The 115,343-nt window shown below is 37.8% G+C and carries 97 protein-coding genes, 1 tRNA gene, 1 pseudogene and 1 riboswitch (1 of these 100 only partly in view); of the genes and pseudogenes, 56 read left to right on the forward strand and 43 right to left on the reverse strand.

Annotated elements, in window-relative coordinates:
- The 4 genes from H5088_RS04980 to H5088_RS04995 all read right to left on the reverse strand — a co-directional run.
- On the reverse strand, positions 1-3,209 hold a 3,209-nt coding region (locus tag H5088_RS04980; RefSeq protein WP_182752334.1), incomplete at its 3' end, for an Ig-like domain-containing protein.
- Between the two features lie 39 nt (positions 3,210-3,248).
- On the reverse strand, positions 3,249-4,370 hold the full coding sequence (locus H5088_RS04985; protein ID WP_182752335.1) for a FecR domain-containing protein: 1,122 nt from the start codon (positions 4,368-4,370) through the stop codon (positions 3,249-3,251).
- Positions 4,371-4,382: 12 nt separating this feature from the next.
- Positions 4,383-5,708 carry a hypothetical protein gene (locus H5088_RS04990; protein WP_182752336.1) on the reverse strand — a complete coding sequence of 442 codons (1,326 nt, stop codon included), beginning with the start codon at positions 5,706-5,708 and terminating at the stop codon, positions 4,383-4,385.
- Between the two features lie 568 nt (positions 5,709-6,276).
- Positions 6,277-6,352: transfer RNA gene (locus tag H5088_RS04995), tRNA-His, on the reverse strand.
- A gap of 283 nt (positions 6,353-6,635) precedes the next feature.
- On the opposite strand from H5088_RS04995, the gene H5088_RS05000 reads away from it, so the two are divergent.
- The 17 genes from H5088_RS05000 (at position 6,636) to H5088_RS05080 (ending at position 25,347) form a co-directional block, all read left to right on the forward strand.
- Positions 6,636-7,454, forward strand: coding sequence for a mechanosensitive ion channel family protein (locus H5088_RS05000; protein ID WP_002958438.1), 819 nt, complete (start codon positions 6,636-6,638; stop codon positions 7,452-7,454).
- A gap of 186 nt (positions 7,455-7,640) precedes the next feature.
- On the forward strand, positions 7,641-8,423 hold the full coding sequence (locus H5088_RS05005; protein ID WP_024596589.1) for a YdiY family protein: 783 nt from the start codon (positions 7,641-7,643) through the stop codon (positions 8,421-8,423).
- 122 nt (positions 8,424-8,545) lie between these two features.
- Entirely contained in the window at positions 8,546-11,158 is a 2,613-nt protein-coding gene (locus H5088_RS05010) for an SLBB domain-containing protein (protein WP_182752337.1), read from the forward strand.
- 58 nt (positions 11,159-11,216) lie between these two features.
- The gene (locus H5088_RS05015) at positions 11,217-12,182 is read left to right on the forward strand and encodes a Wzz/FepE/Etk N-terminal domain-containing protein (protein WP_182752338.1); all 966 of its coding nucleotides are present in this window, start codon (positions 11,217-11,219) and stop codon (positions 12,180-12,182) included.
- Between the two features lie 83 nt (positions 12,183-12,265).
- Positions 12,266-13,147: a glucose-1-phosphate thymidylyltransferase RfbA gene (rfbA, locus tag H5088_RS05020; RefSeq protein WP_182752339.1), complete on the forward strand. Its 882-nt coding sequence runs from the start codon at positions 12,266-12,268 to the stop codon at positions 13,145-13,147.
- Positions 13,144-13,689: a dTDP-4-dehydrorhamnose 3,5-epimerase gene (rfbC, locus tag H5088_RS05025; protein ID WP_182752340.1), complete on the forward strand. Its 546-nt coding sequence runs from the start codon at positions 13,144-13,146 to the stop codon at positions 13,687-13,689. The genes rfbA and rfbC overlap by 4 nt, the downstream gene beginning before the upstream one ends.
- 11 nt (positions 13,690-13,700) lie before the next feature.
- On the forward strand, positions 13,701-14,765 hold the full coding sequence (rfbB, locus tag H5088_RS05030; protein ID WP_182752341.1) for a dTDP-glucose 4,6-dehydratase: 1,065 nt from the start codon (positions 13,701-13,703) through the stop codon (positions 14,763-14,765).
- Positions 14,762-15,595: an NAD(P)-dependent oxidoreductase gene (locus H5088_RS05035; RefSeq protein WP_182752342.1), complete on the forward strand. Its 834-nt coding sequence runs from the start codon at positions 14,762-14,764 to the stop codon at positions 15,593-15,595. The genes rfbB and H5088_RS05035 overlap by 4 nt, the downstream gene beginning before the upstream one ends.
- Positions 15,576-16,553: a hypothetical protein gene (locus tag H5088_RS05040; protein ID WP_182752343.1), complete on the forward strand. Its 978-nt coding sequence runs from the start codon at positions 15,576-15,578 to the stop codon at positions 16,551-16,553. Before H5088_RS05035 ends, H5088_RS05040 begins: the two co-directional genes overlap by 20 nt.
- Positions 16,547-17,785, forward strand: coding sequence for a hypothetical protein (locus H5088_RS05045; protein ID WP_182752344.1), 1,239 nt, complete (start codon positions 16,547-16,549; stop codon positions 17,783-17,785). The genes H5088_RS05040 and H5088_RS05045 overlap by 7 nt, the downstream gene beginning before the upstream one ends.
- Positions 17,782-18,369, forward strand: a complete 588-nt coding sequence (locus tag H5088_RS05050) for an acyltransferase (RefSeq protein ID WP_182752345.1) — start codon at positions 17,782-17,784, stop codon at positions 18,367-18,369. Before H5088_RS05045 ends, H5088_RS05050 begins: the two co-directional genes overlap by 4 nt.
- Positions 18,370-18,475: 106 nt before the next feature.
- Positions 18,476-19,702: a hypothetical protein gene (locus H5088_RS05055; protein ID WP_220488827.1), complete on the forward strand. Its 1,227-nt coding sequence runs from the start codon at positions 18,476-18,478 to the stop codon at positions 19,700-19,702.
- On the forward strand, positions 19,689-20,795 hold the full coding sequence (locus H5088_RS05060; RefSeq protein WP_182752347.1) for a glycosyltransferase: 1,107 nt from the start codon (positions 19,689-19,691) through the stop codon (positions 20,793-20,795). Before H5088_RS05055 ends, H5088_RS05060 begins: the two co-directional genes overlap by 14 nt.
- Positions 20,796-20,802: 7 nt before the next feature.
- Positions 20,803-21,807, forward strand: coding sequence for an acyltransferase (locus tag H5088_RS05065; RefSeq protein WP_182752348.1), 1,005 nt, complete (start codon positions 20,803-20,805; stop codon positions 21,805-21,807).
- 8 nt (positions 21,808-21,815) lie between these two features.
- Positions 21,816-22,703: an NAD(P)-dependent oxidoreductase gene (locus H5088_RS05070; protein ID WP_182752349.1), complete on the forward strand. Its 888-nt coding sequence runs from the start codon at positions 21,816-21,818 to the stop codon at positions 22,701-22,703.
- The gene (locus H5088_RS05075; RefSeq protein WP_182752350.1) at positions 22,703-23,251 is read left to right on the forward strand and encodes a sugar transferase; all 549 of its coding nucleotides are present in this window, start codon (positions 22,703-22,705) and stop codon (positions 23,249-23,251) included. The genes H5088_RS05070 and H5088_RS05075 overlap by 1 nt, the downstream gene beginning before the upstream one ends.
- 161 nt (positions 23,252-23,412) lie before the next feature.
- On the forward strand, positions 23,413-25,347 hold the full coding sequence (locus tag H5088_RS05080; protein ID WP_182752351.1) for a nucleoside-diphosphate sugar epimerase/dehydratase: 1,935 nt from the start codon (positions 23,413-23,415) through the stop codon (positions 25,345-25,347).
- A 323-nt stretch (positions 25,348-25,670) separates the two neighbouring features.
- Here the strand turns inward: H5088_RS05080 and H5088_RS05085 are convergent, their stop codons facing one another.
- Positions 25,671-26,123, reverse strand: a complete 453-nt coding sequence (locus H5088_RS05085) for an REP-associated tyrosine transposase (protein ID WP_182752352.1) — start codon at positions 26,121-26,123, stop codon at positions 25,671-25,673.
- Between the two features lie 47 nt (positions 26,124-26,170).
- Positions 26,171-27,564, reverse strand: a pseudogene (locus H5088_RS05090) (MBL fold metallo-hydrolase RNA specificity domain-containing protein).
- A gap of 426 nt (positions 27,565-27,990) precedes the next feature.
- Between H5088_RS05090 and rfaH the strand changes: the two are divergent.
- The 19 genes from rfaH to glmM all read left to right on the forward strand — a co-directional run bounded on the left by rfaH (position 27,991) and on the right by glmM (position 49,775).
- Positions 27,991-28,476 carry a transcription/translation regulatory transformer protein RfaH gene (gene rfaH, locus H5088_RS05095; protein WP_182752353.1) on the forward strand — a complete coding sequence of 162 codons (486 nt, stop codon included), beginning with the start codon at positions 27,991-27,993 and terminating at the stop codon, positions 28,474-28,476.
- A gap of 365 nt (positions 28,477-28,841) precedes the next feature.
- Positions 28,842-29,957 carry a polysaccharide export protein gene (locus tag H5088_RS05100; protein ID WP_182752354.1) on the forward strand — a complete coding sequence of 372 codons (1,116 nt, stop codon included), beginning with the start codon at positions 28,842-28,844 and terminating at the stop codon, positions 29,955-29,957.
- Between the two features lie 11 nt (positions 29,958-29,968).
- Positions 29,969-30,403, forward strand: coding sequence for a low molecular weight protein-tyrosine-phosphatase (locus H5088_RS05105; RefSeq protein ID WP_182752355.1), 435 nt, complete (start codon positions 29,969-29,971; stop codon positions 30,401-30,403).
- A gap of 15 nt (positions 30,404-30,418) precedes the next feature.
- Complete coding sequence (locus H5088_RS05110; protein WP_182752356.1) at positions 30,419-32,677, forward strand: polysaccharide biosynthesis tyrosine autokinase; 2,259 nt, start codon at positions 30,419-30,421, stop codon at positions 32,675-32,677.
- 543 nt (positions 32,678-33,220) lie between these two features.
- Positions 33,221-34,399, forward strand: coding sequence for a hypothetical protein (locus tag H5088_RS05115; protein WP_182752357.1), 1,179 nt, complete (start codon positions 33,221-33,223; stop codon positions 34,397-34,399).
- 96 nt (positions 34,400-34,495) lie between these two features.
- Positions 34,496-35,710 (forward strand): oligosaccharide flippase family protein, encoded by a 1,215-nt coding sequence (locus tag H5088_RS05120; RefSeq protein ID WP_182752358.1) that lies wholly within the window; start codon positions 34,496-34,498, stop codon positions 35,708-35,710.
- Positions 35,710-36,672 (forward strand): hypothetical protein, encoded by a 963-nt coding sequence (locus H5088_RS05125; RefSeq protein ID WP_182752359.1) that lies wholly within the window; start codon positions 35,710-35,712, stop codon positions 36,670-36,672. The genes H5088_RS05120 and H5088_RS05125 overlap by 1 nt, the downstream gene beginning before the upstream one ends.
- On the forward strand, positions 36,659-37,723 hold the full coding sequence (locus H5088_RS05130) for a glycosyltransferase (protein ID WP_182752360.1): 1,065 nt from the start codon (positions 36,659-36,661) through the stop codon (positions 37,721-37,723). Before H5088_RS05125 ends, H5088_RS05130 begins: the two co-directional genes overlap by 14 nt.
- A 3-nt stretch (positions 37,724-37,726) precedes the next feature.
- On the forward strand, positions 37,727-38,812 hold the full coding sequence (locus H5088_RS05135; protein WP_182752361.1) for a glycosyltransferase family 4 protein: 1,086 nt from the start codon (positions 37,727-37,729) through the stop codon (positions 38,810-38,812).
- On the forward strand, positions 38,809-39,942 hold the full coding sequence (locus tag H5088_RS05140; protein WP_182752362.1) for a glycosyltransferase: 1,134 nt from the start codon (positions 38,809-38,811) through the stop codon (positions 39,940-39,942). Before H5088_RS05135 ends, H5088_RS05140 begins: the two co-directional genes overlap by 4 nt.
- Positions 39,918-40,955: a polysaccharide biosynthesis protein gene (locus tag H5088_RS05145; RefSeq protein ID WP_182752363.1), complete on the forward strand. Its 1,038-nt coding sequence runs from the start codon at positions 39,918-39,920 to the stop codon at positions 40,953-40,955. The genes H5088_RS05140 and H5088_RS05145 overlap by 25 nt, the downstream gene beginning before the upstream one ends.
- Positions 40,955-42,064 (forward strand): UDP-2-acetamido-2,6-beta-L-arabino-hexul-4-ose reductase, encoded by a 1,110-nt coding sequence (locus tag H5088_RS05150; RefSeq protein ID WP_182752364.1) that lies wholly within the window; start codon positions 40,955-40,957, stop codon positions 42,062-42,064. Before H5088_RS05145 ends, H5088_RS05150 begins: the two co-directional genes overlap by 1 nt.
- Positions 42,065-42,100: 36 nt before the next feature.
- The gene (gene wecB / locus H5088_RS05155) at positions 42,101-43,231 is read left to right on the forward strand and encodes a non-hydrolyzing UDP-N-acetylglucosamine 2-epimerase (RefSeq protein WP_182752365.1); all 1,131 of its coding nucleotides are present in this window, start codon (positions 42,101-42,103) and stop codon (positions 43,229-43,231) included.
- Entirely contained in the window at positions 43,216-44,433 is a 1,218-nt protein-coding gene (locus tag H5088_RS05160; RefSeq protein WP_259398087.1) for a glycosyltransferase family 4 protein, read from the forward strand. Before wecB ends, H5088_RS05160 begins: the two co-directional genes overlap by 16 nt.
- Positions 44,433-44,846, forward strand: coding sequence for a WbuC family cupin fold metalloprotein (locus tag H5088_RS05165; RefSeq protein WP_182752366.1), 414 nt, complete (start codon positions 44,433-44,435; stop codon positions 44,844-44,846). Before H5088_RS05160 ends, H5088_RS05165 begins: the two co-directional genes overlap by 1 nt.
- Positions 44,847-44,946: 100 nt before the next feature.
- Entirely contained in the window at positions 44,947-46,020 is a 1,074-nt protein-coding gene (gene wecA / locus H5088_RS05170; RefSeq protein WP_182752367.1) for a UDP-N-acetylglucosamine--undecaprenyl-phosphate N-acetylglucosaminephosphotransferase, read from the forward strand.
- Positions 46,021-46,129: 109 nt separating this feature from the next.
- Positions 46,130-47,296, forward strand: coding sequence for a nucleotide sugar dehydrogenase (locus tag H5088_RS05175; protein WP_182752368.1), 1,167 nt, complete (start codon positions 46,130-46,132; stop codon positions 47,294-47,296).
- A gap of 48 nt (positions 47,297-47,344) precedes the next feature.
- A complete protein-coding gene (galU, locus tag H5088_RS05180; RefSeq protein ID WP_182752369.1) occupies positions 47,345-48,229 on the forward strand; it encodes a UTP--glucose-1-phosphate uridylyltransferase GalU in 885 nt (294 codons plus the stop codon).
- Between the two features lie 190 nt (positions 48,230-48,419).
- Positions 48,420-49,775: a phosphoglucosamine mutase gene (gene glmM, locus H5088_RS05185; protein WP_182752370.1), complete on the forward strand. Its 1,356-nt coding sequence runs from the start codon at positions 48,420-48,422 to the stop codon at positions 49,773-49,775.
- Between the two features lie 162 nt (positions 49,776-49,937).
- On the opposite strand, the gene H5088_RS05190 is transcribed toward glmM, so the two are convergent.
- From H5088_RS05190 to H5088_RS05250, 13 genes are all read right to left on the reverse strand, one after another.
- Entirely contained in the window at positions 49,938-51,092 is a 1,155-nt protein-coding gene (locus H5088_RS05190; protein ID WP_182752371.1) for an Arm DNA-binding domain-containing protein, read from the reverse strand.
- 287 nt (positions 51,093-51,379) lie between these two features.
- Positions 51,380-52,678: a hypothetical protein gene (locus tag H5088_RS05195; RefSeq protein ID WP_182752372.1), complete on the reverse strand. Its 1,299-nt coding sequence runs from the start codon at positions 52,676-52,678 to the stop codon at positions 51,380-51,382.
- Positions 52,675-55,470 (reverse strand): site-specific integrase, encoded by a 2,796-nt coding sequence (locus H5088_RS05200; protein WP_182752373.1) that lies wholly within the window; start codon positions 55,468-55,470, stop codon positions 52,675-52,677. The genes H5088_RS05195 and H5088_RS05200 overlap by 4 nt, the downstream gene beginning before the upstream one ends.
- A complete protein-coding gene (locus tag H5088_RS05205; RefSeq protein WP_182752374.1) occupies positions 55,463-57,040 on the reverse strand; it encodes a hypothetical protein in 1,578 nt (525 codons plus the stop codon). Before H5088_RS05205 ends, H5088_RS05200 begins: the two co-directional genes overlap by 8 nt.
- A 13-nt stretch (positions 57,041-57,053) precedes the next feature.
- Complete coding sequence (locus H5088_RS05210; protein WP_182752375.1) at positions 57,054-57,527, reverse strand: hypothetical protein; 474 nt, start codon at positions 57,525-57,527, stop codon at positions 57,054-57,056.
- Between the two features lie 1,882 nt (positions 57,528-59,409).
- On the reverse strand, positions 59,410-59,835 hold the full coding sequence (locus H5088_RS05215; RefSeq protein WP_182752376.1) for a hypothetical protein: 426 nt from the start codon (positions 59,833-59,835) through the stop codon (positions 59,410-59,412).
- Positions 59,836-60,209: 374 nt separating this feature from the next.
- On the reverse strand, positions 60,210-61,046 hold the full coding sequence (locus tag H5088_RS05220; RefSeq protein WP_220488828.1) for a hypothetical protein: 837 nt from the start codon (positions 61,044-61,046) through the stop codon (positions 60,210-60,212).
- Positions 60,988-61,281 (reverse strand): hypothetical protein, encoded by a 294-nt coding sequence (locus H5088_RS05225; protein ID WP_220488829.1) that lies wholly within the window; start codon positions 61,279-61,281, stop codon positions 60,988-60,990. The genes H5088_RS05220 and H5088_RS05225 overlap by 59 nt, the downstream gene beginning before the upstream one ends.
- 581 nt (positions 61,282-61,862) lie before the next feature.
- On the reverse strand, positions 61,863-62,174 hold the full coding sequence (locus tag H5088_RS05230) for a helix-turn-helix domain-containing protein (RefSeq protein ID WP_166421682.1): 312 nt from the start codon (positions 62,172-62,174) through the stop codon (positions 61,863-61,865).
- 72 nt (positions 62,175-62,246) lie between these two features.
- Positions 62,247-62,582 (reverse strand): type II toxin-antitoxin system RelE/ParE family toxin, encoded by a 336-nt coding sequence (locus tag H5088_RS05235; protein WP_166421681.1) that lies wholly within the window; start codon positions 62,580-62,582, stop codon positions 62,247-62,249.
- Positions 62,583-63,023: 441 nt separating this feature from the next.
- A complete protein-coding gene (locus H5088_RS05240; protein ID WP_182752377.1) occupies positions 63,024-63,467 on the reverse strand; it encodes an antitoxin Xre/MbcA/ParS toxin-binding domain-containing protein in 444 nt (147 codons plus the stop codon).
- A 540-nt stretch (positions 63,468-64,007) separates the two neighbouring features.
- Complete coding sequence (locus H5088_RS05245; protein WP_182752378.1) at positions 64,008-66,158, reverse strand: hypothetical protein; 2,151 nt, start codon at positions 66,156-66,158, stop codon at positions 64,008-64,010.
- Positions 66,159-66,958: 800 nt separating this feature from the next.
- On the reverse strand, positions 66,959-68,401 hold the full coding sequence (locus H5088_RS05250; RefSeq protein ID WP_182752379.1) for a capsule assembly Wzi family protein: 1,443 nt from the start codon (positions 68,399-68,401) through the stop codon (positions 66,959-66,961).
- 360 nt (positions 68,402-68,761) lie between these two features.
- On the opposite strand from H5088_RS05250, the gene H5088_RS05255 reads away from it, so the two are divergent.
- Complete coding sequence (locus H5088_RS05255; protein WP_182752380.1) at positions 68,762-69,928, forward strand: nucleotide sugar dehydrogenase; 1,167 nt, start codon at positions 68,762-68,764, stop codon at positions 69,926-69,928.
- A 270-nt stretch (positions 69,929-70,198) separates the two neighbouring features.
- The gene (locus tag H5088_RS05260) at positions 70,199-70,651 is read left to right on the forward strand and encodes a hypothetical protein (RefSeq protein WP_182752381.1); all 453 of its coding nucleotides are present in this window, start codon (positions 70,199-70,201) and stop codon (positions 70,649-70,651) included.
- A 296-nt stretch (positions 70,652-70,947) separates the two neighbouring features.
- Here H5088_RS05260 and H5088_RS05265 read toward each other — a convergent pair whose 3' ends face one another.
- The 11 genes from H5088_RS05265 to lptD form a co-directional block, all read right to left on the reverse strand.
- On the reverse strand, positions 70,948-72,222 hold the full coding sequence (locus tag H5088_RS05265; RefSeq protein ID WP_182752382.1) for a PrsW family intramembrane metalloprotease: 1,275 nt from the start codon (positions 72,220-72,222) through the stop codon (positions 70,948-70,950).
- 1 nt (position 72,223) lies between these two features.
- The gene (locus H5088_RS05270; protein WP_182752383.1) at positions 72,224-73,423 is read right to left on the reverse strand and encodes an RDD family protein; all 1,200 of its coding nucleotides are present in this window, start codon (positions 73,421-73,423) and stop codon (positions 72,224-72,226) included.
- Positions 73,424-74,231: 808 nt separating this feature from the next.
- On the reverse strand, positions 74,232-74,684 hold the full coding sequence (locus tag H5088_RS05275) for an REP-associated tyrosine transposase (RefSeq protein WP_182752384.1): 453 nt from the start codon (positions 74,682-74,684) through the stop codon (positions 74,232-74,234).
- Between the two features lie 290 nt (positions 74,685-74,974).
- A protein-coding gene (locus H5088_RS05280; RefSeq protein ID WP_182752385.1) for an IS3 family transposase occupies positions 74,975-76,137 on the reverse strand; the annotation gives its coding sequence in 2 pieces (ribosomal slippage) (positions 74,975-75,882 and positions 75,882-76,137; 1,164 coding nt in all).
- Positions 76,138-76,390: 253 nt separating this feature from the next.
- The gene (locus H5088_RS05285; protein WP_182736712.1) at positions 76,391-78,406 is read right to left on the reverse strand and encodes a methyl-accepting chemotaxis protein; all 2,016 of its coding nucleotides are present in this window, start codon (positions 78,404-78,406) and stop codon (positions 76,391-76,393) included.
- A 137-nt stretch (positions 78,407-78,543) separates the two neighbouring features.
- Positions 78,544-79,362 carry a symmetrical bis(5'-nucleosyl)-tetraphosphatase gene (locus H5088_RS05290; RefSeq protein WP_182752386.1) on the reverse strand — a complete coding sequence of 273 codons (819 nt, stop codon included), beginning with the start codon at positions 79,360-79,362 and terminating at the stop codon, positions 78,544-78,546.
- An 8-nt stretch (positions 79,363-79,370) separates the two neighbouring features.
- Complete coding sequence (gene apaG / locus H5088_RS05295; protein WP_182752387.1) at positions 79,371-79,760, reverse strand: Co2+/Mg2+ efflux protein ApaG; 390 nt, start codon at positions 79,758-79,760, stop codon at positions 79,371-79,373.
- A complete protein-coding gene (rsmA, locus tag H5088_RS05300) occupies positions 79,744-80,550 on the reverse strand; it encodes a 16S rRNA (adenine(1518)-N(6)/adenine(1519)-N(6))-dimethyltransferase RsmA (RefSeq protein WP_002960838.1) in 807 nt (268 codons plus the stop codon). Before rsmA ends, apaG begins: the two co-directional genes overlap by 17 nt.
- A complete protein-coding gene (gene pdxA / locus H5088_RS05305; protein WP_024589800.1) occupies positions 80,547-81,539 on the reverse strand; it encodes a 4-hydroxythreonine-4-phosphate dehydrogenase PdxA in 993 nt (330 codons plus the stop codon). The genes rsmA and pdxA overlap by 4 nt, the downstream gene beginning before the upstream one ends.
- A gap of 2 nt (positions 81,540-81,541) precedes the next feature.
- Positions 81,542-82,837 (reverse strand): peptidylprolyl isomerase SurA, encoded by a 1,296-nt coding sequence (surA, locus tag H5088_RS05310; protein WP_149602106.1) that lies wholly within the window; start codon positions 82,835-82,837, stop codon positions 81,542-81,544.
- A gap of 30 nt (positions 82,838-82,867) precedes the next feature.
- Complete coding sequence (gene lptD / locus H5088_RS05315) at positions 82,868-85,120, reverse strand: LPS assembly protein LptD (protein WP_039485527.1); 2,253 nt, start codon at positions 85,118-85,120, stop codon at positions 82,868-82,870.
- 100 nt (positions 85,121-85,220) lie between these two features.
- Here lptD and H5088_RS05320 point away from each other — a divergent pair, with 100 nt between their 5' ends.
- The 3 genes from H5088_RS05320 to djlA are packed head-to-tail and all read left to right on the forward strand — an operon-like array spanning position 85,221 to position 87,773.
- The gene (locus tag H5088_RS05320; RefSeq protein WP_182752388.1) at positions 85,221-86,222 is read left to right on the forward strand and encodes an aminoglycoside phosphotransferase family protein; all 1,002 of its coding nucleotides are present in this window, start codon (positions 85,221-85,223) and stop codon (positions 86,220-86,222) included.
- A complete protein-coding gene (gene murU, locus H5088_RS05325; RefSeq protein ID WP_039485522.1) occupies positions 86,219-86,875 on the forward strand; it encodes an N-acetylmuramate alpha-1-phosphate uridylyltransferase MurU in 657 nt (218 codons plus the stop codon). Before H5088_RS05320 ends, murU begins: the two co-directional genes overlap by 4 nt.
- Positions 86,876-86,906: 31 nt before the next feature.
- Positions 86,907-87,773 carry a co-chaperone DjlA gene (gene djlA / locus H5088_RS05330; protein ID WP_182752389.1) on the forward strand — a complete coding sequence of 289 codons (867 nt, stop codon included), beginning with the start codon at positions 86,907-86,909 and terminating at the stop codon, positions 87,771-87,773.
- On the opposite strand, the gene H5088_RS05335 is transcribed toward djlA, so the two are convergent.
- The 3 genes from H5088_RS05335 to rsuA form a co-directional block, all read right to left on the reverse strand.
- Positions 87,756-88,706 (reverse strand): DUF3530 family protein, encoded by a 951-nt coding sequence (locus H5088_RS05335; RefSeq protein WP_182752390.1) that lies wholly within the window; start codon positions 88,704-88,706, stop codon positions 87,756-87,758. The two genes, djlA and H5088_RS05335, sit on opposite strands and share 18 nt — an antisense overlap.
- Before the next feature lie 81 nt (positions 88,707-88,787).
- Complete coding sequence (rluA, locus tag H5088_RS05340) at positions 88,788-89,441, reverse strand: bifunctional tRNA pseudouridine(32) synthase/23S rRNA pseudouridine(746) synthase RluA (protein WP_182752391.1); 654 nt, start codon at positions 89,439-89,441, stop codon at positions 88,788-88,790.
- A 119-nt stretch (positions 89,442-89,560) separates the two neighbouring features.
- Positions 89,561-90,259 (reverse strand): 16S rRNA pseudouridine(516) synthase RsuA, encoded by a 699-nt coding sequence (rsuA, locus tag H5088_RS05345; protein ID WP_182752392.1) that lies wholly within the window; start codon positions 90,257-90,259, stop codon positions 89,561-89,563.
- A gap of 59 nt (positions 90,260-90,318) precedes the next feature.
- Between rsuA and zapE the strand changes: the two genes are divergently transcribed.
- Positions 90,319-91,428 carry a cell division protein ZapE gene (gene zapE / locus H5088_RS05350; protein ID WP_182752393.1) on the forward strand — a complete coding sequence of 370 codons (1,110 nt, stop codon included), beginning with the start codon at positions 90,319-90,321 and terminating at the stop codon, positions 91,426-91,428.
- Positions 91,429-92,058: 630 nt separating this feature from the next.
- On the opposite strand, the gene H5088_RS05355 is transcribed toward zapE, so the two are convergent.
- Genes H5088_RS05355 through H5088_RS05380 form a run of 6 tightly spaced genes read right to left on the reverse strand, consistent with a single transcriptional unit; the run spans position 92,059 to position 97,044 of the window.
- Positions 92,059-93,486, reverse strand: a complete 1,428-nt coding sequence (locus H5088_RS05355; RefSeq protein ID WP_182752394.1) for a lipopolysaccharide assembly protein LapB — start codon at positions 93,484-93,486, stop codon at positions 92,059-92,061.
- Positions 93,487-93,505: 19 nt separating this feature from the next.
- Entirely contained in the window at positions 93,506-94,162 is a 657-nt protein-coding gene (locus tag H5088_RS05360) for an energy transducer TonB (RefSeq protein WP_154904278.1), read from the reverse strand.
- Position 94,163: 1 nt separating this feature from the next.
- Positions 94,164-94,568 (reverse strand): biopolymer transporter ExbD, encoded by a 405-nt coding sequence (locus H5088_RS05365; RefSeq protein WP_182752395.1) that lies wholly within the window; start codon positions 94,566-94,568, stop codon positions 94,164-94,166.
- A 4-nt stretch (positions 94,569-94,572) separates the two neighbouring features.
- Complete coding sequence (locus tag H5088_RS05370; RefSeq protein WP_002960812.1) at positions 94,573-94,953, reverse strand: MotA/TolQ/ExbB proton channel family protein; 381 nt, start codon at positions 94,951-94,953, stop codon at positions 94,573-94,575.
- Positions 94,946-96,271, reverse strand: a complete 1,326-nt coding sequence (locus tag H5088_RS05375; RefSeq protein WP_182736723.1) for a MotA/TolQ/ExbB proton channel family protein — start codon at positions 96,269-96,271, stop codon at positions 94,946-94,948. The genes H5088_RS05370 and H5088_RS05375 overlap by 8 nt, the downstream gene beginning before the upstream one ends.
- Positions 96,271-97,044, reverse strand: coding sequence for a DUF3450 family protein (locus H5088_RS05380; protein ID WP_154904276.1), 774 nt, complete (start codon positions 97,042-97,044; stop codon positions 96,271-96,273). Before H5088_RS05380 ends, H5088_RS05375 begins: the two co-directional genes overlap by 1 nt.
- 217 nt (positions 97,045-97,261) lie before the next feature.
- On the opposite strand from H5088_RS05380, the gene H5088_RS05385 reads away from it, so the two are divergent.
- Together H5088_RS05385 and H5088_RS05390 are read left to right on the forward strand one after the other, a co-directional pair.
- The gene (locus H5088_RS05385; RefSeq protein WP_182752396.1) at positions 97,262-99,442 is read left to right on the forward strand and encodes a TonB-dependent siderophore receptor; all 2,181 of its coding nucleotides are present in this window, start codon (positions 97,262-97,264) and stop codon (positions 99,440-99,442) included.
- Positions 99,443-99,531: 89 nt separating this feature from the next.
- Positions 99,532-100,212: a Fe2+-dependent dioxygenase gene (locus tag H5088_RS05390; protein WP_182752397.1), complete on the forward strand. Its 681-nt coding sequence runs from the start codon at positions 99,532-99,534 to the stop codon at positions 100,210-100,212.
- A gap of 183 nt (positions 100,213-100,395) precedes the next feature.
- On the opposite strand, the gene galE is transcribed toward H5088_RS05390, so the two are convergent.
- Complete coding sequence (gene galE, locus H5088_RS05395) at positions 100,396-101,412, reverse strand: UDP-glucose 4-epimerase GalE (RefSeq protein WP_002960801.1); 1,017 nt, start codon at positions 101,410-101,412, stop codon at positions 100,396-100,398.
- 281 nt (positions 101,413-101,693) lie between these two features.
- On the opposite strand from galE, the gene H5088_RS05400 reads away from it, so the two are divergent.
- A complete protein-coding gene (locus H5088_RS05400; RefSeq protein ID WP_182752398.1) occupies positions 101,694-102,185 on the forward strand; it encodes a DUF3016 domain-containing protein in 492 nt (163 codons plus the stop codon).
- A gap of 52 nt (positions 102,186-102,237) precedes the next feature.
- Here the strand turns inward: H5088_RS05400 and H5088_RS05405 are convergent, their stop codons facing one another.
- Positions 102,238-102,528 (reverse strand): prephenate dehydrogenase, encoded by a 291-nt coding sequence (locus H5088_RS05405; RefSeq protein ID WP_182752399.1) that lies wholly within the window; start codon positions 102,526-102,528, stop codon positions 102,238-102,240.
- An 82-nt stretch (positions 102,529-102,610) separates the two neighbouring features.
- Here H5088_RS05405 and H5088_RS05410 point away from each other — a divergent pair, with 82 nt between their 5' ends.
- A complete protein-coding gene (locus tag H5088_RS05410; protein ID WP_024600329.1) occupies positions 102,611-102,820 on the forward strand; it encodes a hypothetical protein in 210 nt (69 codons plus the stop codon).
- Here the strand turns inward: H5088_RS05410 and epmB are convergent.
- Complete coding sequence (gene epmB / locus H5088_RS05415) at positions 102,817-103,830, reverse strand: EF-P beta-lysylation protein EpmB (RefSeq protein ID WP_182752476.1); 1,014 nt, start codon at positions 103,828-103,830, stop codon at positions 102,817-102,819. The two genes, H5088_RS05410 and epmB, sit on opposite strands and share 4 nt — an antisense overlap.
- 41 nt (positions 103,831-103,871) lie before the next feature.
- Between epmB and efp the strand changes: the two genes are divergently transcribed.
- Both efp and epmA read left to right on the forward strand, forming a co-directional pair.
- The gene (efp, locus tag H5088_RS05420) at positions 103,872-104,438 is read left to right on the forward strand and encodes an elongation factor P (RefSeq protein WP_024596699.1); all 567 of its coding nucleotides are present in this window, start codon (positions 103,872-103,874) and stop codon (positions 104,436-104,438) included.
- A 56-nt stretch (positions 104,439-104,494) separates the two neighbouring features.
- Positions 104,495-105,469 carry an elongation factor P--(R)-beta-lysine ligase gene (gene epmA / locus H5088_RS05425; protein ID WP_182752400.1) on the forward strand — a complete coding sequence of 325 codons (975 nt, stop codon included), beginning with the start codon at positions 104,495-104,497 and terminating at the stop codon, positions 105,467-105,469.
- A 291-nt stretch (positions 105,470-105,760) separates the two neighbouring features.
- Here epmA and H5088_RS05430 read toward each other — a convergent pair whose 3' ends face one another.
- Positions 105,761-107,878, reverse strand: a complete 2,118-nt coding sequence (locus H5088_RS05430) for a TonB-dependent receptor (RefSeq protein ID WP_182752401.1) — start codon at positions 107,876-107,878, stop codon at positions 105,761-105,763.
- 84 nt (positions 107,879-107,962) lie between these two features.
- Here H5088_RS05430 and H5088_RS05435 point away from each other — a divergent pair, with 84 nt between their 5' ends.
- The 8 genes from H5088_RS05435 to H5088_RS05470 all read left to right on the forward strand — a co-directional run.
- Complete coding sequence (locus tag H5088_RS05435) at positions 107,963-108,361, forward strand: thioesterase family protein (RefSeq protein ID WP_010555268.1); 399 nt, start codon at positions 107,963-107,965, stop codon at positions 108,359-108,361.
- Between the two features lie 126 nt (positions 108,362-108,487).
- Positions 108,488-108,886, forward strand: a complete 399-nt coding sequence (locus tag H5088_RS05440) for an META domain-containing protein (protein ID WP_032826923.1) — start codon at positions 108,488-108,490, stop codon at positions 108,884-108,886.
- Positions 108,887-108,993: 107 nt separating this feature from the next.
- Positions 108,994-109,108: riboswitch (TPP riboswitch) on the forward strand.
- A 140-nt stretch (positions 109,109-109,248) separates the two neighbouring features.
- Positions 109,249-111,201 carry a phosphomethylpyrimidine synthase ThiC gene (gene thiC / locus H5088_RS05445; protein ID WP_220488830.1) on the forward strand — a complete coding sequence of 651 codons (1,953 nt, stop codon included), beginning with the start codon at positions 109,249-109,251 and terminating at the stop codon, positions 111,199-111,201.
- A gap of 106 nt (positions 111,202-111,307) precedes the next feature.
- The gene (locus tag H5088_RS05450; RefSeq protein ID WP_182752402.1) at positions 111,308-112,309 is read left to right on the forward strand and encodes an FAD-dependent oxidoreductase; all 1,002 of its coding nucleotides are present in this window, start codon (positions 111,308-111,310) and stop codon (positions 112,307-112,309) included.
- A gap of 7 nt (positions 112,310-112,316) precedes the next feature.
- Positions 112,317-112,511, forward strand: coding sequence for a sulfur carrier protein ThiS (thiS, locus tag H5088_RS05455; RefSeq protein ID WP_154904268.1), 195 nt, complete (start codon positions 112,317-112,319; stop codon positions 112,509-112,511).
- A gap of 5 nt (positions 112,512-112,516) precedes the next feature.
- Positions 112,517-113,308, forward strand: coding sequence for a thiazole synthase (locus tag H5088_RS05460; RefSeq protein WP_182752403.1), 792 nt, complete (start codon positions 112,517-112,519; stop codon positions 113,306-113,308).
- Positions 113,309-113,318: 10 nt separating this feature from the next.
- A complete protein-coding gene (gene thiE, locus H5088_RS05465) occupies positions 113,319-114,857 on the forward strand; it encodes a thiamine phosphate synthase (protein WP_182752404.1) in 1,539 nt (512 codons plus the stop codon).
- Positions 114,850-115,343: the 5' portion of a HesA/MoeB/ThiF family protein gene (locus H5088_RS05470; RefSeq protein WP_182752405.1), read on the forward strand. 256 nt of this gene lie beyond the right edge of the window; the window shows 494 of its 750 coding nt (coding positions 1-494); it begins with the start codon at positions 114,850-114,852; the stop codon falls past the right edge of the window. Before thiE ends, H5088_RS05470 begins: the two co-directional genes overlap by 8 nt.

The following is a 115,343-nucleotide window of genomic DNA, read 5'->3' on the forward strand; positions in this document are numbered from 1 at the left end:
TTGGCTAATACGTTTATCAGTATTGGCGCTGCATCTTCCGCCATAGTTGCCGTGTCAGCATTTGCTATTGGAGCATCATTTACAGGTGTAATAGTGATAGTTAACGTTGCTGTACTGGCGCCGCCGTTGCTATCGCTTACAGTATAAGTAACTGTTGCGAAGCCGTTGTCGTCGGCTGCCGGTGTATATTGCATTTGATTGCCAAGCACTGATACAGAGCCAATATCAGCTGATGCTGCGCTTATGGCAAGGCTGTCGCCATCCACGTCTGAGTCATTGGCTAATACGTTTATCAGTATTGGCGCTGCATCTTCCGCCATAGTTGCCGTGTCAGCATTTGCTATTGGAGCATCATTTACAGGTGTAATAGTGATAGTTAACGTTGCTGTACTGGCGCCGCCATTGCTATCACTAACATTATAAGTAACTGTTGCTAAGCCGTTGTCGTCGGCTGCCGGTATATATTGAATTTGATTGCCAACCACTGATACAGAGCCAATATTAGCTGATGCTGCGCTCATGGTAAGGCTGTCGCCATCCACGTCTGAGTCATTGGCTAATACGTTTATTAGTATTGGCGCTGCATCTTCATCTATCGTAGCTGAGTCTGCGTTTGCTATTGGAGCATCGTTTACGGGAATAATAGTAATTGTTAAGTTAGTAGTTGCAGTACCGCCGTTACCATCACTTATTGTGTAGTTAATAATTGCGGTTCCATTTGTATTAGGAGCAGGCGTATATTGGATTTTATTATCAACAACAGATGCAGAACCTCTATCTGCAGTAGCGGCTGTTATCACAAGAGTATCGCCGTCAATGTCGGAGTCGTTAGCTAATACGTTAACTAATAACGCAGGAGCATCTTCGTTCATCGTTGCTGAGTCAGCATTTGCAGTAGGGGCATCATTAACGGGTGTAACAGTAATCGTCACACTTGCTGTTCTGTCGTTTATACCTTCATTACCAGTGCTATAACCATCAGTAATGGTATAAGTTAGTACTATTTCACCTGAAAAGTTAGCTGGTGGAGTAAACTCAATTTGCTCGTTTACAATAGCCACTTCACCAGCAGTATTTTCTATATTAGAAATAGTAATTGTATCGCCATCTGCATCAGTGTCGTTAGCTAGCACATCTAATAAAGAGGCAGAACTGTCTTCGTCTAACGTATATTGATCGTCATTGGCTTCTGGAAAAGTATTAACGCCGCTTTCACTTAAGGTTACTTGAGCTGTTGCAGTTAAGCCTTGCTCATTTGAAATTGAATAGGTAAAGCTATCTACACCAATAAAACCTAAGTCTGGCTGATAGGTAAACGAGCCATCAGCATTTAATGTAAGTTCCCCATTTTGAGTTGCATTAATTGCGGTGGTACTGACCGATAAATCGCCAGCCTCAATATTAAAGTCGTTAATTAACAAGCCATTTTGTACTGTTACTTCAAATAGTTTATTTTTGCTAAATTGATAGGCATCATTTTGTGCAACAGGGATATCGGGTTCGCTGTTTATTACTAAAGTTACTGTGGCTGTAGAGGTTGCACCTAATGAGTCTATAGCTTGATATTGAAATCGATCAACACCATTAAAATTAGCATCCGGCACATAACTAAAGCTGCCATCAGTTGCTAATAATAGTTGGCCATGTGTGGGTGCCACCATAAACGTTTCATCAACTGAAAAACTGTCATTATTTGGGTCAGTATCGTTACTAAGCACACCATTGGCTGCTGTAACAACAAGTGTTTCATCTTCGCTTAAACTATAGCTATCATTTTTTGTTACAGGGGCGACGTTAGTGTTTGAACTTACAATGGTTACATTTGCAATAGCCTGAGCACCTTGTGCATCAACAACTCTGTACTGAAAGCTGTCTTGGCCTTGCATATTTTGCTCGCCTTGGTATTCAAAGCCACCATTATCAAAAAGGGTTAATTGTCCTCTTGTTGGTTCGCTAACCGGCGTTGTATCAACAGTTAAGTCATCTAAGTCTATATCGCTATCGTTTATAAGTAAGCCTGGCGATAGGGCAACTAAGGTTCCATTGTTTGTAATGCTGTAAGTATTATCAAGCGCAATAGGAGCGTCGTTAACAGCTAAAATGGTTATCTCTACAACTGCGGTATCTGTCATACCTAGCTCGTTAGCAACTTGATAGCTAAAGGCATCTTCACCATTAAAGTTTGCAATAGGGATATAAGCAAAATCCCCATTTTCATTTATATTAAGAGTGCCATGCTGCGGTAGAATTAATGCATCTGCATTTATACGTAAATCGCCACTGTATTGATTCGTATCATTTGTTAGCATGTTACCTTGCAGAGTTTGATCTTCACTTATCTGAAACTGATCGGCATTTGCCTTTGGTGCAAATGCAAGCTCTCCACCCACTGGCGCTATATTTATTATATTAGCAAAACCACTTTCACCACTGCCATCAACACCGGTAATAAGTACTTGATAACTTTTATCTGTAAGTGACTCGGTAATGCTTAATGCAGTATCTTGAATACTTAAAAATTGTTGCCCATTCTCTAATTCATTAATGTTAGTAGATGTGACTCCAGCTTGAGTTGCAATATAAACGTTGTAACGATTAAGTTCGGGGTTGGCTTGCCACGAAAGATTAATATTATCTTCGTCTCGGTGTGCTGTAACACCTTCAATTTGATATGGTTGCCAGTTAAAAGTGATTGCATCAGCAAGTACCTGATTATTTAAAGTGTCAGTTATCCATATTTCAAGGCGTATTTCCCCAGGAATTACGCCATAAAGTGCAGGGCTGAGGCCTATAATTGACTTTTCGTAGCCAACACCACAATCAGAAGAACACAGTGATATGCTTTTATTAACACTAGGGAGCACTAAATTAACTTCAGCAATGCCATCAGTATCCGAAGCTTCAAGTAAAAAAGAAACATTACCTTGTACGGTGTCGTTTGTTTGTGGAAAAACAATATTAGCGCGAGTATTAGCTAAACTTGCTCCAACAACTCCTCTACTTGAAGTGACAGCACCTAAAACTTTTGTACTCTTGGTTTGATTACTCGCTATAACACCAGCCAAATTTATATAGCTAGTCACCGTTGGCGGTATTACTTCAGCCGTAGGTGATTGTATTGCCTCTTGAGTGGGGCTTTCTTCTGAGCCTCCACAGGCACTTAACAAAAACACCATAGAACCAAGCAAAAATATATTTTTTGCTGTCATTTTAAATACTCCATAATAAAAGCTTTGTATCCAATGTGTTTATGGTTCTAATTTAAAAGAGCCGCTAGCATTTACATCAGGATTATTTATTTCGTTAAGATTAAAGTTGCCAGTAATGTTGTCTAAGTCATTCAAAAATATTGCATCAACATCGCCCTCGGCTTTATTGTTACCATGGGATGCAAATGTAACGGCCAGTTCAAGTTCGCTTAAATTTATTAAGCCGCTGTAAGCTGCATACCAATTTCCACCGGCGTCATTAAAACTAATTTCGCCATCAGGCACGGTGCCATTATCAAAATCAACTGCCATAGTCATAGCAAAGTCAGTAACAGCACCCACACTCGAATTTACATTAAAGCTTGATACTTCATAGTTAAATACACCTTGGCGCTGAGCTATTTGATCGACTAAAGATGCGCTGCTAACAGTTTGAAATTGTTGTTCAGAATATATATCCATAACACCTGTATCTGCTTCAAAAGCATTTACTTCAACTTCAGTTACCGATGCTTGCTCAGTTTCTTCTTCGTTGTCGTCTTTAGGATCAATTGCTACTATATTTTGATCAAACACACGTGCCGCACGTGTTGTTTTAAAGACTTCACCAGTGGCTGTAATTTGTGCAAACGAAAATGCTTCGTTATCACCCAAAGAAACCACGTTATTATTTTCTAACGTTAAATCTATTGCGCCATCCCATACCGCTAAAAATACATCGCCTTTAACCAGCTGAACTTCAAAATGCGTTCCGCGTATACCAATAGAGCCTACGGGAGTTTTTACACTATAAGAGCCACCATTTTTTTTAATTACGCCGGAAATAGAGCGCAAACCGCCTTTAAGTAACTCAATAGAAGCAGAGCCTTGTTGGGTATTGTCATTAAATTCGTAGTTAGCAATATTTAATTCTGAGTTTTCTTTTAAGGCTATTAAACCACCATCCAACATCGAAAATTGCGCTTTGCTTTTCTCTCCAGTCGTAATGCGATCTACGCCAAAAACAGTATCTCTGCGCTGCAACTGTCGTTGTTGTTCATTGCTTCCATCAACCGCGAGTACAGAGCCTCGTGCTAAAATAGTTTTACCAGCAGGGTCGTTTGCTTGTGTATAAAAACTTACACAAAGTAAAGTGGTAATTACAGGGAGTAAATGTTTCATAAATACCTTAAATTAAAATGAGTAAGAAGCGCTTAAATTTATATCTAAACGGTCATATTCGAATAAAGAAATATTACTGGATTTATCTTGATAGTTGGCAGCCAACAGTATGGCTAAATCGCGATTAACTAAGTAGCGAACAGAAGTTGAGAACATAAAGAGGTTATCGGCACGTTCTTGTAAAAATAAAGGGTGATCATCTTTATAATTAATCCATTGGTATCCAGCAAGAGATAACAACTGCCAATGTTGAGCCAACTGAGTGTTCACTTGGTAGTACAAGCTCGTAATATTACGGCTATTAAATTCACCCTCAGTAATGTCAGCTTCCTCGCTTTTAGCGTTAATGCTTAAGCTTTGAAACCAATTTTTAGCTGCATAGCTAGCACCTGTATTTATCGCATAAAATGAGTTATCGAGCTTTTCATCAAATCTATTGTTTAAAACACCTGCAGTCAAAGAGCTAAATAAATTAACTTGTTTATTTAGCGTAAAATTAGCTCCGGCCGTTAAAGCTGATTCAGTACGATAAAGTTCGCCATCAAGCATCAACGGAGTGGTAGCAACTCGTGCAAACCAACTTATGTCATTTTGTTTATATTGATAGGCGGCATTAATGTGCGCATTTATACGATCGTATTGACTGAGTTCTTCAAACTTGTACCACCCGGTATCAATACTTAAAGTGATTAAGCTTTTTTGATCAATAGGGTGAGAGTACTTTCCTCTGTAATTAAGTCGTGCATAGTTGTCCTGCGTACTTTTACTTTCTGGCGATAACAAAAACTCACCAATATTAGGAATTATAATCGTATTTTCTGCAGTACCTGCGTTTACGTTGCCATCTACGCCAAGGGCAAGCTCAATATTTTGTTTATAAGAGCGTCCAGCCTCTTGTTGCTTAAGTGCAGCAGTTTCTAGCAATGACTGTGCAGAAGACTTTATATTATTAGGTGTGTCAGGTGAGTTGATTAGTATTAAAGCTTGAGTATCGGCAGCAGGTAAATTATTAACTGTTAAATAAGCGCGAACTAAGTACAAGCGAGCTTCATACCATCTAGGATTATTTTCAACCACGCGTTCAAAGGCAAATACAGCTGGCGCCGCATGCCCTGTTTTAAGTGCACTGACCCCTAATAAAAAGTCGTATACGGGTTCGCCCAGGTACTGGTATTCGCTATTACTTTTTTGATAAGCCTGAGTGTATTTTTTTTCAGAAACTAATTTTTGAAGCTCAATCAATAGCTTATTGAATTCATCATTGCTTTGAGCCAATGAATTAAAGCTCATTACAGCTAAACAACTACACAGTAAATTTCTTAAAACCTGTTTAATCATGTTTAATTTTATATCCCAGTAGAAGTTTGATGTTTTGTAAAAAGTGATGCCAACATTAGAAACCTACCACTTTTTGTAGCTAAGTATAGTTAATACAGTCACATTGGTTAATTAATTGTAGATAAGTAATGAGTTATACCAATCCGCGATAATACTTAGTCATTTTGCGGGGCTAAACGTGTCGCTACCTGTGTTAAAAATTCTCATTTACGACTGCATGGATGCAGAAGGTAGAGCAATGCAGTAGCAATTGCCGAGAACAACTAAATAGCGAATTTTTTGCCAAGCTATCAACATGTTTTTCCATCCTCAAAATAGAACACTTAATTAAGCGAATTGGAATTAAACACTTGTTTATTAAGTGTTATTACTAATTAGGGGGTGTTGAGCTTTGTGGGTTGAAATTTTTTATCTAGGGATGATTTAATCGCTGCGTGAGATTTGTAAATTAGTGGGTTTAACTAGAGTATGAATAATTGTGTTGTAAGGTTAATATAGTAGCAGGTTTTAGAATTTATATAATAGGATAATTAATAGGGTATAAATATGAGGCTTACTAGGAAAAAAGTGGGGCGATTGACGGGGCTTGAACCCGCGACAACCGGAATCACAATCCGGGGCTCTACCAACTGAGCTACAACCGCCACTACACACACCTCGTTTGGTGTGGCGCGCATAATACATAAAATAATAATTGTTGTGAAGCCTAAAAGTGAAATAAATTAAAATAATTTAAATCAGGCAAATATAATTAGTCTTTAGTCGTTAATATTTTTTCAAGGTAGGCTATGTTTTATCGCATAAATACCTCTAAAAAATCGAATATACTTGCATTTAATAGTATTAATTCATTATTTCATGAGAATAAATTGTAAATTAATGTATAATAATGCCCGAAACGCTTAATAAAAAACATTTGGAGTAAATATGGATTCAGTACTTAATTGGCTTAACGATAACTCAGGCCTAATTTTACACTACGGTATACAAGCAGTTGTTGCGCTTGTTATCTTTTTACTTGGTAGTCGTGTTGCTAAGTTTTGTTCTAACTTAACTGAAAAAGGTTTTGCTAAAAAGAAAGTAGATAAAGCTGTCGGTTCATTTGTTTCAAGTATTGTGTACACACTTGTATTTGCTGTAACTATTTTAATGGCACTTTCGCAAATTGGCATTGAAACAACTTCGTTCATTGCTATTTTAGGTGCTGCCGGTTTAGCTGTTGGTTTAGCATTACAAGGTTCATTATCTAACTTCGCATCAGGCGTACTAATTATTTTACTTCGTCCATTTAAGTCTGGTGACTTTGTTGAAGCAGGTAATAAAATGGGTACGGTTAAAAAAATCGAAATATTCTCAACTGAACTACGTACTCCAGATAACAAAGTAATTATCGTACCAAACTCTCAAATAATGTCTGGTGCTATTACTAACTTCTCACGAGAGTCTACTCGTCGTATCGATTTAGTTATTGGTGTTGGCTACGATGCTGATTTACGTCACGCAAAAGAAGTATTAAAATCTGTATTAGATGCAGAAACACGCATACTTAAAGATCCAGCTTACAATGTATCTGTAAATGAGTTAGGCGATTCAAGTGTTAACTTTATTGTTCGCCCTTGGGTTAACGCTGCTGATTATTGGCCTACTTACTGGTCATTAATGGAAAATATTAAAATCGCATTAGATGATGCAGATATTACTATCCCATTTCCACAAATGGATGTTCACTTTCACAAGCAAGACTAATTTTAAATAGTTATTTAATTAAAGTTATCTTTAATTGTTATAGTGCTAAAGAGCTATTAAACATAAAATTTTCATGCGGTATTTGCTGCATGAAAATTTTTTACATTATTACTTAGTTGTTTAGCTTGCTCTAACAAGTAATGCTTTAATAAAATAGATGTACATTTATACAAAGGTTATTTTTTAATGAAATTAAAGCTTTTATCAGTTTTAGTTGCGGCTTCTGCTGCAACAAACGCATTTGCTGCAGACGCAGAACAAAGAACATGGGAAGTTACCAGTGAACTAGGTGCTATTGTCACAAGTGGTAATACAGAAACGACCACACTTAAAGGTGGCATCAAAGTTCAGCACAATCTTGAACACTGGAACAACGAATACAAGCTAGACGGCATCTACAAAGAAGATGAAGTTGAAGATGCTAATGGTGACAAAAACAAGCAGCGCACTAACGAGAAGTATTCAATTTCTGCACAAGGTAATTACAAATTAAATGAAGATCATTCTCATTTATTCATTTATGGTTCACACGTTTCAGATTATTTTGGAGCGTATAGAAGTGAGTCAGTAATTTCTGCAGGTTACGGTTTACGTTTATTAAACGAAAAAACTATGTGGCTAAGTGCTGAAATTGGTCCTGGTTATAAATACTTTGAATACCCAGATGACAGCACTGAAGTTGATGACAACGGTAACTCTCTTGCTGGTGAATTTGAAGGCGAAGTAATTGCCTTGGGTAAGTTAGATTACAACTGGCAAATTTCTGAGAATGCACGTTTTACTCAATTAGTTGCTGTTGAGTACGGTGATACAAACACTAAAACTCGTTCAGAAACTGCATTGCTTGCAAAAATAAATGGCTCATTACAAATGAAAGTCGCTTTTAATGTCACTAACAACTCAGATGTTGCTGACGACAAAGAAAGTACAGATACTGAAACATCATTTACGTTAGTTTACAGTTTTTAACCAATGTAACTAACTTAATGACACTAAAGTGACAAAAGGGACGAATGTCCCTTTTTTATTTGCTCAAAATTAATGTATGATACACATCAATTTTGGTTGTAGACCTAGGGATATACCTACTCGTGAAAGTTTTTATACAATTTATTAGTGCTTTTATTCTACTTTGTAGTTTTAGTACCTTGGCTTTTACGCCAACAGCGTCTCAAATTGAGCAATTTAAAAAGCTGCCAAAAGCTCAGCAAGAAGCCCTAGCAAAACAATATGGTGTAGATATTTCTACGATCACCGGCGCTAACCAATCAAACAGTGAAAATGTTGATAAGCAGCAATCTACTATTGGTGAACGTAAAGAAAAAGAACAAGAACAAGAAGATTTAACGGACGAAGAGCGCTTTGAGCCAAAAACTGATGAATTAAAACCATACGGCTATGAGTTATTTGCTGGCGAACCTACAACCTTTATGCCAAGTGAGAATACCGCCGTCCCCGATACTTATATGGTAGGCCCAGGTGATCAGCTAAGGATTAACTTTTACGGAAAAGAAAGCGATAGCTTTGATGTAACAGTTGACCGTGAAGGGCGCATCAGCATACCTGATTTAAGCCCCGTAGAAGTTGCAGGCTTAACATTTTCCGAAGTAAAAGAACTAATAAAAGTAAAAGTTGAGCAAGAAGTGATAGGTATAAAAGCCTTTATATCACTTGGTCAGCTGCGCAGTATGCGCATACTTGTATTAGGTGAAGCCTATAAACCAGGTAGTTACAGCGTATCGTCTTTAACAACAGTTACTCATGCTTTGTTTGTAAGTGGCGGTGTGTCGGAAATTGCATCATTACGTAACATACAAGTAAAACGCGCTGGTAAGACAGTGGCTAATTTCGACCTTTACGATTTACTAATTAAAGGTGACAGCAGCAACGACATCGTTTTAAAACCTGGAGATGTTGTTTTCGTCCCACCAGTGGGTGCACAAGTTACAGTAGATGGCTTAGTAAAACGCCCTGCGATATTTGAACTTCAAAAAGGTGAAACGGCTAAGGAGTTACTCACTATGGCAGGAGGCCTTAAAGCAGGTGCTTATGCTAGGAATGCTGTGGTAGAGCGTTTTAACTTTGATCGTAAAGAAGTGCTATCAGTAGACTTTACGAAGCCACAAATTAACTACACTCCGCAAGATGGCGACCGTGTACGTTTTAACTCTGTAAGCTCACAATACCAAAACTCTATTAGCTTAATTGGGGCTGTAGCGCGTCCGGGTAATTATCAATGGTATCAAAGTAAGCGTATTTCCGATGTTTTAAAATCAGTACGTGGCGACTTGCTTCCACAAGCAGATTTAAGCTACGGCCTAGTTATTCGCGAAATTAATATAAATGGTGACATAGAAGCGCACCAATTTGATGTAGCACAAGCCATTATTAAAAACCCTGAAAACAACCTAGAATTAAAAGCTAATGATAAAATCATAGTGTTTAGCCGTTTTGAAGAAAAAGAAGCTGAAAATTCAGCACTTACTAATATGGCCTTAAGCCAAGAGCAGCAAGAGCAACAGCTTAAGGCTGAGCAATGGCATAAATATCAGCAAAAAGAGTTTGAAAAATATATTGATTTAAAGCAAAAAAATGCTGAACTTGAAACTAAATTTGATGAATATGCTTTATTTAGTCGACACAATCTTTTAGCGCCCATTCTGGCTAAACTCAAACAACAAGCATCTATTGACCAAGCTGTACAACTTGTTGAAATTAGCGGTAATGTTACATTCCCAGGCATATATCCATTAATGATAGATGGTGATGTGCGTGACTTGGTTACTGCTGCTGGCGGGTTGTTAGAGTCTGCTTACGTAAAACAGGCAGAGATAACGCGGATTGTTAAAAACGACGGCTCACAAATTGAGCACTTACGCTTAGATCTTGAAAGTGCGATGCGTGGCGATTTACGAAGTAATATCACGCTACAAAGCAGAGACAGCATCAATGTGTTCGCCATACCTAATTGGCAAGAAAACGTAAAGGTAAAGCTTAAAGGTGAACTTAGATTCCCTGGTACGTACACTATCAGTCGCGGCGAAACATTAACAGAGTTGTTAGAGCGTGCAGGCGGTTTCTCTGAGTTTGCAGAGGAAAAGGCAGCAGTATTTACGCGAGCTTCTATAAAAGAACAAGAGCAAGAGCAGTTAGCCCGTTTATCTACAGAACTACGTCGTGATATTGCATCAAAAAGCTTTCAAAATTCAGTAAGTAGCAGCACTCTTTCGTATGAAGAAATGAATATGCTTCTAAATGATTTAGCAAGTGTTGAAGCCGTTGGGCGTTTAGTTATTGACTTACCGCTCATTGTTGAAAACAAACAAAACTTAGTACTTCAAGACGGTGATGTTTTATATGTACCTAGTAAGCGTGATTCAATCAGTGTGATCGGTGAGGTTAACTACTCAACATCACACCTATATAAAGCTGGCGTTAGCGTTGATGACTACATTGGTTTAAGCGGGGGCCTTAAAGAGCGCGCTGATGAAGACAGTATTTATATAATTAAAGCTAATGGCTCAGTGGAAATCCCAAATACAGGTGGCTGGTTTGCGGCTAATAATTCAGAGCAGTTAGAACCTGGCGATACTATCGTAATACCAATGGATGCAAGCCATATGGATAAACTTACATTGTGGAGCACTGCAACACAGATCGTTTATCAGTTAGGTGTAGCAGTAGCCGCTATAAGCGGTATTTAATTTAACAGTTACCGAGCATTTAATTTCAGTAACTTTAAATAAATGAGATAACTTACCAATGGAAAGAAGTGTGGACTCACAGAATATTCAACAAAGTATGTACGCTGAAGATGAAGGCGTAGATCTTAAAGGCTTTTTCTTAACTATTTGGAAAGGCAAGTTAATAATTGCAATAGTAACTGTCATTTTTACGTGCTTATCTATTGCCTTAGCGCTTAGCCTTCCTAATATTTATAAAGCAGAAGCATTACTTTTTCCTGCGGATAGTGGTCAAGGAGAAGGTGGTCTAGCTGCGCTTACAGGCCAATTTGGTGGTCTAGCTAGTATGGCTGGAATTGATTTAGGTGCCGGTTCATCTGATAAGTCAGCACTAGCAATTGAAGTATTAAAATCTAGAAAATTTACAAGTGAGTTCATTGAGAGTCATAATATTTTGCTAGATTTAATGGCTGCTAAAGATTGGTCATATGAAGCGAATATTATATCCTATGATGACGATATCTATGATGCCCAAAAAAACACTTGGGTCAGGGATGTTGAACCTCCATTTAAGCCAAAGCCATCACTACAAGAAGCTTATAAAGAGTTTAAGGAGATCGTCTATATAAACTCTTCAAAAGACACTGGTATGGTTACAATTTCTGTTGAACATATCTCGCCTTACATTGCTCAACAATGGGTTGTTTGGCTCATTGAAGATATTAACAAAGATATGAAAGAACGAGATGTAGCTGAAGCAGTCAAAAGCACTGAATTTTTAAAGCAACAAATTGAAAGCACGAAAGTTGCAGATATTAAAACAGTATTATTTAAGCTTATCGAGGAGCAAGCTAAAACAATTATGTTTGCTGAAGTTCGAGATGAGTATGTTTTCAAAACAATTGACCCTGCATTAGTTCCAGAAGAAAGAGTCAGTCCAAAAAGAGCGCTTATATGCGTTGTAGGGGGCTTGTTTGGCATCTTAATTGGTATTCTTATTGTTTTAGGAAAAAACTATTTTAGGGAGCAAGAAAGTGCTTGGTAATTAGGCGCTATTTTGTAACTAACTCTATATCATTATTTTTTAAGTTAAGCCTGAAGTTCAGGTGTTATTATTATGGAAGTTATATGACTAAAGGTATTATTTTAGCGGGTGGTAGCGGTACTCGCCTTTACCCATTAACGAAAGTCGTAAGTAAACAACTTATGCCCGTCTACGATAAACCTATGGTTTATTATCCGATCGCTACCTTAATGAATGCTGGCATCAATGATATCCTAGTCATAACAACACCGGAAGAATTAGACCGCTTTAAAGAGTTACTAGGTGATGGTAGAGACTGGGGAATCAATATTGAATACAAAGCTCAGCCTTCTCCAGATGGTTTAGCTCAGGCATTTTTGCTGGGTGAAGAGTTTATTGGTAGTAGCAATGTTGCATTGATATTAGGTGATAACCTCTTCTATGGTCACGACCTTGTTAAATCCCTGCAATTAGCCGCTTCTAGAAAGTCTGGAGCAACAGTTTTTGGTTACCATGTAGCCAATCCATGTTCATATGGTGTTGTTGAGTTTGATGAAAGTGGAAAAGCGATTTCGATAGAAGAAAAGCCAGACTTACCGAAATCAAACTATGCTGTTCCAGGTTTATATTTCTTTGATAATAAAGTTGTTGAGTACGCAAATAAGGTAGCTCCTTCACCTAGGGGGGAACTAGAAATAACAGATGTTATTGAGCAGTATTTAAAAACTAATTCTTTAAATGTTGAAATTATGGGACGCGGAACGGCTTGGTTAGATACCGGGACTCACGACAGCCTATTACAAGCAGCACAATTTATAGAAACCATAGAAAAAAGACAGGGACTTAAAGTAAATTGTCCAGAAGAAGTCGCTTTTCGTATGGGGTATATCAATGAGCAACAGTTACAGCAATTGGCTGCTCCACTAGTCAAAAGTGGTTACGGTGAGTATTTGTTGAGCTTACTTTCCAAAAGAGTTTTTTCATGAATATAATCGATACTGCTATCCCTGATGTAAAAATCTTAGAACCACAAATATTTGGTGATGAACGAGGGTTTTTCTTAGAAACATTTCGTGAAGACTGGTTTCGAGAACATGTTGCAGATGTGAATTTTGTGCAAGATAACCACAGCAAATCTAGACAGGGAATCTTAAGAGGTTTGCATTATCAAACGCAGCAAACACAAGGTAAATTAGTTCGTGTGATAGCCGGTGAAGTTTATGATGTAGCTGTTGATATGCGTAAAAATAGCCCAACCTTTGGAAAGCATGTTGGTGTGCTATTAAATAGTGTTAATAAAAAGCAGCTTTGGGTTCCACAAGGCTTTGCGCATGGTTTTTATGTAACAACAGAATCTGCTGAATTTGTTTATAAGTGCACAAAGTATTATGCGCCTGAATTCGAGCAAAGCGTTCTATGGAATGATCCTAACCTTGCGATTCAATGGCCTTTAGTAAATGGTATGCAGCCATTATTATCACCTAAAGATGAAGCTGGCTTGATGCTCGCAGACGCTCCTACCTTTTAATCGAGTAATTTATGAGTAAAACAATTTTTGTAACCGGCGGTGCTGGTTTTATTGGTTCTGCATTAGTTCGTTTTTTAATAAAAGAAACTGAACATACGGTAGTTAACTTCGATAAGCTTACATATGCAGGTAATTTAGAGTCATTAGCATCTATAGAGCAAAATGAAAGATACCATTTTGTTAAAGGTGATATTTGTGACCGTGAGATAGTTAGCACTACGTTTGCCAAATTTCAGCCGGATTTTATCATGCATTTAGCGGCAGAAAGCCATGTGGACCGTTCTATTGATGGGCCAGGTGATTTTATTCAAACAAATGTTGTTGGAACCTACGAGCTACTAGAGGCTGCTAGAACATATTATGCTTCTCTCTGTGATGATAAGAAAGCAGTATTTCGCTTTCACCACATTTCAACAGACGAAGTGTACGGTGACTTAGGCGAAACAGGTCTATTCACTGAAGATACACCTTATGAGCCTAGTTCACCTTACTCTGCATCTAAAGCTGCATCGGATCATCTTGTTCGAGCATGGAATAGAACTTTCCAACTGCCAGTAGTGTTAACAAACTGCTCAAATAATTACGGTCCATATCATTTTCCTGAAAAATTGATCCCGCTAATAATTCTTAATGCTTTAGAAGGTAAAAAGCTACCAGTATATGGCGATGGTAAACAAGTCAGAGATTGGTTATTTGTTGAAGACCATGCAAGAGCACTTTATACCGTTGTATCTGAAGGTAAACTTGGTGAAACATACAATATCGGTGGCTTCAATGAAAAGCAAAATATCGAAGTAGTTACTACAATTTGTAATCATCTGAATGAGCTAATTAGAGAAAAGCCTGAAGGTTTAGAAGACTTTAAAGAGTTAATTACATTTGTTCAAGACAGGCCAGGTCATGACTTAAGATATGCAATCGACGCTTCAAAAATAAATAAAGAACTAGGCTGGCAACCTCTTGAAACATTTGAGTCAGGCATTCTTAAAACAGTTAAATGGTATCTAGAAAACTCATCATGGTGTGAAAATGTGCAGTCAGGTAATTATCAACGTGAGAGGCTTGGCAGCGCATGATGTACACAGTTATAGGTGGTAAAGGGTTTATAGGTAGTGAGATTGTCAAACAACTTACAGGTGCTGGTGAACAAGTATATGTACCTGAAAAACTGGATGATGGAGTTTTCACTAAACCTTTAGGCACAGTATTCTATGCTGCAGGCCATGGAGACTGTACTAATAATCCAATTAAAGTACTCAATTCAAACGTCAGTTACTTAGTGAAAATGCTAGAAAGTAGCCAGTTTGATAGGTTTATTTATATTTCATCTACTCGTGTTTACATGAATCAGCAAGCAAGTTACGAAAGTGCTGACCTCACAGTTTGTGCTAAAGATAATCGAGCGCTTTTTAACTTAACGAAGCTAACGGCCGAGAATCTAGTTTTAAACTTAGTAGATAAAGCAATTATTGTTCGACCTAGCAACGTATACGGTTTAGCAGTAAATAGCCCTCTATTTTTACCTTCAATTGTTAGAGACTCGATCGCTAAAAAAGAAGTTAACATGTATATTCGCGAGGATTATCAAAAAGATTATGTTTCAGTAGTTGATGTGGCTGATGCAATTTACAAGTTAGCCAAAGCTGATATTCAAAGTAATGAGATATTCAATATTGCTTCAGGAATAAATACTCGAGCGGATACAATTGCAAAGGTACTAACTGATAAAACAGGCTGTAAAGTAAATTGGTTTGAAAGTAACGTTAATGAAGCCTTTTCGGAAGTTGATATTAGCAAACTGCAAAGTGTGATTGATTTTAATCCAGCCACAATCGAAGACGATCTAGAATCAATGATTAGTTCATTTACGGAATTTTACAACAAACATGAAAGTTTTACTCTTTAGTCCTGATACGTTTGGCTATTACAAAAAAATTATAAGTGTGATGGAGTCAAAAGGCCATTCAGTTGACTGGATTAACCACATTTATGTAAAGAGTAACTTTGATCGAGTAAGATCAAGGTTAATGCCAAGCTTCACAAGTAAGTTAGCAGAAAAGTACTTCATAAATGAAATTAACTGGCAAGGCGACTATGAATTAATTATTGTGATTAAAGGTGAAGGCCTTTCAGAGTGTTTACTTGATAAAATGAAGCAAAGCTTTAGCAAAGCTAAATTCGTGTATTACTTGTGGGACTCATTGTCTAATGTAAAAGGGGCTAGAGGAAAGTTTAAGTATTTCGATGCTATAAAGTCATTCGATAGGATTGATTGTCAGAATATTGAAAACCTTGCGTACTTACCTCTTTTTTATAGCAGAGAGTACAGCAGAAAGGAAAATAGAGCCGAAGATAATAATTACTCGGCAGCTTTTGTTGGAACATTACACTCTAATCGCTTTAGTGATGTATTAGGGATGGCTTCTTTAGTTGAAAAGAATCTTAATAAACCTGCTTTTACATTTTTTTACTACCCTAGCAAACCTGTTTTTAAAGTACTTAAAGTTATTAACAAAACATTTCGAAAGATACCAATCGAAGAGGTTTCGTTTGACAAACTCAGTGCTCAAGCTGTTTCTGGTATAATGTGCGATTCTGAGGTTATTATTGATTATGGGCACCCTGATCAAACAGGCTTAACAATGAGAACCATTGAGACTTTAGGAATAAACAAAAAGCTAATTACTAACAATAAACTAGTTATGGAAGAGCCTTTTTATAAAACTGAAAATATTTTTGTAATTGGCCATCGAAGCGAGCAAGAGCTAGCACAATTTCTAGCTTCACCATATGTTCCAGTTAGTAATGATGTTTATGAAAATTACGCCATAGAAAACTGGGCTGAGCGTTTAATTCAATGCTAAAAAAACTCTTTTCTAGCGCTTTTTTATTAATGCTTAGTACCTTAATCGCGAAAGGCTTTATATTAATTCTTAATGTTTTAATTGCCCGTTATACATCAAAAGATGTTTACGGAACTTTTGTGTTTTTACGAAGCACTATTAACTTATTTGAGACTACATTCAGCTCAGCAGTTAACCCTTTCGCAGTTAAAGAAAGCTCTAAAGAGGATTTTAGTAGAGTTTCAGTGCTTGCATATGGTGTTTTCTATGCATTTACTGCATTGATCATCTCAATCTTGTGCTTGTTATTATGGGCAGGCAGCTCATTTATTGGGAGTTTATCTTCCTTTGATTTTTTAACACTCCAAATCGTTTTGACAGTTGTAATATTGATTTCACTGACACTGTTAAATGGTTATCTAATCTCTGTGTACATAGGGAAAGGTATCTACAAAGTTATTTACTTCTCAACAGTAATTAGTGTTGCTTTATCAGTAATTGTTATTTTCTTTACATATCAATACATTACTGTGGAAATAGCCTTGTTTTATATGCTTATTTATCAGCTTACTGACTTAACGATCAAAGCATGTAATATTTTGGTTAATCACGCGCATATTCTGAAAAATATTGAATATGGTGTACTTTTCCAGAAAACTAAAGGCTTATTAAATGCAATAAAGCCAGTAATTGTTGGTTCTGCAATTAATGCTTTTATCTTTTGGTTCGTCAGGTATGTAACAGCCAATAGTGAAAATGGCTTTGCAGCCCTCGCTGAGTTTGATGTTTCATTTCAGATGTTCATTATTTGTTCAATCCTTTTAAATATCATCTGTAATATTGTTTTACGAAATTTAACGAAGCTCCATGAATCAGGAAGCAATGTGAGGCAACTTCTCAGCTACGCTTTGCGGTATATGTCGCTATCCTGCCTTTTATTTGTTGCGGGGGGGTATTTCCTTTACGACTATTTCTTACTTTTATACGGCGAGCAGTACACTGCGAATCTATTTTTAGAAGTAACTTTAATCTGTTTATTTTATTCTATTGCTTTAGCATTTAATCGAGTAATGGTTGTTATGAATAAAACATATCAACTTTTTTATGTTGCTTTAACTTCTGCGATAGCCATGGGCGCATATATTTTAACTGTAACAGCAAGTGCAGAGAGTTTAGCAATCTCCTTCAGTGTGTATTATCTAACCTCATGTGTTGTTTATTTATATATTTTTACAAATAGGCTTATCAAATGATTAATCGTATTATGAAACTTTACAAAGACAGTGGCCTACTACTTTTCTGTGTACGAATTCCTTTGCGTTTTCTGAAAGTTTTTTTCGATATTTTAAATACTCTGTTCTATAAGGCTGTATGTAAAAAAGTAGGTGAAAATGTTCGTATCGAGTTCGGTGCTAGAATTGAGTCACCAAAGCTTGTAACTATAGGTAATGGAGTTTTCATCGGTAAAGGTACATTGTTTGTGTCAGAAAACAACACCGGTGAATGTATCATCGAAGATAAAGTACATATATGCCGTAATTGCCATTTAGATCACACGGGTGGATTAACTATTGGAAATAACAGCTTATTATCAGAGGGAGTTGTTATTTATAGTCATAGCCATGGGTATGATCCTAAAAGCAAACCTATTGGTATCAAAAAAGTAATTGCTGCAAATTGCTGGTTAGGTACACGTGCAATTTTATTAGAAACAGCTGAAAATATCGCTGACAAGACGATCGTTGCAAGTGCTGCAGTTGTATCTAAATCTATTATAGAAAAGCGATGTATCTTTGGTGGTGTACCTGCAAAAAGAATAAAACAGTATAATGATTGATTCATTTATAACCTTCTATTTTATTGTTCTATTACTGTTACTTCTTTGTTTGAAAAGGGGGAAGAAAGACTTTTTCCATGTTATTCCTTTTACTATTTTGTTTTCTATGGCTGAAGTGCCGTATCTATACTTTATTGCTCATAACCCGCAAGAGCTTCATCCAAAAGTTATCTATCACTTAGATGACTTTAATTTTGCCTTTTTTCAGCATGTTATGTACAAGCTAATATTTGCAATTGTTTGCATTTTTACCATGGCTTTCTTTGAGCCTAAAGGCAAACTTTTTGGAGTGTCGAATATCGGCGTAGGTATGAAGGTTATAAAATTTAAATATACGAGCTACTTTTTTATTGTCCTCACTATACTAATGTTTGCTTTGTTCCTTCATAAAGTAGGCGGTTTTTTCTTTCTAATAAGTAATATGGATAATAAAACCTTGGTAGTTCAAGGTACTGCAGTGTATAGAAATATCTTTTTTATATCTGCAATGCTCTCTATAGGTTACTACATAACCTATTTGTCATTGAAAAGAATAAAACTTAAAAATTATGTCTTTCTGTTTTTTATATCCGTGTTTTTCTTTGCGATGCTGGCATCTTACGGTGAAAGGAAAAACCCACTGTTACTTTTAGTTTTCTTAGTACTAATGTGGAACTATAAAATTAAAAATGTAAATGTTTTCTCTGTTAAGAACTTACTTTTATTATTCTTTTTAGTTTTCTTTGCCTCTCTCGCTCCTATTTTAAGGGTTGATGGAGCATTAGATTATTATATGTCAGATCCAAGCTCACTAATACCTGATGCCTTACCGTACATGGGCGAGTTATTCAAGCGATTTAGTGATATTGATATTTCACTATTTATCTTTCCATATTTTGACTCTATCAATAAGCTTTGGTTTGGTAGTACGTTTATGGATTTCTTTACTGGGTTTATTCCCAGTTCATTTTATGAGGCTAAACCACCACTAGATGAAGGTGTATATATCTATAATTTCGCTCAGGGTAATAATGTTGCAATTAATTCACCCTTTAAATACATGATCCCTGTAGGCTGGCCTCTGAGCCGCGTAACGGCCGGTTATGTGCATTTTGGGCCTGTTGGAGTCATTTTGTATGCAATTTTGACTGGTATGATTTTAAAATATTTCTACCAAGTCATGATCAGCTCTAAATTCGCACCTTTATGGGTTTCTTTTTATGCCTTCATGATGCTGACTGGGTTTGGTATTTCAAATGCTTTTATTTTTAATACATTAACTATATTCGTTTTATTAATGTTATTCACTTTGTTTATTTATTTATTTGAGGGCAAGAAAAATGTATCTCGTTAACTTTTCAAATCAGATTGCAGCAGGCCCGAAAAATATTGCTAATAATTTTATCCGCAATGCACTGCAAAGCGATGATAAGTTCGTATTCATTGTGCCAAATCTGCCTGAATTTCTAACATATTCAGAGACAGAAAATTGTAAGTTTGTTGTTGTTGATGTCGTGCCGGGTAGTATTAAAGCTTTGCTGAATGTGTTTAAAGTAAATTTTTCGTTGATGAATTCATTAGTAAAGCAATATGAGCCAAAGGCAATTCTTGCTTTTGGTAATTTCTTGTTCGGTATTAAGAGTGATCATAAAAAAGTAGTTTTGCTTCATCACCCATACATCGTCGATGATCGTTTATATGGTGATTTGGGTGGGGTTGCCAAAATAGCTGAGAAAATAAAGCGCTACCTTTTTAGTAAAACAGTTAAAGCTGTAGACACAGTTGTGGTTCAAAGTAGTTACATGCAAAAGTTGCTCAATGAAAAAGTAACCATTGATTCTGAAATTATTTTTAACCCAATTAGTGATATTTTCAAAAGAGAGAGCATTGCCAATTTTCAAGCTAAGCAAGAGCTGCCTGAAGTTAAAGAGCTACTTTATGTCAGTCGTTTTTATGCGCATAAAAATCATACATTTTTATTGAAACTTGCTTCTGAAATAAAAGATAAGGCCTTGCCTGTAGTTATTAATATTACGGTTGATGAATCAATACCTGAAGCCGACTCTTTCATAGCTGCTATAAAAGAGCAGCAATTACCGATCAATAATTTGGGGGAGCTACCTCAAGCTGGTTTAAAAAAGTACTATCAAGGCTTTGCATTTGCGGCTATTTTTCCTTCAAAATCTGAAACCTTTGGTAACCCCCTAATTGAGGCTATGTTTTACGATCTTCCAGTTATTGCCCCAGACCTTGATTATGCTCATTCAGTTTTAGATCAAGCGGGTGTGATTTATAAAGAAGACAATGTACATGACTGCCTAAATCAGATAAGTAAGTTATTTGATCTTGAAACGTATAACGACGTTCGGTTAGCTTCAAACACTAGAGCGCAATCATTTCCTGACTCAGAGTCATGGTTTGAAACTTACATGGCACTTTTGAGGTAGTACATCAATGAAGTACATATATAAAAGCAACAATCTAGACTTTTTAAGATTGGTACTTGCCACAGCGGTAGTGTTTTTGCACTTAGCTTTTTTAGCTAAAACACCACTGACGGAGTCCGTTAGCGAGTCACTACATTGGTTATCTGGTAGTGCGGTGTCTACATTCTTCATCGTTAGTGGCTTTCTTATTTACATGAGCTACGACAGAAAAAAAACCACAATTAATTATTTTTGGGGGCGTTTTCTTCGTCTCTACCCTGCATATATTTTGCTTGTTTTGTTTTCTAGCTGTTTATATTTCTTTGCCGGGGACGGAAGTTTTGCTGGAAGTTATGCATCAGAAACTAAATACTTTATAGCTAATGCGATCTTTTTGAACTTCTTAGCACCTACTATTGATGGCGTATTTTCTACTAATCCAGAACCATTTATTAATGGTTCGTTATGGACTTTAAAAATAGAAGTCATGTTCTATTGTATGGTTCCTATTTTTTACATACTGGTTGAACGTAAATATAGTTGCTTATATATGTTGGTAATTTATGTATTATCATTCATTTATAAAGATTTTATCTTATTGCATAAAGATAGTATTCCAATGGCTGAGACACTAGCATCTCAGCTGCCAGGGCAGATGATGTATTTTATTGCAGGTATCTTTTGCTTTAAATACTTTAGTGTATTGAAAAGGCAATTTTCAGCCTTGTTAATTGCAACAGTTATTTTGATGTGGCTGAACTTCTATTACTTACAGCCATTGGTAATTGCTGTTTTCATTACCCTGGTATTTATTTCATTGCCTAATGTACTTTCATTTAAAAAGTTGGGTGATATTTCTTATGGCGTATATATATTTCATTTCCCGATCATTCAGTTATTTATAGCAAACGGTTTTGAGTTTAATACGGTTTCATCTTACTTGGTGCTATTTACGACTATCTTTGTTGTTTCTACAGTTTCGTGGAAGTTGGTTGAAGCGCCTAGCTTAAAACTTAAAAATAGATTCTTTTAGGAGATATTATGGGAGTCTTAATTACGGGTGGAAATGGCTTTGTCGGCAAAAAGCTTATTGATTATTTAGCGAAAGATTTCTCGATCTCTATAACACAAAGAACCGATGAAATAATTCCTCAAGGCGTAGTGAAAACAGTAGTAACTGGTGACTTAGCTGAGTTTTCAGAATGGGATAGTGCGCTTACGGGATGCTCTCAAATTGTTCATTTAGCATCGTTTGCTCACAAGCATGCACAAACTATTCAAGAGCTTGAGCAAACAAATATTAGTGCTTTAAAAGACTTATTAGTAGCCTGTAAAAACAGTAATATTAAAAAGTTTATTTACTTTAGTACTGCTTATGTCCATGGTAAACATGCTAATCTAGCAGTCAATGAAGACTCTTCGTTAATTATTGGTGAGCCACAGCTACAAACGAGAATCATTGCAGAAAATTTAGTAAAAACTTTTTGTTCCGATTCAGGTATTGATTACATTATAATTCGCCCTACACTTGTTTTGAGCCATGATGCACCAGGAAATATAAGAACCTTAGCTAAACTAGTCTCTAAAGTTCATGCTTTTCCTTTCAAAGCTATTAGAAATCAGCGTTCATACTTATCAGTAGATAAATTACTTAGTTTCATCAAGCTTTGCTTAATGACCGACAAAGCTAATTGTGAAATCTACCTACTAGCTGATGAAAAAGCTCTCTCGCTCCAACAAGTACTGAATTATCTTGCAGGTAACGAAAAAGTAAATATTAAGCACTTTTACTTTCCTGAGGTCTTGCTTCGTTTGGTATTAAGAGTTCTAGGCCAAAAAGAACGTGAAAATGTCTTGCTTAATAACTTTGTTGTCGACTCATCGAAAGCAGACAAACTTTTAACAGAAATAAATATGGGTAGACATTAATGTTACGTATTTTAGATTTTTTTATCGCATTGTTTGGATTAATATTTGCTTTTCCATTTTTTATTCTACTTTTTATTATTGGTCTATTTGATACTGGCTCGCCGCTTTTTATGCAAGAGCGTGTTGGCCGTAATAAAAAACCGTTTACCTTAGTTAAATTTAGAACAATGAGTGTTGACACTGCGTCGGTTGCTAGCCATTTGGCAAGTACGGCATCGATCACGCCATTTGGGGGCTTTTTACGTAAAACTAAATTAGACGAACTACCGCAGCTTTGGAATGTACTAAAAGGTGAAATGAGCTTAGTTGGCCCTCGCCCAGGGCTGTTCAATCAAGAAGAGCTAACCCAGGCTCGAGATGTTAAGAATGTATTTGCAGTACGACCAGGAATAACAGGTTTGGCGCAGGTTAATGAAATAGATATGTCTACTCCAGAACTATTGGCAGAGACTGATGCACAAATGATAGCTACATTAAATCTCAAGCTCTACTTTATTTATATATTGCAAACGGTCACTGGGAGTGGAAGTGGCGATAGGGTAAAGTAGTTAAATGGCACTCTAAAATTACAAAAAGTAACTCAACACATAAAGATTATTTAATATTTTTTATATAGTATTTAATTTTAAAGTGAAAAAGTCGTTCATCGTGTAGTAAAATTGTAAGCAATAGAATAGTAGTACCGCTGCTAGCTTCAGGGAAATATATTGTGTTTTTAAAATTTTTAGTTAACTTGCCTCGCCCTCAGAAAAGAGTTGTATCACTTTTTGTAGATAGCATTTTTATTATGGTTGCTTTTTGGCTTGCCTTTTTATTAAGGCTTGACAGCACGGCTGTTTTAAAAAATAACCACACATGGATACTACTCGCAATAGTCCTTCCCCTAAGTTTATTAAGCTTTGTGAAACTAGGGTTGTACAGAGCTGTACTTCGCTATATGAACATGCAGGCTATGTGGGCTATTATCGCTGGCGTTGTGCTTTCCACCGTTTACTTAACTGTTCTATCTTTCTTTTTGAGTGCACCAGTCCCACGAACAGTGCCATTTATATACGCTAGTTTTTGTATTCTATTTGTAGGAGGGGCTCGGCTGGCTGTCAGAGCTGTTGCAGGGCAAATAACAATGCGTCGTAAAGAAGGAGTTATCATATACGGTGCAGGTTCTGCTGGCCGCCAACTTGCTACAGCGTTAGCTAATGGGCCAGAATATTCACCTGTTGCCTTTATTGATGACGATCCTAAAAAGCATTTATCGTTAATTCAGGGTGTGTGCGTCTATCCGCCTTCTCAAATTTCTGAAATCGCAAAGCAAAAATGTGTAAATAAAATTCTACTTGCATTACCTAGTGTTTCAAGAAGTCGTCGAAAAGAAATGCTTAATGCAATAGAGAAATTTAAATTACAAGTAATGACCATTCCAGGAATGGCTGACATAGTTTCGGGTATAACCAACCTTGATGAAGTGAAAAATGTAGAAATAGATGACTTATTAGGCAGAGATTCGGTTCAGCCACGTCAAGATTTAATGTCAGCAAATATAGAAAATAAAATAGTAATGGTAACAGGTGCGGGCGGATCAATCGGCTCGGAACTATGTAGGCAAATAATTAAAAACAACCCAACTAAAATAGTGCTTTTTGAGTTGTCTGAGTTTGCTCTATACGCAATAGAAAAAGAGTTATCGGAATACCGCACTACAAACGGTTTAAATATAGAAGTAATACCTATTTTGGGTTCAATACAAAATAAAAAACTAGTTGAATCTACGTTTTCTACTTTTAAAGTCAAAACCGTTTACCATGCAGCGGCGTATAAACATGTCCCATTAGTAGAGCATAACGTAGTTGAAGGTGTACGAAATAATATCTATGGGACTTACAACGTTGCTACGGCAGCTATAAATGCAAAAGTCGATACTTTTGTTCTCATTTCAACAGACAAAGCGGTGCGCCCAACAAATATTATGGGAACTACAAAACGCATGGCAGAGCTTGTATTGCAAGGGTTGTCTGATATTCAAAGTTCGACACGTTTCACAATGGTACGTTTTGGTAACGTACTGGGTTCTTCTGGTTCTGTTGTACCATTATTTAGAAAGCAAATAAAAGCCGGTGGTCCAATAACATTAACCCATCAAGATATCACACGCTACTTTATGACGATCCCAGAAGCTGCTCAATTGGTTATTCAAGCTGGTGCTATGGGAGTCGGCAGCGATGTGTTTGTACTTGATATGGGTGAACCAGTAAAAATCAAAGATTTAGCAACTAAAATGGTCCACTTATCGGGGCTTGAAGTTAAGCACGAAAAACGGCCAAATGGTGATATAGAAATAAAATGTACAGGTTTGCGCCCTGGCGAAAAGCTTTTTGAAGAGCTACTTATTGGCGACAATGTTATTGGTACCGATCATCCAAGAATTTTAAGTGCGCAAGAAATAAAAATGCCATGGCATGAGCTAGAGCCAATTTTAGTTAAACTCAAAGCAGCATGTGATGACTCAGATCATATTCTAATACGTAAGCTGCTACTGCAAGCGCCTACTGCATTTGCCCCAACAGATGGCATATGCGACCTTAACTGGCAAGAAAAACAAAGTAGCCAAACTAATGTAACTGCTTTACCCAACGTAAGCGGCTCTTAGAATAGGTAGCGTGAGCAAGCTTCACGCATACGTGGTTTTTTATATTTTTGGTGTGTCACGTTGTAGGCGCCTTGCTTGCTGGCGCACTAAAAACGCAGCTTTTACGTATTTATCAAATTGCGTGAGCAAGCTTCACGCCTACGTGAGTTTTTCATCCTCGGTGTAGTGACTATGTAGGCGCCTTGCTTGCTGGGGCATTAAAAACGCAGCTTTTACGTATTTATCAAATTGCGTGAGCAAGCTTCACGCCTACGCAGGTTTTTATATTTTTGGTGTGTCACGTTGTAGGCGCCTTGCTTGCTGGCGCACTAAAAACGCAGCTTTTACAAGTAAACGCAATCCCAGTATGGGTATTTGCGTATGTTGTCTACTAACCCTGCGCGTAAAGGGTTTGCAACTATATATCTAGCTTGATTTATTATATCTTCACCATCTCTTACTTTGTGGTCATAGTAATTAGATTGCCATACCTTTCCCTCTGTACCGTTTTGTTTATTAAGCCTATAAGTTGTAATATTTTTAAACTTCCTAATTAGGTTTGATAGGTCAGGATTACTATTTAACTGTAAAAGCCAATGTATATGATCAGGCATAATTACGTAGCAAATAGTACTAAGTGAATTATTTTTAGAAAACAGGGCAAGTTCTTTTGATATCAATCGTGCATTTAAGTAATTAGCTAATAACGGCTTACGAGAATAGCAACATAAAGTTATGGAGTAAAAAGCATTAATGATAGGGCATCTGCCTTTTAAACGTTTATGTGTGTTAGCCATATATTTTTATTCCTTTTTGAGCCCTCATGCGTGAGCAAGCTTCACGCCTACAATTTACCAATCTCTATTTTAACTTCACTACTTAATATCTCTTTGTACTTTGCTGCCAAAGCGTTTTTTGCATCATCATCGCCATGCACAATTTTTATATAGCTTGGCTTTTTATGCATACCTGTTACAAACTTAATTAACCCATTTTGATCGGCATGGGCGCTATAGCCACTAATCGTATGTACTTTGGCGCTTATAGTAATGCGAGCATCGTTTATAAAAACATAGCCATTACGTGGGCCATATTTTTGAATTTCACGGCCTAGCGTTTTATTACCTTGGTAACCTACAAACAATAAATCGGTGGTTTTGTCACTTAAAAATCGCTCAAGATAATTAACTATTCGCCCACCAGTACACATACCACTTGCCGCTAATATTATGGCTGGCGTTTGGCGCGTACTTAAATAGTTGATAACAGCCAAGTGCTCCTTGTGTGTATCAACCGTAGTTAGGTTTTTAAAATCGAGTGGGTGCCTACCGTTTGCAACTTTGCGCTTAGCTTCGCTATCCCACAAGTGTTTAAAGTTTTTGTATTGCTCAGTAAAATTGGCTGCCATGGGGGAGTCGAGTATTACGTGAATGTCTCGCCACTTAGACTTTTTAGATGAGCTATGTATGAGTTGCTCAAGCTCATATAGTAGCTCTTGTGTGCGGCCAATACTAAAAGCAGGAACTAAAACAACGCCTTTGTCGGCTACTGCGCGTTCAATAATGTTTTTTTAGCGTTTCTTAGCGTTTCTTAGCGTTTTTGTGCGCTCTTTACGGCCTTGATGATTTCTATCACCGTAGGTTGATTCAATAACTAGAGTGTCGGCTTTATAAGGCGCTTTAGGCGAAGGGAGTAGCGGGGTATAGGGCGCACCTAAATCTCCTGAAAACACAACGCGATGTTTGTTGTTATCATTATTTGTAACGTCAATTTCAACGTAGGCAGAACCTAATATATGCCCAGCACGCTGAAATCTCGCCTTAGCTTTATTGAGCCCTTTGCAAGGTAGTTCAAACCACGTTTTATAATCAACAGCAACTATGCGTTTATTTAATAAGCTTAAACAGGCAGCTATAATTTTAAGGTCGCGGGTTACGCCTACTTTTAAAGCATCTTCAGTTGCCAAAGGTAATAAACTGGCCGATGCAATACTTGTAAAAATAGGGCCTTTAAAACCGGCTGCTAAAAGTAAGGAATTCGACCAACATGGTCAATATGGCAATGGGTAACAATAAGCGAAGTAACATGGGTAATATCAAATTCAATTGATAAATCTGCTTTAGAATCTTCGCCTTGAAATAACTCGCAATCAACAAGCACACTTGTTTGCTCGTTAACTACCAGCTCGTGACACGAACCAGTAACTCCATTAACCGCTCCGTGATGAAGTATTTGCATAGGATATCTAAATTTATTTTTTAAAGTAAAGTTAAAACTAGAGCTAAACAGTGATTTTAGCAAATTTTGACTACGTTGTTATTGCAGGCGCCTTGCTTGCTGGTGCAATAAAGCGCAGCTTTTACATTTAGTCTTTCGCGTGAGCAAGCTTCACGCCAACGTGAATTTTCATCCTTGGTGCATGTGACCATGTAGGCGCCTTGCTTGCTGGCGCGCTTAGGCTAAGTCGTTGCCACCTAAATGCATTTAGTTAAGCTTGGTTTAGACTGCATAAGTATCTAAACCAAGCCCACTTTCTGCTGTTAACAAAGTTGGTAAACATTTACGATAAACGCCTATTTACTTAACAGACTTAAATTGTTTATAATTACGCGTTATTAAATTTAACGTTGTGTTTTTTGCAATTATATTGTAGTAAGGATTGCTATGGAAAGTTGGTATTTAGTTATGTGTAAGCCTCGCCAAGAAGAGCGAGCAGCCACCAACTTATTAAACCAAGGGATTGAAGTATTCTACCCCAAGTTAACCATCGAGAAACTGGTTAAAGGTCGACGTACCATTAAACAGTCAGCTCTGTTCCCTAACTACCTATTTGTTTGTCTTGAGTCACAAAACGGTAACTTTTCTGCGGTAAAAAATACGCGCGGGATTAGTGGCTTTGTATCTTATGGGCCAAATTATCAAATTGTACCTACAGAATTAATCGAACAGCTTAAAAGTGAGCGTTTACAAACTACCAGCTCTACAATACCTAAAACGGGTGATGTAGTTAGCGTAAATAACTATTCATTTAATAATATTAAAGCTATTTACAAAGAGCCTGACGGCGATATGCGCAGTATTTTGCTAATTAATCTACTTAATAAACAAGTAGAAATGAGTGTAGATAACAAAGATATAAACCAATACTAGTTATAAAGCGCAACTTAGGCTTTATGCCATAAAAAATTAAGTAAGTATCAGTACGTAGGAACTGCAACCTAGGGGCGGAAGCGTGCCCGAAGGGCTAGACAAGCAAAAAGTTTTGCTTTCAAGCTGGAGCGAGAGGAGCTCTGCGACGAACTGGAACGTGGGGCGTGCCCGAAGGGCTAAACTCATTACTAGTAGGTTAGGGTATATTTTTACTTTTGCTAGCATATGGCTTTTAACCAATACGTATAAAATGATTCGCGCTTGCGCGTAGTTAGCCCTCATGCTTTAATTACAGCGCTAAAAAAATAAGTACTCACCAAGGTTGGTGAGTAAGAACAATTTTAAAATAATTTTGGGATTCTACAATGGCGTTAAGCTGTAAATCACTCGTTACCTCACTCGCATTATTATCACTAACAGGTTGTACAATAATTCCGGGTAGCCATTTTGAAGGTGTTTCCCCAGGTGAGCAAACTCAAAACCTTGAGCAAGACCTAGAAAAAGTAAACATTCAAATTATTGACTCATCATTAATAAATGAACAAAAAAAAGCACGTATAGCTGCTAAACCAATTTCAAGCACCGCTGGTTTAAACGTAAGTAACTACGAATACAAAATAGGCGTTGGCGACGTACTAACAATAGGCGTATGGGATCACCCAGAGCTCACAATACCGGCAGCAGTACAACGTACCGCAGAGTTTGACGGTTTTCGTGTTCAACGAGATGGCACCATTACTTATGCCTATGCACCAAATATACCGGCTGCAGGCAAAACAATAAACCAAGTACGTAACGAACTTGTTAAGCGCTTAAGCCGAGTAATAGAAGACCCACAAGTAGATGTAAAAGTAGTTGGCTTTAGAAGCCAAAAAACCTACGTTACCGGTGAAGTAAACAAGCCGGGTGTATACCCAGTAACCGAAATTCCACTTACATTAATAGATGCTCTAAACCAAGCCGGCGGTTTAACTGATGCAGCCGATTGGCGCACAGTAACATTTACCCGAGGCGACAAAACAGAAATTATTAAACTTGATGACTTTTATGCCCATGGTGATATTTCGCAAAACCGCTTATTGCAACATGGCGACATTGTGCACGTAAATCGTAACGATGCACAAAAAATATTTGTATTAGGTGATGTTAAAAAAGCTGGTTCAGTAATGCTTAACCGTTATGGTTTAAACTTGGCCGAAGCGCTAAGCGACTCGGGCGGCTTAAACGAGGCAACAGCAGACGCTAACGGCGTATTTGTACTGCGTAAAAGTGACGTAGAGCAAACTGGGGTTATGGCAAACGTATACCAATTACACGCTAAAAATATAGCGGCAATGGTATTAGCTGAGCAGTTTGAACTACAACCGCGTGATATTGTATATGTAACATCGGCACCGATTGCCCGTTGGAACCGCGTAATTAGCTTACTGTTACCGTCAATTGCTACTGTAGATAGTATTGATGATATAACTGCAAACTAAGGGTTTTTAAAATGTTTGATTCAGTTTTAGTGGTGTGTGCAGGTAACATTTGCCGCAGCCCAACAGGTGAGTATGTTTTAAAGCAAAAGCTTGAAGGCAAAAATATTAAAGTATCGTCTGCTGGGTTAACAGCACTTGAAGGCAAACCAGCAGATGCAAAAGCAAAACAAATAGCACTCGCACATGGCGTTAATATGGATGTTCACCAAGGCCAGCAGCTTACATCAAGCTTAGTAGCGCAAAACAGCGTAATACTCGTAATGGAAGAACGCCATTTAAACGACGTACATGCTCGCTACCCCGAGGCGCGCGGTAAAACGTTTTTACTCGGTAAGTGGATTAATAACGCCGAAATACCAGATCCGTACCGTCAAAGCCAAGAGGCTTTTGAACACGTTTATACATTAATCGACAGCGCGTGTAGCGCTTGGCAAAAGTATTTATAAGGAATGGCTAATTTAATGAATACCCAGCCGAATAACAGCGCTAATAACGCTAATAACGCTAATAGTAAAAGCACTAATAATACACAACCAACGCAAGAAATTGATTTAATGGCGCTACTAGGCGTATTGCTCGATCGCAAATATTTTATAGTAGCCGTAACCGCGCTGTTTATGTTTGTGGGTGTTATTTATGCAGTATTAAGTACCCCTGTTTATCAAGCAACAGCCATGATACAAGTTGAAGACGGCGGCGCATCAGTTCCTGGATTTGACGATATGGCAGGTATGTTCGAAAGTACATCGGCTGCAGTAACCGAAATAGAGCTACTAAAGTCGCGCAGTATAATAGGTGAGGCAGTAGATACTTTAAATCTTGATGTAACAGCAGAGCCTAAGCTATTCCCGTTTATAGGTAGCCGAGCTTATCGTACTTTTACCCCAACGGAAGATGGCGACTTAGCCGAGCCAAGCTTTGGTGCTAGTAGCTTCGCGTGGGGTGGTGAGAGCATTAATGTATTTAGGTTTGATGTACCACGTACTGCAGTAAATCAAGCATTTACATTAGTCGCACAAGCTAACAATAGCCTTGCACTTTTAAATTCAGACGGCGAGCAAATATTATCGGGTAAAGTGGGCGAGGAACTTACAAATGGTAAATTTAACTTAACCATTCGTACTTTAAATGCACGCCCTGGTACAGAGTTTACAATTACCCGTAAAGATCGCTTAAATACTATTTTAGACCTGCAAACTGCAATTGGTGCAAGCGAAAAAGGTAAAGACTCAGGCATAATTAACTTAAGCTTACAAAGCATTAAACCAAGCTACGCTGAAAAAGTGCTTGATAAAGTAGCGGCTATTTATGTACGCCGAAATGTTGAGCGCAACAGCGCTGAAGCACAAAAGTCGCTTGAATTTTTGGAAGTACAATTACCTGAAATTAAAAAACAGCTTGAGTACGCAGAGCAACGCTTTAACGACTACCAAATAAAACGCCAATCAATAAACATAACGCTTGAAACACAAGGCGTGCTTGAACAAGTTGTAAAGCTTGAAACTAAATTACAAGAGCTAAACCTAAAACGTTTAGATATTGGCCGTAAGTTTAAAAAAGATCATCCTTCATACCAAGGTATACTTGAGCAAATAGAAGCGGTTGAAAGCCAAAAGCAAGAACTGGTAGGTGAGGTAGGTAACCTACCAGAAACTCAACAAGAACTACTACGTTTAAAGCGTGATGTTGAGGTAAGTAACCAAATTTACACGTTACTGCTTAGCAAAACACAAGAGTTAGATATAGTGCGCGCAGGCACCGTAGGTAACGTACGTATTATCGACTACGCTGAGGTAAATACCAGTAAGCCAGTTAAGCCTAAAAAAGCATTAATAGTGGTAATGGCTACTATGCTTGGTGGCATGTTAGCTGTGGCAATTGTGCTTATACAAAAGGCAATGCACAAAGGCGTTGAAGACCCAGCTGAAATTGAAGCACTAGGCCTACCTGTATACGCAAGTGTGCCGCACTCAGATTATCAAGATAAACTAAGTGGCTTTGCCGAGAGAGCCCGCAAAAACAAGACGAATAAGCCTAAAAGTATACTCGCGCTAGATAACCCAGCCGACCTAGCAATAGAGGCACTGCGTAGCTTACGCACCAGTTTGCACTTTGCGATGATGGAAGCTAAAAATAACATTATTGCCATATCGGGCCCAAGCCCAAGCGTAGGTAAATCGTTTATATCGGTTAACTTAGCTTCAGTACTCGCGCAAAGCGGTAAAAAAGTACTGATTATTGATGCCGATATGCGTAAAGGCTACTTACAAACGCAGTTTGGGTTAAAGTGGGACGATGGATTAAGTGATTACTTATCTGGCCGTTTAAATCTAGAGCAAGTTACTAAACCAACCAAAGTTGAAGGTTTAAGTGTTATTACGCGTGGACAAATACCGCCAAACCCTTCAGAGCTATTAATGCATAGCAACTTTAGTAAGTTAGTTGAAGAAGTAAGCGCCGCTTACGACATTATAATTATTGATACACCACCAATACTTGCAGTAACTGACGCTGCAATTGTAAGTGCACATTCTGGCACTACTTTACTTGTTACACGTTTTGGCCAAAATCATGTACGAGAGATAGAATTAACTCGAAATCGTTTTGAACAAAATGGCACAGACGTAAAAGGCGTTGTATTTAACGGTGTTGTTAAAAAAGCGAGTAATGCATATGGGTATTACGGCTACTACAACTACGAATACAAAAGCGATAAATAATTTATAAAAATGGGGCCTATTGGGCACTTTTTAATAAAAGTATAAAAACAAAGTATTACAATGAGATAGTCTAAATTGACTGTCTCAATATGGAAAAAAGTGGCTCAGTGGGTAATCAAATGACTGAAATGTTTAGTTGAAAAATTGAATGTTAGCTTTGAAGATGGTTATTTCTACAGCTTCCTTGATTGACTTTTAATGCTCTTTGGGAGCAGGGACGGCTAATAGTCAGCCAGTTTAACTGCTCTACTATTTCTGACTTTCCATCTACACATATGTGTAGATGGAAAGTATAGTGTCCAGTTGTTCGACTATCCCTTGAGTCAAAAATATGACCTATATCCTTAGAAAGCTATAAGTTTTTGACCTTTAATGAGTAGTGAATTTTATTTATTCGAAAGCTGTTAAATATTCTTCAGAAAAAGATGGCATAGCCTTATGAGATAATTTAAGTGTTAGCTCTATTTGCGTTGAATGTGACTATAAAACCCTAGTGAATGCGCACGATTCAAATTAAATTCACCAAATAATCTGAGTTTTTAAATGATTAAAAACAATTTTTTTTTATTGATGTTATCCATTTATTCAGTAATCATACTTTTTGTTCCTATGGAATATAGGGTTAATGTTTTACCTGTAAGTATAAATTATATAATTTTTTCTGTTTTTATTATTGTTAATATAAGTTTGGCAAGTGATTATATTAAACTTTATCGCCAATTGGTTCCAATGTCGTTAATAGTATTGCTTTTCACACTAAGCTTAGTTTATGCACCTAATAATTATGATGCATTAGTACAGTTGATATCACTTTTATTACTGTACTTTCTAATGCTATATATATTCACTTACTTTAAGAGTAATGATGTCGTAAAGTTAATTAGGATTTTATTTTATTTAGGGGTTATATATTCTTTAGCTTCCCTTATTACAGTAGATAAGTTAGTTGATTATCAGGGGCATTTTGTAGGGTTAGCATCGAATAGGCACAATACCTCTTTGATATTTGGTTTTTTTTGTATAATTAGCTTTATCGTTTTAATGAAATCTCAGTACTTTCTTGAGAGACTAATTTCAATATTCAACTTTTTTTTATTTCAGTATTTGATATTTGTAACAAGTGCAAGGGTTGGTTTTTTTTTAGAGTTGGTTTTTTTTCTCTTCTTGTTATTGTTTCTACTTTTAGTAAAAAAAAATATAATCGTAAAGCTGGCAGTACTTTCAACTGTTATTTTTGGTCTGCTTATAATGTCGTTTTATTTATTGGAAATTGATGAAATTTCAAATTATATTGACTCAGCTATAAAAAGAGGGAGTACAGGGCGTGATGAAATAAACCAAGCCTTAAGCCTTTATCAAAGTAAATATAACTTTATATTTTCAGTTTTAGGCTTTGGAATTGGCGCTCTAGAAAGTCACCGTCATTTATCAGAGCATTTTATTAGAGATTCTAATAATTTAACCGCAGTTGTTTTTTGTATTGGTTATATCGGTTTGATATTATACTTTTTACTATTTGCAAGTGTAATAAAAGTCTTAATAAGAAATATAAATACAAAATCATTGGGAAATTCTTATTTATATACTTCCTTTATCTTATCTATAGCTTTGATACCATCAGAGACTATCTGGTTGAATTTCAATGAATTTGTAACTGTTTTTATGTACCTATTTATAGCTGCAATTTTGAAATTAGATTCTCTTGATATTGACCTCAAGTGAGCTCCTTAATATCTTCAACTTACGCTTTGCAGTCCTCCTAAAAATTCACGATAGGCACTGCTTTATGCCTTGGCTCTACTTTTTTGTTGAAAAATAATGTTAAATAAAAAGATCTTTCATAGTTTTGTTAACTTAAGCTTTATTCAAATAGCTAATTTGTTTTCTCCATTAATCATTTACCCTTTTTTGATACATAATTATGGAGTTAATGATTTTGGTATTATTGTTTTTCACCAAGGAATAATCGCATTTTTTGCTATTGTGATTAATTTTGGCTTTTATATTACAGGTGCAAAAGATGTAGCGCAAAATCTAGATTCATTTTCTGATATAGTTTCAAATATATTTACTATTAAAATCATACTCTGGCTAGGCTCACTTATCATTGTTTGCATTATATCTTTATTAAATTTTAGTACTGTGAACTCACTACTTTTATTTATCTGTTTCTTTTCGACTTTTTATGAGCTTTTATTTGTACAGTGGTTCTTTCAAGGAGTAGAGAACCTAAAGTGGATAACATTGATTAATACCGCTGGGAAAGTATTATTGACGATCCTTTGCTTGACGCTGATCAATGCTAATTCAACAATATATCTTGTGCCACTTATATTCGCGATAGTGAACCTGTTAACCGGTTTATCGTCTATATTTCTGATGTATAAAATATATAGAGTAAATTATATTATTCCTCAAAGGCAAGTTCTTTTACATTACTTTAAGAATGCTAGTCCAATATTTATTTCTAATATTACAGTAAGTATTAAAGATAGGGCTTCAACTATTCTCATTGGGAGTTTCTTAGGTATGTCAGCTGTTGCAATTTATGATCTCTCTATTCGTTTGTTAAACTTAGTTTCTATTCCTATATCGGTATACTCTGATGCTGTATTTCCTAAGGCTGTAAAGATTAGAAGTAATACACTTTTAAAAAGAAGTATTTTCCTTATATTTTTTGCGTCATTACTTATTGTATTGATAGCACTGTATTTTTTGCCGTACTTTGTATCAATGTTTGCAGGTGAGGATATGCTTATCGGGCTAGATGCATATTATATTATGATGTCAGCACTGCCTATTGTTTCGGTCAGTTTGATAATTGCTAGGCTCGGTTTATTAGTTTTTAATCACAATAAAATATATATGAAAATAATGTTTTTAACCGTATATTTCTATATTGGCTCTGTTTTTTTTGGGTATTTATTGAATTTGTTAGGGTCATTAAGTTTCTATGTTTATTTAGCATTTTCGTCTTATTTAGTAGAAATGTTGCTTAGGGCATACTTTTCAAGAAAATTAAGGGTTTTATAATGAAAAATATATGCACATATTTTTATCAGGAATCACCAATTAAGGCTTCGGAGTATGCCAATATATCAGGAGTAAAAGAAGATATAGATTTGATTTACTGGAAGACTGTTTATACGTTCTTTTTTACGTCCGTTAAAATTAATGAGGGTATAAATCATATTTTTTTCACAAATATTGTAGGGTTTCCATATCGAAAAGAAATTGAAAGCCTAGGGGTAACTATATATGACAATCTAATATTGAGCCATCCAAACGAAGGTAAGTGGGCTAGTGTAAAGTTTTTTTTTGATGTTATTGATTTTATATACGATAGCAAGCAGTTTTTTAATTCAGATAAATTTGCATTGTTCGATACTGACTGCATTGCTTTGAATAACTTTTCTCAATATTTCGATTTAATTGAAGGAATAAATAAATCTCCTATAGCTTATTTGAACGGTGTAGAAGATGACCCTTCAACCAGCTTTCATGGTGAGACTATTATTACTTTACAGCAAATTTATAAAGAAATAATTGGTGAATCAATAGTGATAAAAGAAAAAATAGGTGGAGAGTTCTTTGCTTTTGAAAAAGGTGGAATATCTTATATTAAAGATAGATATACTCAGCTACTTAACTCCTCTTACTGTGAAATAATGCGTACAGAAGAGCAAATTTTGTCAATGATAAATGCAGAACTACCTTTTATTAAACCAAAAAAAGCTATAGGAAGGTTGTGGACCACTATTAAGTACTTTGATGTCCCTGATAATATTAGAGATTTTTCTTTCATACACCTCCCATCGGAAAAGCAAACTTCTTTACCACTCTTATTTAAAGTCCTTTTTAAAAAAAATAATATTAACAAAAAAGAAATAAAAGAATTAATATTGCGCATAACCTCAATTGAATCACGGTATCTTTTAAGTATAAAAAGAATTTTTAGAACTGTAAAATTAAAGGTTGCAAATGGAAAAGTATAATGCAGTTATAATTACTAACTTACCGGCTTTTTATAAAACACTTTTGTATAATAAGTTAGCGAAGACGCTAAAAATTAAAGTAATCTATATCTCTAATACATCCAATATTAGATCCAAGGACTTTTCATTAGGAGAGCTTGAGTTTGACTATGAAGTCATTAATGAAGAAGCTTATGAAAGTAGGTCAAAACTCATTACGATATTGAGGCTAAGAGCCGCATTAAGCTCTATAAAGTATGATTATTTATTATACCCTGGGTGGGAGATAAAAGAGTTACTTGCACTTGCATTCTATATCCCAAAGAAAAAAAATTGTGTAGTTATTGAGAGTAGTATTAAAGAGACCAAAACAAGCGGAATTGCTTGGTGGTTAAAGAAGCTATTTCTTAAACGAATGTCAAAAGCATTTCCATCCGGTTATTTGCAACATGAAATTTTAACTCGAGCAAATTTCAATGGAGAGGTAAAGTTAACCCATGGGGTTGGAATTATTAATAGGAATATAATTACCTCGGTAAATCAAGTTCAGAATAAGAATAAGAATAAGAATAAGAATTATAAATATCTCTATGTTGGGCGTTTGTCGTCGGAAAAAAATTTAGAGTTTTTAGTTAATATATTTAACGAAAACAAAAAAAAACTAACTATTGTAGGGGATGGCCCACTTAAGGAAAAACTTCAAAGTTTAGCAAAACCTAATATTACCTTTATCGGGTATATCGAAAACTCATATTTATCTAAAGTATATAACACCCACGATGTGTTTGTTTTACCTTCACTTTCAGAGCCTTGGGGTTTAGTTGTCGATGAAGCGCTTTGGCATAAATTGCCCGTTATTGTTAGTAATGTGGTTGGGTGTAGTGAAGATCTTGTTAGAAAAACAAATGCAGGCTTCATTTTTAAGTTGAACTCAAACCATTCATTAAACAATGCTATAGAAACAGTTGAAGCTAACTATGAAAAATTATTACAAAATGTAGAAAAAATAGATTTTAGTCAAAGAGAACAAGATCAAATTAACGCTTACTTATCAATTTTACAAGGAAGATGAATTATGTGTAATGGGGTTATTTTTATTGGGCCATTACCTGAGCCTATTCATGGAATGAGTTTACTTAATCAATACCTAGTAAGTGAGTTAAAAGGTGAGAATTTTAGCTTAGATGTAATTAGGTCTAATTTCGAGTCCGTTCTAAAAGATAAAGATCAACAAGGAAAGTTAAAATTAAAAGAAATCTTGTTTTCACTTAAAATCCTATTAGATTTCATCAAAAGCATACAATCAAAAAAGGATGTTGTATATATTACCCCTGGCCAATCAGTGCTAGGATTCTTAAAGTTTTCCCCTATTATTTTATTAAGTTATCTTTTCAAAAAAAAAGTGATTTTACATTTACATGGCTCTAAATTGGCAGAAAATGTAGCGGCAACAAATTATTTTACAAAACAGTTGATTATTAACTTATTGACTTTAAGCTGGCGAGTGATTTTTCTTGGACCCAGCATTCAAGACAAGCATTTATTACTTTTAAAAGACAGAAGTAAGGGGGCTTATTGTTTTAATGGGGTACCAATTAAAAACTTTGCTGCAAAAAAGAAAAGTAAGAAGTTAAAGATTTTATTCTTATCTAACCTAATGAAAGATAAAGGGGTATTTGACTTTTTCGAGGCGGTCAGCATTTTGAAAGGTAATGGTCACCAACTAGAGGTGAATATGGCTGGTGCAATTGAAGCTTCTCATTTCAATAAAATAAATAATTTAATTGCTTCATGTGAAATAAAATATCACGGTGTTGTTAGCGGTGACTATAAAGATAAGCTTTTCTCAGAAGCTGATGTTTTCTGTTTGCCTTCTTACGATGAAGGGCAGCCACTATCAATACTTGAGGCTTATATGTCTGGTTGTGCGGTTATAACCACTAATGTTGGAGGCATAAGTGATATATTTAAATGTGGTGTGAATGGCTATTTTTGTGACGTTTCAACCCCAAAGTCTATTGCAAGTTGTATCGAAAAAATGACTCCAACTACCTTATTGACTTTTCAGAACAACAATTATGCGCAGGCAATAGATAAATATACGTTAGATTGCTTTTTGAAGCGTATGAAAACCCTTTTATTTGAGGAAAGCTTTAAATGAAATTGCAAAATTGCAAAAGTGTTTTGATTGTTACCGCCTCTTTCTCTAAAGCTAAATTAGCTGAGTCAGAACGAGTATATTATCTAGTTAAATCATTATTAAAACATGGTGTCGCAGTCACAGTTTTAACTACTAAATGTAAGGATAACTATAAGCTCAAAGGAGATATCATCGTAGTTGATTCATTACCAATACCTTTACTTAAGTTTAATCTCCTGAATAGAATAATTAGCCCAATTGCAGATGGCCTGTTACCGACTTATTTTATGAATAAGAAAAAAATAATAAGTTCAGTTGAGCAAAATTACGATTTTGTGATAAGTTCATCACCACCACATTCTATTCATTATTTAGGGTTATTATTAGCTAATAAAAAAAACGCTCCATTCATGCTTGATCTAAGAGATGCTTGGAAACATAACAAATTAGTGAAGTATGGAACATTTATACATAAATTCTTTTCAAATTTGGCTTATAAATCATTTCTTAGTCAAGCTGATGTGATCATTGCAAATACTCCACAGTTAAAGGATTTAGTGAGTAAGGATAGGTTTAATTGTGAGGTGGTATCCGTACCAAATGGTTATCCTAGAGAAAGCTTTGAGAATATTACCCCAATACTAAACTCTAATAATTTGAAAATGCTATACAGTGGTGGTCATTATGGTGAAAAAGCTGTGAACATTATTTCTAAGCTATTACCTAAAAGCAGTTCATATTCTGTAGACTTCTTAGGAGAACCATTTACACCAGCTTATGGCTGTAACTATATCGGGAAAGTTTCCTCACAAGAAGTGCCACTTAAGTTGCTGTCGTATGATGCCCTTATTATTTACATGCCACCCGAAGAAAATGGTTCTGCGAGAGTATTATTAAAAGCTTATGGCTATGCTAAATCAGGGAAAGATATTATTTATATAGGCGCAAAAAATGCTACTTATGACTTTCTGAATTTTATGTCTAATATTCACTATGTAGAAGAAAACGACCTCGCCACATTTTCTGAAATACTTGCAAAACTTGAGGTTACGAGGTCGCAACAGGGAATTAATAAAATAGATTTTTCATTTGAGTCTAATTTTGAAAAACTAATTAAGAGAGAACTATGTTTAAAAATAAAGTCTTATTGATCACAGGTGGTACAGGCTCATTTGGCAATGCAGTATTACGCCGCTTTTTAGATACTGATATTAAAGAAATTCGTATTTTTTCTCGGGATGAAAAAAAACAAGATGACATGCGTAAAGCCTTTAATCATGAAAAATTAAAATTTTATATAGGTGATGTACGAGATCCGCAAAGTATTTCTACTGCAATGCGTGGTGTTGACTATGTTTTCCATGCTGCAGCTTTAAAGCAAGTGCCTTCATGTGAATTTTATCCGTTAGAGGCCGTTAAAACCAACGTGTTAGGTACTGAAAATGTACTAGAATCGGCGATTTTTCATAGCGTTAGCCGTGTTGTATGTTTAAGTACCGATAAGGCCGTTTACCCAATTAACGCAATGGGTATTTCTAAGGCAATGATGGAAAAAGTGATTGTTGCCAAAAGCCGCAATTTAGAAGGTACAAACACAGTTATTTCGGGTACACGCTACGGTAACGTAATGGCTTCTCGTGGTTCTGTTATTCCTTTATTTATTCGACAAGTAATCGAAAATACACCCATTACATTAACTGACCCTTCAATGACTCGCTTTATGATGACATTAGATGATGCCGTTGATTTAGTACTACATGCTTTTGAAAATGGCACTAATGGTGATATTTTTGTACAAAAAGCGCCAGCAGCGACTATTGAAGTGTTAACACAAGCAATACTTGAAATGATTGGCAAGCCAGAGCATAAAGTTAATGTTATTGGCACACGCCACGGTGAGAAGTTATTTGAAGCATTGTGCAGCCGTGAAGAAATGTTTGTTGCACAAGATCAAGGCGAATATTACCGAGTTCCTGCAGATAACCGCGATTTAAATTATGCGCAATATACAGACGAAGGCGATAAAGATTTGTCTACTATTGAAGACTATAACTCTCATAATACAGAGCGCTTAGATGTTGAAGGAATGAAGCAGCTACTGCGTAAACTTGATTTTATGCGTGATATTGAAGCAGGTAAATTAATAGTACCAGAAGGTGTGTAATGAATATTTTAGTAACTGGTGCTAATGGTTTTATTGGCCGAAACTTATGTGTTCATTTAAAAGAAGCTGGGTTTGAAAATGTTGAAAAAATCACCCGCGATGATAACGATATAAGTATTGATGAAAAAGTAAAAAATGCTGATTTTATATATCATTTAGCCGGTATAAATAGACCTAAAAATGATGATGAGTTTAAACAAGGCAATACAGATTTAACTCAAAAAATAGTAAATACACTTGTTAACAACAAGCGTAGTACGCCAATTTTACTTACGTCATCAATTCAAGCTGAATTAAATAATCCTTATGGGGTAAGTAAAGCGGGCGCAGAATCAGCTATTGCAGCTTACGGAGAAAAAACAGGTAGTGCTGCTTATATTTACAGATTACCGAATGTTTTTGGTAAGTGGTGTAAACCTAATTACAATTCTGCAGTAGCTACCTTTTGTTATAACACAATAAACAACTTACCAATTACTGTACACAATGCTGATGCACCCCTTAGTCTTGTTTATATAGATGATGTTTGCCATGAGTTTGTTAGTTTACTAACCAGTACGCCTTCAGAGCCTAAAAAATATAGTCAAGTGGAGCCAGTTTACAAAACTACAGTAGGTAAAGTTGTTAGCTTATTGAGTGACTTTAAACAAAGCCGCACCTCTTTAATAACTAACAAGGTAGGCGTTGGTTTTGAGCGCGCGCTTTATTCTACTTATTTAAGCTATTTTAAGCCTGAGCAATTTACTTACGATGTACCGAGTTACACTGACGAACGTGGCTCATTTAGCGAAATGCTTAAAACAACTGATTCTGGTCAGTTTTCATTTTTTACAGCACACCCAGGGATCACTCGCGGTGGGCATTATCATCATTCGAAAAATGAAAAGTTTTTAGTTTTAAAGGGTGAAGCTCGATTTAAATTTAAACAGATTGCTACTGGTGAAGAGTACGAGGTTAATACCTCAGAAGCTGTTCGTACAATAGTAGAAACAGTACCAGGTTGGACTCACGATATAACGAATGTTGGCTCAGAGGAGTTGATAGTTATGCTTTGGGCAAATGAAATATTTGACAGAGACAAACCAGACACTGTTGCAATGCCTTTATAAAGCTGTTTTTTAAATTTCAGATTTTAAGTGAGTAAAATGAAAAAGTTAAAAGTAATGTCAGTGGTGGGAACACGACCAGAAATAATTCGTTTATCTCGAGTGCTAGCTAAGCTTGATGAGCACTGTGAACATATATTAGTTCATACAGGTCAAAATTATGATTTTGAGCTTAATGAAGTTTTTTTTAACGATTTAGGTGTTAGAAAACCAGATTATTTCTTGAATGCTGCTGGTAAAAATGCAGCTGAAACAATTGGCCAAGTAATCATTAAAGTTGATGAAGTACTTGAAGAGGTTATGCCCGAGGCCATGCTTGTACTGGGTGATACAAATTCGTGTATATCAGCTATACCAGCAAAGCGCCGTAAGGTTCCTATATTCCACATGGAAGCTGGTAATCGTTGTTTTGATCAACGAGTTCCTGAAGAAACTAATCGTAAAATAGTCGATCATACTGCTGATATTAACCTTACTTACAGCACTATTGCGAGAGACTATTTGTTAGCTGAAGGAATTCCTGCTGATCGTATTATAAAAACAGGCAGCCCGATGTTTGAAGTGCTGACACATTATATGCCTCAAATTGATTCATCAAATGTATTAAAAGAGCTTGAGCTTAAAAAAGGTGAGTTCTTTGTAGTGAGTGCTCACCGAGAAGAAAACGTTGATTCTCCAAAGCAGCTTATAAACTTAGCAAATACGCTTAACGCGGTTGCTGAGCATTATGATATGCCTGTAATAATTTCGACTCACCCGCGCACAAGAAACAGAATAGAAGCACAAGGAATTGAGTTTCATAAAAATATTAGGTTATTAAAACCGTTAGGTTTTCATGATTATAATAACTTACAAAAAAATGCCAAGGCTGTACTTTCTGATAGTGGGACCATTAACGAAGAGTCTTCGATAATGAATTTTCCTGCATTGAATCTTCGTGAAGCGCATGAGCGACCTGAAGGAATGGAAGAGGCTTCGGTAATGATGGTTGGTTTAGGTGTAGAGCGTGTTATGCAAGGCTTGCAAATACTTGAGTCGCAACCAGCGGGTGAACAACGATTATTACGCCAAGTGTACGATTACAGTATGCCAAATGTAGCTGATAAGGTGGTTAGAATCATTCATTCTTATACTGACTATGTTAATCGCGTGGTTTGGAAAAAATATTAATGAAATTAGCGCTAATAATTGATGATTATTTACCAGATAGCACAAGAGTAGGCGCTAAGATGTTTCATGACTTGGCGCTTGAACTTATATCAATGGGGCATAATGTAACAGTAATTACGCCTGCTGTAGGGCAAGAAAAAAAGGTTACTGAGCAGAGTGTTGAAGGGGTTACAGTTTGGCGTTTTAGTTCAGGCCCAATCAAAGATGTAGGCAAAGTAACTCGGGCTTTAAATGAAACTTTGCTTTCATTTAAAGCTTGGTCAGCTATTAAGGAGAATGTAAACGAGCACACATTTGATGGAGTTATTTATTACTCGCCTTCTATTTTTTTTGGTGGTTTGGTTAATAAAATCAAAAAGCACTGTAAATGCCCATCTTACCTTGTATTAAGAGATTTATTCCCTCAATGGGTAATTGATGCAGGGATGATTAAAAAAGGCTCGTTAATTGAGAAATATTTTAAGTTTTTTGAACAGCGATCGTATAAAACTGCGAATACAATTGGCTTGATGTCAGAAAAAAATATAGAAGTATTTAAGCAAAGTAACCAAGATAAGTATCCAACAGAGGTTTTGCGTAATTGGGCTGATCTAAAGCCTGTTATCGCTGAGGATTCAGCTACCTCTTTTCGCTCTCAGTTACAATTACAAAATAAAATTATTTACTTTTATGGTGGTAACATTGGCCATGCGCAAGATATGGCAAATTTAATGCGCTTAGCCAAAAATATGCAGCACTGTACACAAGCTCACTTTTTATTTATAGGTCAGGGCGATGAGGTGGAGCTTATCAACGAACTTGCTGAGCAGTGGAATTTAAAAAACTATACTTATTTACCATCAATTAATCAGAATGAATTTAAAAAAGTATTAGCTGAAGTTGATGTAGGGTTGTTTTCATTATCAGCTGAGCATACTGCACATAACTTCCCGGGAAAATTATTGGGATATATGGTTCAGTCTCTTCCTATTTTAGGTAGTGTAAATTGCGGTAACGATCTTCAAGAGCTTGTTAATTCAAGAGGTGCGGGATTTATCTGTGAAAATGGTGACGATGAGCTGCTATTACAAAGTGCAATAGCTTTGTATCAAAGTTCTGGTTTACGAAAAGATAAAGGTAGCTCAGCATATGAGCTGTTAAAAAATGAATTTTCAGTCAGTTCCACTACTGCTAATATTATCAAAAGATTAAATGAGAAGTAATGCGGAAAATAACTCTAGAGGACATTGATTTTTTATTTGAGCAGGCTCATAACTCATCTAGAAAAAGAGCTCATTTAAATTTGCACGCCAGTTTTGATGACAAAGTTCAAAGACTATACATAGCGTTACTTAAAGATAGTTATGTAGTGCCGCATTATCATGAGTTAGCACATCAATGGGAAATGTTTATAGTACAAAGTGGAGTGTTGAAAGTAACACTCTATAATAATGCTGGCTCGGTCATAAATTCTTTTTTAGTCGGTGTTGGACAAAATGTACAATCTATAGAGTTTCAACCGGGTGATATCCATAGTGTCGAATGTGTATCTGAGCAGGCATTAATATTAGAAATAAAAGAAGGTCCTTTTATTGAAAAGCATGCAAAAGTGTTATTAAACTATAAAAGTAATTAATTTGATAACTGTTATTAATATCATTGTTCAGAGTATTAAATAACCGCGGACTGCTTTATCTAATATGGATTAAAGCATTAAACTTACTAATGGAACTATTATGTTTTTTGATCTGTTTTTGACTTTTTTTATTGCATTCGCAATTCTATTTTTAATGCGTAAAGTGGCGCGAAGAGTAGGTTTAGTTGATCAGCCTTCTGGACGAAAGTTACATGACGGCAATATCCCTCTTGTTGGTGGTATTTCTATATGTATAACTATTGTAAACTATATTTATTCACATCCAGGTATGATAAATCATGCTGATTTATATATGTTTTGTATATGTGGGTTAACATTAGTAGGAGCGTTAGACGATCGTTTCGATTTAAGTGTGAAAATACGTATGATCGTACAGGCATTAATTTCATTTGCTATGATTTATTTTGCTAGTGTTGAGCTACATAGTTTGGGGGATTTATTTGGCTTGGGTACTATAGAGTTAGGTGGCTTTGGCGCTGTTATAACTGTTCTTGCCGTAATTGGCTGCATCAATGCGTTTAATATGGTTGATGGTATTGATGGATTACTTGGTGGTCTTTCAATGGTTACATTTGCCAGTATAGGTATATTGCTATTACTTTCTGGTGAACAAAGTTTAAGCTATCTGTGTCTACTCTTAGTTGTATGCATGGTGCCTTATATTGTTATGAATTTGGGTTTAACTGGCCGTGAACGAAAGGTATTCATGGGTGATGCCGGTAGTATGATGATAGGCTTTACCGTTATCTGGTTACTAATTGGTGCAAGCCAAGCTGAAGGTAATCCAATGATTCGTTCGGTAACTGCATTATGGTTAATTGCAGTGCCGCTTATGGATATGAGCGCAATTATGATTCGTCGTGTTAAGCAAGGAAAATCCCCCTTCAAACCGGATCGTGACCATTTGCATCATGTTTGTCAGCGTTTAGGCTTTTCGTCTTTACAGACCTTAGGTTTAATTTGTCTCATAGCTTCATTATTTGCAAGTGTAGGTATATTAGGCGAGGTGTTATTAATACCTGAGTACATTATGTTTTATAGCTTTGTAATAATTTTTATAGTCTATTTAGGTATCTTAATTAATTATTGTAAAGTAATTAACTTTTTTAGAAATAAACTAGGTCTACCTAAAAAATCATACTCTTCGAGTTAATTGTTCGTATTTTTGAGATAACTCAGGTTTTATTTACTCTTTAACTTCTAATTAAAACACTTAGGCATAGTATTAATATTATAGAGTATTAACATTTATAGGATATTAAATGAAAATTGCAGTGGTAGGCACAGGGTATGTAGGGCTTTCTAACGCCATGTTATTAGCCCAACGTAATGAAGTTGTAGCGCTTGATATTGATGAGAGAAAAATAGAGCTGTTAAACAATAAGCTTTCGCCCATTGTTGATACTGAAATTAGTGACTTTTTGACGCGTAATGATTTAAATTTCACAGCTACTACAGATAAGGTGGCGGCTTATACCAACGCCGATTTTGTAATTATAGCTACACCGACTGATTATGATGCAGAAAATAACTATTTTAATACAAGCTCGGTAGAAGCCGTAATTAAAGATGCAATCATACATAATCCAAATGCGGTCATGATAATTAAATCAACTATTCCTGTAGGCTTTACAAAGGATATTAAAAAGCGATTTGGTATCAATAACTTAATCTTTTCACCAGAGTTCTTACGTGAAGGGAAAGCACTACACGATAACTTATATCCTTCGCGTATTGTTGTGGGTGAACAAAGCGAGAGAGCCATTGTATTTGCTAATTTATTAAAGCAAGGCGCTATCAAAGAAAATATTGAAATTTTGTTTACCGATTCAACCGAGGCTGAAGCTATTAAGTTTTTCTCAAATACTTATTTAGCAATGCGTGTAGCTTACTTTAATGAGCTTGATAGCTACGCTGAAGCTCATGGTCTAAACAGTAAGCAAATTATAGAAGGTGTTAGTTTAGATCCTCGTATAGGTAAGCACTATAATAATCCTTCGTTTGGTTATGGTGGTTATTGTTTACCAAAAGACACCAAACAATTACGTGCTAATTATGCTGATGTACCTAATAATATCATTGGTGCTATTGTTGACGCGAATACTACACGTAAAGATTTTATTGCTGATTCAATTATAAAACGTAATCCTAAAGTTGTTGGTATTTATCGCTTAGTAATGAAGACCGGCTCTGATAACTTTAGAGCCTCGTCAATTCAAGGTATTATGAAGCGTATCAAAGCAAAAGGCATTGAAGTTGTAGTGTATGAGCCTGTATTAGAAGAAAATGAATTTTATCATTCACGTGTAATTAAAGATCTTAACGAATTTAAACAGATATCCGATGTGGTTGTTTCAAATCGTATGGTTGAAGAGCTCAGTGATATAGCTAATAAAGTCTATACGCGCGATTTATTTGGTAGTGATTAAGCCCCCCAAAATTTCACAGACATATTATTATTTAAATAAAGGACTACCATGAAAGCTGTTATCCCTGTTGCCGGTCTAGGCACGCGCATGTTACCTATGACCAAAGCAATTCCAAAAGAAATGCTTCCGATTGTAGATAAACCGCTTATTCAATACATTGTGGCTGAATGTATTGCCGCAGGTATTAAAGAAATTGTATTAGTAACACATAGCTCTAAGAATGCGATTGAAAATCACTTTGATACAAGCTACGAGTTGGAAGCTACGCTTGAAAAGCGTGTTAAACGTACATTACTTGATGAAGTACGTTCTATTTGCCCTTCTGATGTAACCATTATGAGTGTTCGCCAAGGTGAAGCTAAAGGTCTTGGGCATGCTGTGTTATGCGCTAAGCCAATCGTTGGTGATGATGACTTTATTGTTTTACTCCCTGATGTAATATTAGATGCATACACTGCAGATCAAAAAACTGAAAACTTAGCGGCTATGATCAAGCGTTTTAGTGAAACACGTGCAAGTCAAATAATGCTTGAACCAGTAGTTCAAGAGGATGTGAGCAAATACGGTATTGCAGATATTAATGGCCTAGAGCTTAATCCAGGGAATAGTGTTGCAATTAAAGCGATGGTGGAAAAACCTAATGCTAATGAAGCTCCATCTAACCTTGCAGTAGTTGGTCGTTATGTTCTTAGTAAAAATATTTGGCCATTACTTGCTAAAACACCAGTAGGCGCGGGTGGAGAAATACAGCTAACTGACTCTATTGATGAACTAATAAAACAAGAAACTGTGGAAGCATTTCATATGAGCGGTCGTTCACATGATTGTGGTGACAAACTAGGTTACTTAAAAGCGATTGTTGAATATGGTTTGCGTGACACTAAGCTAGGTACTGAATTTGGTCATTACTTAAATACGCTTGTGAATAAATAAGTAAACTCACAAACTGCCAATATTGTTAATTTGTAGAGATACTCGTCTAGATGTTTCAAACTATAGTTTACTAAGTTAGATAATACAATATAGAAATTATTTAGGCGCAGCTTTAAGCTGCGCTTTTTCATTTGAAAATTAGCTCTATTTTTAAGAAAATTGAACAAATTAAATACGCAAAGGAATAATTATGCCACGTAAATATTTTGGTACCGATGGAGTAAGAGGTAAGGTCGGTACTTTTCCTATTACACCTGATTTTGCAATGAAGTTAGGCTGGGCCGCGGGTACAGTCTTAGCATCGAGTGGCACAAAAGAGATTTTAATAGGTAAAGATACACGTAATAGTGGTTATATGTTTGAGTCAGCTATTGAAGCAGGGCTTTCTGCTGCGGGTGTTAATGTAGCATTTGTTGGCCCAATGCCAACGCCTGCTGTTGCTTATTTAGCATCAACTTTTAGAGCGGATGCCGGTGTTGTTATTAGCGCATCACATAATCCATATTACGATAATGGTATTAAGTTTTTTAATAACTATGGTACGAAGTTAAACGATGAGCAAGAGCTAGAAATTGAAGCTTTACTTGAGCAAGCATTAAATAATAACGCTATGCAGTGTGTTAGCTCAGAACGCTTGGGTAAAGCAAGACGCATTAACGATGCTGCTGGACGATACATTGAGTTTTGCAAAGGCATATTTGCTAAAAATTTAACACTTGAAGGTTTAAAAATTGTTGTCGATAGTGCAAATGGGGCTGCCTATCACATAGCACCAAATGTTTATGCAGAGCTGGGTGCTGATATTATTAGCATTAACGATAAACCAAACGGTTTAAACATAAATGAGCAATGTGGTGCTACACATCTAGATAGCCTTCAAGCAGCTGTACTTGAACATAAAGCAGACTTAGGTATTGCGCTTGATGGTGATGCTGACAGATTAATGCTTGTTGATGATAGTGGTGCTGTGATTGACGGTGACCAAATCCTTTATATTTTAGCTAAAGCAGCAAAGCTGCAAGGCAAAATGCAGGGTGGTGTTGTTGGTACACTGATGTCTAACCTCGGGTTAGAGCTAGCGCTTAAGGAAATGGATATACCATTCAAGCGCGCTAAAGTAGGTGATCGTTATGTTGTTGAGCAGCTTAAAAATACGGGTTGGAAACTTGGTGGTGAAGGTTCAGGCCATATTCTACACTTAGATTATGCAACCACAGGTGATGGCATTGTCGCTTCTTTATTGGTATTAACAGCGCTAATTAAGCAAAAGCAATCACTAAAAGACTATGTGGCCGGTATGCAAAAATTACCTCAAGTACTCTTAAATGTGCGTTTATCACAAAATAATGCGAATGAGATTTTAAATACTGATTCAGTGAAGCAAGCAGTAGTAGAAGCTGAAACATTATTGGCAGATACAGGCCGTGTTTTACTGCGTAAATCAGGCACTGAACCATTGATCCGTGTCATGGTCGAGTCAACTGATTCTTTAGCATCTCAAGCGCAGGCTGAGCATATTGCTACGGCAATCAAAGCGTTATTGTAAAAAAACGTACCGCTACTCGATGGTGAGTTTGCTATCTCATCATCGAGTATATATATGGATACTGTACAGCTAGATTATAACTTATTGGTTAGTCGCGGCTCTCAATTGCCTTTCTGGAAACTTTAACTTCACTAATTTTACCCACCACAGTAATTAATCTCCTCACGCAATTCCGCGTTCTACCATCATTTCACTAAACGCAAAACCATCTTGCCTTGAAGCATTCGCAACATAAGGCGCGTAAACCTCGAATAATAATCGAGTATCACTGTGTCCAAGCATATGCGAGATATACAATGGGTTTTCATGCGCGGCGATATGCAGAACAGCTGCTGTATGACGGGTCTCATAGGGTCGTCTGCGTGCCAGTCCTGCTTTCTTTAACGTCGGATACCAAAGCTTGCTACTCACAAAATGTGTATCGAGTGGATTACCATTGTGGGTAAATACAAATTCAGTATCGGCTAGGTCTTTTAAGCGATTAAATAGCGCGTATAGTGTATCGCACATTTTTAATTCACGGCGTGACTTAGGTGTTTTTACATCACACAACTCACCATTGACCCAGTTATGGCGAATTCGAATCAACCTATGGTTAAAATCTATATCTCCCCAACGCAAGCCGTGAACCTCACAGCTACGCATCCCTGTCCAAAAACGTACTTTAAAGTAATCTTTCCACTCAATAAGTGCCGCCTCTAAAAAGCATTGCACTTCATCAGCCGTTAGCGGGTTAGAATCAGCTCGCTCTTCTTTAAGTGTTTTGTATCGACGCATAGGGTAAGCAAAGTCATGCTCTTCAGCCGCTAAGCTTAAAATCGCAATAAGTGGCCACAAGATGCCATTAATGCGTTTGTTGGTAAGCTTTCGTCGGCCATTCTTTTTTATCATCGTTAGGCTTTCACGAAAGTAGTCTACGTTTGCCAGTGTGATTTCACTGACGAGTATATTACCAAATTCAGGGATCAAATAAGTTTCGAGTATATTGCGCACGACACTTTGGTAGCTATTTTTCCATTTTGCTTTTTGACGGTCAAACCATTCATTAGCGTAATCGTTAAAAAATGGATGAAGGCGATCGGGGTGTTTACTGCGTTGCAATGCTTCAAACGTCGCTACTTTTTTACTCTCAGGAAAGTAATCGCGATACTGAAACGTTTCTAAATCAATTTCTGCGTTCATTTTTTTGAGTAGGGTATTGGCTTTTTTTAAATTAGCCGGTGTTGCCATGAGCTTAGTGCCTTCACGAAAGCGTTGCCCATAAAGGTGTAAATCAAATTGAATACGTCCATTTGGACGAATGCGAATGTGAGCCATAATGGCCTCCATTAGTTGGTCGATCTATAAATAGATCTATCCCTCACCAATGGAATTCGTTAGAATTAAACCATCGGCTGGGTACGGTTAAATGCGCGCAGCCGGTACGGGGTAGAGAGGTGCCAGCCTCTTTACCCCAACTGCTTGTTTTATTAATCAGTTATGCGAATACCATACACTAAGTACAAAATCGCGCTACTGACTAGAATTTCACTCTTAAAATATAGTAAGCACTGTGCATTTGTCCAGTGTTTTTTAATGTTCATCACCTTCTACTCACATCGGAATCAAACATCAAGCTCACCCTGCCCTTTTTGCTGTAAATATTGCGTTTTATCCAAGTTTTCAAGCATAGCTACCACTTCCGATAGCTTGCTATCATCTTTTTCAATAGAAATAGTGTGGTAGGGTAACCCATTATTTTCTGAACAAAATACGCCTAGTTTAAGTTCACCATTTAAATGTTGTATCACTTGTAATTGAGTAGCGTAATCGTTGACAGAATTCTTGATTTTTACTTTGAGTAAATCTTTTGGTGAAAAACGGAACAGTGAGGAGATTGCACCTTCTTTTTTATTGTCAATTTCTTTTAGATGCAGCGGTTTAGCGAATTTATATGGACTTGTCAGAATAGCAATTACAGCCCTGTTATTGTCCAGATATAAATAGGCTTGATCCGCTTTCTTTATGGTGACATAGTTATTAACACAGTGGTTAACTTCATCTTTAAATATTTTTAAATTAAGTATCATACTTATTAAAGAAAGTGTCTCTTCTGGTTCTTTTGCATGAAACTCATCGGCACCAGCCAATGAACAGGTTATAACTCCTTCTGCTGTTTGCAGTATAAGCAACTCGCCCTGTTGAACTACACCAATCTCATCATCCTTTATAGATTTGCACAAGCTATCAAATTGATTAAAGCTTTCTTGTGTCATAACGATAGAAATAGGTAAGTTAATCTCTTTTGGTAAAAAGATTTCGCTTACTCTGCCTGCTATTTGTACTTTTATAACCTGCTTCTCTACATCTATCTCAATATACTCAAATACTTCAGATAAATTATCACCATGGTGAAGTTTTTTTATCTCATATACCATACGTTCGATGGCTGCCTTACGGATTTTTTTAGTTGGCAGTTGTTTAATATCCTCAAAGTGGGTTAAATGTTTCTCAGATGCCTCTTGGCAATCACATATACGAATGGTTATTTTATTACTTTGATTATCTTGGTTCGACTTCGCTTTATTTTTATCTGAATCAACGTGAATTAATTCTATAATCGACGTGCCTGATGACAGCGTTTTAAAGTGAAATACAATGTCTTTTTCTAATGGAAAGTAGTGTGGAAGCCGTTTAGCGAAAGCACTATCAATTGAAAATTGTGCATTTTTTAAGTGAGTAGAACGCGTACTCAGTTTAATTGTACAACCTGAAATTAAAGAGTTTTGACCTACGATTAACGTAAAGGAAAAACCTTCTTTATCTATTAATATAGTTACTAGGCTACCGACGTGGCGACGATCAATTCCATCCGTAATATCTTTAATTAAGCTGCTTTTATTGTGAGGTAGAACAATTATCATGGTTGGGCCTCATTAGATTGCAATAAATGAAAAAAATTTTGGGTATATTCGAGCACATCGGCTGAAAGGGCTACTTTGGGTGTCAAATAAATAGTTAATAGCGTTTCTCCTTTAGGTATTTTTTTTACTTCAATAGTATCGTTTTTATGAGCAAACAGTGTTTTGATTAATACTAGTTGCCGCTTAGGCTTAACTTTTCGATTAATACACAGTACAAACTTGCTGCTGAGCCATCCCCAATCTTCATGTTTAAATACGGCGTTGTACACACTGGCATTTTTAGTGTTGCAGGCAAGCGTGATCTGCAATGATTGTTTATCGTTAGAAAGTATGACGGGAGGTAAGTTTTTCAAAGCTGTGCGCTGTTTTTTACTCATCGGATTAATGTGGTGTTTACTACCGTTGGCCCAAATAAAACTGAGTGCATAGAGATCAAGCGTTTTATTATTGAACATGGCTTTAAATATGAAACCGTGTATAGAGTGTTCACTGTCATGAAGTTTTTCCCACGCTAAATTGTGATCAATTGTTAAAGGCCCTTGCTTCGTTTTAATAGCTTTACCAAATACAGCTTCTCTAAGCTCACAATCACTCAGCGTTATTGGCTTACTACGCTTTTGCATTAGAGTTTTGTTGGCGTATTCAGGACTAAGCTTAAGTAATATGCGAGAAAGATCATTAGAGTCCGGCTTTAGTCCAAGTAAATAACGCAGCTCGTTGTGTGTGTATTCGCGCTGTGTATACGGTGAATGAGTAGGGCTAATGATAGGCAGTAGCCAATCTATGTCATGCAAGTATGACCAGCGTGTAGTGCCATAATGAATATGACCAATTTGTTTACCCATTTCATCTAAAAAGGCGGCATCATTCACTTCGTTAACCTTTCGCCCCTCAAACCAATAATCATAGCGAGTAGCCACTGATTTTCTCGATAGCGCCTCTTGAGCAAGGGGGAGGTTTCCTCGTTGCTCATCAGGTGTATCATTTAAGCAGTGCAGTGTTTGCAGCATAAATAGATGTACGCCACTGTGGCGAAGGTGATGAAAATTAAGATGATTACCAAATAAACACCGTAAAGCACGTGACACAGGTAATAAATAATAAAGCTGTCGTGAATAGTACTGCTCACCTTCAAACCCCAACAAGGGCTGCTCGCAGGAGGCGCTCTCTTTTACTTCGAGTAGATGTTTAAATAACAGGTGATACCGCTTAGGAAGTGTAGTGTATACCTTACGAGTGGTATCGCTTTTAGCGTTGCCTTCAGGGGTCTTTGTTACGGTAATTGTTATAAGGCCAGTACTTGATTTAAAACGAATATCCTTAAAGCGTAATCTAAGAATTTCACCGCGGCGCAGCATAGCGTAAAAGCCGAGTAAAGTAGCTATTACACAGAATAGACTACGAAGAGGGTGATGGGTGCCATTGTCGATAAGTGTTTTTATCAAGTGGTCACATTCCTCAACGCTTAAACGTGCAGGGCTCACAGAAGGCGGTATTAGCGGGCTACTAAACAGGGATAAATCGAGCGTATCTGTTTGCTCTTGGTGCTTTAAAAATCGCAAGAAATTATAAAATGTTACCTTTACTATATCGGAATCTATTGATTCATAAACACACTTAGCCCATACATTAACCGCCTCTTCGTCAATTGCATCAACATAAGATAAAGGGAAGAGCTCAAGCCTACTTTTGAGTGAGGTATAGTTTTTAATTGATCCTAAGGCAAGATTTGCTTTTTTAACGCCCCCGTACACAATAAAATGTTTGGTATAATCAAATAACATGCGTGGTAAAATATTAGCTACATCCCATGAAGGGGGCTCTATAGCATCTAGGTTTTTTGGATCTTTGAGTAACATTTCATGAGGCCAACGCAGTTTGCTTTTTGAGCTTTTTATTGAATCAAACGACTTGGCATACCAGTCAATAGCATAAATATCATCCGCCATTATTGTGAATGAGGTAACGTCGCGGGATATACCGACGTGGCGCTCAGGACAGGCTAAATCTTTTATAAAAATAAACGGGAGTTTAAAGCGAGTGTACCAACTTATTTGAAAACGTCTTGGCCACTCACCTTGTTTAACACCTGATAATCCTTCTTCTTCTAACCATAGAGTTAAATGGTTATGTAACTTCGCCACCGTTATTTGCTCAAGGGGTTGTGCATAATAATCACGTAATAGTCGGTAGCATATTATTGGAATATGGTAATGTGTTACTTGCGGTTGATCACTACCACATCCAAAATGCGTTACAGCAAGGCGCGGATTGTGTATTTCATCTGTGATTGAATCTGTGTTATTTAAGATTGCACACACATGGGCTAATGATAAAGGCGCGATTTCAAACCCTATCATTAATGCAACAAAACAGGGTGTTAATTTCGCTCTTGTCGTAAAAAAATGCGTTTTATGTTGTTGGTAACGAGTAAATATTTGCTGTGCATGCGCAGTACCTTTTGTAAGCTCCTCAAAATATAGATGATTCGTATCCGCTATATTTAGTTTTATTTTTTCAGGCAGTTGCCATTGGCGTTCATTTCCTAAATAAAAAAGAACGCCCTCAAGTGCCTTTCGATAGACTCGTTGCTCCCCCGTTGGAATAGTATTAATTTTTTTATTTATTATATTTAGTTCGGTATCATCTAAACGAGGTGTTTGTATGCTCATCACCATTAGTAAGTTATTCAAAACCCATAAAATAGCTTTTAGAGATGTACTATGTGGCCAGGTATTTACTAAATAATCATTTATTTTATTGGTCTGCTTTTCTATAAGCTGTTTAGACATGAATAAACGCCTCCAAACCAATGCGCTGCGGTAGCATGTTTAAATAGTCCTTCATCACAGCAAAACGTCTTGGCGATAATGTGTCACTGCCGACTTGCTCCCCCAAATTTTCATGACCCATGAGACGATCAATATCGTTATCAAACAGCTTGCCTGAAAACATGTGACTATCAGCACAATGACTAAAAAAATGACGTAGTTGGTAGGGGATAACATTTGGCCATAGTTGATCCATGAACAAAGTCAGCTTATAACTCGTTAGCGCTATTGGCTTATTTTTTTCATCACATGTATACCAAAGTTCATCTAGTTCACTATGTATATTGAGTTGCGAACGAATAACTGTTTGAAGTGATAAGTAGTGCTTAATTTCTTGCTGAAAATAATCACAGAGGATGAGTTGTCTAAGGCGGCCTTTATCCTTAATGAACGCAATATCAGCTCCTGAATAATAACCTGATAAAATACTAATACCATGCGTAGGTCTTGCGCCAGTAAGGAAAATATAGAGAAATGCAATACGATAGGTTGCTTTATTATAGTAATCGCGAAGTGCTGCTTGATTGGCTAATGATGATTTTTGCCTTGGATCTTTGACATAAATACTCTCTTTGGCATCTTTAACCATTTTTTGAAGTGATTTAAAAAAACGACTCACATCTTTATCATGCAACGAACGACTGCTTCCTAACATAATTGCAGGAGTATACACTTTGCTTATTCCGTACTGCGAGGTGTCGAGTTCAGTGTGCTTTATAGTGCCTTTTTCTAATAAATACTTAGCCTTATCAGGCTCCTTTTTAATTAGGTTAAATGAAAATTCTTTCAGATAAACCACAAAGTACGAATGAATATTAGCGTTTCTTGCAGCAGTTATAAGCCTTGATAAGTAGCGGTTATGCGCCTTAAATATTTTACTGCGTATATTATCACTACTTTGTTGTTGATAATATTCCGAACTTCTATGATGAGCTTGTTGGGCCCCGATAAGCTGTGTTCTAACAATTGCACCCAATGTGTTATCTGCTTTGGCGCATTTTACAAAGTAACTTTGCAGGGTATCTTTACGTACACGGCGTAGGTGTTGTAATTTGTGAGGTGTTTTCCAAGCCGTAGACATTAACTTGAATAAGATTGTTTTGGACTTTTGAGTTAAAAAAGAACTGTCGTAGGCTTTTTTGCTAATAAACGTTTGAAAAAGCTGATTTAGATATGTGGGGATCGGCTGCCATAAGTAGACAGCTGTATTTTTGTCTATATATGGACACGCATACTCTGCCCACGATACGGTGCCGTCATGGTAGTTACGAAACGTATATTGACGACATAGGCTAGCGCCGGAAACTCGCATAAAATCAGGAATGTCACTGGGTTTATTAATGTCACGCCAGTGTCCTGTTAACCACATAAAGAGCGCGACAACCGTTATTGCAGAACGTGTTTTAACATCTACCTTTGCTAGTTTATCTAATAAAATAGCAAGCGTTGTAGTATAAGCCATTGCATCGGGATAACAGCCCCCGGAATTGCTTAAACGATTACTTCTCGCTATGTGTGTAAATATACTCATATCGACTTTTCCATTACCGAAAAATAGAAGGAGAGGTATTAGCTAAGTTTGCCAATATCGTTTTTTTAGGGGCGTGTATACCGTGTGCTTTAAAACAACCAAGTCGATGTTTAATATTTGTACTTAAATTGGTTTTTGAAAACAGCGTTAATGCACCATCATAAAGTAAGTTTGTCAGAAGAACCTGTTCAGTAACTTCTTGCGGGTAAATATGTAACCTTAAACTTAATTTCGCTTTCAACGGATGTGCTTTAAAGCGTTCGAGTATGCCGCTAGATGTAAGCGTTAAATAGCTATTATCGCCAGTATCAATAGTGACGGCTAATGGGTGCAAGTCTAATAATGACTGTACTATTTCTATGGGTAAGTCACAGATACTTTGGTTAGCTTTTAGCTGTATCACATCATTTTTTGTCAGTTCAATTAATAGCGGGTGAGTTTTTAACTCAGCCTTTAAAAGTGGGATCGATTTCTGTCTGTATTTCATAAATTCGTTTTTCCATACGTTTTAATTATTAAAGGACCACAAAGCATTCATTTCGATACCGTGGTCAATTAGTCGTGCTAATAAGACCTACATTAGTACAAGCAACAAAAGTTACTTTCTTATGAATACGGCAAGTGAACTAGCTCCATAGGTACAAGTCGAATCGTAAACATTATTTTTGATATATAAAAAAATTAGAGAACCCCAAAAAGCACGTTGTAATTTTCACTTTTTAAATGTTGTTTAATTTCAATGGGTTAAAGTTTGATTTTTTTTCAAAAAAAAAGGTTATTTTATGTTTTTTAATTTATTTTTATTTTTTAAGTGGATTTTGAGGTGATAAGTAAGGCTATTTGTGCGTTTTAATGTGGACGTTGGAAGGGAGAGTGACTGAACAAGTATTTATTTAAGGAAGACGTAGTTCGTATAACTAAAGCATATAACGATGAACGTTAGTATTGATATTCTGATTTTTAAAATACTTGCTTAACGAAAAAATATGAAGCAGAGAATGAACGCCTGTTCAGCTAATAAACTTTCAATTTTCCGCTATTTCCGCGACTTTAAGTTCTGAGTTTTATTCATAAATTTAAGATAATCTCAAAAATGAATATCTCCCCATCTAAACGAATTCAAATTATAGGTTTTTCGCAAATTAATAGATTTTTGATGAGTTCCAGAAATAGAGCACCCTATTTAACATTCTCTAAAATTTGACTTTTAAAAATGACTTTTAATTCAACTAGTTACTTTTTGTGAGGTTTTTATTGTTTTATTAATTATAAGTTTTAGATTAGGTACAAGTCGAATCGTAAACATAATTTTTTGACATATAAAAAAATTAGAGCACCCTAAAAAGCATGCTGTAATTTCAATTGGTTAAATTTTAACTTTTTTAAACAAAGATTATTTTTACGTTTTTTAATTGATTTTGTGTTTTAAGTGGGTTCTGAGGTGATAAATAAGGCTATTTATGCGTTTTAATGTTGATGCAGGAAGGGAGCGTGACTGAATAAGTATTTATTCAAGGAAGACGTAGTTCATATATATAAAACATATACCGATGTACGCTAGCATTGATGTTCTGTTCTGATTTTTAAAATAGTTGTTTAACGAAAAAATATGAAGCAGAGAATGAACGCCTGTTCAGCTAAAATAGCTCCAATCGGTACGCTTTTTCACAAGTTTTTTTTGCGAAAATTTCGCACCTTTAAGTTTCGTTATTTTTTCGCCCTTCGAGTGTGGCTGTAAGTATGTAAGTAGTACTAATAACGTATAAAAATAGCTCTCGTAAACCCCTATTTACGATAGCTATTATTATGTTTAATAAGGGTTGAGTTAACTTCTGTGCTCAATGGACTTCTAAGGTTTCACCGTTGACAGAAATTCAAAGACGCGAGAAACATTTAACAAGGTAGCTTGGGCCGTAGTCATAACAACGAATATTGCGTTCGTTGCGATTTAAATTAAGAATATATTTAGTTAATAATCTTGAAGTGGTAATGCATTTGCATTACCACTGATTGTAAGCTTAGTTTTGGGAGAGCATATGACACAAGTAGCTTTAGTTACAGAATCAACATTAACCGATCGTTTTCAAGCAACCGTACCTAATGTTGAACGCTAAGCATTGCACTTAGGTAAAAAAATAAAATTCAGTTTGAAATTCAGCCTAACGGTAATGTCATGTTTGCACGCGTGAAGTCACCTGAAAGTGAGCCTATTGTTGAATCCTTTTTAGCTTTTTATTACTAATGATATGCAAAAGCACCCTGAAAATTTCAGCTACTTACGGAGGCTATGCGAGAGTATGAAACATCGTTTAAGCGCTTACAGCAATTAATAGCAAGCGCGTTTATATGGGGTGTTGTCGTCACATAGCTTAGAACGGGAAGCTCATGGCCCACTTGTCATTTTCGTAGACAAAATCAATCGTTTTTACTGAGCCGTCATTCAATGTATATTCATACATGCATGCGCCTCCCCACTCCTTAGGCAGTCCTTCTGCTTCTATTGTTTCAGCATCGAGATAACAAGTCTTTTCATTTAAAGTCATATTCCCCGTTTTTTGTTCATGTATTTTTTGAAGCATTTTGCCAGCATTCTGTAGCTTACTCTCTGACCAGTTAGCCACTTTTCTTGTTTTTCGTCCTTTAGGATCATAAACAACCGAAAAAGCGGTTTTAACATCACCGGCTTTAGCCGCTGAATTAAAGGTATCAATGACTTGTTCAGGAGAACCATTAAATGGTGAGCAGGCTGTGAGAAGTAGTGATGAAAGCGCGAGCAGGGGGATCGTGTTTTTCATAATTCAATGTCCTTATTTGTATGTTGTTTGTATGTTAATTGTACATATTTAAGTTAGCAGCTATCTAGGTTATTTACAATTTACAGACTTAACTTTATGAAAAGTAGCCTGCTATGGGCGATGGAAGATAAATTATCGGAATATATTTTCACGGTTTTCACTTCTGATCTTAGTTACGACAGATCGTTTCAAATTATCAAGTTTAGGCATTCTTGTGCTCCATCACAAAAGTAAAGTCGTAAAAAGTCTTTATAAAGGGGTTACAGGTGAGGGGGGGGGGTAAAAGATTCTACTGCTGAGCTAGTACAGCTGAGCAGGGAAAACGATTTTTACTCTTACCTTCTATTTCCCTGTAAAGCTCATAAGTTTAAAATTTACATTTCTTTGATGTGCTGAATGACTTTGTCACGAAACTTACTGTGGCCTGATGTTGCGCGAGGATGAGCAATTCTGAAGCATGTGGCATTTGCGGCGGTAAATCTCCAATATTTCCTTGGTATAATATCCAGATTATCATAGCCGCCAAAGTTTTCTTCAAACAGTTCCCTTATAATTGGATCTATCCCAGTTAAGCCAGCTGCAAAAACTATTACATCCGGTTGTAAGTACTCAATCTGAGCTGAAAGAAGTTGTTTAGAAAGAGAGGCTATTTCGTTGAGTTCAATCTTAGGACGTGTTTTTGGGCTTTTTGTGTCGTAATCCCAAGCAAATAAGTTTGAGTAAACAATGGCTTTAGGTTGGATATTAAGATCTTTAGCTAACTTAAAAAAATATTGTTTAAAGCGACTTCTACTTTTTGTATTGACGCTTCCGTTTCTATTTAGAGGTAGATGTTTTTTGTAACGCTCAACAGCCTCACTTACAAGCGCAGATATGTTACCGTCTTTTGAAAAACTAGCTACTCGTTGTATTGTGTTCTTTGGGTGGGCTGTATTTTTGTTCCAACCAGCAGTTTCTCTGCCAATTAACATTACTTTTAAGGGCGCGTGCCAGTATTCGGCAAACGGAACGGGTAAGAATACACCTGAATATTTATCTTCGTTCAGATCAAATGCTGCTATATTTAATGTGTTGAGTATTTTTTCATACTTATTAATTAATGTTGCTGAATATGAGCTGGAAGAACTAGGGTTAGAAAGATGAGTTGAATCATCAGGTAGCCACTCTATAGCTACTTTTTTTAGTACCTGCTTTTCTAGGTAGTTTTTCATAGAGCGCTCTATACTGAATAAAATTATCCAGTAATTCAATCAAATGCAGCTTAAAGCTAGTTTGGTCGATTTTCTTAAGTACTTCATCACTGAATACCCATGAAGTGCTACTTAGGCGGTCTTCAGTATTCTCTGCATCAAAGGCTACAAGCCCGTTAATTCCAATAATATCAGCATGTTGTTGGACTAGCATAGCTAGTCGAGCGCTTTCGAAGTTTTCATCAAATTCTGTCATGTTACATCCTATTTAACAATGAAGTGATTGATGTTAATGCAGGGGGAAGGTCTGTAACGCCCTCAGCATAGCTCAATCTTAGTGGTGTAGATTAGCGTTTAATATGTTAAAAGCCAATATGTGATTTATTTCTAATCTTATATCGTAGGTTTTGGCTGGCTAATAGTATCTAAAGTATTCATTTCTAAATAAAAACACATAAAGCTATGGACATGGAAATCTAAATTAACCAAATCTTAACACCTGTGTCTTTTTGTGTTTGTGGCGCAGAAATTTAAATAACACAGTAGGAACATACTGAGTGTTACGTTCAATGTGACATTAAAAACAGTAAGATTAAATAAGTAAAAAATAAGAAATAATATGAAACGGAATGTTAATTATGTATGGGTTTTCATTTTACTTTACTTCTCACTGCATGTGGCGGAGGTATCGATGTTGCAATTTCCGCTTCACTGAATGGTATACAGTTTAAAAAAGAAAGCTCTTAATTTCTAAACACTACCCATCTAAACGTTATGCACTTTAGATTTGAATCCGCGATGTCAATTCCATGTGTATTCCCTGATTAATTATTCCAATTAGTGTGTTTTAACGGCTTCAACAGCCATTGTTAACTGATCATCTGTAAAGGATGGTTTGAAACGAAAACCAATTCTATATAAACAAGTCATTAACTTATCAATGCTGAATTTATCAATTCGGCCATTTACCAAATCGCTTACACGAGGTTGAGTTAGCCCTAATTGAACTCCTGCATCGGCTTGTGACCAATTTTTAGCATTGATAATGTCACGAATAACAATCATCAGATCTGAGCGCGTCTGTAGTTCAGAGGCTTCTGCTTTATCTTCTGTGATTGCATCAAAGATATTTGAGTATTCAAGAGTCATCTTAACAACCTTATTGTTCAAATTATAATCACTATATATTAGTGTTGATATATATTCAAGTAGTGATATGTGTCACTTAACTTCTTTTTCCATTAATTTGTATCGTTTCTTCGCAGTGTCCATTGCCTGCCTATCTACCCCGATAGTAGTTTTGGTAAGTGAGTGCAAAATAAAAACATTGTCAGCAAATTTAGCAACATAAATCGTTTTATATGCTGGTCTGCCGTTTTCTATTAGTTCAACCGCGCCAATACCTACACTGTCCTTTAAGTGCTTGAACTTGCTAAATGGCTCTTTATTTTGACAGATAGCGTTTAAATCACTTGCAAAGCGCTTTTGAATTTTATCGGGCAACGCTAGAAACTCTTTTTTTGATTGATTGTTTATGAACTTAAACTTTTTCAACATTCCTAATGTCCTGTCACTTTAATTTTTGAATACACGCTATTGATAGCGTCCGATAATTGCAGCAAGTTACCGTTGTAGTTATCTGTTACTACTTGCCTCGATGAGTAACCAAATAGACCAGCTACTTCCCCATGTTCCACATTTTTCGCAAGATGAATGACTAGCGAATCTTCAAAAATTTTCGCTGTAGCCCAATCAAGTCCAGCTTTTTTGAGCAGTGCTATTTTTTATGCCTCACATAAAGCAGTTACGTGATTAAAAACAGTTGAGAAGATAGCTTTAGATATGAAAATATGCGGCTTAAAAATGACAAATTGAGGCCTTTTCAAGCATACCCGATTGTTGTGTAGAGACGTTATAATCAGTTAGGCAACGGGTTTAATACTGAAAGACAATTACAGGGATTGTTATATTGCTTAGGGCCTATCCGATAAACGACTATTACGCTGTAAATCCATGCTGTAGCCCGCTAATAACTCTGTGTATTAATTCACGGCCACGGATACTGTTCATTATGGCTCTCGCAGGTTGATTATCAAATTGAACATTGGGTGTGTCTAACCATATATTCCAATTATCGATACTGCTGAAATATGCAATCCCAAAGTTTGATAATCGTGCCACTTCAATCGCATTCTCACTGATCTGTTTATTTAAGGGCTTATCTCTGTTACGTAACAAAGTACGCTCAGTTGTGCCCAGCGCTTTTGCTAAAGTACTCAATTCCCATTGTATTGAAGTAGAAAAAGTACGTAAACCGGCTGTTGTTAAGCCTACTTTAACTATCGCAATTTCAGCCATAGGACTTGAGTGTGTATTTAATTCTCCAAGCGTAACGGTATTGATAAAGTCATGCTTTGTACTTATGTGCTGTACCTTATTCATTAGTAGCTCACTATGATTGACAACAATTACCTTTAGCGTTCATAGCTAACTCGTAAAACCCTGAGTAAAAGAATATAGCAAGGTAATGAATAATATCCTAAATCGCATACGATTTTTGGGACACGAAATGCGTATGTCGACTTATACGCTATCAAAGCTGGAAAACATTGCTAATTAGATAAAAGAACACTATCTGTTTCTATTTTTAAGGGCGTATAAACCAGTGGCGAGAGTCACTACAGACATAGCTAAAACTAATAAAGTGGCTATTTGTATTGCGTTCATAAATTATCTCCTGACGAGCCTATTTTAACTATCATATTAAACGATAATTTTGGAAAGTTTTAGTTTTCGTAAAAACTTCATGTATCTTGTCTATTTTTTTGTGTGCAAAACGAGAGTTTTTAATCGCAAGCTAGATCACTTGCTCTTCGAGCGGGCATTTAAGGCAAAGCTGGCGCGAATTTAATGTAAAACGGTCGCTAATAGTTTTTAGCTGGATTCAAATACCGTTTGAAAGATGTTATTTAAACTAAGCAATTACACAAAATATGTGACAGGTTCTGTATTAGTTAACTCCTCAAGTAATTTTAAATTTGATAAAAACCACTCACCTATAGGTGTTCTATTATCTGACTTTTTTTTCAGTATACTTTTAACTTTACTCCATGAGACCTCTTCACCTGAGATCACATGCCTCCCTAGTTTTGATGGGAACAGACGATATGCAATATTTATTTCTCTTTGTTTTCGCCACTCATTTTCAGTTACATAAGCGTTTTCAGGGATATAATTCACAAGTATATTCAGATCCTTAATGTGATTATTTGTTTTACCAAATAAAATTAATTCGATGAATGCGGTATTTTTCAAATGGGCTAAAGCATCACTCGCTTTTTTACCTAATATTTTTCGTAATTCAGTAGGGGATAAAAAAACAAGCGTATTAAGCTTATTGGTTATTGCTATCAAATCGCCTCCTTGAATTATTTCGGCATATTGCTTAAGCTCTATTTTTCTGCTCTTTTGCTTAATTGCATCTGTATCGCCGGTAAAGTCATCCCATGTTGTAAATTCGCCATACCCTCCAGATATATGATTACCAGGATTAGCACGTACTTTTAATAATTCAAAATCAGGATCGTTTTTGTTTAAACTTTTTTTAACCTTAGCGCGTCTGCGTGTGAAATCTGTTTTCCCCTTTACATCTAAATTGTTGACTATCTGTTTTGCTTCAAAGTAACTTACTAGTAGTGGTTCGCCCCATAGTTGTTTCCAGCATTTAAGTTCAGGGTAACTATTGATAGGGCTTGCCATAAAACCATCAGGCAACAACCCATTAGTATGAGCTGCCGTATAAGCTTCTTTATTATGAAGTTCTTTTCTTGCACTAACGTATTCAATAATATTATCAAGAGGAGGGGTTTCAAAAAACCGAGAGTTCGGGACTCGTTTAAATTCAATAGCCAATGCCTTTTCTAGCTTGGTTTGGAGTTGAGGTTTTTTTCGTATCGCTTTGGCTAGATGATTGTCAAATTGCGTAAAATAACGATAGTTATTTAATTTGGCATAACTTATCAACTCTTCAACGTCTAATATCTTTAATTTAAAGAGTAACTTTTCAACATCAGTAAATAAACTAGGGGAGATACATTCAATATTTTTAATGTTTAATGATTTTAATATCTTCTTAATTTCTATTAAATAAGCTTCTAAACCATCATTTCTGAGTATTCTAGCTTCAACATTTATAAAAATATCATATGCGGACTCAGCGCACGCCTTAATCTTTAATTCTTTTTTAGCTCTTCTACGAAGGTACTTTTGAACAAACTTATCTGACAACTCAGCAACGGATAAAAGATCTTTTCGTAACATCCATAGTTCAACCATAACAACTTTACCATTAAGCATAATGGTAAAATCAGCTTTGCTCTTATAGGATTCATTTTTGAACCAAAATGGCCATTCTGGGTGAACTTTATAATCCAGCCGTAATTCATCAAGCACCTTCGCGAAGACAAGTTCAGCATAGCTTTCACATTGAATTACAGCATGTGTATGCGATTCAAAAATGAGACGTGTTGAAAAAAACTCTTTTGTTAACTGAGGCATGTAGCCTTGTTTATAGCAAAGCATCTGAGTGTACGGGTCCAACCTTTTCCATTCTGATTTGTTGAAAAAATTCTTCTTTTTAAGGTATGCGCGCCAATCATCTAAAGTATACTGCTGTAATTCTGGACGCAATCGCCGTGCACCAAGGTGTTCATTAATGAGATCTATAAGTGTTAAACCGTCCTCATTTTTTCTTCGTAACATTTCTAGGTAATGAACATTGTCGTTAGCGTGCTTGCAAACCTTTCCTTTACCTTTGTTTTTTAGCGCTAATTTTAAAAGACCAAAACGACTCATGTTTTCATAATAGGTATGCTTTGTTCTGCTTTTAGCAAAGGCTTTACGGTGAGTTGGGCACATCACTCCATATAAATCATGGCCTACTAATTTTTTTCTCCATCGATTGAAAATAACTGTCATATGAGAGTACGAATTTTCGAAAATACAGCCGCACTCAATACCATCAAGCATAGCTTCGCATTTAAACCTTTGCTTTTTAGTCGCGCCTTTCCAACTTGATATCGGTTTAGCTTTATACTTTTCGTAGAATTGATAAGCTTCAGTTCTTTTATCCATAACAATCGACGCCTCTCACAACAGTGATGTAGCACTATTTACGATATGTACAGCTTAACGCTGCAGTACTAATAATTTAGTTGCTCTTTCTCATTTTTAGCAAGAATAAAATTAAATTATCTTTTAAGGGGCGGTTTTAACTGATTTCGCCGATGAATAGGGGGAGGCCTAATATTGAATTAAAAAGTGGTCTTATGTATTTAACGAAATGCCACAAAATCACTCACAGTTCGAGCTTTTAACCCGGCCTAACATGCCCTTACTCAGCAACTATAGATACCTTTTCAGGTATACTCTTTTTAGTATTCAGGCAGATGAAATGTGTATTTTTACACATTTTTATCTCAGACTTTTGCGAGGTGAAAGTGTCTCAAAGAGCCAAATTCAGACATTTTTATGTCTCATGAAAAAAGCTAAATAGGGCGTAAAGTCTTGCTGTATAAGGGCTGTCGGGGAGGGGAGTGTATTCTTCTAATAGCGGGAACTCTTGGTTAAAAGTGCAAGCTTGCTTATATAGTGACCTTAGAAATCACTTTTTCTCAGTATTCTTGTTATCAAGTCTAAAGTAGCAAAACATATAATACTCCACGGTGTGGACATAAATGACGGGCTCTAAATACTCCATGGCATGTGGTTTTCACCCTGAGTCAAGGTATCTGGCAGTGATTAAACTTTAGGCGGGGCTTTATACCCCGCTTTTTATAAAGTTAAATTACATTAGCGCGAAGTAAATTCGCACCTACAGGGTGAATATACCGTAAGTGGTGTTTTATACCTCGCACCCTGCGCTTTATAGGCGGTTAAAAATTAGCAAATACACCTAACCTAGCAAACGTTTCCCCGTACACATCCTTACCTTGGTACAACTCAGCTCCCCAACTTTTTGCGCCCATTATTGGGTTACTCAACTTGCGTGTGTACGCTGTTTGCAATTCGTAACTCGTTTTATAGCCTTCGTTTCTATTTTCAAGCATACGAATGGTGGTATTTAGGCTTTCTATTTTACTTAATTGCCAATGCCAGTTTACGCTCATCGATTTAGCCGGGGTGTAGTCGGTGTAGTCGTGCTCATCACCCGCCCAGTGGCCAATTACATTGCCTGAGTTACGATTTCCGTCTAAGTATAAATGATTGCCATACCAACCAATCTGCCAGTTACTGTGTTCAAAACGTAGGCTATGGTTATTAGCAATAAAAGGTAAGTAGAGTCCAAAACTGTAGGCATTATTACGTGAGCCGCCCAATGTGTCTTCGAGCGCAATCTCGCCATATAACTCATAGGGAAGTGCATAAATACTGTTATTGTAAGCGAATGTTATGGAGCCAAGCTGGTCACCTAATTCATAATCATCACCTAGCTCGTTTGCATCATCTACTGTTATATTGTCTTTAGCCCCTGGAGTAAAAAAACCCTCTGCAAAGTCTTTTAACGTAACTGTTCTAGGGCCGCCTCCGTACTGCATTAAACGACTTAAGCCTATTGTTAGATTATCAGTTGCAGCAAAACTCGTGTGTAAACCAAATAAATAGGGCTTACCTGGTTCATAAACCCTATCAACTCCTGTTTGTCGACCTTCTTTTAAAATCCCACGCTGCTCTGTCATTTTACTAATAAACATATCATAGCGAATATTAAAGCTGGTGATCGGCTCTACATTGCTCAGTGTTATAGAAGGCGTTGTTTTAGCGTGTGTGCTTAATAGCATGGCACTGTCGTTAAATGGTGAGTACCAATGTTCTCGATAACCTACATCTAATTGCGCGTACTTATTACCAAGGTAAAAAAAGCTTTGTGTAGGTAATATTTCATCTTCGTTGGCAATGCCTGCAACACTTACACCAAAGTAACGCCCAAAGTTAGCATAGGCGCCACCTTCAATAATTAAGTTGGTTTTAGTCGTTTGGCCTCGTTGATTAGGTAGCGTCTTATCTTTAGTGCCTGCAGCAAGTGTGACTTTTGCAAATGTACCTGCATCGCTTTGAATATAAGGACTAAGTTGGTATGAAAGTGTTTGATATAGTTCTGGGTAAGTATGCCTTACTGTTTGCAGCACTCTGTAAATATCGTGCGCTTTATAAGGCTTGCTCATAATATGTGTGTTTTTACTTACGGCTAAAAGTCGTTGTACTTGGTGCTCAAGTTCTGGGGCTTGATTTAAAGGTAAATAAGGTGATACGCCACCTTTAGCAACAGCATTTGCACTGATTGCCATCCCGATAAACAGTGATATTTTTTTGAGCATAATTATTCCGTTAGCAAAAATTTGTTTAAGTAAAAACGTTAACGCGAGGTTAGCAATAAACGCCTCAGTAAGGAAGAAAAAAGCGATATATTAGTGGTTAGTAATTGGTGTAAATAAGTTGTAGGTGAGGTTTTATATCTCGCTTTTTATAAAATTAAATTATATGAGCGCAGTAAGTTAGAGGCTATTGATTGGTGTATATTTCAATATGTTCATCCTTCTCTTACTTATATTATTTTGCAAAAAATATTTAGTAATACATTCGATACTACATTTTAGCTAAAGTCTTTTAGCTAGAGCCTAATTTATAACTCTGGTAGAATCATTTTATTAATTGTTAACTAATCTTAAAGGATTAATATGAAAATTGCTGTAGTTGGTACGGGCTATGTAGGCCTTTCTAACGCTATGTTGCTAGCACAACACAATGAAGTGGTTGCATTAGATATAGACGAACACAAAATCGCACTTTTAAATGATAAAAATTCACCAATAGTTGATACCGAAATTAGTGAGTTTTTAACACGTAGCGACTTAAATTTCACCGCAACTACTGACAAAGTAGCAGCTTATAAAAATGCTGATTTTGTCATTATAGCTACACCCACTGATTACGATGTAGAAAACAATTACTTTAATACAAGTTCAGTAGAGGCGGTAATTAAAGATGCGATAGCGCATAACCCAAATGCAGTTATGGTGATTAAATCAACTATACCTGTTGGCTTTACACATAGTATTAAAGAAAAACTTGGTATTAATAACTTAATATTTTCGCCAGAATTTTTACGTGAAGGTAAAGCACTACACGATAACCTATACCCATCACGTATAGTTGTTGGTGAGCAAAGTGAGCGCGCAACTGTGTTTGCTAACTTACTTAAGCAAGGCGCTACAAAACAAGATATTGAAGTACTGTTTACCGACTCAACAGAAGCTGAAGCGATTAAGCTTTTCTCAAATACTTATTTAGCGATGCGCGTCGCTTATTTTAATGAGCTTGATAGCTATGCAGAATCTCACGGTTTAAATAGTAAACAAATTATACAAGGTGTTAGCTTAGACCCTCGCATAGGTAGCCATTACAATAATCCATCGTTTGGATATGGCGGTTACTGCTTACCAAAAGATACTAAGCAATTACGTGCAAATTATGCAAATGTACCAAACAATATTATTGGTGCTATTGTTGATGCTAATACCACACGTAAAGACTTTATTGCGGACTCAATAATTAAACGCAGCCCTAAAGTGGTTGGTGTATATCGTTTAGTGATGAAAACAGGGTCTGATAACTTTAGAGCCTCTGCCATCCAAGGTATTATGAAACGCATTAAAGCGAAAGGTATTGAGGTTGTAGTTTACGAGCCTGTACTTGAAGAAAATGAGTTTTATCACTCACGTGTAATTAAAGACCTAAATGAGTTTAAGCAAATGTCTGACGTTGTTGTATCTAACCGTATGGTTGAAGAGCTTAGCGATATTGCTGATAAGGTTTATACACGTGATTTATTTGGTAGTGACTAGTATATAATTTTATATAGCGTCCATTTATTATGGGCGCTTACATTTATTTTCTGTATTTTAAACATAGATAGTTATTAAAGAAGCGAGCAGTCATTTCTCTTTTTTATATTAATACTGAAATGAAACAGATTTCTAAACTATGAAAATAAGTTTGAACAATCGCTTGCAGTAGGTGATTACTATGAGCACATAGCAGTCAGTACGAGCTTTGCTGAACTTGAAACAAGTCGACAGTTTTCGATAAGTCGTGGTGGCTTAGCAACAAATACCATGATGCTCTACCCTGTAGGAGTAACTGCAGAAGAGGTCGCAGCTCAAGAAGAAGCGCATGAGCTAGGTGAACATAATTTATTCACTTATTATATTAATGACTTCACTTATAATTGGGTCGATAGAAAGCCACTGAGTGTTAAGTATAATGCAGAGCTTGAATTTATCGTAAACTCATTCTCTCTTGTAGATAGCAGTACTTCGAGTGTGGAAATTTTGTCTAATTTAAACTTCAACCTAAAAGTAAAAGACACTAACTTTAATGTAGATATAACCCCAGATACCCAACTTTATGATTTTGTTCCATTGTCGGCTGGAACAGTATCAATAGAGTTTGCCCTGTCTAATTTTACTGCAGGTAATCAAACGCTTGAACTTGATATGCGAATCGCAGGGTCACAAACCATTGGTGGTTTTAGCGAGACCGCAGTGGAAATTGAAATTCTTGAGTAACGAAGTAAATTCTAAACACTGAATATTTATATCTATTTTTAAGAAAAGCAGTTTTACTTTTAAAGCCCTATGACAATAGCCCTAATTATTTCCATAGGGCTATTTCAAAAAACTTGAATCACATTACTTGGTCATGTTTTTATTTCCTACTTTATTAAAATGGCAGTTACAGACTCACCGCTAAATACATAAGATTGTACTTAATAAATGTAAGTTAGACTGCGCTGTCTTATTGCCTCGTATAAACTCTGCGTATGTTTACTTCAATTTTGGTCTGTTATTGATCAGCATTCTTATCACACACTCTCTTCGGAAGTCGCGTTATTTTTTAATGACTTTAGCTCTAATACGCCTTCATTAATGTAAGAAAATATAACTATCCAACCAACGACTGAAATAAAAGAGGCTTTAATGATCCAAGGCAAAAGCCAGTCTCCACTATTCCATAGCATATGTGAAAGTGTTGCTATTAGAAAAACCCGTACAAAAGTATATTCAAATAGCATACTTATCATAAAGGGTCTGCCTTGCTTAACTTTCCATAATGCAGCACCTATCATACCGGTCCAAATTATATGCCCAAAGGGAGACAAGACACCTCGTAAATTAATGTTATCTATCATTGAGGTATAGTTCTGACTCAAAAGAATTTCAAATGCATACCCAGCACTTTCAAATGAACCAAAACCACAGCCAACAGCAGCCCCAAACAATAAACCGTTTAAAATATATGGGTATCTGACTGCATTTGCTATTAATAGAAGTGCGATTAATTTACCAGGCTCTTCAGCTAAACCTGCAACAGGTGGGCCTAGCCAGTTTAAGTCAGAAGTTAATTGAAACATGAGCAATGAAAAAATGAGCGACAGTATCCCGCCTTGTAGAACGAGTTTAAATACTTTTATTAATGATACATTTCTTGGCACGTTTGTCTCGAAAAAGAAAACGAGTACACTCAAAGGCATTGCAAACGTGCCCACAAAAATTAAGCCGGGCAATAGTTTGATATTTTCCCAATATTCAAATGAGTAAATAAAGCCAAAATAGGTTAGTAGCATCAATCCAAAAAGCCGAATAAATAACCAAGGTCTTGGGAATTCGGATGTTATTTCATTGATATCAGGTGTTGTTGTCATCGTTCCAACCGAATAATACTCTTCAAGCTCTTCATCATTTCTTTTCTTAAACACATCTGAAAAAAGTAGCTTGATGTTGAAGTCCGCCAGATCTGTAGTGCCCGCAAAGGAGGTGACATGCTGACTTAATGTCGCTCGGTTTTGGAACAACGTTTTTTTAGCTATTACATCTCCTTTTGATGAAAAACGATTACTTGCATTCTCATTACCCATTACATAGCAGATAATGCCAGCTTCTAGCATCATCTCAGACATGTACTGGGCTTTTTCGTGACTTAGACCCTTCTTTAATACATAGCTTCTGCCATTAAAATATTGCTCAGCTTTAGCGATTGAAATATTAAAGAGCGAAGCAAACTCATTTACTGCTTTCCCTCGGTTTTTATCCGGGGCAATATCCCCTTTAAAAACGAGCTTATAAGTACACGCCATCATACTACCTCGTAAATAATAGTTTTACAGATGGTGTTACGGCGAGGCTGATTTCCATACCTACACTTTTCATACTTCTGATGTTAACTTTTCTTTGTAAATCAGCACTCATTTTGATTGCGCGAACTAACATTGCCACGATCGGTTTATCTTTAACTTTCTCTTCAAGCTCTTCCATTGATAGCGTCGTTTCACTGTTCATTTTAATAATGACATTAACCTTTGGTGATACACCGACTTCCATCTCAAGATCTTCAATAATGTAGCCCGCATTCTCTAGATAAGGTATTGATGAATTTATTTGTACTACAGATTCTTGTAGTTTTACCATACCAATTGTTTGCGCTCTTTTGAGTTGCTCAAATGCCATTTTTTGTGCTTTTACAGTAAAAGCATTAGAGCTAATAAAGCTACTTGATTCCTCTTCAACAACATAAGCCCCCGACATTAAATCATGGAATCCTCGACGCTTAGGGTTGAAGAAAATACTTATCGCTGATATAAAGAAAAAGGCGAAGCCTACTAAGAATACAATGGATCTTATGAAGGCGTTAAGTAAGTTTAATGGGGCCGAGCTTTCATCTATAACTTTTATTTTTAATAACCTTGCGCCAATTGTTTTTCCGCCTGATAAATTGCCGGTCATCAGCGTGAAATAAACAAGACTTAACACAAATCCAAGGTACTTTAAGCTTTCAAGTGTGGCTGGAAAAAAGGTCAGTATCAAATACGTAATAATAAACGTAAAAACTATCGTTATTAGTTGGTCAATGCACACGGCCGCGACACGTTTCCACGGTTTTGCTATTAGAAAGGTGTCTACTTTTATTGTGTCATTTTCATTGGCAGGTTCTTGGGCTGCATCCGCTTCTATTGTCGAAATGTCTTCAACGACGGCAACAGTTTCAATTTCTTCTTCTGCGGCCAAGTCATCGACTTCTTCGATGTCTTCAAGATTAAAAAGATCTTCATTATTATGTTTAAATTGAAGCTCAACTTTTCCACCAAACTTAATGATAGCCTGTTCGATTTTATTGGCTTTTTCTTCGTCCAAATCGGTAAAAAGCACGAGATTATCTTGCTTTAAATAGCCGATGACATCTGCTTTAGATGCGCTTGGGAAACAACGCTTAATTACGCCAGCAAGGTTAGCGATATTATTTTTATTACTGATCCCTCTGTAGATAACATCACACTTCATCATAATATATTTCAGTCCCTTTAATATTTAAGTTCGCAATAGAATTTTATTAGCTTTATTTTGGTTATGAACAGGCGCTCATAAACGGGTGTCTTCAATCAACGGTTGCGCTAAGGTGAAGTCACTTGGACTCTTAAGTGGTTTGCTTTGCTCTTACCTATAGCCATCATCTTAAAACGATATTTTTCGCATTTAGTTTTAGATGAAACTCAAATAGCACAGAGCCAAACTTACTTGATCCTATCTGTATTGGCGTGCACGGCGAAGCATGACAATCTGCCTGTTAACAAATGTGAGAGTGCGCTAGTTGTGTCTTTAAATTTGATAACGCTCTAGCGTTTAATACTTTTCAAAACAGTGGGTACATATTGGATAGGGATAATGGGAAATGAATACGTTTTACTTTCATGTCAACTCATCGTCCAATTTGATAAGTACTACAACTGACTAGCCGAGAATAGTATACATTCCTGCCATGCATATCAAATAAAAATTTATAGTGCATACAATGAACTAAAAACATTTTTTCTTTGCATGACGGTTAATAATATTACTAATACCCACGATATCTCGGTTTGTAAGGAAGTATTTTAATATTTACCTATGCCATAGCTTCATCGGTAATCCCCACAAAAAATAATAGAAGCCAAATGTAGAATTTTCTCCGATTGCCATCCCGATTTACAGTGATATTTTTTAGCATAATTATTCCATCAGCAGTACATACTTAAGTAAGGAAGAAAAAAGCGATATATTAGTAGTTAGTAATTGGTGTATATAAGTTGTAGGTGAGGTTTTATTATCTCGCTTTTTATTTTATATAAATACAATCCCAATAAGGGTATGAAGCAATTTTATCGACAATTTTAGCCCGCAAAGGGTTAGCAATAATATATCTAGCATTGTTCAGTAAATCATTTTCATTTCTAATCATGTGATCATAGTAGTTACGTTGCCATAATTTATACATACCCAAATCGTTACGAGTTACTTTAGAGCAACGCCCTTTAAATAACTTAATTACATCGGACAGCGCTTTTTTAGTTCCTAATTGAATTAGCCAATGTATATGATTTGGCATAATTACAAATGCTATTGTTATAGCTGCTTCTTGCGTTTCTATCTTTTTCATTTCTGTGATTATTAAACGATTAATATCCATAGAAATAAATATGTTTTCTCTTTTGTGTGCCATTAGTGTGATTGAGTAAAATCGATTTGTTAATGATACTCTTCCTTTTCGCAATAAATCAGAACGATACATTTTTACAGTCTTTCAATACTTTTCATTAAAGGTAGCAGAGGTTTCAAATTAAGAGAGGGCGAAGTAAAGTTAGGTTAGATGAGCGCGAAGTAAATTCGCACCTACAGGGTGTGTGCATGTTGTAGGTGAGGTTTTATACCTCGCTTTGGTAACGTTAGGTTAGATGATCGCGAAGTAAATTTGCACCTACAGGGGGCATGTTGTAGGTGAGGTTTTATACCTCGCTTTGGTAAAGTTAGGTTAGATGAGAGCGAAGTAAATTCGCACCTACAGGGTGTGTATTGTTGTGGTCAACTAATTCCGGACAGTGAATTAAGTTTTTCTTCAGCTACAGCAGGGGCAACCATTTGATTATGGCTATGTGGCCTGCGCCAGTTATAATAATTCATCAAATAATTGCTAATATCTTTTTCAGCTTCTTGGTAATTACTATAACCTAATGAGGGAACCCATTCTGTTTTTAAACTTCTAAATAGGCGCTCCATCGGCGCATTATCCCAACAATTACCTCGGCGGCTCATACTTTGTTTTATCCGGTAACGCCATAGCCTCTGCTGAAACCTCTTTGCGCCGTATTGGCTTCCTTGATCTGAGTGAAACATTAATTCAGATGGCTTGCCTCGTTGCTCGTAGGCTCTGTCTAATGCTTTAATAACCAATTCAGTATCAGGCTTATCTGACAATGCCCAGCCAACTACGCGACGAGCAAACAAGTCGATAATAACAGCCAGATAAGACCACTTATTACCCGTCCAAATATAGGTAATATCCCCACACCAAACTTGGTTTGGGCTATCAACGTCAAACTCACGATTAAGTACGTTTGGAATGTCTGGCCGCTCCACAGTCGCCAACTTATACGAATGAGGTCCAGGTTGTTTACATACCAATTCCATGTCGCGCATGATACGGCGCACCTTAAACACACCTGTCGGTAAGTCAACGTCATTCAGCATCGCTACTAACGTGCGGCTACCTGCTGACTCACGACTGAGTAAAAATAACTCATTAATCGTTGATCTAAGTTGCACCTCTTCAAGCTTTATCGATGTTACACGCTTTTTAAAATCATAAAAGCTCGAACGTGGAACATCGAAGACGCTACAGAGCATTTCCACAGACTCATGCTCACTTAATTGGTCTATCAACGAATATTGTTCATCTCGTCTGACATTAAGAGAGCTGTAGCCTTTTTTAGAATTGTTTTTTCTCTTTCAAGTCGATTCACTTTAGCTTCAAGTTCCTTAATTCTCTGCTGCTCAGGGGTAAGCGCTTTGGAGTTTGGTGTTGTGCCACCACGCTCTTCTTGTAATTGCATAACCCAACGTCGAAGGGCTGTTTCACCGACTTCTAGTGAACGAGCAGCTTCTGGAAATGAGTATCCATCATCAAGGACTAATTTTGCTGAATCAAATTTAAACTCTTGAGAAAAAGAGCGACGTTGTTTTGTCATAGAACACCTCTGTTTGAGTGGTAATAATACCACCTAAATTAGTGTCCGGTTTTATTGAATCACAACATATGTTGTAGGTGAGGTTTTATACCTCGCTTTGGTAAAGTTAAATTAGATGAGCGCGAACTAAATGCGCACTTACAGGGTGTGTGTATGTTGTAGGTAAAGTTTTACATCTCGCTTTAAAGCTCTAATAAACAAAAACCCCGATGGTACATAGTACCATCGGGGTTTTTTAATCGTTTTAGTAAACTTAAACTTTAAATTCGTCTACCGACAAGCGAAGTTCTTCAGCAAGTTTTGCTACTTCTGAACTTGAGATATTAGTTTGATTTGCGCCTTCGGCTGTTTGCTCTGCGATGGCTACAATCGACTCAAGGCGTTCGCTAATTTCTTGTGCTACTTGTTGTTGCTCAAGTGCGGCAGTCGAAATTTCTTCACTTACGTCGTGGGCTTGCGAAACTGCAAATGTAATCGAATCAAGTGCGCTACTTGCTAGGTCGGTTTGCTCAACACACGATACCGCACGTTGTTTACCTTTGCTCATTGCCGTTACTGCAGCTTCTGCGCCTGTTTGTAGAGACTCAATCATTGATTGTATCTCTTGGGTCGACTCTTGAGTTTTACTCGCTAGAGAGCGTACTTCGTCAGCTACAACAGCAAAGCCTCTGCCATATTCACCAGCTCGCGCAGCTTCAATTGCGGCATTTAGTGCAAGTAGGTTAGTTTGATCCGCTATTCCGCGTATTACATCTAAAATGCTGCCTATTGATGCGCTATCTTGATGCAGTTTATTAATGACTTGTGAGGCGTCGTCTACTTCACGTGCTAGCTGTTCAATCGTTGCTTTATTGTTATTCGAAATACCTTTAACGCGTTCAGCTTCTTTATCAGCATTTTTAATTTCGCTAAGCGCTTGTTGAGCGCTGTTACTAACTGTTTGCGATGTACTGCTCATTTCGGTTGTTGCAGTAGCTGCTTGTTCAACTTGTGCTTGCTGGTTACGAATTGCTTGGCTTGATTCTGAGGTAATGGCCGATGTTTGCTCTGATGCTGCTGCAAGCTGAGTAGAGCGCGAAATAATACCTTTAATTAGGCTGCGTAGGCTGTCAATTAGTGTATTACAACTTTTAGATAGTTCGCCAAACTCGTCTTGAGCACTGTCGTCTAAACGTTGTGTCATGTCGCCACTGGCAACAATATCTAAAATGCGATTAACTTCGGCAAGTGGTTTAGTAATGCGGCTAACAGTAATAATGGCAATCACAATTGCTAAAAGAGTGGCTATAACCATGCCAACCCACGTCCATAAATTAGCTGAGTCAACGTCACTGCGCACACCTTGTTGCAATTTAAACGCAACGTCACTCGCTTGATTAACTAACTCGTCAATTTGGTTAAGTGCCATTTTGGTGGCTTGCTCTGACTGTGCAAGCTCTGATTGCGTAAGCGTAATCGAATCAATTAAACGTTTTTTGTTTGCTGCTAAGCTGTTACTGCCCTTTATGTTATTTTCTAAAATATCAACATACTCTTTTAGGCTTGAATATAAGTCGCTATGCGTTTGCTCTATTGCTGGCTTAATTAAATCAACGGTGCGTACTACTTCTTCAAGGTAATACGTTTGCTCGTTTTTAACAATATCGAGAGTGTTAAGCGTTTTAACAGTTAGCATGTCGGTGCTGTTACTAACTACCGACATAAAGTTGTTTTCTAAATTATTTGCAGCTTGATAAGCGCGAGGGTGGTTTTGTTCAAATCCGTCAATGTCGATAATGTCGAGTACAACAGAGTTAGCATCTTCTGCACTTAGCTCTATGTTTTCTAATTGTGCTTTTAATGCTTTATTTAATGCTAGTTGTTTGCCTTTATCTGCTAATAAATTTTCAACGGTGCTTAAAAAGCTTAAATAGGTTTTTTCTACGTTTTGGCTGCTTTGATTAAGTGCAGCATCGTTTTTTACTACATCTTGAAGCTCACGGTGCAGCGTGTTGAATTGCTGTTTTTGCTCAAGAACTTGTGCTTTTATTGGCGCAAGCTCATTGGCTGATGTTGTGTAAAAGCTCGCTTGTGCGGCTTTACTCATTAAAATAAATTCGGCTTGTAGCTCAGAGCTTTTATTTAATGCTGGGAGTGATAGTTGGTTCACTTTTTGAGTGGAACGGTCAATATTTGCAATTTTTATTAAGGAATTACCACCAATTATTAATAATAATAGTGTGATAAATATAAAACCACCCCAAATACGCTGGCTTACTGTCAGGTTCATAAGATTTCCACTCAAAAAGTACTTCAATTAAGACTTATCGGCGTTTGTACCAATAAGTTAAGTAATTAAAATCAATTACTTTAATTAATTTTAACTATTAATTGATAAATCTAACAGATGTATTGTTTTTTTTCAGTTTATTTAGACGAAAGGTGGGAATTTTCTACAATTACTTTTTTAGTACTCAGCTCCATTAGGGTCATGGTGTTACCCCATACGCAGCCTGTATCTAGGGCGTGAACCCGTGAATTACCTGTTCTACCTTCAAGTGCGGCCCAGTGGCCAAAAATAATATCGTGTTTAGATTTAGCTATATTGGGGTGGTTAAACCAAGGAGTGAGAGTTTCGCTGTCGGTTATTGCACCCTTTGCATTAAGCTCGAGTGTGTTATCACTTGTTAAAAAACGCATGCGGGTAAAGTAATTAACTATGTATCTAAACTTTGCAAAGTCATCAAGGGTGTTAGACCACCTAGCGGGGTGAGCCTGGTACATGTGTTCAAAAAACGCTTTTGCGTTACTTGATTGATAACAGCTTTGTGCAAATTGGGCTTGTTTTAGCGCATCTTCAACAGACCAATCAGGGTTTAACCCCGCGTGAGATATAAAGCAGTTATGTTTTATAAGCTCTAATGCCAATGGCTGGGTTTGTAAAAAAGCGATGTAGTTAGCCAATTTAGGGCTTTCAAATATTGAGTTTAATTTATCTTTTGGATTAGTGGGTTTGTTAAGAAAGTAGCAGGCAACCATGTGAAGGTCGTGATTGCCTAAAGTAATGGTCATGCTATTTTGATGTTGGTAAATATAGTCTAAGCAGGCTAGGGAGTCTGGCCCGCGAGCAACTATGTCGCCAACTAAATATAGGTGATCTTTACTTGGGTTAAAATCAACCCGTTGTAAAAGGGTGTTAAATTCACTAAAACACCCTTGTAAATCACCTATCGCATAATCTGCCATCTAAGTGCTTAATGCAAAATGTTAGGGCAAGCTAAACGAAACACATTAATAGGCGCCTGAAACTCAGAGCCAAACTCGTTGCGTAACGTGTAATGGCCTTGCATAGTGCCTACAGGTGTATCTAAAATTGCACCGCTGGTGTATTTATAGCTTTCGCCTGGGCCAATATCTGGCATTTCGCCAACAACGCCTTCGCCTTCAACTTCTACTTGTTTGCCATTTGCATCGGTAATTAACCAATAGCGGCTCAGTAATTTTGCACTGCATAAACTATGGTTTTTAATTGTTACCGAGTAAGCAAATACGTATTTTTCAAGCTCAGGTTGAGATTGGCCTTCTACGTAAAATGTTTCTACAGATACCTTTACAGGCGCTCCAATGTTACTGCTTGTTGTCATAAATCCAGTTAGCTATATCAATAAATTGTTGTAAAGATAAGCGCTCAGCACGCAGCGTTATATCAATGCCAATGCTAGTTAGTTCTTCTGCGGTAAGTAAGTTACCTAAACTATTACGTAGCGTTTTACGGCGCTGGTTAAATGCTTCTAAACACACGGTGTTTAAAATTTTAACGCTTTTTGCTGTACGTTGCTCTGGCTTTTTAGGTATTAAACGAATAACAGCAGAGTCAACTTTTGGCGCTGGTTTAAAGCACTCAGGTGGTACTTCAACAACCGGCATTGCATTACAGTAGTATTGAGTCATTACGCTTAAGCGACCAAATGTTTTACTACCTGGGCCTGCTACCATGCGTTTTACTACTTCTTTTTGAAGCATAAAGTGCATGTGCTCAATATGATCTGAAAATTCAAAAAGGTGAAACAATAACGGTGTCGAAATATTGTAAGGTAAGTTACCAAACACTTTTAATTTTTTGTCATCGCGAACCAAGCTTGCAAAGTCAAACGTCATTGCATCGCCTTGGTTAACGGTTAATTTAGGACCCAAAAATGGGTGTTCAATTAATCGTTGTGCTAAGTCTTTATCTAATTCAACAACCGTTAAATGGCCGCTTAAGTCGGCTACTGGCTCAGTAATTGCGCCAAGGCCGGGGCCAATTTCTACTAAGTTGTCTTCTGGTTTAGGATCAATCGCAGAGACTATTTTATCGATGATAGATTCATCAAATAAAAAGTTTTGCCCAAAACGCTTACGAGCGCGGTGTCCTAAATGTACTTTATCGGTCATTGATTTTGTGCTTTTTCTTGGGCGAGCTTAATTGCTTCGCGGATCGCTAATTCAAAACTGCCAACGTCAGCTGTACCAGTCCCTGCTAAATCGAGAGCAGTACCGTGGTCAACTGAGGTGCGGATAAATGGTAAGCCAAGGGTAATATTTACCGATTTACCAAATCCTTTGTATTTTAGCACAGGTAATCCCTGATCGTGATACATAGCAAGTACTGCATCTGCTTCAGATAGGTATTTATGTTGAAATAAGGTATCGGCCGGTAGTGGGCCAATTAAATTCATCCCTTCGCTTCTAAGTATTTCAAGCGTTGGGGTGATTGTTTCTATTTCTTCACGGCCTAAATGGCCATCTTCACCTGCATGTGGGTTTAAGCCACACACTAAAATACGTGGTTTTTCTATCCCAAACTTAGTTTGTAAGTCGTGATTTAAAATACCCGCTACTTTAGTTAAGCGCTCAGGAGTAATGGCACGCGACACATACGCAAGTGGAATATGCGTGGTTACAAGTGCAACGCGTAAACCTTCAGTTGCAAGCATCATAACCACATCTGCAGTATTTGATTGCTGCGCAAAATACTCAGTGTGTCCGCTAAATGAAATGCCCGCTTTGTTAATAATGCCTTTGTGAACAGGGCCCGTAACAACAGCATCGAACGTGCCATCCATGTTTTTTTCACTTGCTATACGCAAGGTATCTAACACGTATTGGCCGTTACCGTCGTTTAGTACGCCAAGCTCTACATCCGCACCTAAATCAACCTGATGAATATACAAACTGCCTGCAGGTGCTGCTATGGCGGGGGCATTATCATCAAATTCAATTAAGTTTATTGTTAAGCCTAAATGCTTTGCACGCTCTTTTAATAGTTTGCCATCAGCAATCGCTATTAGTTGAGCGTCCCACGCTTGCTGAGCAAGCGTGAGTAGCAGATCTGGGCCAATACCGGCTGGTTCACCCGGTGTAATAGCAATTCTTAGAGTCATATTTATTGGTCTATAGGGAAAATTTCAACGTGAGCTTGCTCGCGCATTTCTTGCTGCCAGTTAAAACTTTCTTCCTTAAATTTACGGTTAAACAACATGCCATGAGCACGGTTACGTTTAGCTAGTTCAGTTTTATCAGCTACACGTTTGCCAAGTAACTGCACAATATGCCAACCAAACTGTGTTCTAAACGGTTCGCTTATTTCATTTTCTTTAAGAGAAAGTAATGTATCTTTAAACGCAGGTACGTAGGTAGTTGGATCTGTCCAATCGTACTCGCCGCCTTTAAGTGCAGAGCCTGGATCTTCTGAGTACTCTTTAGCAAGTTCACCAAAGTCGGCTGTTCCTGCGCGTAAGTCTTTTGCAAAGCCTGCAAGCATTGAGCGTGCTTTTTCTTCACTTAAAATAATTGAAGGTTTAATAAGTATATGGCGTGAACGTACTTCAGTTGTTTCTACAACTTGTAGACCACGAACGTCTTGTACTTTAATGATATGAAAACCAGCACCAGAGCGAAGTGGGCCAACAATAGCGCCTTTCTTTTGGCCTTTTACTGCTTCAGCAAAAAGCGATGGCATTTCGTTAATGCCCATGTAACCAAGTTGTCCACCTTCAAGTGCTTTAGAGCCGCTTGATGATGAAATAGCAATACGCTTAAACTCTTGGCCATCGTTTAATAGCTCAATAACTTTATCGGCACGTGTTTTTGCATCAGCAATTTCGTCAGCTGTCGCATCGTTAGGGATATCTATTAAAATATGACCAATGTCGTACTCTTCAGCACTTTGACCTTGGGTTTCCATAATTTTTAAAAGGTTATCAACTTCTTGTTCGCTAATATAAATACGACGATCAACGCTTGCACGTGTTACTTGCTGCGTTGTGATTTCTTTACGAATTTCTTCACGGTAAGCTTGAAAGCTTTCGCCCGAACCTTCAATAGTGCGGCGTAAGTCGGCGATTGTTCCGCCTTGCTCTTTTGCCATGTTAGCGAGAGTTTGATCGAGTTGACTGTCTGAGATTTGTAACCCCATACGATCAGCCATTTGCATCATAAGCGCTTGATTAACTAAACGCTCTACAGCTTGTACACGAAGTGTTTCATCTTTTGGTAATTGCTGGCCTTGTTCTTGTGCTTGCTTTTTAACACGATCAATTATGGTGTCTACTTCGCTTTTTAAAATTACGCCTTGGTTTACAACGCCAATAACTTTATCTATTTCTACTGGTGCAGCCATTACACTTTGACAAAGGCTGGCACTTAAAACTGCTGATGTTAATAATTTTTTTAAATTCATATTCTTTTTACTACTCTTGCTGATAGTACTCTAGTTACTAAGAAAATACGGTCTACGATAGCCAAAAATACCTTGTTGTAATAATTTTTGTGCATCATAACGGCTTTTACTGCCAAGTCCTTTTAATACAAAATTCAAACTAATACCTGAATCAAAAGTTGCTTGTTCTTGTCCTATTGACTGATTTAAATCAGTTTCAATTTGGCGATGGCCAGTAATTTGGATAGCCCAACAGCATGATTCATACTGTAATCCGCTCAATACTTCGATACTTCTGTTGTTTTCAAGATCTCGATGATAGCTCGCAATAAATTGCCATTCGTCGCTAATAGGAATACTTGTAAATACACCTGCTTGCTCGATTGTATTTCCTGAGACATCATTTGCATAGCGATGGTTCAATTGTACTAGCTGATTATTATCACCTTTATAATCAAGCGTTACATTTGACTGTACCATTTGCTTGCCATCTGTATCATATTGAATACCTCCAGCGAGGTACCAACGGCGGTGCCAATGTAACATGGTTTGAGCTGCAAATAGTGCATTATAATTAGTGTCTGAGTTTAAGCCTTGCTCTGTTGGCTTGGCATCGTCACTTAAATAAAATATTTGGCCCGCACTAAAGTTAAACACTTCTTCTTGTTTTTTATCAAATAAGCGCGTTGTAGCACCTAAAGTAAACTGATTAGCAGCTGCTATACGGTCAACACCCGAAAAGCGCACGTCTCTAAATAAACCATAATAATCATCTTGCAGTTTGGTTGTATCAAACAAGCCAATATCTGACTGATCTTTATTAGGTGTATATAAATACTGAATTTGCGGTTCTAGTGTTTGTATACCATCTTCAAAAAAGTAAGATGCGTCACGCTCAAAATTAAGCTGAGAGTACAAACGTACTTTTGGGATAGTACGCGATACAGTATCGCTGTATTGCGTGCCGGTTAAGTTTCCGCTTTGCTTATAATTAGTTTGTAATAAGCTCACTTCAGATAAAAATGACCACGCATGCGTAGCGTAGTTGTAGCGTGCTTTTGGCTCTACGTGTACACGAGTTGCGCTGTCTATGGCCACTTCTGATGAATCATTAGTAAAATGGCTAATCTCGCCCGACACACTAAAGTCAAAATTATCAAAACGCCAAGGCGCTGTTTGCGTAAAATTAACTTGTGGTATTGCAGTGTATGACTCTAAGTGATCGCCGAGTACTTCAAAGTTTTGCACTTTAATATCAGTGCGCCATGTATCACCTAAATGGGTAAGTGAACCAGTACGATACAATTGAGTATCGGTTTTACTTGCGTAGTTTGAAGTTAAGTCGGTGATGTAGTTATCATCGCTCACATTGGTTACATCAACGTTTGCGCGCCAGTTTTCACCTAGGTAGCTTTGCTGTTGCCAATGAAACATGTAGCGTTCATTCAAATCAGGCTCAGAATCATCACTATCTAAGTATTCAATCCCTACTAAGCCTTCGTGTTGCTCTGTTAGGTATCTAAATTCTGTTTGTAACTGCAGCCCTTTGTTAGACATATAACGAGGCGTAATAGTGGCATCAAAATTAGGTGCAATATTTAAATAATAAGGCGTAATTGTTTCAAGGCCGTATTTGTCAGAGCTTGAAATAGTCGGGGTAAGTAATCCCGATTTACGGCGTTCATCTAGCGGGAATGTAAAATAGGGTAAATATAGAACTGGTGTATCTAAAATACGCAATACGGCGTTATATGTTTCGCCCCAGCCTTCTTCGCGTGAAAGGTTTATTTCGTCAGCTTCAATTTCCCATGCTGGGGTGTCACTTGGGCAAGTAGTAAAGCTTGCATTCATGAGTAATAGGCCAGACTGATTAACAGTGAGCTTTTCAGCGCCGCCTTTACCTTGTTGTTCGGTTAGGCTGTAGTCGGCGCCTAACAAACTGACTTCTGAATTATTTAAATCGGCATTTAATCCGGTGCTGTTTACTTTACTTACGTAGTCTTGATAAGTAATTGGCCCCGTTGCATTTAATAAACCACGCTGTTTGTCTATCAACGCAGTTTGTGCGGACAAACTCATCTTAAGGGTGTTAATATCAACATTGCCGGTAAATTCAGCGCTTTGAGTGCCAAGTAGCTCAACATCATCAGCTTGGATATCAACTTCACCAAGGTTAAGGCCTTCAAGTGGTTGCCAAGCTCTGGTTTGCATTGAAATGCCACAAAGGTTGTGTGCCAGTTCAGTTTCGGCAAGCGATGGTGCGCTAACTACGCTTAGCATCAATATGCCCCAGGTTTTGCTCATTTATCGACCTTAATACTTTGTGTTTAATATAATATACACATAATAAAGGAAAATAATGGCAATTACAGTAATTGACCTATAAAAATAGATATCTAATAAAATGACACGCTTTGAGAATTTACAACAATTTATAAACACACACCTTAATGCCAAGTCGCATACTTTAAACGCGATCACGGGGGATGCTAGCTTTCGCCGTTATTATCGTTTAAATCACGATAATAAACATTTAATAGTGATGGACTCAGATCCAAAAAAAGTGAATAACGAACCTTACATTTCGCTAAACCAGGTGTTTGTTGAGCAAGGTTTTTTACTTCCCACTATTATTGCAAGCGATGAGAAACAGGGCTTTTTTATCCTCAGTGATTTAGGCAGTACGCACCTAGCTGACATGCTTGATGATGCAAACCGCACCGAGCATTACCAAGCATTAATTAGTTTAAGTGCTCAGTGGGCAAAAACGCCCACAGCTTCTGCTATGCAAGCGTATAACAAAGATTTTATAAAGCTAGAGCTTGATATATTTAGTCAGTGGTTAGTAAGCGACTTTATTAATGAGTCACTCAGTGCCGAACAAAAAATAATGTGGCAAACAAGTTCAGAGCTATTAATAAAGGCGATGCTTGAGCAACCTACGGTTACCGTTCATCGTGATTACCATAGCCGTAATATTATGAATAGTGACGGCCAGTGGGCCATTATAGATTATCAAGATGCTGTACGCGGGCCGCTTTGCTACGATTTAGTATCGCTACTGCGCGATTGCTACTTTAAATTGCCAGAGCAAGAATTAACAAGTTTACTTGATTTTGCTTATCAAGAATTTACAGTTCAAAATTTACTGACTAACACTTCATTCGATGAGTTTAAATATTGGTTTGATTTAACCGGATTACAGCGCCACTTAAAGGCTGCGGGTATATTTTGTCGATTGTATTTACGCGATGGTAAAACAGGTTATTTAGATAATATTTTACCGACGCTTGATTACATTATTGAAGTGGCAGCAATTTACCCAGAGCTTAAAGCATTGAGTGAGTGGACAAAAAATACCATAGTGCCAAAAGTGACTGAAAAGTTAGCAAAGGAGCACTCATGAAAGCGATGATTTTAGCTGCAGGGCGTGGGCAAAGAATGATGCCGCTTACGCAAAATATGCCAAAGCCAATGTTAAAAGTGGCAGAAAAACCACTTATTGAGCACCATATAAATAACCTTAAAGCAGCCGGCATTACCGATATTGTAATAAACCTTGCGTGGCAGGGGGATAAAATAAAAGACTACTTTAAGGATGGCAGTCAATTTGGCGTAAATATACTTTATAGCCAAGAAGTTGAAGGTGGCCTTGAAACAGCCGGCGGTATTATTGAAGCGTTACCGTTGTTGGGCGACTCGTTCATTGTAATAAATGGCGATGTATACACCGACTATGATGTAAGTGCGCTAATGCAACTTCATTTGCAACCCGGTGAGGCGCACATAGTGCTTATAGAAAACCCGCCACACAATCCTGATGGCGACTTTGCATTGAGCCATTTGTCGGCCGAGAGTCAAAAATATACCTTTTCGGGGATTGGCCGCTATCAGGCTGATTTTTTTAAAGGATTAACGCAAGGTATTCGCCCTTTAGGGCCTATTTTACGTGAAAAGCTAAATGAACATTTAGTCTCTACTGAGCTCTATATAGGGCAATGGGATGACATTGGTACACCAGAGCGTTTAAACCAATTAAACACGCGCCTTGAGGCGTAACAACTCAATTTTTAAGAAGGCAGTATTATAGATGTGGGGAAAAATTCTCGGTTTTTGTTTTGGCTTTATGTTTGGCAAAATATTTGGTGCTATTTTAGGTTTATACCTAGGTCATTTATTTGATAAAAGCTTAAAAAATAACTTTGATAAAGCAGGCGGTTTTTCTAGCTTATTTAGTGGTGACGATGTTCACGAGCGCCAAGCTTTATTCTTTTCAAGTTGCTTTGCTGTCATGGGGCACATTGCAAAATCGAATGGCCGAGTGAGCGAAATACACATAAAAGCGGCTAACTTGTTCATGGACGAAATGGGCTTAAAGGGCGAAGAACGCCGCGAAGCACAACATGCATTTCAGTCAGGTAAAGAGGGCGACTTTTCACTTAAAGAAACCGTACACGATTTTAAAGAACGCTTTGCTAAACGAAACGATCTAATACAGTTGTTTTTAGAAATACAAATACAAATGGCGTTTTCTGACGGGGTATTAGCCGAACAAGAAAAGCAATTATTAGCAGAAGTAAGTAAACAGCTAGGCATTTCTAAAACACACTTTGCATTTGTATTAAAACGTTATCAAGCTGAGTTTAACTTTAGAAAGCAACAACAGGGCTTTAATCAGCAGCAACAAAGCCAAGGTCAAAGCAGTAGTTACCGTGAGGGTTCTGGCCACCATGTACCGCCAAATAATAATATGAACCGTGCGCAAGCATTGGCGTTATTAGGCTTAAATAGCGATGCAACGCAACGTGACATAAAAGTAGCGTACCGTAAACTTATGTCGCAACATCATCCAGATAAATTAGTATCGCAAGGTTTACCAAAGCACATGATGGAATTGGCTGTTAAAAAGAGCCAAGATATTCAAGCCGCTTATGAGTATTTAAAAAAGTCGGCGTAAAAAACCGTCTATTTCTTTTGTTAGGCGTGCGTGTTGACCAGGTTGATCGCGCAGGCCAAACAATTGGCGTTGGCGGTAATCAAATTTTGCATTTCGCTCAACCCAGCGCTGACGATTTTTAAGGCTCATTAAAATGTCTGTGCTGTCATTTGCGTAGTAAATATCAAGCAAGGCGGGTGTAACAAGTGACGCTGTTTGGCTCAAACTTTCGTTACGCTTAGTATTAGGTAAGTAACTGCTTAAACTTATAAACGCATCTAGTCTCTCATCTGGAAAATCTGCATAGTACTCCAACAACACACCCGCACTTGTACCTTGTGCAATAACAACTATATTACTCGAATCTTCCATAGCGGTTTGATACAGCGCATTAAACCGAGAAATGAGATTTATTTTATAGTCATCAAGTATGTCGTCAGTTACTTTTTCAATTGCATTTACGTAATGAGGTTCTTCTTTTATTTTTGCAGGCTGTGATTGTGCGTTTGTTGCTGTGTCGGGTGATGCAGGTTCATCGGCTTTACTAGGCGCTGTTTCTGCTTCATTAGGCGTTGCTTTGGCCATTTTACTTGCTTGCCAATCAATGTCGGGCACTGTCATTGCGTAGGTGCTGTAGCCTAAATTATTAAGCTCTTTACGCAAGTAGCCCATACCGGAGTTATTGGTAGGTGAAGAATGCCAGTCGGGTATAAGTATTACGATACCTCTAAAATTACTACTCATATATTCGCTGTAAAGGCTTAAAAATTCTGTTTCACCCGCTAATATTGGCTTTATTTCATCACTTGGAAGTAGTCGCTCAATGTCGCTATTTTCAATGCCTGATAAACTAGGTGGGGCAATATGTTCAGCCGCGTAGGCGGGGTTAGCTAAAAGTAGCGCACAGCTGAGCTGTATATAAAAAGCTGCTTTTAAAAACCGTGAAAATAGCATAATGCACCTAACTAATGACAATTAGTTAGGTATCGGCAAGGTTATCTAAAAGTTTAATAATTTACGAAGTATTTGTGCCGGTTAAAATTCTGGCTCAGCTTCAAAAGTAAGTACTTGCTCAGTTTTAGGGTGCTTTAATTGCAGCATTTGTGCATGTAACTGTAAGCGAGGAGCCGCAGCAAGTGCCTCTTTATGGGCGTAAAGCCTGTCACCTAAAATAGGATGACCCAGGCTTAACATATGCACACGTAGTTGATGCGAGCGACCAGTGATGGGGGTTAGCTCTACACGGGTTGCATTTTCTTCACGCTCAAGTATTTTAAAATGCGTAAGTGAAGGTTTACCTCTGTCGTGATCAACCATTTGTTTAGGGCGATTAGGCCAATCACAAATAAGGGGTAAATCTACTGTTCCTGTTTCAGCTTCAAGGTGTCCGTATATACGTGCTATGTAACGTTTCGCTGTTTCGCGCTCTTGAAACTGCATACTTAAATGTCTGTGCGCGGCTTTATTCATGGCAAGGCACAGTATGCCAGAAGTCGCCATATCTAAGCGGTGCACTATTCTTGCGGTTGGAAAAACACGATTAACACGATTAATTAAGCTGTCGGCATGTTTAGGATCTTTACCTGGGACAGTTAATAACTCACTTGGTTTATTAACTATCAGTAAATCGTCATCCTGAAAAAGTATCGTTAAATACGGACTCATAGGGGGATTGTAGTTAACTAACACGGCCGACCTTAGTAATTTTGAAGGGCGCTATTTTAGTAGAGCAAGCCAACAGGCTCAAGTAAAAGTTTGGCTATATTGTTTTAACTAATAGTCCAAGCCTTAGCTCCTTTGAAGCGCTTTTATAACTTAATTTCTTCGGGTGTTAATAATCGATATTCACCACTAGCCAAGTTTTCATCTAGAGTAACTCCCGCAATTTGCTCGCGATGTAACTCAACTACTTTGTTGTCTACCGCGTAAAGCATACGCTTAACCTGATGATATTTACCTTCACTTATTGATAAACGCAGTCCGTAATTAGCAAGTCTCTCAGCTATAGCGGGGCGGGTTAAATCTTTTTCGTTATGCAGCATGACACCTGTTCGTAATTGCTCAAGTGCTTCATCGGTAATAGGCTCTTGCGTTTCGACTAGGTAGGTTTTAAATTTATTGCTTTTAGGTGACGTGATTTTATGTGACCAATCGCCATCATTAGTAATAATAACTAACCCTGTAGTATCTATATCAAGGCGACCTGCCACGTGAAAGTCGCTCATATTTGGCTCATCAAGTAAGTCAAAAACAGTTTTATGTAGCTCGTCACTGTTAGCACATACATAGCCAACAGGTTTATTTAGCATGTAATAGCGCTTACCTAAAAATACCAAAGGCGTACCTTGGTGCAGTACTTCATCTTGCTGGGCTAACTGAAAATTATGTGATGTGATTACTTCGCCATTAACGCTTACTTCTTTTCGCTTTATACTAGCACGAGCTTGGGTGCGCGGTATTTCAGCTAAGTGGCTAATAAATTTATCTAAGCGGCAAGGGAATTTCATTTTGGTTCACATTTTTAGTCGGCTACAATGGGCGCGATTATAGCCGATAGTGAAATACCATGACAGTGCACAGCACACAAATTTTAAGCCTTTACCAAGCAAAAATAGACACAGGTGCACTGTGTTTTGATGCTGCGCAGCAAAATGCGGTGGAAGCTTTAAATACGCTAAGCGAGCAACTTCAAGCTCACACATCATGGTGGCAAAAAGCGCCCTTAATAAAAGGCATTTATTTATATGGACCCGTAGGGCGTGGTAAATCCATGTTAATGGATTTATTTTATAAAAACCTACCTATTGAGCAAAAGCAGCGGCTGCATTTTCATCATTTTATAGCACAAGTGCATACCCAACTTTTGCAGCTACAAGGTCAAAAAAATCCACTTATTCTAATTGCAAAACAGTGGGCTAAAAATATTCGAGTACTGTGTTTTGACGAATTTTTTGTGAGCGACATTGGCGATGCCATGATTATGGCCAGATTGTTCAATGCGTTGTTTGAACAAGGTGTTGTGCTGGTGGCCACATCGAACGCAAAGCCAGAGCAGCTTTATTACAACGGCCTGCAACGGGCGCGATTTTTACCTACTATCGATTTAATTAATAACCATTGCCATATAATTAACGTGGCAGGGGAGGACGATCACCGCTTTAGATATGGTAAAAACAGTCGTCACTATTTTATTAATTTACCTAAACACGATTTTAAAAATGAGTTTTTAGCTTCGTATCCAGTAGTAACATGTAGCAATACAATTACTGTGCATGGCCGCGATTTACCCTATTTATTAAAAGCAGATAATGCCTTGATGATAGATTTTATGGCGCTATGTTCAGGCCCGCGTAGTGCTAACGATTATATGTATTTAGCAACGCAATTTGATGTGTTATATGTATCGAACGTGCCGCAAATGGGTGTTAAAGCAACGGGTAAAGTTATTGTTCACGGTATAGAAGATAGCTACCAACGCGAAAAACAAACACTTGATGAGCATACTTTTGACGACGAAGCACGGCGCTTCATTGCCTTAGTCGATGAATTTTACGATTGCCATAAATTGCTAGTAATAAATGCGCAAACCGACATTGAACATTTGTACAAAGGTAAAAAGTTGAGCTTTGAATATGCACGCACGCAATCACGCATAGTCGAAATGCAAAATTGGTAACGCTTTAATATATATTGCAAACGAGCTTGCTCACGCGAAAAGCGCAGCTTTTAATATTTATAGCTGATTACTTTGCTACTAATTGGTTTCTCTAAAGCGCAGCGCCCTCTAAACCTCTTTGTGAATAAATCCCTTAAGATCTTATTGCACAAAGAGAAGTAAAAGAGGAGTAAATGAGAAGACATAAAACAATAGTAATTATGTATTTTTACTTCTCTAAAGCGCAGCGCCCTCTTAGCCTCTTTGTGAATAAATCACTTAAAACCTTATTGCACAAAGAGAAGTAAAAGAGGAGTAAATGAGAAAACATAAAACAATAGTAATTATGTATTTTTACTTCTCTAAAGCGCAGCGCCCTCTAAACCTCTTTGTGAATAAATCACTTAAGATCTTATTGCACAAAGAGAAGTAAAAGAGGAGTAAATGAGAAGACATAAAACAATAGTAATTATGTATTTTTACTTCTCTAAAGCGCAGCGCCCTCTAAACCTCTTTGTGAATAAATTACTTAAAACCTTATTGCACAAAGAGGTGTAAATGAGAAAACATCAAAGCATAGAAATTACGAGCTTTGCTCGTCACAGCCAGCAAGCTGTGCTTATACAAGTAAATTTAACCACGGTGTTAAACTTACCCTTCTTGGCGCACTATATTCTCAAGGGCGCGAATATTAGTAATTAAGTCCTGGCGTTGTGGGTTGGCTTGTAATGCCTTTCTAAGATGCTTTAGCGCACTCGGGTAGTCTTTAGAATCGATCGCTATTTGCGATAATCCAAGCCACGCCGATAGTTGGTAATCAGGCAGAGCTTGTGCACGAACATACATAAGTTTAGCTTGGGTGAGTTGGCCTTTACTACGATATATACTTGCTAAACTAAGTAGGGCATCACCTAAATTCGGGTTTATTTTAAGTGCATTATTTAAGCTTTTAAGAGCACGTTTAGTATTACCTTGTTGCATAGCAATTTGTGCGCTGTATACAGAAAACTGCGCTTGTTCATCACGGGGTAGCTGCTTAGTTAATCTTTTTGCGCTGCCTATTAGCTCTTTAGCTAAATCCCATTTTTGTTGAGATACAAGCCAGCCTAAAGTTTGCATCGTTGTATTAATAACCTCAACTTGCTGCTGTTTAGTGGCGTGTTTTAAACCTTGCTTTAATAAACTCACAGCGCGTTCAGTGCTGCCTTCAGTTAAATGCAGCTGGGCTGCTAAAAGCTGGTTGCTGGTATCTTTAGGGTTGAGTTTTAAGGCCACTTCAATAGCAGCAAGCGCTTGCTTTTTGTGATCAAGTTGTAACGCTATTTGTGCACGTTGCAACCAAAGTTCAGCTTTATCAGGGCTTTTATTAAGTAATTCTTTTAGTAATGCACTTGCCTGACTTAAATCACCCGATTCAATTAACGCAAACAATAGCCCTTGTTGATATTGGCTTGTTTCTGGCGCTAGCATTAGCGCCTGGCGGTACGCCGCTACCGCGCTCCAAGGTTGGCTATGCTGCACGTGTATATAAGCAAGTTGCGCATAACTTTGTGCGTCAGCTTGGCCAAGTTCAATACTGTGAACTAGGTGTGTTTGTGCTTTGTCATACTTTGCTTGTTGCATGTATAAAAGGCTCAAACCTTGGTGGGCTTTTACTAAATCAGGTGAAGCTTTTAAACACGCTAGGTAAGCTAGTTCAGCGTTATTAAAGTCTTTTGTTGAAAGCAGAACTTGTGCGCGCAATAAGTTTAAAGCGGTGCTGTCTTGATTCATATCGCGATTTTTAAATAGCGCCGCAACTTCACTGTAATTACCTGCTTGTAAAAGTGGTTGCACTTGGCGAGCAAAACCGCGCTCGGTCGGTTCAATAAGGACCTCTGTAGGGCCTAGTAATTTATTATTTATAGCCAACTGCCATGTTGGATCGCTAGGCGATAACGTTACTTTTAGTGGCGCACTTTTTAATGGCGCACTAGCAGCGCTTGCATGCACGCTACTTACACCTAATAAAGGGAGTGAGCACATTAAAGTAGTGATAACTGCGCGAGTTAATGGTTTTAGCGTTTTAAATATATTCATATTTTTCATTTTAATAGGCTTAAGGTTTAAATTCGATTGGCCAAATAAAGCGAGCGCGTACGGTTTCACCTTCTTTTTTAGGTGCACTAAAGCGGCTTTGTTTAATAATTTTGTCGATAGCTGGTTTAAGTTCAGGGTATGGGTTTTGTACTACCTCAATTAAACTTAACTTGCCACTTTCATCAATAAATACATCGAGTTTTACAGTAAATACATCAACACCTCGGCGGGTTAAGCTTTTTGGTAAAACGGCCTTGACGGGAGTAAGTAAAGTGGGGAGACCATCGAGTTGATTTAAGCTAAATGCATCCCAATTTACACTCATTGATTGCCATTGTGGCGCGCTTACTTTTACGTTGGGTGTATCGGGTTTTACAATACTTAAATCACTCTTTATCTTAATTTTTACGGCTTGAATTGACGCGCCTGCACCTTCTACCGCTAAGCTTTGCATTGGCTCACTTGTTTGCTGTTGTGATATTGATGGAGGTGGCGGAGGTGGCAGTGCCACCATGGCAATCTCACGTACAACCACTTTGTCTTGTATATGGTGTTCAGCAAGTTGCCCAAGCCATAAAAGCAGTAATGCAGCACTAAGCACAATGAGGCTAAGGCCAAATGCAAACAGCGGATGGCGATTGTTTTTTGTTTTTTGAAGCGAGTTAATCGTGTGCATACTATTGCTTGGTCGCTAAGTTAACTTGCGCCGCGCCTGCCAGCTTTGCTTCGTCAATTACTTGAACAAGTAACTCAGTAGGTACTGTTTTATCAGCTTGAATAACCACAGGACGTTGTTGCTGTTTTAACATTTGCTCGACACTACTACGCACACCAGCAACACCAATTTGGCTGCCATCAAAAAATACTTGTTGGTTGTCGGTTATTGCTAAAAATATAACTTGCTGCTCAAGACGACTAGCCGATAAGGCTTGTGGTTTATCAACCTCAACGCCGCTTTCGCGTACAAATACGGTTGTAACAATAAAAAATATTAGCAATATAAATACCACATCAAGTAGCGGCGACATATCGATATGTTGCCCCGCTTCTTGCTCTAGCTTGTGCTTTAAACGTGATTGCATAGTGTTACCCTAACTGCTTACTTAACGTATGTAATTTAGGATTACGCTGCGAATACGCTAAGTAAGCTTGCATTAACCACGCAGGAATAGCGCACACAAGACCCAATTGAGTTGTTAGTAATGCGTCACCAATGGCGTCACTCATTAACTCGTTATGGCCCAGCGCCATTACTTTAAATGTATCAAGCAAACCAACAATGGTGCCTAATAAACCAAGTAGCGGAAGCGCTGCAGTTAAAATAGAGCTAACTTCTTGCCAATAACCTTTGCGCTGCGCTTGGTATTGTTTAAGGTGCAGTAAGTCATGAAAAATCAGCTGGTATACAAATAAAGCGAGTAAAAGAATACACCAGCATATAGGGTTACTAACGATTTTTTCAAACATTGTTTTCTCCTTTTTCTAGTTGGCTTAGCTGTAATGCAAAGCCTTCTAGTTGGCTGTAGTACGCTTTTGCTTTACGCGATAACAGCGCATTTAAAACGAGTGCTGGTATAGCAACAACTAAACCTAACTCGGTTGTTATAAGTGCCTGTGCAATACCGCCCGATACAACTTCTGGGTCGCCTGAGCCAAACAAGGTCATCATTTTAAATGTTTCGATCATGCCGCTAACAGTGCCTAACAAGCCAAGTAGTGGGGCTACTGCTGCAGTAACGGCAATAGCGCCAATAAAGTTATCGAGTTTATGCTTATCATGAATTAACTGATTAAATAATTGATCGTCTCGTACTTGGCCTTTTTCGCTCTGCAGCGTTAAGTTAAATAGCTGCTGCTGCATACCTGCAAATTCACTGCTATTTTCAGCTTTAAAAAGTTGCTGTAATTGCATTTGAGAGTGCATTTTAATTTTACTTAAACGCAGTAGCTGTGCGGCTTTTAATAGTGCAATGGTAAGTGCAAAGCAGGCAAATAAAATAATAGGGATAGCCCATAAACCGCCTTTTTCTAGGTGTTCAAGCGGACTTTCTTGTTGGGCTTGGCTAGTTACTAAGTGCGTTAAACTAGGATCAAAAGTAAGTAATGTAGAGCCTACACCGTTTTGCTTTAAAGTATTATCGAGTGGGTTATCGTCACTTGTTGATTGTACTAACGCTACTTTTAATGCATTAGATTCATCATCTAAATTTAATAAACCCATAAGTTTAGGTGTTTGCGTACTAAACCATGCAACAGGCCCGACTTGAAGGGTATTAGCTTGGCTTAATTCGCCATTACTTAGCACAACCGATTGTTTTTTTAACTGTGGATAAAGTGCCTGCTCTTGATTATTAATTAGCGATACAACACGGCTTAATAACTCGTTTTGGCTATTAGCCGACTCGTTACTGCTAGTACTATTGCTGGTGTTTTGGCGTACAAAACGGCTAAGTAAGTTTAATTGATATTGCTGCTGCTGTTGCCAAGTGTCTAATCGGGTTTGTAACTGATCAAGACTTAATGTGTTTTCGTCAGCTAGGCGGCGATTAACGGCTGCTTGTTCGCGTAATTTACTGAGCGATTGCTGCTTGGTAAAAATTTGCTTTGCAAGGGTCGCTTGCTCTTTTGAAATGCTATTTTGAGTTTTACTTAGAGTACGCTGCGCTGTTTTAATATCACTTAAAATACTTTGCTTAGCATCATCACTGCTAGCTGCAAAAGATATGTTTGCACTAAAAAGTAAAACTGTGGCGCTAAATACTTTAATTATGCTGTTAGTAGCCATTATTTAGCCCCTTGCTGGTTTTTATTTACATAACTTAATATAGGGAGTGTTACCCAATCAGCAGCGCGCTTTTTTTGCTGTACAGCAATACCCAGTGCAACTTGTTCTGCATTAATGCTTGAATCAAATTCCCACTGCCAACCTAAGTCACTTGGAAAACCAATACCTACATAACTTAAGTCTTCGCTTACAAACCATGCTTGAGCTGCACCTAAATAAAGCTGCTTAACCCATACTTCTTGCCCGTCAGGATGCTTAATAGCCATTTCGTGAATAGAAATACGTTGTTGAAAATCATTAAGTAGAGTCAGCATTTTTAGTGCTGTTTGTAATTTGTCAGTTGTACTGAGTTTTGAATCGCTTAAATCACCGGCGTTTTTCCAACTACTCAAAAGGGGCGGGGGGAGTTGCACTTGTAATGAAAGTAATTGCCCAGAAATATGTGCTAGTTGATCATTTAATTGCTGTTGATCATTTTCAAGTTCTGATTGCTGAGTTACAAGCTGTTCGCGTTTTTGGGCAAGCTCACTGGTGCTTTTTTTTCTACGCTGATTAAGCTCGCTAAGTTGCTGCTGCTCGGCATTAAGAAGCGTTAAGGTTTGCTCCATACTGCTTTTTTGTTCAAGCCAATGAGTATTTAATTCTGTGTTTTGATTTTCTATTTGTAGCCATTTATTAACGAGTTGTTCTAGCTCACTAACAGTGTCGGCTTTTACTGCCATAGTGCTACAAAGCGCGATAACTACGCTAATTGGTTTAATTAAGCTTCGCATTACTTAACAACAATCCTGAAAGTTACGACAAGCAATTACAAGGACGTAATTACTGTTAATTTTTGAGTGTGTATACAATATAGGAATTCACATAACAATGCAATTGATAACAGTTATCGTTTACATTGAGTTGTTTGAGTGGTAGGATTTCGCCGAAATTAAATATGTACCTTAAATTAACAATAGTTAAGTGCTTAATAAAAACTACGGAGTAACCATGAGTAAGCCATCGAATAAAGGAAATGCGTACGTGAAGCCAATTGCAGCGGTTGTTACAGCTACGCTTTCAACTTGGGCAAGTGCACAGGATGTTCAAGAACTATCGGTAACCAAAGCAGAAACTAAAACTGAGTCTAGTTATGTTGTAGAAAAATCAACGTCGCATAAATACACTCAACCGCTACTCGATACAGCTAAAACGGTAACAGTAATCAACCAAGCGGTAATGAAAGACAGAAACGTAGATAGCCTACGTGATGCTTTGCGTAATGTTTCAGGTATTTCTTTAGCAGCAGGTGAGGGTGGCTCACCTACTGGCGATAGCATGTCGATTCGTGGTTTTAGTGCAACAAATGATATTTTTGTTGATGGTATTCGCGATGTTGCAGGTTACACACGTGATATTTACAACATTGAAGCCGTTGAAGTTGCAAAAGGCCCAGGCTCTGCAGTTTCTGGTCGTGGCGCAACAGGTGGTAGTGTTAATTTAGAAAGTAAAAAGGCGAAGTTAGACAACTTTAACGACGTTTCGCTACGTTTAGGTACAGAAAACGATTACCGTGGTCGTTTTGATACTAACATTCAAGTAAACGACACAAGCGCACTACGTATTAATCTTCTTACTGATAAAGGTGATGTTGCAGGTCGCGATCATGTTGAAAACGAAACAAATGCTGTTGCGTTTGCATTTGCAACAGGGCTTGGTACAAACAGCCGTTTTGATTTAAACCTAGAGTATCAACGCCAAGACAATTTACCAGATTATGGTATTCCTTGGGTTTACAGTGATACGCCAGTAGCTGAACTTGCAGATAGTGCACGCTCACCTTCTCCTGTCGACTTTGATAACTTTTACGGTAATATTTACCGTGATTACGAAGATATTGAAGCCTACTCAACAACAGCTCGTTATGAGTATGATTTTTCTCAAAATACTACGTTACGTGTGCAAGGTCGTTTAGGTAAAGTTAAGCGTGAATCAGTAACAACTGCACCGCGTTATTTCTCGGTTACAACAGACACTGACATTACCTTTGCAGATGAAAAAACACGTGATACTGAAAATTCACTTGCTGCACTTCAAGTTGATTTAATTGGTAACTATGAATTTGCTGGCTTTACTCACGACGTAGTAGTGGGTGTTGAACTTGCAAATGAAACGTTTACACGCCATAACTTTGTTGCAACTACGCCTGATAACCTGATTGAAGATGGAATACGCAATGACTTATACAACCCTGATGCAACAATTGCATTTACGGGTGTGTACGGCCGTGACGGTACAAGCATTGAAGCTAAAGCTAAAAACCAAGCTATTTATGCATTTGATACAGTGACGCTTAACAAGCAATGGGAAGTTACAGGTGGAATTCGCTTTGATAGCTTCACTACGGATTATCACAACGATTACAATGATCCAAGCGCTTTAATTTCTACAAGTGACGATTTATTTAGCTGGAATGCAGCTGTAGTTTATAAACCTACAGAAAATGGCAGTGTGTATTTAGGCGCAGGTAATTCATTTAATCCATCGGCGGAAAGCCTAACGGTATCTACGAGTTCAAATGCAGCTGATTTAGACGCAGAAGAAAGCCGTAGTTATGAATTAGGAACTAAATGGAGCCTAATGGATGGCCGCCTGCAAACTAATGCTGCACTTTTCCGTACTGAAAAAACCAATGCCCGTACTGATGACCCATTTGCAGATAGCTCAAGTGACGAAATACTTGGTGGTGAACAGCGCGTTCAAGGTTTAGAGCTTTCAGCAACGGGCCTAATTACTAAAGAGTGGACTGTAATTGCTTCATACACTTACCAAGATAGCGAAGTAACAGAAGCATTAGGCGACGACGCAACTCAAGTTGGTAACGAGCTTGCGCGTACGCCTAAAAATAGCGCAAGTGTTTGGACTACGTACGATATGTCGGATAAGTTATCGTTTGGTTTAGGTGCGCAGTATGTAGGTGAGCGTTACAACGGCACTACGTCAACACGCTCTCGTGCGCCAGGTTATACTATTTTTGACCTGATGGTTGCGTATGACATATCAAAAGATTTGAGCCTGCAGCTTAATGGTGAAAACCTAGGTGATAAAGATTACGTTGATCAGTTAGGTGGTGGACACTTTGTACCAGGTGATGGTCGTAAGTTTAGTTTAACAGCGAGCTACTCTTTTTAATTTTAAAACAAATTAAAAAATAAAAGTAAGCATAAGGGCAGGCCTATTACCTGCCCTTAATTATTTGATGAAAATGTGAGAGGGCGCACATGATAGTTAAAATTCCAGAGCTATTAACGAAAGAAGAAGTGGCGTATTGCCATGAGGTTTTGCTTAAAGCGCAGTGGGCCGATGGCAGTATTACCGCAGGTCATCAATCAACCAAAGCAAAAAATAACTTACAGCTACCTGAAAATAGCCCTGAATGCCAAGAGCTTGGCGACATTATAATGGCAGCACTTGCGCGCAGTAATTTGTTTATGTCGGCGGCGCTTCCTGCAAAAATTTTCCCTCCGCTTTTTAACTGTTATCAAGGTGGGCAATCGTTTGGTGTGCATGTAGATAACGCGATTAGACAGGTGCCGGGTACGCCAGTAAAAATTCGTACAGATGTATCAATGACGTTATTTATTAATGACCCCGAAGACTATGAGGGCGGTGAACTTGTTATTGAGGACACTTATGGCTCACATAGCGTAAAGCTGCCAGCAGGCAGTATGGTGTTGTACCCTTCAACGAGTTTACATCGTGTAATGCCAGTAACGAGTGGGCGTAGATTAGCCTCATTTTTTTGGTTACAGAGTATGATTAACAGCGACGAAAAACGTGGTTTACTCTTTGATTTAGATATGTCGATTCAAAGTTTGCGCAGCAAAGTAGAAGATAGCCCAGAGATTATTCAATTGACGGGGGTTTATCATAACTTGCTAAGACAGTGGGCGCAGACATAACGAAGATGCTCTTTATTAAATATTGGATATAAGTAATTAAATAGAAGTAATTAAAAGCTGCGCTTTTCGCGTGAGCAAGCTCTACGCCTTCGACGCAGCCACAAAATTGAATTCGGTGATTAAAATACTCGGTATGCGCGGTTTGATGCCGCGCACTTATTGTAAGCGCAAAGCTTGTTTTACTTAGCCCTTATAACCGTTAGGGTTATTTGACTGCCAACGCCATGTATCTTGCATCATTTCATCAATACCGCGCACTGCTTCCCAGCCAAGTTCATTAAGTGCTTTTTCTGGCGCTGCATAACACGCTGCGATATCACCAGGGCGGCGAGGTGAAACCTGATAGGGTACAGCCTGATCGCTTGCTTTAATAAATGCATTAACCATTTGTAGTACAGAATACCCGTTACCAGTACCTAGGTTATAAACTAATGCACCTGTGCTGCTGGCAATTTTATCAAGCGCTTTTAAATGGCCAATAGCTAAATCTACAACGTGTATATAGTCGCGCACACCAGTGCCATCAACTGTGTCGTAGTCATCACCAAATACAGCGAGTTGCTTTAATTTACCTACCGCTACTTGTGCGATAAACGGTAAAAGGTTATTTGGGATACCATTAGGATCTTCACCAATTAAGCCCGACTCATGTGCACCCACTGGGTTAAAGTAACGCAAAATAGCAAACGCAAAGCGCTCATCTGATTTAGCGATATCTTGCAGCATCATCTCAACCATTAACTTAGATGTGCCGTAAGGGTTAGTAGTACCACCTACAGGGAAGTCTTCTTTAATTGGTAAGCTTGCAGGGTCGCCGTATACCGTGGCTGACGAGCTAAATACTAATTTAAATACGCCTGCGTCGCGCATTGCATCAACAAGCGTAAGGGTACCTTGTACATTGTTTTGATAGTACTCAACAGGCTTTGCAACCGACTCGCCCACTGATTTTAAACCCGCAAAATGTATAACACTATCAACTGTGTGTTTTGCAAATACTGAATCTAAAAAGGGTTTATCGAGAATATCGCCTTGGTAAAAAGTAGCTTCTTTGCCTGTAATATTCTTTACGCGCGCAAGTGATTCTTGTGATGAGTTACTTAAATTATCAATAACAACAACATCGTTACCTTGCTGTAAAAGTTCTAAAACAGTGTGCGAGCCAATATAGCCTGCGCCACCGGTTACTAAAATAGTCATGAAAGCTCCGTGGGTACCTTTTATCAATTAAGCTAATTTCACCATAAATTGAGATGGTTTACATGCTTTATCTGTGACTTTTATTATTTACAGTAAATCATGATATTTATATGAATTAATATTAATAATTTTGATTACATTTTGCTCGCTATAAGTAACACTTTATACGTAAGATTAAGTTATAGTTAATAAACAAGTGCTAAACTGGGTCTAGTAATAGCTAATGCTAGGTTTATTCCAATCTACACCTTTGTGATTGGTCTACCTCTTTGGAGAAAGATATGAATTTAGTTAAAAAAATAGCAGCAACAATGTGTATCGTATTGCCTGCACTTGCCCATGCGGGCGAGTCTGTTGTTAAATGGCATGACTTTAATGATTATCGTGATGTGCGAGCGTCAAATCAAACTAAGAGCTCATATCACAAAAGTGTGGCAGCAAGTTTCGAAAAGCATATGGCTAAACTAGCCGAACAATTGCCAAAAGATTATAAATTAAACGTAGAGTTTACTGACTTAGATTTAGCGGGTGATGTGCGTTATGGCGGTATGGATGAAATTCGTGTAGTGAAACCCATTTATTTTCCACGCATTAAGCTAGATTATTCGTTAACCGATAACGACGGTACGGTGCTAAGTAAAGATACTGATGTGGAGCTTAAAGATATGGGCTTTATGGATAAAATTAAAATGGGCCGCGACGAATCATTCTATTACGAAAAACGCTTACTAACAGAGTGGTTTGGTGAGCAAATATTACCAAGTTTAGATTAACTTAAAATAGTAATGCCGCTAAATAGCGGCATTTTTTTAAGCTGATTTTTTATTACTTAAAAGTAGCTAACAGCGTTAGTATTTGCTGTAACTTAATAACGGTTGTTTTAAGCTTTTCTTCATCAAAACCATCGTTAGATAAGCTTTCTACGTCAGCGGCTACATCAAGAACATAAGGCTTAAAGCGTTTTGCTTCAAAGCTAAAGCCAGAATCGGCAGTAAATAAGGCTTTAAACTTACCGTGACCTTGCTGTTGAAGCTCGTCGAGTTTTTTGTCAGCATCAAGTGCCTGACGATAAACAATTTTTAAGTTAGTGTTGAGTTGTTCAATAATAGAATCCATGGTTTTCCTAAAGCTTTGTGCTGCATGGCCGACATAATACGTGGATTACATTTAAAAGTCAGGTTGATTAAGGCTTATAATTATGAATATATCAGGTGGAAATTTACCAGCTATGTCTGGTTCAGGCCAAGGCAGCGAGCTTTACACTGCTGCTTTGTCTAAAAAACAGCAATTAGCTGATGGCGCTGCGGCGCTTGCACTTATTGAAGGTGCAGCGCAATCGTCAAGTGCGCAAACGCCGGCTAAATCGGCGACTGCATCACTGGGTAACAACGTAAATATATATGTTTAAATTAGCTTAAGGTCGATAGGTGTTTTGCTTTTTTGACCACCTATTTCTCTCACTAATTTAGGCACTAAAAATCCAGGCAGGGCTTTTAATAGCTCTGCCATTATTTTTATTGCGTCTTCTTCGTTAATATCAAAGTGGCTGGCCCCTTCAACTTTATCGAGCAAATACAAATAATACGGTAATACGTCTGCGTCAAATAACGCTTCGCTTAAATTTATTTGCGCATCGAGCGTATCGTTCACATCTTTTAAAATTACAGCTTGGTTTAAAAGCGTTACGTTTGCTTGTTTAAGCTTTTGCATAGCTGCTTTAAAATCAGTGTCTATTTCGTTGGCGTGGTTTATGTGATTAATAAAAATAATTTTTAATGGCGATTTTGCTAATCGCTCACATAACTCATCGGTAACTCGCGCCGGTATAACTACTGGTAAACGGCTATGAATTCGCATTCGTTTAATTTGTGGTAATTGCTCAAGCTCATCTAAAAACCAACTTATTGCATCGTCTTTGGCCATCAGCGGATCGCCACCACTTAAAATCACTTCGTTTATATTGGCATCAGATTTTATGTAGCTTAGTGTTTCAAGCAGGCTTTTTTTATTAAGTTGGTTTTCTTGATACGGAAAATGCCTTCTAAAGCAGTAACGACAATTGACTGCACAGCCGGTTTTAAACATTACTAAAACACGCGATTTATACTTATGTAAAAGGCCAGGTTGTTCGTTATCTTGCTCAAGTAGGGGATCTTTATTAAAACCCGACTTAGTTAAAAATTCTTGATGGCGTGGCATGACTTGCAATAAAAGAGGATCGTTTGGATCGCCTTTGCGTATTTTTTTTATAAAAGGGATAGGCACGCGTACCGGAAATAAACTGCGGGCTTTTAGGTCGTTTTCATGGACTTGGCTCGATAAACCGACCATTTCAAGCAAGGTTTTTGGGCAGGTAACTACATTTGCTAATTCTTTTTGCCAGTTTTTATGCAAATTTGCTTCATTTCTTTGTATCATTGGCATGTAGATTACTCGAAAAAATATAAATAGAGGAAACGATGGCGAATTATAGCACCAACGAGTTCAAGGGCGGCCTAAAAATTATGATGGACGGCGAGCCTTGCAGTATCTTAGAAAATGAAATGGTAAAACCTGGTAAAGGCCAGGCGTTCAACCGTGTTCGTATCCGTAAACTTATCTCTGGTAAGGTGCTTGAAAAAACCTTTAAATCGGGTGAATCAGTTGAAGGTGCTGACGTAATGGATACAGATTTAGCGTATCTATACACAGACGGCGAATTTTGGCACTTCATGAACAACGAAACATTTGAGCAAATTGCTGCTGACGAAAAAGCACTAGGCGATGCAGTTAAATGGTTAGTTGAAAATGATTTATGTACAATTACATTATGGAACGGCAGCCCTATTGCTGTTACACCACCTAACTTTGTTGAGCTTGAGATCACTGAAACAGATCCTGGCCTTAAGGGCGATACAGCGGGCACTGGTGGTAAACCAGCAACGCTTAGCACAGGCGCTGTAGTACGAGTTCCATTATTTGTACAAATTGGCGAAGTAATTAAAGTAGACACTCGTAACGGTGAATACGTAAGCCGTGTTAAGTAAGCTTTAACATTGTTCATAAAATCCCAGCTTAAGCTGGGATTTTTTTTGGAGAAAATATGTCAGCATATCTTTGGGCCCCAAGCGCAAGCATTGAAACACTAAAACAACGTGCAGCTATATTACGTAGCATTCGTGAGTTTTTTTATACGCGTGATGTAATGGAAGTAGAAACGCCGAGTTTAAGCAGTGCCAGTGTAACAGATGTGCACTTGGCCAGTTTTAACACCACATTTGTAGGTCCAGGGCACGCAGGTGGGCTTCCTCTTTTTTTACAAACATCTCCAGAGTTTGCTATGAAACGCTTGTTAGCAGCAGGCTCAGGCGCTATTTTTCAGCTTTGTAAAGCATTTAGAAATGAAGAAGCGGGTAGCCATCACAATCCCGAATTTACAATGCTTGAATGGTATCGCCCAGGCTTTGATGAATTTGCACTTATGGATGAAATGGATGAACTAATGCGGCTTGTTTTAGATGTTGAGCCGGCAATAAGGCTTACTTATCAGCAAGCGTTTGAACAAGCACTTGGGCTCGATCCGTTAACAGCGAACATAGAGCAATTAAAGCAACTAGCATGTGAGCATGGATTTGCTGATATAGCCCAAAATGAAACGCATAAAGATACCTTACTGCAATTATTATTTTGTATGAAAGTGGAGCCCACAATAGGACAAGATAAGCCATGTTTTGTGTATCACTTTCCAGCGTCTCAAGCGGCACTTGCACAAATTTGTGAACACGATACACGTGTAGCAGGGCGCTTTGAGCTTTATTATAAAAATATGGAATTGGCGAATGGCTTTAACGAACTCACAAATGCCAGCGAGCAAGCTAAACGTTTTAATGAAGATAACGCATACCGCGCTGAAAACGGTTTAAAGCAAGTGCCAATGGATACGCGTTTAATTAAAGCGCTGGAGCATGGATTACCTCAGTGCGCAGGGGTGGCTTTGGGGATTGATAGGCTTGTAATGCTCGCAACAAATAAAGAAAAAATTAAAGACGTAATCGCGTTTGATGTGCAAAGAGCGTGATGCTTGGCTTGTAGGCGTAGGTGGAAAACCTGTAGGTGCGAATTTATTTCGCGCTCATGTAAATTAACTTTATAAATAAGCGAGGTATAAAACCTCACCTACAATAAACATCAACCCCAACAACCTACGGCAAACTTGTAGGTGCGAATTTATTTCGCGCTCATGTAATTTAACTTTATAAATAAGCGAGGTATAAAACCTCACTTACAAATAAAAACACCGCGTTTAATTTAAACGCGGTGTTTTTTTATTGCTTGCTGTAGCTTTCATTTGAAAGCCAACGGCTATGCTTTACAGATTAAGTGTAAACGTAACACCTGCTACGCGAGGCTCACCTAATTGTGTGTAGGTATGCGTTGCGTAACCATCTTGTGGATCGTTACCAAATTCAAAACCACGTGTAGGGACTGTTTCGTCAAACACATTACGAGCCCATGCGCGAACTGCCCACATGTCTGCTTCGTAGCCAAAGCTTAAGTTAACTAAGTTGCTGCTTGGTGCTTGTGAATTGTGACTATCTGAGAAGTAGTAATCGTCCTTACCTTCAATACCAACCATGCCGTAAAATGCGTTAGTAAAGTTGTAACGTGCAGTAAACGCATACTGGTATTTAGGTGACTGTGCTTGTTCGCGACCGTCTTGATTTAAGCCTGATTGTGTTACAAAGTCGTCAATTTCAGTGTTTAAGTAACCAGCACTACCTGTTAAAAATAGATTATCAGTTAGTTGGTAACTACCTTCAACTTCAAGTCCGTAGTTGCTACCAGAACTTGCGTTATCAACATAACCGGTAAATTGCTGACCTTCTACTTGCCATGCTTTTAACTGAATATCGTCGCGGTGCATGTAAAATGCTGCTAAGCGAAGTGTAAATTTGTCATCAAGCGATGAACCTTTAACACCAAATTCGCCGCTCCATAAATATTCAGGGTCGAAACTGGTGTGTTGCTGGAAAAAATCAGCGCTTAGGTTTAAGCCTTCATCTTTTGCTTTAGCGAGGGCTTCTGAATTAATACCGCCAGCTTTGTAACCACGGGTAATGCTGGTGTAGATCATAGTGCGATCAATTACTTGATATTCAAGTGCTATTTTACCGCCAACCATTACATCGTCAGTATCTTGTATAAAGCCATTGCTATCGGTGTAGTCGCCTTGGTATTGCTCTACACGTAAACCTGTAATTAATGTTGTTTTAGGGCCAATTGGAGTCGCTACTTGACCATATACTGCAACGTTACTCGTTTCGTAAGTTGAAGAGAACGGGCTTGCTAACCATGTGTACTGGCGCTCTAAATCAACATCACGGTTTTGGTAATAAATACCCGCAACCCAGTTACCTGTTTTAGAATTAAATTGTAAATCTACAGACTGATCGTCGCGATCGCGGCTGTATAAATCAGTTGAGCTGTATCCATCTGGATGTAAGCCAGCAGCACATAACTGTGGTTCACTTGTATCGTTACATACCCAATCTTCGTCAAAGCTGTAAAGCAACTCGGTATCAATAGCCGACAGGTTTAGGTTTACATCAAAAGCGTCAAAACCCGTGTAAGTATTATTAACACCTATTGCGTAGCTTTGTTGATTATCTTGCCCTGGTTCATCGGCAACACTATTGCGGCTGTTATCAAGCGTAAACGCATCGTAACCATTGTTTATATCAATATAGTGAAGGTTTAGCTCAGTATTTAAATGCTTTGTAAGCTGGCTGTTTAATTTAAAACGGGCTACTTGTTCGTCTTGATTTTGTGTTTCGTCATTTAAGTATAGGTTATCTACGTAACCGTCTGACTTTCTGCGAAAGTAGCTAACGCGTGCGCTAGTGTCATCTGTTAAGCCTGTGCTTGCTGCAATGCCTGCTCCGCGGGTGTTGTATGTGCCAGCACCTACTTGTAATTTTAAGCTTGGATCGCTTGTGGCTTTAGCTGAACCCATTTGGATCATACCGGCCATACCGTCTGCGCCAAAGCGTGTACCTTGTGGGCCACGATAAATTTCTACTTGGTCTATATCAAATAATAATGAACTGCCACCAAGGCCAGAATAGTTAATACCATCAATAACTAAGCCTACAGATGGATTAATAGGGTCTACAAATTGTGAACGAAGTCCCACGCCACGAATTTGAATATAACGACCGCGCGACGCACCAGATGCAAAATTTACATTGGCGGTACTGCCTAACATTTCGTCTAAGTAACTTGCACCACGTTGATTAATTTCATCTTCGCTGAATAAGCTCGCACTCGCGCTTAAAGTTTGAATGCTTTCGCGCTGAAAATCGCCGGTTACAACAATTCTTTCTAGGTCGCTATCATCAGCGTTAGCTGCAATTGGTGCACCAAGCAGCGGTAAAAGTGCGGCAGTAATTAAAGACAAACGTAAGTTCATTGGGTTACTTAACTCCATTTTAGGGACTCGTATGGTAGCAATTATTTAAACACATGTGCTATAAACGCGGCAATTATACGTTAAATAATCAGGATTACTAATATGACCTTTAAAGTTGACTTCAAGGTACGTGATTACGAATGTGACTTACAAGGTATTGTAAACAACAGCGTCTATTTTAATTATTTAGAGCATGCTCGACATGAGTTCTTGTACGCACACGGTATTGATTTTGCTCAGTTAGCAAAAGATAAAATTAACCTAGTCGTGATGCGCAGCGAAATGGATTATAAGCATTCTCTATTACCAGGTGATGAATTTTATGTGGCTGTAGAGCCGCAGCGTATTAGTCGTTTAAAATTTGCCTTTAAGCAAACGGTTATACGTAAAAGCGATGAAAAAGTAATGCTCAATGCACTGGTTATAGGAACGTCTGTTAATGAAAAAGGTAGGCCATTTTTACCAGAGCAAATAGATAACGTATTCAAAACTACAACTTAGTACTTAATCGGACAACTTTTAAACTATCATAGAACAAAAATTTACATTTAAAACATGCATTTTTAACGGATAAAGGGCATAAATATTGTTACTATTACATTAATTAGACAATTAGTTAGTAGTAGCATGAAATTAGCAGCAATACCGATGCTTATAGTCGGTTTATGTGTTGGTTGCGCATCAACAGGGACGGTCACCAGTGAGCAGCTTAAATACACCCAATGGCAATTATCACGTGTTGATGGTTTAGCAATTCCACCTTCGTTTAATGCATCAATGAGCTTTATTGAAGCGCTGCAAGTAAACGGTTTTGCTGGCTGTAACAAATTTTTTGGTGAAGGCTCGCTTGAAGAAAGTAACCTTACCGTAAGTAAATTAGGAATGACGCGCAAGTCGTGTGGAGAAGAGCTTGATGAGTTTGAGCAGCAGTTATTACAAGCCTTAAAGCAAGGTGCAGAACTTAAAATGCAAGACCAGCAATTAGTCATGCAAGGTGAGCAAACATTTGTGTTTATCCCTAAATAATTTTAAGTTTTTGAAAAACAGCCCCTTGCGGGCAGTTTTTAACTGACGTACACTCAGCGCAGATTTGTTGAATAATATCTTCGAATCGATGAACAAAATTTATATATCAATACTTGTCGGAGTGCCAAAGCTAAGTAATTAGTTTTTGGCTGAGATCGCGAAAGCGGGATCCGTGAACCTGATCAGGTTAATACCTGCGTAGGGAACAAGCTGCCTAAAATGGGACGCTTGTGCGTCTTTTTTTATACGCACAATAAAGTGATTTATTTTTTAGGCTGCAAAGTAGCATGTACGCTACTTTACGATCTTTCTCTATTCCTCGGAATATCTGACAAGACAACCCTTAAGCAATGAGGCAAGTCATGTCAAATACTACAAATAAAGCGTCACGCCGAGAAACTCGTGCTGCCGCGTCTGAATATATTTATAACTTAACGGGTCAACCGTTCCCAAATTCTCATAAAGTATACGTTGAAGGTACTCAACCAGGTGTGCGTGTTGGTATGCGTGAAATCACGTTAAGTGACACGTTTATTGGCGGCACAGATGAAACCCCTGTTTATGAGTCAAACGATCCGCTACGTGTTTACGATACGTCGGGCCCGTATACCGATCCTAATTTTAAACTAGACGTGCGCAAAGGCTTACCAAAATTTCGTGAACAATGGATTGAAAACCGTGGTGACACCGAAATTTTAGAATCAGTGACGTCGCAGTTTTCGCAGCAACGCATGGCAGATCAAGGGCTGGATCATATTCGCTTTGATCACCTTCCAAAAATTCGCCGTGGTGTCGCTGGTAAAAACGTAACGCAAATGCACTACGCACGCCAAGGGATTATTACTCCTGAAATGGAATACGTAGCCGTTCGCGAAAATATGGGACGTGCAGAAATTCGTAAAGAATTACTAGCCGCGCAGCATAAAGGCGAGTCGTTTGGTGCGAGTATTCCTGAATTTATTACCCCAGAATTTGTACGCGACGAAATAGCCCGTGGTCGCGCTATTTTACCAAATAATATAAACCATCCAGAAACAGAGCCTATGATTGTAGGTCGTAACTTTTTAGTAAAAGTTAATGCCAACATTGGTAACTCATCGGTTAGCTCATCTATTGAAGAAGAAGTAGAAAAAATGGTGTGGTCTACCCGCTGGGGCGCAGACACCGTGATGGACTTATCAACGGGACGCTACATTCACGAAACGCGCGAATGGGTTGTACGTAACTCGCCTGTACCTATTGGCACAGTACCGATTTATCAAGCGCTTGAAAAAGTAAATGGTGTGGCTGAGGATTTAACGTGGGAGATTTTCCGCGATACGCTTATTGAACAAGCCGAGCAGGGTGTTGATTACTTTACTATTCATGCGGGTGTACTGCTTCGCTACGTACCAATGACGGCTAAACGTGTAACCGGTATTGTGTCGCGCGGTGGCTCAATTATGGCTAAGTGGTGTTTAGCGCATCACAAAGAAAACTTTTTATACACGCACTTTGAAGACATTTGCGAAATTTTAAAACAATACGATGTGTGTTTTTCATTAGGTGATGGCCTTCGCCCAGGCTCGATTGCTGATGCCAACGATGAAGCGCAGTTTAGTGAGCTGCGCACATTAGGTGAACTGACTAAAATTGCGTGGAAGCACGACGTACAAGTATTTATTGAAGGCCCAGGGCATGTGCCAATGCACATGATTAAAGCCAATATGGATGAGCAATTAAAGCATTGCGACGAAGCGCCATTTTACACTTTAGGCCCGTTAACGACCGATATTGCACCAGGGTACGATCATATCACCTCTGGTATTGGGGCGGCCCAAATAGCATGGTACGGCTGTGCAATGCTTTGTTATGTAACACCTAAAGAGCATTTAGGTCTGCCAAATAAAGAAGATGTTAAAGAAGGCTTAATTACCTACAAAATAGCTGCACATGCCGCCGATTTAGCAAAAGGGCACCCAGGCGCGCAAGAGCGCGATAATGCGCTATCAAAAGCACGTTTTGAGTTTAGATGGCATGATCAATTTAATATTGGTTTAGATCCAGAGCGTGCTCGTGAGTATCACGACGAAACCCTTCCGCAAGAATCAGGCAAAGTGGCTCACTTTTGCTCTATGTGTGGCCCTAAATTTTGCTCTATGAAAATTAGCCAAGAAGTACGCGATTACGCTAAAGATTTAGAAACACGCGGTATTGATCCAAATGACGCTGGCGAGGCTATTGAGATCAAAATGATTGATGTAGAAGCCGAGATGAAAGCTAAATCTGCCCAGTTTAAGCAAACAGGCTCAGAAATTTACCACAAAGCGGTATAGCAATAAGTTAGATGCAGATGTAGGTGAGGTTTTATACCTCGCTTCTTTAAACATTGAAGAAGTGCGAGTGAGTTCGCACCTACTAATAACTGCTTTTGGAGGTTTTATGTTTTATAACATTGCTGTGGTGGGTTTTGGTTTAGCAGGGCGCTTAGCTGCCCTTGAGCTAAGTAAGTTGCATCATGTAACGGTGTTTGAAGCTGACGATGAGCAAACCCCAAATAGCGCCGGTAAAGTGGCTGCAGCAATGCTTGCCCCGCTGGCTGAGTCGGTATTGTGTGAGGCTGATTTAGCTTTAATGGGTCTTGATTCAATGAAGCGCTGGCCAGAAATAGTGAGTGAACTTGAGGGGGATGTGTTTTTTCAGCAGCAAGGCACATTGGTCGTTGCGCATCAGCAAGATAAAGGCGATCTACAAAGCTTTACTCAGAGAATAAAGCCCATAGCAGGGCACAGCGCTCAGGCATTAAATGCTCAGCAAATAGCGCAGTTAGAGCCAGAGCTTGCTAATCGGTTTAACCAAGGTCTATTTTTACCCTGCGAGGGGCAAATAGATAACCAAGCCTTTTATAAAGCAAGTTTTACCATGCTCAACAAGCGCAAAGTTAAGTGTGTGTTTAACCAGCGCGTAACCATTAAAAACGGTGAAATAAATAATCGACCATTTGACTACATTATAGATTGTCGTGGGCTTGGTGCTAAAAGTGATAAATCGCTTAGAGGTGTGCGCGGTGAAGTCGCAAGGCTATATGCACCTGAAGTAAATTTAACGCGACCTGTGCGTTTAATGCATCCGCGTTACCCAATTTATATAGCGCCTAAACCTAATCATGAATATGTAATTGGTGCGACCGAAATAGAATCGCAAGATAGCGGCGCCGCAACAGTGCGATCAACTCTTGAGTTACTTTCAGCGGCTTATACCGTACACAGCGGATTTGCCGAAGCACGACTACTTAATATTCAAACCGGATTACGCCCTGCATTTAGCGATAACCGCCCAGAAGTATCACAAGTTGGCAATGTAATTAGCATTAACGGCTTATATCGTCATGGTTATATGCTGGCACCGGCATTAGTGGCGCAAGTAGTTTCACGAATAGAGTGAGAATAAAATGAACATTACAATTAATGGCGAGCTACTTAATGTTAATAGCAAAGCACTCGTTGAGGTACTTCAAAGTTTTGGTGCAGTTGCGCCTTTTGCTGTGGCTGTTAATGGCGAATTTATTCCACAAAGTTGGCACAGTAACTATGTACTTAATGAGGGCGACAGTGTTGAGTTGCTGTCACCCATTCAAGGCGGATAAAGCTCATGCAAGCTAAAGACTGTTTAACTATTTATGGTGAGCAAATAAAGAGTCGTTTATTAATCGGCTCTGCGCTTTATCCGTCGCCCGATATTATGACCCAATCGATAGTCGCCTCAGGGGCTGAAATTGTTACCGTGTCGCTTAGGCGTCAGCAAAGTGCAGCAGCAGGTGATGACTTTTGGCAGTTAATAAAAAATACAGGCTTAAAAATACTGCCTAATACCGCAGGGTGCCACAGTGTTAAAGAGGCCATAACGCTTGCAAAAATGTGCCGAGAGGTATTTGCCACCGACTGGATTAAGCTAGAGCTGATTGGCGATGATTACAATTTACAGCCTGACCCTTTTGCGTTACTTGAAGCGACAAAAATATTGATTGATGATGGCTTTAAAGTATTGCCTTATTGTACCGATGACTTAGTACTTTGCCAGCGCTTAAATGAGCTAGGGTGTGAGGTGCTTATGCCGTGGGGGGCGCCAATCGGCACCGGTAAAGGCTTGTTAAATAGTTATAATTTAAAAACTATTCGAGAGCGTTTACCCAATACCACATTAATAGTAGATGCTGGTTTAGGTTTGCCATCGCATGCCTGCCAAGCACTCGAAATGGGGTATGATGCGGTATTATTAAATTCAGCCATTGCAGGGGCGGGCTGCCCAATTACTATGAGCCGCGCATTTAAAGCCGCAGTTGAAGCAGGGCGCTTTGCATATCAAGCAAAAGCAATGCCTGAAAAAGACGTTGCAGCCCCATCAACCCCAACAATGGGTATGCCATTTTGGCATCAGCAGTGAAGGAAAGAATATGAATAACGTAGTGTGGACAATTGCCGGATCTGATTCGGGCGGCGGTGCAGGTATTCAAGCAGATATAAAAGCAATGCAAAGTTTTGGTGTACATGGCTGCACGGCAATTACGGCGCTTACTGCACAAAATAGTTTAGGCGTAGAAGCTATTAATGCAGTGTCTACCGATATTATTGAATCGCAGTTACTAGCGCTTGAAAAAGACATGAAAGCCAAAGTAATAAAAATTGGCATGTTAGCCAATGTGCAGCAAATTCAGTTGATCAGCGAGCATATAAGCCACTATAAAGCTAAGTGGTCTGTGCCTCCCGTTATTGTATATGACCCTGTTGCTATTGCCTCAAGCGGTGACTTACTAACAGAAGAAGACACCGTCAGTGCAATAAAAGAATGTTTACTGCCGCTAGTGGATGTAATAACTCCAAACACCCACGAAACACAGTTATTAACTGGTGTGTATTTAATTGGCCCAGCTGCAATAAAAGAAGCGGCTAATAAGCTATTAAGCTGGGGGGCAAAAGCTGTTGTTATTAAAGGCGGACATTGGGATTACCCAAGTGGCTACTGCATTGATTATTGTATTGATAGTAATACACAAAATGGTGAAGAATACTGGTTAGGCAATCAAAAAATACAAACCCCGCATAACCACGGCACCGGATGTAGCATGGCTTCGGTAATTGCAGCGTGTTTAGCTAAAGACTACCCATTAAAAGACGCCTTTATTTTAGCTAAAGCATATATAAACCAAGGGCTAAAACAGTCGGTACGTTACGGCGAAGGGATTGGACCGGTTGCTCATACATCGTTCCCTACTAATTTAGCTGACTACCCACAAGTGATTGAGCCGGGGAGTTGGCTGGGTGATGAATTAGATTTTGATGTGCCGCTTGATTTTAATATGGCTGCTGATTTTGCTCCATGTGAAAGTAAATCGCTTGGCTTATATGCAGTTGTAGATAGTACCGATTGGTTAGAAAAGTGCTTACAACAAGGTATTAAAACAGCGCAGTTACGCGTTAAAAATAAAACGCAAGACGAGCTTAATGAGCTCATTAAGCATGCTGTTGAGCTGGGCAAGCAATACAACGCACAGGTATTTATAAATGACTACTGGCAGTTAGCTATTAAGCACGGTGCATATGGCGTGCATTTAGGGCAAGAGGATTTAGACATTGCTAATTTAGCGGCAATTAAAGACGCTGGGTTAAGGCTTGGGCTTTCTACTCATGGTTTTTATGAAATGCTACGTGCGCATAATTATCTCCCTAGTTATATGGCATTTGGCGCTATTTACCCAACCACAACAAAAGATATGACAGGTCAAATACAAGGCCTTGAAAAGCTGATTAAGTTTGTACCACTTATGCAAAGCTACCCAACAGTAGCAATAGGCGGGATTGATTTAAGCCGTGCAAGCGAGGTTGCAGATACAGGTGTAGGCAGTGTTGCGGTAGTACGAGCCATAAGTGAAGCAGATGATTATACTGCTGCGATTAGCGCGCTGAAAAGTGTTATAAACCAGTCTAATGGATAAGCTCAGCGATAAAGATACTCTGCGTTATAGCCGCCATTTGTTGCTTGAAGAAGTTGGGCTTGAAGGGCAATTAGCACTTAAATCCTCAACGGTTGCAGTAGTGGGGGCTGGTGGTCTAGGTAGCCCCGCGCTTTTATATTTAGCCGCTGCAGGTGTTGGAACGCTTATTTTAATTGACGATGATGAGGTGGAGCTTTCAAACTTACAACGCCAAGTGCTTTATAAAATAAATCACTTAGGACAAAGCAAGGTCGCCGCAGCGGGTAAAGTATTAGCGAGTCTTAATAATCAAATAAACATAGTAACGCATTGTCAAAAGCTAGATGAGAGTAATGCAGCTAACATGCTCAAAGGTGCTGACATCGTACTTGATTGCTCTGATAACTTTAGTACTCGCTATAGTGTTAACCGTTATTGTATTAGCAATAAAACACCGTTAATTTCGGGTGCTGCACTCGCAACCAAAGGGCAATTAATGGGCTTTGA

The organism is Pseudoalteromonas sp. SR43-3, from assembly GCF_014163875.1.
GTDB classification, from domain to species: domain Bacteria; phylum Pseudomonadota; class Gammaproteobacteria; order Enterobacterales; family Alteromonadaceae; genus Pseudoalteromonas; species Pseudoalteromonas distincta.

What these genes read in the sequence shown, in the direction of transcription:
- H5088_RS05435 (WP_010555268.1), top strand. Translation starts at nt 107,963, where the DNA reads ATGACCTTTAAAGTTGACTTCAAGGTACGTGATTACGAATGTGACTTA.
- H5088_RS05050 (WP_182752345.1), top strand. Translation starts at nt 17,782, where the DNA reads ATGATTAATCGTATTATGAAACTTTACAAAGACAGTGGCCTACTACTT.
- H5088_RS05320 (WP_182752388.1), top strand. Translation starts at nt 85,221, where the DNA reads ATGACACGCTTTGAGAATTTACAACAATTTATAAACACACACCTTAAT.
- glmM (WP_182752370.1), top strand. Translation starts at nt 48,420, where the DNA reads ATGCCACGTAAATATTTTGGTACCGATGGAGTAAGAGGTAAGGTCGGT.
- rsuA (WP_182752392.1), bottom strand. Translation starts at nt 90,259, where the DNA reads ATGAAATTCCCTTGCCGCTTAGATAAATTTATTAGCCACTTAGCTGAA.
- H5088_RS05175 (WP_182752368.1), top strand. Translation starts at nt 46,130, where the DNA reads ATGAAAATTGCAGTGGTAGGCACAGGGTATGTAGGGCTTTCTAACGCC.
- H5088_RS05275 (WP_182752384.1), bottom strand. Translation starts at nt 74,684, where the DNA reads ATGTATCGTTCTGATTTATTGCGAAAAGGAAGAGTATCATTAACAAAT.
- H5088_RS05255 (WP_182752380.1), top strand. Translation starts at nt 68,762, where the DNA reads ATGAAAATTGCTGTAGTTGGTACGGGCTATGTAGGCCTTTCTAACGCT.
- H5088_RS05120 (WP_182752358.1), top strand. Translation starts at nt 34,496, where the DNA reads ATGTTAAATAAAAAGATCTTTCATAGTTTTGTTAACTTAAGCTTTATT.
- H5088_RS05145 (WP_182752363.1), top strand. Translation starts at nt 39,918, where the DNA reads ATGTTTAAAAATAAAGTCTTATTGATCACAGGTGGTACAGGCTCATTT.
- rfbB (WP_182752341.1), top strand. Translation starts at nt 13,701, where the DNA reads ATGAGTAAAACAATTTTTGTAACCGGCGGTGCTGGTTTTATTGGTTCT.
- H5088_RS05360 (WP_154904278.1), bottom strand. Translation starts at nt 94,162, where the DNA reads ATGCACACGATTAACTCGCTTCAAAAAACAAAAAACAATCGCCATCCG.
- H5088_RS05380 (WP_154904276.1), bottom strand. Translation starts at nt 97,044, where the DNA reads ATGCGAAGCTTAATTAAACCAATTAGCGTAGTTATCGCGCTTTGTAGC.
- H5088_RS05365 (WP_182752395.1), bottom strand. Translation starts at nt 94,568, where the DNA reads ATGCAATCACGTTTAAAGCACAAGCTAGAGCAAGAAGCGGGGCAACAT.
- H5088_RS05070 (WP_182752349.1), top strand. Translation starts at nt 21,816, where the DNA reads ATGGGAGTCTTAATTACGGGTGGAAATGGCTTTGTCGGCAAAAAGCTT.
- rfaH (WP_182752353.1), top strand. Translation starts at nt 27,991, where the DNA reads ATGGAAAGTTGGTATTTAGTTATGTGTAAGCCTCGCCAAGAAGAGCGA.
- djlA (WP_182752389.1), top strand. Translation starts at nt 86,907, where the DNA reads ATGTGGGGAAAAATTCTCGGTTTTTGTTTTGGCTTTATGTTTGGCAAA.
- H5088_RS05375 (WP_182736723.1), bottom strand. Translation starts at nt 96,271, where the DNA reads ATGGCTACTAACAGCATAATTAAAGTATTTAGCGCCACAGTTTTACTT.
- H5088_RS05130 (WP_182752360.1), top strand. Translation starts at nt 36,659, where the DNA reads ATGGAAAAGTATAATGCAGTTATAATTACTAACTTACCGGCTTTTTAT.
- H5088_RS05105 (WP_182752355.1), top strand. Translation starts at nt 29,969, where the DNA reads ATGTTTGATTCAGTTTTAGTGGTGTGTGCAGGTAACATTTGCCGCAGC.
- H5088_RS05100 (WP_182752354.1), top strand. Translation starts at nt 28,842, where the DNA reads ATGGCGTTAAGCTGTAAATCACTCGTTACCTCACTCGCATTATTATCA.
- H5088_RS05190 (WP_182752371.1), bottom strand. Translation starts at nt 51,092, where the DNA reads ATGGCTCACATTCGCATTCGTCCAAATGGACGTATTCAATTTGATTTA.
- H5088_RS05370 (WP_002960812.1), bottom strand. Translation starts at nt 94,953, where the DNA reads ATGTTTGAAAAAATCGTTAGTAACCCTATATGCTGGTGTATTCTTTTA.
- H5088_RS05460 (WP_182752403.1), top strand. Translation starts at nt 112,517, where the DNA reads ATGCAAGCTAAAGACTGTTTAACTATTTATGGTGAGCAAATAAAGAGT.
- H5088_RS05110 (WP_182752356.1), top strand. Translation starts at nt 30,419, where the DNA reads ATGAATACCCAGCCGAATAACAGCGCTAATAACGCTAATAACGCTAAT.
- thiE (WP_182752404.1), top strand. Translation starts at nt 113,319, where the DNA reads ATGAATAACGTAGTGTGGACAATTGCCGGATCTGATTCGGGCGGCGGT.
- rfbA (WP_182752339.1), top strand. Translation starts at nt 12,266, where the DNA reads ATGACTAAAGGTATTATTTTAGCGGGTGGTAGCGGTACTCGCCTTTAC.
- H5088_RS05240 (WP_182752377.1), bottom strand. Translation starts at nt 63,467, where the DNA reads ATGAATAAGGTACAGCACATAAGTACAAAGCATGACTTTATCAATACC.
- H5088_RS05035 (WP_182752342.1), top strand. Translation starts at nt 14,762, where the DNA reads ATGATGTACACAGTTATAGGTGGTAAAGGGTTTATAGGTAGTGAGATT.
- H5088_RS05265 (WP_182752382.1), bottom strand. Translation starts at nt 72,222, where the DNA reads ATGATGGCGTGTACTTATAAGCTCGTTTTTAAAGGGGATATTGCCCCG.
- H5088_RS05200 (WP_182752373.1), bottom strand. Translation starts at nt 55,470, where the DNA reads ATGTCTAAACAGCTTATAGAAAAGCAGACCAATAAAATAAATGATTAT.
- lptD (WP_039485527.1), bottom strand. Translation starts at nt 85,120, where the DNA reads ATGAGCAAAACCTGGGGCATATTGATGCTAAGCGTAGTTAGCGCACCA.
- H5088_RS05135 (WP_182752361.1), top strand. Translation starts at nt 37,727, where the DNA reads ATGTGTAATGGGGTTATTTTTATTGGGCCATTACCTGAGCCTATTCAT.
- H5088_RS05385 (WP_182752396.1), top strand. Translation starts at nt 97,262, where the DNA reads ATGAGTAAGCCATCGAATAAAGGAAATGCGTACGTGAAGCCAATTGCA.
- H5088_RS05150 (WP_182752364.1), top strand. Translation starts at nt 40,955, where the DNA reads ATGAATATTTTAGTAACTGGTGCTAATGGTTTTATTGGCCGAAACTTA.
- H5088_RS05125 (WP_182752359.1), top strand. Translation starts at nt 35,710, where the DNA reads ATGAAAAATATATGCACATATTTTTATCAGGAATCACCAATTAAGGCT.
- efp (WP_024596699.1), top strand. Translation starts at nt 103,872, where the DNA reads ATGGCGAATTATAGCACCAACGAGTTCAAGGGCGGCCTAAAAATTATG.
- H5088_RS05250 (WP_182752379.1), bottom strand. Translation starts at nt 68,401, where the DNA reads ATGCTCAAAAAAATATCACTGTTTATCGGGATGGCAATCAGTGCAAAT.
- H5088_RS05400 (WP_182752398.1), top strand. Translation starts at nt 101,694, where the DNA reads ATGAATTTAGTTAAAAAAATAGCAGCAACAATGTGTATCGTATTGCCT.
- H5088_RS05140 (WP_182752362.1), top strand. Translation starts at nt 38,809, where the DNA reads ATGAAATTGCAAAATTGCAAAAGTGTTTTGATTGTTACCGCCTCTTTC.
- H5088_RS05215 (WP_182752376.1), bottom strand. Translation starts at nt 59,835, where the DNA reads ATGAAAAACACGATCCCCCTGCTCGCGCTTTCATCACTACTTCTCACA.
- wecA (WP_182752367.1), top strand. Translation starts at nt 44,947, where the DNA reads ATGTTTTTTGATCTGTTTTTGACTTTTTTTATTGCATTCGCAATTCTA.
- epmA (WP_182752400.1), top strand. Translation starts at nt 104,495, where the DNA reads ATGTCAGCATATCTTTGGGCCCCAAGCGCAAGCATTGAAACACTAAAA.
- H5088_RS05015 (WP_182752338.1), top strand. Translation starts at nt 11,217, where the DNA reads ATGGAAAGAAGTGTGGACTCACAGAATATTCAACAAAGTATGTACGCT.
- H5088_RS05065 (WP_182752348.1), top strand. Translation starts at nt 20,803, where the DNA reads ATGAAGTACATATATAAAAGCAACAATCTAGACTTTTTAAGATTGGTA.
- H5088_RS05260 (WP_182752381.1), top strand. Translation starts at nt 70,199, where the DNA reads ATGATGCTCTACCCTGTAGGAGTAACTGCAGAAGAGGTCGCAGCTCAA.
- galE (WP_002960801.1), bottom strand. Translation starts at nt 101,412, where the DNA reads ATGACTATTTTAGTAACCGGTGGCGCAGGCTATATTGGCTCGCACACT.
- H5088_RS05210 (WP_182752375.1), bottom strand. Translation starts at nt 57,527, where the DNA reads ATGAAATACAGACAGAAATCGATCCCACTTTTAAAGGCTGAGTTAAAA.
- H5088_RS04985 (WP_182752335.1), bottom strand. Translation starts at nt 4,370, where the DNA reads ATGAAACATTTACTCCCTGTAATTACCACTTTACTTTGTGTAAGTTTT.
- H5088_RS05235 (WP_166421681.1), bottom strand. Translation starts at nt 62,582, where the DNA reads ATGTTGAAAAAGTTTAAGTTCATAAACAATCAATCAAAAAAAGAGTTT.
- H5088_RS05245 (WP_182752378.1), bottom strand. Translation starts at nt 66,158, where the DNA reads ATGGATAAAAGAACTGAAGCTTATCAATTCTACGAAAAGTATAAAGCT.
- H5088_RS05005 (WP_024596589.1), top strand. Translation starts at nt 7,641, where the DNA reads ATGAAATTAAAGCTTTTATCAGTTTTAGTTGCGGCTTCTGCTGCAACA.
- H5088_RS05040 (WP_182752343.1), top strand. Translation starts at nt 15,576, where the DNA reads ATGAAAGTTTTACTCTTTAGTCCTGATACGTTTGGCTATTACAAAAAA.
- pdxA (WP_024589800.1), bottom strand. Translation starts at nt 81,539, where the DNA reads ATGACTCTAAGAATTGCTATTACACCGGGTGAACCAGCCGGTATTGGC.
- wecB (WP_182752365.1), top strand. Translation starts at nt 42,101, where the DNA reads ATGAAAAAGTTAAAAGTAATGTCAGTGGTGGGAACACGACCAGAAATA.
- H5088_RS05410 (WP_024600329.1), top strand. Translation starts at nt 102,611, where the DNA reads ATGAATATATCAGGTGGAAATTTACCAGCTATGTCTGGTTCAGGCCAA.
- H5088_RS05355 (WP_182752394.1), bottom strand. Translation starts at nt 93,486, where the DNA reads ATGAATATATTTAAAACGCTAAAACCATTAACTCGCGCAGTTATCACT.
- rsmA (WP_002960838.1), bottom strand. Translation starts at nt 80,550, where the DNA reads ATGACCGATAAAGTACATTTAGGACACCGCGCTCGTAAGCGTTTTGGG.
- H5088_RS05335 (WP_182752390.1), bottom strand. Translation starts at nt 88,706, where the DNA reads ATGCTATTTTCACGGTTTTTAAAAGCAGCTTTTTATATACAGCTCAGC.
- H5088_RS05115 (WP_182752357.1), top strand. Translation starts at nt 33,221, where the DNA reads ATGATTAAAAACAATTTTTTTTTATTGATGTTATCCATTTATTCAGTA.
- thiC (WP_220488830.1), top strand. Translation starts at nt 109,249, where the DNA reads ATGTCAAATACTACAAATAAAGCGTCACGCCGAGAAACTCGTGCTGCC.
- rfbC (WP_182752340.1), top strand. Translation starts at nt 13,144, where the DNA reads ATGAATATAATCGATACTGCTATCCCTGATGTAAAAATCTTAGAACCA.
- H5088_RS05195 (WP_182752372.1), bottom strand. Translation starts at nt 52,678, where the DNA reads ATGATAATTGTTCTACCTCACAATAAAAGCAGCTTAATTAAAGATATT.
- epmB (WP_182752476.1), bottom strand. Translation starts at nt 103,830, where the DNA reads ATGATACAAAGAAATGAAGCAAATTTGCATAAAAACTGGCAAAAAGAA.
- H5088_RS05000 (WP_002958438.1), top strand. Translation starts at nt 6,636, where the DNA reads ATGGATTCAGTACTTAATTGGCTTAACGATAACTCAGGCCTAATTTTA.
- H5088_RS05450 (WP_182752402.1), top strand. Translation starts at nt 111,308, where the DNA reads ATGTTTTATAACATTGCTGTGGTGGGTTTTGGTTTAGCAGGGCGCTTA.
- H5088_RS05230 (WP_166421682.1), bottom strand. Translation starts at nt 62,174, where the DNA reads ATGACTCTTGAATACTCAAATATCTTTGATGCAATCACAGAAGATAAA.
- H5088_RS05285 (WP_182736712.1), bottom strand. Translation starts at nt 78,406, where the DNA reads ATGAACCTGACAGTAAGCCAGCGTATTTGGGGTGGTTTTATATTTATC.
- galU (WP_182752369.1), top strand. Translation starts at nt 47,345, where the DNA reads ATGAAAGCTGTTATCCCTGTTGCCGGTCTAGGCACGCGCATGTTACCT.
- H5088_RS05060 (WP_182752347.1), top strand. Translation starts at nt 19,689, where the DNA reads ATGTATCTCGTTAACTTTTCAAATCAGATTGCAGCAGGCCCGAAAAAT.
- H5088_RS05430 (WP_182752401.1), bottom strand. Translation starts at nt 107,878, where the DNA reads ATGGAGTTAAGTAACCCAATGAACTTACGTTTGTCTTTAATTACTGCC.
- thiS (WP_154904268.1), top strand. Translation starts at nt 112,317, where the DNA reads ATGAACATTACAATTAATGGCGAGCTACTTAATGTTAATAGCAAAGCA.
- H5088_RS05055 (WP_220488827.1), top strand. Translation starts at nt 18,476, where the DNA reads ATGGCTGAAGTGCCGTATCTATACTTTATTGCTCATAACCCGCAAGAG.
- surA (WP_149602106.1), bottom strand. Translation starts at nt 82,837, where the DNA reads ATGAATTTAAAAAAATTATTAACATCAGCAGTTTTAAGTGCCAGCCTT.
- H5088_RS05165 (WP_182752366.1), top strand. Translation starts at nt 44,433, where the DNA reads ATGCGGAAAATAACTCTAGAGGACATTGATTTTTTATTTGAGCAGGCT.
- H5088_RS04990 (WP_182752336.1), bottom strand. Translation starts at nt 5,708, where the DNA reads ATGATTAAACAGGTTTTAAGAAATTTACTGTGTAGTTGTTTAGCTGTA.
- H5088_RS05220 (WP_220488828.1), bottom strand. Translation starts at nt 61,046, where the DNA reads ATGAAAAACTACCTAGAAAAGCAGGTACTAAAAAAAGTAGCTATAGAG.
- zapE (WP_182752393.1), top strand. Translation starts at nt 90,319, where the DNA reads ATGACAGTGCACAGCACACAAATTTTAAGCCTTTACCAAGCAAAAATA.
- H5088_RS05045 (WP_182752344.1), top strand. Translation starts at nt 16,547, where the DNA reads ATGCTAAAAAAACTCTTTTCTAGCGCTTTTTTATTAATGCTTAGTACC.
- H5088_RS05085 (WP_182752352.1), bottom strand. Translation starts at nt 26,123, where the DNA reads ATGGCTAACACACATAAACGTTTAAAAGGCAGATGCCCTATCATTAAT.
- H5088_RS05290 (WP_182752386.1), bottom strand. Translation starts at nt 79,362, where the DNA reads ATGGCAGATTATGCGATAGGTGATTTACAAGGGTGTTTTAGTGAATTT.
- murU (WP_039485522.1), top strand. Translation starts at nt 86,219, where the DNA reads ATGAAAGCGATGATTTTAGCTGCAGGGCGTGGGCAAAGAATGATGCCG.
- H5088_RS05440 (WP_032826923.1), top strand. Translation starts at nt 108,488, where the DNA reads ATGAAATTAGCAGCAATACCGATGCTTATAGTCGGTTTATGTGTTGGT.
- H5088_RS05270 (WP_182752383.1), bottom strand. Translation starts at nt 73,423, where the DNA reads ATGATGAAGTGTGATGTTATCTACAGAGGGATCAGTAATAAAAATAAT.
- H5088_RS05225 (WP_220488829.1), bottom strand. Translation starts at nt 61,281, where the DNA reads ATGACAGAATTTGATGAAAACTTCGAAAGCGCTCGACTAGCTATGCTA.
- H5088_RS05205 (WP_182752374.1), bottom strand. Translation starts at nt 57,040, where the DNA reads ATGAGTATATTTACACACATAGCGAGAAGTAATCGTTTAAGCAATTCC.
- apaG (WP_182752387.1), bottom strand. Translation starts at nt 79,760, where the DNA reads ATGACAACAAGCAGTAACATTGGAGCGCCTGTAAAGGTATCTGTAGAA.
- H5088_RS05405 (WP_182752399.1), bottom strand. Translation starts at nt 102,528, where the DNA reads ATGGATTCTATTATTGAACAACTCAACACTAACTTAAAAATTGTTTAT.
- H5088_RS05390 (WP_182752397.1), top strand. Translation starts at nt 99,532, where the DNA reads ATGATAGTTAAAATTCCAGAGCTATTAACGAAAGAAGAAGTGGCGTAT.
- H5088_RS05075 (WP_182752350.1), top strand. Translation starts at nt 22,703, where the DNA reads ATGTTACGTATTTTAGATTTTTTTATCGCATTGTTTGGATTAATATTT.